A 108974-nucleotide genomic window follows, 5' to 3' on the forward strand; every position below is an offset into this window, starting at 1 on the left:
TGCCCGCGATCGTATCCCCGCGCTCCCCCTTGACGAAGACCTTCGCGCGCCATAGGTTCCCGGAACATTCGGTGTGTGGTACGAAACATTCGCAGCATGCAGAGAGCAGAGACGGGAGTTTCATGACCACCGCTCCTTGGCGCGACCCCGCGCTGCCCGCCACCGCCCGCGTCGACGATCTGCTCTCCCGGATGACCCTGGAGGAGAAGACCGCCCAGCTGTACGGCGTGTGGGTGGGCGCCGCCACCGACGGCGACGGAGTAGCCCCGCTGCAACGCGAGATGACCGCCGACTACGCATGGGAGGAGCTGATCACGCTCGGCCTCGGCCAGCTGACCCGTTCCTTCGGCACCGCCCCCGTGGACCCGGCGCTGGGCGCGCGGGCACTGGCCCGTGCCCAGCGCCGGATCACCGCCGCCGGCCGCTTCGGCATCCCGGCGATCGCCCACGAGGAGTGCCTGGCCGGCTTCACCGCCTGGCAGGCCACCGCCTACCCGGTCCCGCTCGCCTGGGGCGCCGCCTTCGACCCGCCGCTCGTCGAGGAACTGGGCCGCAGGATCGGCGAGGACCTGCGCTCGGTCGGCGTCCACCAGGGCCTGGCCCCCGTCCTGGACGTGGTCCGCGACCCGCGCTGGGGGCGGGTCGAGGAGACGATCGGCGAGGACCCGTACCTGGTGGGCACGGTCGGCACGGCCTACGTCCGGGGCCTGGAGTCGGCCGGGATCATCGCCACGCTGAAACACTTCGCCGGGTACGCCGCCTCCGTCGGCGCCCGCAACCTCGCCCCGGTCCGGGCGGGCGTCCGGGAGTTCGCGGACGTCACCCTGCCCCCCTTCGAGATGGCGCTCCGGGAGGGCGGCGCCCGTTCGGTGATGGCGGCCTACAACGAGACCGACGGCGTCCCCGCTTCCGCCGACCCCCGCCTGCTGACCGAACTCCTCCGCGAGGACTGGAAGTTCGACGGCACGGTGGTCGCCGACTACTTCGGCATCGGCTTCCTCCAGACCCTCCACCGGGTGGCCGGTACGGAGGCGGAGGCGGCCCATCTCGCCCTGGCGGCGGGCATCGACGTCGAACTCCCGACCCTGAAGTGCTACGGCCGCCCGCTCGTGGCAGCGGTCCGCGCGGGCACGGTCCCGGAGTCCCTGGTGGACCGCGCGGCCCGCCGGGTCCTGCTCCAGAAGTGCGAACTGGGCCTGCTGGACGCGGACTGGGACCCCGCGCCAGAAGGCCCCATCGACCTCGACTCGACGGCCAACCGCGCCCTCGCCCGCCGCCTCGCCGAGGAGTCCGTGGTCCTGCTGGACAACCCCGACGGCCTCCTCCCGCTCGCCCCCGACACCCGCGTGGCGGTGGTGGGCCCCCGGGCCGCCGACGCCCTCGCCATGCTCGGCTGCTACTCCTTCCCCTCCCACGTCCTCACCCATCACCCCGAGGCGGACCTGGGCATCTCCATCCCCACCGTCCTCGACTCCCTGCGCGCCGAACTCCCGGACGCGAAGGTGACGTTCGCCGAGGGCTGCGACGTGACGGACCCGGACCCGTCCGGCTTCGCGGAGGCGGTGGCACGCGCGTCCGAGGCCGACGTGTGCGTGGCGGTCCTCGGCGACCGCGCGGGCCTGTTCGGCCGGGGCACCTCGGGCGAGGGCTGCGACGTCACGGACCTCGGGTTGCCGGGCATCCAGGCGGACCTGCTGGACGCACTTCTCTCGACCGGCGTCCCGGTGGTCCTCGTCCTGCTCACCGGCCGCCCGTACGCACTGGGCCGCTGGCACGGCCGGCTCGGCGCGGTCGTCCAGGCGTTCTTCCCCGGCGAGGAGGGCGGCCCGGCGGTGGCGGGAGTACTGGCGGGCCGCGTCAACCCCTCGGGCCGCCTGCCGGTGAGCGTGCCCCGCGAGCCCGGCGGCCAGCCCTGGACCTACCTCCAGCCCCCGCTCGGCCTCGCGGGCGAGGTCAGCAACCTGGACCCGACCCCGCTGTACGCCTTCGGCCACGGCCGCTCCTACACCGCGTTCGCCTGGACCCTCGGCTCACCGGCCACCGCCGAGATCCCCACGGACGGCTCCCACGACGTGACCCTGACCGTCCGCAACACGGGCGACCGCCCGGGCACCGAGGTCGTCCAGCTCTACCTCCACGACCCGGTGGCCTCGGTGACCCGCCCGGACGTCCGCCTGATCGGCTACCAGCGCGTGGACCTGGCCCCGGGCGCATCGCGAAGGGTGACCTTCCACTTCCACGCGGACCTGTCGGCGTTCACGGACCGGGAGGGGGCGCGAGTGGTGGAGCCGGGGGCACTGGAGCTGCGCGTGGGGGCGTCGAGCGCGGACACCCAGAGCACGGTGACCCTACAACTGACCGGTCCGGTACGACGTTTGGGGCCGGACCGGGTGCTGCGCTGCGAGACGGAGCTGGACTGACCGTCAGGCCGCAGCCGTGTGCGCGACGAAGGGGGCCCAAGCGCCACCGCTCATGCACTCAGGGTGACGGTGGCGCGGCTGCGCTGTCTACGGATTCCGGGAATGCGGCAGCGGCAGCGGGAACAGGCCCTTCAGCCTGCGCAACGCCTCCTGGTCGCCGTCGGCGGACGCCACGCCCGTCTCGACGGCTTCCGCGAAGGTGAGGCCCTGGCCGGTCAGGCGGACGAAGGACTCCTCGCTCATCGTGACGGTCGCGTCGGGGTACTGGGCCGGACCGTGCACGGCCTCGACCGTCCCGTCGTCGATCCGGGCGTGGAACACCTCGTCGTCGATCCGGAACTCGTACACCGTACGGAGCCCTGCCGCGGCCTCGGGGTCGAAGCAGGCGCGCAGGCCGAGCACGGCCCAGCCCGGATGGAACGCCTCGGTGTCACGGCGCTCGCCCATCGCCCATTTGAGGCCCCAGCGGGCCAGCTCCAGGATCGCGGGGCCGAGTTCCTCGCCCGCCGGGGTGAGCGCGTAGGCGGGGGTCCGGGCGGGCGGCGGGAGCGTGACCTTGTGGGCGAGGCCCTCGCGCTCGAGGTGTTTGAGGCGCGCGGCCAGCAGTCCCGTACCCAGACCGCGCAGGCTCGCCTGGAGATCGCCGTACCGCTTGGGCCCGGTCAGCAGTTCGCGGATCAGCAGCAGGGTCCAGCGTTCGCCGACGAGGTCGAGGGTGCGCGCGGTGGCGCAGTACTGGTTGTAGGTTCGCTGTTCCACTTCTGAATCATAAGTCATTGACTTCCTGATTTTGAAGTGGGAGGTTCGAACTACGGTAACAACACAGGGGGTTGGGATGAGCAACGCGTTGTACACGGCCCAGGCGCACGTCACCGGCGGCCGCAACGGCCATGGGCGGACGAGCGACGGGCGGCTGGACCTGGAGCTGCGCCTGCCCAAGGAAATGGGCGGCGACGGCGAGGGCGTGAACCCCGAGCAGCTCTTCGCGATCGGTTACGCCGCCTGCTTCGGCACCACGCTCGCCCTCCTCGGGCAGCGCGACGGGCTCCAGGCGGACGACGCGGAGGTCGACGCGTCCGTCTCCCTGGTCCCGGCCGGAGGCGGTCGCCTCCGGCTCGGCACCGAACTGCGGATCTCCCTGCCGTCACTCACGGACGAACAGGCGACCGCGCTGGCCAGGGCGGCCCACCAGGCCTGCCCCTACTCCAACGCCACGCGCGGCAACATCGACGTGGCCCTGACGGTCAACGGCACACGGATCTGAGCCGGAAGGAGGCGAGCCGGGTGTTCCAGTTCCCGGTGCCGTCGGCCGGCTGGTACTGGTTGGTGTACCAGAACGTGCAGTCGTCCACCGGGTCGATCGCCATGGAGGTGTAGTCGCCCCAGCGGTTGCTGCCGGTCTGGGAGCCCGCGCCGGTCCACACGGTGGTCTCGCGGAACGTCATCCGGTTCGGCGGGTCGCCCGCCAGGCGTCCGGTGACCCGGATCGAGGGACGGGTCCGGGCGGACGACTGCGAGTAGCCGAGGGCGATGTCGCCGCTCCTGTTCATGGCCGCGGAACCCATCCACCGGTAGGTGGAGTCCGGGGCGTAGGTGTTCTGCTGGCGGACGACCGGCCGGCCGGCGCGCAGCCCCAGTTCGTACCAGCGCACGCCGACACCGCCACGGGCGTCGACCGCGTGGTTGACGACCAGGGACTCGTGGTCGCCGAAGTTGCGGTAGGCGAACCGGTACATGGGCGAGTAGGAGAGCGAGTCCAGTTTCTGGGCGGTGCCGGCCTGCGGGACGCACTGGGTGGGATCGGTGCTCGCGCAGGCCGGGGTGTAGGGGGCCACCGGCAGCCGGAACGGTCCCGCGAGGGTGGTGCGGCGGTGGTTCTTCCAGTCCGCGTGGAAGCGCCAGTACTGCAGGCTGTTGTCGCCGGTGGGGCCGAGGTTGATCAGCAGGTTGGGCGCGCCGCGCGGGGGCGGATTCGTGCCGTCGAGGTCCGAGCCGATCGGGATGGTCGCCGCCGGGACGTCGAAGCACTGCTGGTCGGCGTCGGCTCCGCGCAGCATCCTCGCCCGGTCCCAGGCGCACGACTCGAAGAGCGGACCGGCCGCGGTGGCGTTCATGTAGTAGGCGTCCGGCCACACCGCGAACTTCGGGTGGTCGGGGAGGTTCCGGTACCCGAAGGCGTAGCGGTAGTACTGGCCGGTCGCGTCCTCGGTCCGGGACACGGCCACGCACACCCGGTTCGTGGTGGTTCCGTCGTCGCTGGCGAACTGGCTGATGACCCAGCGGCGGGCCAGGGAGTCCCAGCGGACCTCGGGGTCCCCGAGGAAGTCGGCCCCGGCGGTCTCGCACGGTCCGCCGAACCCCTTGAACAGGGTCTGGGTCGTGAGCGGTCCCAGCAGCGTGGCACCGGACTTGGAGAACACCGCGAGGTCGAAGTTGGTGATCTCCACGACCTGGCGGGAGCCCACCGAGGCGTTGGGGTCGGGCGGGGTGCCGCCGCCTTCCCGGATGCCCTCGAAACTGACGCCCAGCCGGATCCGGTCCCGGCCGCCGGCCCTGGTGAGGGGCGGGCGCGGCACCGTTCCACGGGGCACGACCCTGGCTCTCCGCCCCAGCTCGCGCAGCGGTGGCGAGGTGTCATGGTGTACTGCGGGGCCGGAGTCGGGGGACCGGGTGGCCCCCGCGTGGACGGCCGGTCCGGGTCCGGTGCCGGCGGCGGGCGGGGCGGACCACGCGGGGGAGGCCGTCAGGGCCGCTCCCACCGAGGCGACGGCGACGATCGAACGCAAGGCGCGGGGTAGGTGCATCTGCCCTCCGAGGCGGGCGGCTCGCTGATGGTGTGGAAATCCAGTTATCCACCTCGCCCGCCCGGCGCTCGGCCGACCGACGCCGTGTCGGGTGCGGCTCAGCCTTTTGGCGCTGCCTTCCAGGGGCTCCAGGGGCCTCGGACAGGGGCCCTAGGGGGTGTCACTCACCGACTCGAACCGCCAGCGGTGGACCGGCCGGGTCACCAAGTCGCCCGGCGGGTCGGGGAGTTCCGGGATGCCCGGGTCGTCGTACGACGCCTCCCACCACGTGATGACCAGCACCCGGTCCTGCGGCGCCCGGAAGGTCTCCCGGCGCGACGGGGCCTCGGGGAGCTTCTGCTCGCGCGCCCAGGCGACCAGCTCCTCGCCCCGGCCCTCCGTCGCCCGCGCCTCCCACATCAGGGCGACCGTCACGAGTAGAGGTTCTCCTTGCTGACCTCGTGCACGTGGTCGTGGTGGTGGGTGCCGGGGACGTGCGGGTCGGTCACGGGCAGGGAGCTGTCCGCCGAGAGGTCCCAGCCGGAGGGGGTCCGGTTGCGGGCGACCATCTCCGCGCCGAGGGCGGCCACCATCGCGCCGTTGTCGGTGCACAGCTTCATGCGCGGCACCCGGAGCTGGACACCGGCCGCCTCGCAGCGCTCCGCCGCGAGGGCGCGCAGCCGGGAGTTGGCGGCGACACCGCCGCCGATCATCAGGTGGTCGACGCCCTCGTCCCGGCAGGCGCGGACGGCCTTGCGGGTCAGGACGTCGACGACCGCCTCCTGGAAGGAGGCCGACACATCGCGGACCGGGACCTCCTCGCCGGCCGCGCGCTTGGCCTCGATCCAGCGGGCCACGGCGGTCTTCAGGCCGGAGAAGGAGAAGTCGTAGGCGGGGTCGCGGGGGCCGGTGAGACCGCGCGGGAAGGCGATCGCCCGCGGGTCGCCCTCCTTCGCGTAGCGGTCGATGACCGGGCCGCCCGGGAAGCCCAGGTTCAGCACCCGCGCGATCTTGTCGAAGGCCTCGCCGGCCGCGTCGTCGATGGTCGCGCCGAGCGGCCGTACGTCGGAGGTGATGTCCGAGGAGAGGAGGAGGGAGGAGTGGCCGCCGGAGACCAGCAGGGCCATCGTCGGCTCGGGCAGCGGGCCGTGCTCCAGCTGGTCGACGCAGATGTGGGAGGCGAGGTGGTTCACGCCGTAGAGGGGCTTGCCGAGGGCGTACGCGTACGCCTTCGCCGCCGAGACGCCGACGAGCAGCGCGCCCGCGAGCCCCGGTCCTGCCGTGACCGCGATGCCGTCCAGGTCCTTCGCGCTCACGCCCGCGTCCTTCAGCGCGCGCTCGATGGTCGGGACCATCGCCTCCAGGTGCGCCCGGGACGCCACCTCCGGCACCACCCCGCCGAAGCGGGCGTGCTCGTCGACGGAGGAGGCGACGGCGTCGGCGAGGAGCGTGGTGCCCCGGACGATGCCGACGCCGGTCTCGTCGCAGGAGGTCTCGATCCCCAGGACCAGGGGTTCGTCAGCCATTGATCTCGGTTCCTTGCACTGAGGAGGAAGGGTCGGTCAGCCGCATCACCAGGGCGTCCACGTTGCCCGGCTGGTAGTAGCCGCGCCGGAACCCGATGGGCTCGAAGCCGAACCGCTCGTAGAGCTTCTGGGCTCGGATGTTGTCGACCCGGCACTCCAGCATGACCTCGGCGCACTCGAAGGCGGTCGCGGCCCGCAGCAGCTCCGTGAGGAGCTCGCCGCCGAGCCCGGTGCCCCACTGGTCACGGCGTACGGCGATGGTCTGGATGTCGCCCACCGGGGCGGCCTCGCCCTCGGGCGCCGCGCCCTGGGCCGCGAGTCCCGCGTAGCCGACGATCCGGTCGCCCTCCAGGGCGACGACGTACCGCCGGGTCGCCTCCGGTCCCCTGGCGTGCGCCAGTTCGGACCAGAACATCCCCCGGGACCAGGCGTCCTCGGGGAACAGGTCCTTCTCCAGCTCCAGGACCGGGTCGATGTCCCACCAGCGCATCTCGCGCAGCTGTGCGGTCACTTGGGCGTGACCACCTTGTAGTTCTTGGGCACCTGGGCGTCCGGGCGGCGCAGGTACAGCGGCCGGGGCTCGGGCAGCTCCGCGCCCGCGGCCAGCCGCTCCACGGCGAGGGACGCGAGGGCCGCGGCGGAGACGTGCTCGGGTTCGTGCACGACCGGGAAGGTGTCGGGGTAGAGCAGCGCCCCGGCCCCGACGGCGGGCATCCCGGCGACCTGCCCGGCGATGTCGGCGGGCCGGTCGACGGCCGGTTCGGTGAGCCGGGTGCGCGAGTCGGCGTACGTCGCCCAGTAGACCTCTTTTCGACGGGCGTCGGTCGCCACGACGAACGGCCCCTTCTCGATGTCGGCCGCGTAGGCGAGGGCGTCGAGCGTGCACAGACCGTGGACGGGCACCCCGAGCGCGAGCCCGAAGGTGTCGGCGGTCATCAGACCGACCCGCAGGCCGGTGTAGGGGCCGGGGCCGACGCCCACGACGATCCCGGTGACGGCGTCCAGCCTGACCCCGGCCTCGGCGAGGACGCGGTCGACGGCCGGCAGCAGCAGCTCGCCGTGCCGGCGTGCGTCCACCTGGCTCGACGAGGCGATGACGGCCGTACCGTCGTGCAGCGCGACGGTGACGGCGGGGGTGGCGGTATCCAGAGCGAGCAAGAGCACGCGAACAGCCTACGGCTCCGACGCCGTGCGCACGCCCGGCCGGGTCGGACGGTCACTGACTGCTACGGTCTGTACGAAGTACGACATATACGGCGTGGCTCTACGGCGAGGCAGGGGTGGCACACGTGGCAGGGACCAGCTCGGGAGTCGTGGCCGGCCTCACCGCGGCGGCCGTCGGGGCGGTCGGCCTGCTCGCCTACCAGGCCTCGGCCACCGTCCCGCCCGGTCTCGGCGGCCGACCGGCGGTGAGCCCGGCGCCCGGCGCACCGGCCTCCAAGGCACCCCGCGACCACCGGCACCCCGCCGCCCTTCCGAACGGATCCGGAACGGGTGAACGCGTGGTGTACTCGGTGGACGACGACCGGGTCTGGCTCGTCGACGAGCGGGGCCGCGTCACCCGCACCTTCAAGGTCACCCCCGGCACCATCGACCCCGCCCCGGGCGCCTACTGGGTCACCTCCCGCTCGAAGGCCGTCACCGGCACCGACGGCCTCCCCATCGAACACGTCGTCCGCTTCACCACCACCAAGGACGGCTCCGCCATCGGCTTCAGCGCCCTCACCCCCATGAGCACCGGCGCAACCCCCGACCCCACCGTCAAAACCGGCGGCATCCGCGAAACCCGCCCCGACGGCAACGCCATGTGGAACTTCGCAACGATCGGCGTAAAGGTCCTCGTGATCCGCTAGCTCTTGAGAGAGGGCGCGAGGAGCGCGCCCCTCAGGGGCGCGGGGAACTGCGCGATCAACCCCCACGCACCCGCACCGGACCACCGACCGGCGGACCCCCGCCTAGGCGGCCTTGCGGTCCTGCTCCACCGGCGGCGCCACCGGCTCCGGCGCTCTCGGCGGCCGGGACACCGCGTCAGCGGCCGCGCACGACGCCAGCAGCTCGCGCATGGAGACTCCGGCGACCGCGACCGGTCGCCGCTCCTCGGACTGGGACACGGACACGGGCGCCTCCTGAGGTGCGGGGGCGGGCGTAGTTAGGTAGACCTAACTACGGACTGGGTACCATGTGACCACGCCCGATACGTCCGGCGCAATATCTTGCCGACGCCTTGTCGGAACGTTCACACGGTCCTCAGGCCGACAGCACCCCCAGCTCCACCCCGGCCCACCGCTCCCCCAGCCCCGCCAGGGTGACGTGCCGTACCTCGTCGGTGGTGTCGCCGACCGCCCGGTGGATCCGGACCATGAGCCGGTCGTCGGTCAGCTCCTCGACCTTGCCCTCGCCCCACTCCACGACGATCACGGACTCGGGCAGCGAGACGTCGAGGTCCAGGTCCTCCATCTCGTCGAGCCCGCCGCCCAGGCGGTACGCGTCGACGTGGACGAGCGGCGGCCCGCCCCCGAGGGAGGGGTGGACGCGGGCGATGACGAACGTGGGCGAGGTGACGGCGCCCCGCACCCCGAGCCCCTCGCCCAGTCCGCGGGTCAGCGTGGTCTTCCCGGCGCCGAGCTCGCCGCTGAGCATCACGAGGTCACCGGCGCGCAGCAACTTGGCCAGTCTGCGGCCCAGTTCCCCCATCTGCCCGGGGGAACCGACGGTCAACTCGGTCTCAGCCCGGCTGTGCCGTGCTGCTGGTGCTTCCATAGCCACTTACCGTAGCCCCTGCCGGCACGGCACCCGCGCGGGTGAGCAGGTCGGCGAGGCGGTCGGTGACCACTTCCGGGTGCTCCAGCATGACCAGGTGCCCGGCGTCCGGGACCAGCACCAGCTCCGCGTCGGGCAGCAGGTCGGCGATGACCTCGCTGTGCTCGCTGGGCGTGACCAGGTCCTGCACCCCGGCCAGCACCAGCACCGGCAGATCCTGGAAGTAGGCGAGCGCGGCGGTCTTGTCGTGGTCGACGAAGGCCGGGTAGAACTCGGCGACCACGTCGATCGGGGTGGACTCGATCATCCGCTCGGCGAACCGCTCGACGGCCGGGTCGACGTCCTTGGAGGCGAACGAGTACCGCTTGATGATCCCGGCGAAGAGATCGGCGGTCACCCGGCGCCCCTTCTCCACCAGCGCGGCCTGCGTGCCGAGCGCCTTCAGCACTCCGGGCAGCACCCGGCGCACCGCGTTGACACCGGCGATCGGCAGCCCGAAGTTCACCTCGCCGAGCCGCCCCGACGAGGTCCCGACGAACGCGGTCGCCACCACCCGTTCCCGCACCAGCTCGGGGTACTGCGCGGCCAGCGCCATCACGGTCATGCCGCCCATCGAGTGCCCGACCAGGACGATCGGCCCCTCGGGGACGGCCGCGTCGAGGACGGCCTTCAGGTCCCGGCCCAGCTGGTCGATGGTGACCGGCACCCCGTCCTCGTGCTGGGCGACGCCCCGCGCGGAGCGGCCGTGGCTGCGCTGGTCCCAGTGCACGGTGCGGACGACCCCGCGCAGGGCCGCGCGCTGGAAGTGCCAGGAGTCCTGGTTGAGGCAGTAGCCGTGGCTGAAGACGACGGTGACGGGCGCGGGCGCCTTGCGGCCGAAGAGCCGGCGGCGGCGCGGCGAGACGGCCGGGCCGAGGTCGGGTTCCACCTCGTCGACCTCGTAGTACAGCTCGGTGCCGTCGTCGGCCCGCGCCTTGCCGGGGTTGCCGCGCAGGGTGCCGTAGGGGCCCGCCGAGTCCAGGGCCAGCCGGGCCTTGCGGCGCATCCCGCGGCCGACGGTCATCCGCTCCACGGCGACCCCCGCGGCCGCCCCGGCCGCGAGCACCCCTATGGCGGCGCCGGCGATACCGGTCACCTTGCGCCAGCTCCCGTCCACCCCCGTGGCGGAGGCGACGGCCGCCGCGGCGTCGGCTACGGCCTCCGCACTGCTCTCGCTCACGTACCGCTCCTCTTCGCCGTACTGCAGTTCGCCGGTTCGGTGACACGGGTGATGCCGACGAGGTGACTGATGCTGCTGCTACAGGTGTAACCGGGTTGTGCCGCTGCCGAACCCCGGAGGTCAGTCGCCGTCCCCTGGTTCCTGCCCACTCGGTTCGTCATTCACATAGACGCGGGGCACCCGGGTTCCGATGCGCGTGACGATTTCGTACGCGATCGTGCCCGCGGCCTGGGCCCAGTCCTCGGCGGTGGGCTCGCCCCGGTCGCCCGGGCCGAACAGCACGGCCTCGGAGCCGACTTCGGGCTCGTCGCCGCCGAGGTCGACGACGAACTGGTCCATGGCGATGCGTCCGGCGGCCGTCCGCCATTTGCCGCCGACCAGCACCGGCCCGGTGCCGGAGGCGTGGCGCGGGATGCCGTCCGCGTAGCCGACGGGGACGAGTCCGAGGGTGGTCTCGCCGGGCGTGACGTAGTGGTGTCCGTAGCTGACGCCGTGCCCGCCCGGTACGTGCTTCACCAGGGCGAGGGAGGCGGACAGGGTCATCACCGGGCGCAGGCCGAAGTCGGCCGCGCTGCCCAGCTCGGGGCTGGGCGAGACGCCGTACAGCGCGATGCCGGTGCGGACCAGGTCGAAGTGGGACTCGGGGAGGGTGAGGGTGGCCGGCGAGTTGGCGATGTGCCGCACCTCGGGGCGCACACCCTGCCCCTCGGCGTGCGCGAGCATCTCCCGGAAGAGGGTGAGCTGGGCGGCGACGGAGGGGTGCCCGGGTTCGTCGGCGCAGGCGAAGTGGGACCACAGACCGGTGATCCGGACCAGCCCCTCGGCCTGCGCGCGCAGCGCCTCGGCGACCAGTTCGGGCCAGTCGGCGGGCTGGCAGCCGTTGCGCCCGAGCCCGGTGTCGGCCTTGAGCTGCACGCGCGCGGGACGACCGGCTTCCCGGGCCGCCGCGACCACCTCACGCAGGGCCCACATCCCGCTCAGCGACACGTCCAGGCCGGCCTCGATCGCCTCCCGCCAGGGCCCGCCCGGGGTCCACAGCCAGCACATGATCCGCACGTCCGCGGGCAGCCCGGGGTCCGCGCGCAGCGCCAGGGCCTCCTCGGGGGTGGCCGTACCGAGCCAGCTCGCGCCCGCCTCGACGGCCGCGCGGGCACACCGGAGTGCCCCGTGGCCGTACGCGTCGGACTTCACCACGGCCATCAGGGCCGCGCCCGGCGCGAGGGCACGCAGGGTCCGCACGTTGGCCCGCAGGGCGGCCAGATCGATCTCGGCGCGGGCGCGCCGGGGGGCGGTCGGTGCAGTCGCTGTCTCAGTCATCGCGCCCCCAGTGTCTCAGAGGCCTCGGAGAGCCCTCGGGCACAGGCCCCGCTACCGGCACCGGACAGGGCTCAGGTACCCGTCCGGTGCCCCCACACGTACACCCTGTCGCCCTTCTTCAGCACGCTCCACAGCTTCTTGGCGTCGCCGAGCTTGAGGTTCACGCAGCCCCAGGAGCCGACGGTGGTGTAGATCGAGCCGTAGACGGCGTGGAAGGCCTGCCCGCCGTCGAAGAACTGGGCGTACGGCATGGGCGAGTTGTACAGCGTCGACCAGTGGTTCTTGTGCCGCCAGTAGACGGAGTGCCACCCGGCCCGGGTCGCGTACCCCTTGCGCCCGCTCCGCATCTGCACCGGCCCGTAGATCACCTTGCCGCCCTTCTGCACCCACGTGACCTGCCGGTTGAGGTCGACACAGGCGACCCGGTACGACTTCACCGGGCAGTTCTTCTTGGCGTTCGGATCCTTCTTCGCCGACAGCAGCATCATCTGGTACCAGGTCACCGGCCCGGCGAACCCGATGGCGGGCTTGATCTTGTACTGCTTCTGGAACGTCTGGATGGCCTTGCAGTCGGCGGTGGACTGCTTCCCGTCCGCCTTCAGCTTCAGCCACTGCTCGATCTGCTTCTGGTACGGCCCGGTCAGCTTGGAGCAGCTCACCTTGGACACGGCGTCGCTGAGCGGCACGTACTCGATCAGGTCGTACGTCCCCGGCGCCGCCGCCTTCGGCTCGACCGCGTCCTCCTCGGCGGTCGGCGTGTACACCTTCGGCGCCAGCCTCTGGTCCGGCGTGTCGACCTGCCACGGCTGCCCGGGCCCCGGCGCGACCCCCGGCACCAGGTCCGACTCCGGAACGGCGGCGGTGGGTTCGGGAACACCGCTGTCGGCGACCACACTCCCGGCCCCGACCGACACAACCGTCACAGCGGCAAGAAGGCTCCCCGCCACCCCACGCACGATTCGTCCTCTGATCATGCGATCAGACAACCCCGCCCACCCCCCAATCCCGAGGAGCCGCGCGGCGAGGTCACCCAGGTGGAGCGCCCCGAGCGGAGCGCCCCGTCAGGGGCGCGGGGAACTGCGCGCCCAGCCCCCACCCACCCGCACACGCACCACGACCGAACCACCCCTGGACGGCGCCTTCTCGGCCTACCGAGTCGGGTGGGCGGGTGGGAAAACACCCCGCCAGGCGGACCTCAGCTGCTCGGCGACCTCGTGGGCCACCGTCGGCGCCCCCTCCGCCGCGAACCGCCCCGCGAGCCCGTGGAGATACGCGGCCACACTCCCCGCGTCCCGCCCGTCCAACCCGGACGCCAGCAGCGACCCCGCCAGCCCCGACAGCACGTCGCCGCTCCCGGCGGTGGCCAGCCACGGCGTCCCCGTCGCGTTCACCCGGACGGCCGCCGCCCCACCCCCCGGCGCCGCCACCAGCGTCGTCGACCCCTTCAGCAACACCGTCGCCCGATAGGCCGCCGCCAGCTCCCGCACCGCCGCGAGCCGGCCGGCCTCGACCTCCTCCCGTCGTACCCCGAGCAGGGCCGCCGCCTCCCCGGCGTGCGGCGTCATCAGGGTCGGCGCCGTACGGCCGCGCACCACGTCCCGGTCGGCCAGCCGCAGCCCGTCCGCGTCGACCAGTACCGGCACGTCCTGCTCCAGCACCCCGGCGACGGCCTCCGCGTCGTCCCCGGCCCCGGGCCCGACCACCCACGCCTGCACCCGCCCCGCCTTGCGCGGCCCGCCGTCCGACACCAGCGTCTCGGGGAAGCGGGCCAGCACCTCGTCCCCGGCGGGCCCGACGTACCGTACGGCCCCGGCCCCGCCCCGCAGCGCGCCCGCGACGGCGAGCACGGCGGCACCCGGATAGCGCGCCGAACCGGCCGCGATCCCGACCACTCCCCGCCGGTACTTGTCGCTCTCCGCCGACGGCGACGGCAGCAGCCGGGCCACGTCCACGTCCTGCAAGGCCTCCAGCTCGGCCGCCGCGGGCAGTTCGAGCCCGATGTCGACCAGCCGCACCGAACCGGCGTACTCCCGCGCCGGATCGATCAGCAGTCCCGGCTTGTGCGTCCCGAAGGTGACGGTCAGGTCCGCCCGTACGGCCGCCCCGCGCACCTCACCGCTGTCCGCCTCCACCCCGCTCGGCAGGTCCACCGCGACGACGGCCGCCCGGGACCGCGCCACGACCGCCGCCAGCGCGGCCGCCTCGGGCCGCAGCCCGCCCTTCCCGCCGATCCCCACGATGCCGTCGACGACGAGATCGGCCCGCAGGATCAACTCCTCGGCGGCGCCCGGCAGTACGGCTCTCCCACCGGCCCGGCGCAGCGCCGCGAGCCCGCCCTCGTGCGTGCGCTCCGGCGCGAGCAGCACCCCCGTGACCCCGGCGCCCCGGCGCGCCAGCCGCGCCCCGGCGTACAACGCGTCGCCGCCGTTGTCCCCGCTGCCGACCAGCAGCACCACCCGGCTGCCGTACACCCGTCCGAGCAGATCGGCGCAGGCGGCGGCCAGCCCGGCGACGGCCCGCTGCATCAGCGCCCCTTCCGGCAGCCGTGCCATCAGCTCCCGCTCGGCCGCCCGTACCGTCTCCACGCTGTAAGCAGTCCGCATGCCCCGAGTCTCCCCCGGAACCGGCGGCCCGCGCATCCGCCGACGGCCCCTCGGGTCACCCCTCCGCGATCACCACCGCCGACGCCACCCCCGCGTCATGACTGAGCGACACATGCCACGACCGGACCCCGAGTTGCGCCGCGCACGCGGCCACGCTGCCCCGCACCCGCAGCCGTGGCCGCCCGTTGTCCTCGACGACGACCTCCGCGTCCGTCCAGAGCAGCCCGGGCGGCGCGCCCAGCGCCTTGGCCAGGGCCTCCTTGGCCGCGAACCGCGCGGCGAGCGAGGCGTGGCCGCGCCGCTCCCCGCTCGGCAGGAACAACTCCCGTTCGACGAAGAGCCGCCCGGCCAGCCCGGGAGTCCGCTCCAGCGACTCCCGGAACCGGTCGATCTCGGCGACGTCGATACCGACCCCGATGATGCTCATGGTCAGCACCCTAAGGTCACCGCACAGGTCACTCCACGGTGACCGACTTCGCCAGGTTGCGCGGCTGGTCCACCTCGTTGCCCCGGGCGGTGGCCAGTTCGCAGGCGAAGACCTGCAGCGGGACGGTCGCGACCAGCGGCTGCAGCAGGGTCGGGGTGGCCGGGATGCGGATCAGGTGGTCGGCGTAGGGGACGACCGCCTCGTCGCCCTCCTCCGCGATCACGATGGTGCGGGCGCCCCGGGCCCGGATCTCCTGGATGTTGGAGACGATCTTGTCGTGCAGGACGGACCGGCCGCGCGGGGACGGGACGACGACCACCACCGGCAGGTCCTCCTCGATCAGCGCGATCGGCCCGTGCTTCAGCTCGCCCGCCGCGAAGCCCTCGGCGTGCATGTACGCCAGTTCCTTGAGCTTCAGGGCGCCTTCGAGGGCGACCGGGTAGCCGACGTGCCGGCCGAGGAACAGCACCGTCTTCTTGTCGGCCAGGGTGCGCGCCAGCGCCCGTACCGGCTCCATGGTCTCCAGGACCCGCTCGACCTCGCCGGAGATCTGCGAGAGGTCCCGGATGACGGCGCCGATCTCGTCGCCCCACTTGGTGCCCCGCACCTGGCCGAGGTAGAGGGCCACCAGGTAGCAGGCGACCAACTGGGTGAGGAACGCCTTGGTCGAGGCGACCGCGACCTCCGGTCCGGCGTGGGTGTAGAGCACCGCGTCCGACTCACGGGGGATCGTCGAGCCGTTGGTGTTGCAGATGGCGAGCACCTTCGAGCCCTGTTCCCGCGCGTGCCGCAGCGCCATCAGCGTGTCCATGGTCTCGCCGGACTGCGAGATGGCGATGACGAGCGAGCGCGAGTCCAGGATCGGGTCCCGGTAGCGGAACTCGCTGGCCAGCTCCACCTCGCACGGGATGCGCGTCCAGTGCTCGATGGCGTACTTGGCGATCAGGCCCGCGTGGAAGGCCGTACCGCAGGCGACGATGACGACCTTGTCGATCTCGCGCAGCTCGGCGGCGCCGATCCGGACCTCGTCCAGGGTCAGCGAGCCGCCCGCGTCGATACGGCCCAGGAGGGTGTCGGCGACCGCCTTGGGCTGCTCGGCGATCTCCTTGAGCATGAAGTAGTCGTAGCCCCCCTTCTCCGCCGCCGACGCGTCCCAGTCCACGTGGTACGAGCGGACCTCGGCCGGGGTGCCGTCGAAGCCGGTCACCGTCACGCCGTCCCGGCGCAGCTCCACCACCTGGTCCTGGCCCAGCTCGATCGCGGAGCGCGTGTGGGCGATGAACGCGGCGACGTCCGAGGCGAGGAAGGCCTCGCCCTCGCCGACGCCCACCACCAGCGGGGAGTTGCGGCGCGCGCCCACGACCACGCCCGGCGCGTCGGCGTGCACCGCGACCAGCGTGAACGCGCCCTGGAGGCGGCGGCACACCAGCCGCATCGCCTCCGCGAGATCGGCGGCGGCGGAGAACTCCTCGGCGAGCAGGTGCGCGACCACCTCGGTGTCCGTCTCCGAGGCCAGGTCATGGCCCCGCTCGGCCAGTTCGGCCCGCAGCGCGGCGAAGTTCTCGATGATCCCGTTGTGGACGACGGCGACCCGGCCCGCGTTGTCGAGGTGCGGATGCGCGTTGGCGTCCGTCGGCCCGCCGTGGGTGGCCCAGCGGGTGTGCCCGAGACCGGTGGACCCGGTCGGCAGCGGCCGCTCCAGCAGCTCCTTCTCCAGGTTGACCAGCTTCCCGGCCTTCTTCGCCGAGGCCAGCCCGCCGTCCGCGAGCACGGCGACACCGGCCGAGTCGTACCCCCGGTACTCCAGCCGCTTCAGCCCGGAGACGACCACATCGAGCGCCGACTGCGCCCCCACGTATCCCACGATTCCACACATGAGCGGCAGCCTAAGTGCGGGACCGCCGCGGAAAGAGGCACCGCGTGCCCGAAATCGGAAATTCCCGCCGCCGTACGCGCCTTCCGGCCGCCCGCCGCCCGCCCTCCCGCGCGGGCGACCGTGACCGACCCCACCCGCCGTTCTGTTCAAACTCCGTTAACAATGGAATGTGATCTCTCCGGTCTCCCCGATCTCCCGGAGCGCCCACCGGCACAGGCCGGAGGCGACTCCCTACGTCGACCTCACCCGTGACGAGTGGAGCGCGCTGCGCGACAAGACGCCGCTGCCGCTCACGGCCGAGGAGGTCGAGAAGCTGCGCGGTCTCGGCGACGTCATCGACCTCGACGAGGTGCGGGACGTCTACCTCCCGCTCTCCCGGCTGCTGAATCTCTACGTCGGCGCCACCGACGGCCTCCGAGGCGCCCTGAACACCTTCCTGGGCGAGCAGGGCTCCCAGGCCGGCACCCCGTTCGTGATAGGCGTGGCGGGCTCGGTGGCCTGCGGCAAGTCCACGGTCTCCCGGCTCCTGCAGGCCCTGCTCTCCCGCTGGCCCGAGCACCCCCGGGTCGAGCTGGTCACCACCGACGGCTTCCTGCTCCCCACCAAGGAACTCCAGGCCCGCGGGCTGATGTCCCGCAAAGGATTCCCCGAGTCGTACGACCGCCGGGCCCTGACCCGTTTCGTCGCCGACATCAAGGCCGGCAAGGACGAGGTCACCGCCCCCGTCTACTCGCACCTCATCTACGACATCGTCCCGGACCGCAAGCTCACGGTCCGCCGCCCGGACATCCTGATCGTCGAGGGCCTCAACGTCCTGCAGCCCGCCCTGCCCGGCAGCGACGGCCGCACCCGGGTCGGCCTCGCGGACTACTTCGACTTCAGCGTGTACGTCGACGCGAGCGCCGAGGACATCGAGAACTGGTACCTCAACCGCTTCAAGAAGCTGCGCCAGACCGCCTTCCAGAACCCCGACTCGTACTTCAGGAAGTACACCCAGGTGTCCGAGGAGGAGGCCGTCGACTACGCCCGCACCCTCTGGCGCACCATCAACAAGCCCAACCTCGTCGAGAACATCGCCCCCACCCGGGGCCGCGCCACCCTGGTCCTGCGCAAGGGCCCGGACCACAAGGTCCAGCGCCTGAGGCTGCGCAAGCTCTGACATCCGGGCCTGTTAGAAAGGCCCCATGCTGCATCTGCGCCTGATCACCCCGCCGGACGACACGGACGACGTGGTCCGGCTGATCGAGAAGACGGTCGGCACGGCTCACCTCGTCGTGCTGCCCGGCGCCGCCCGCAATCCCGCCGGGGACGTCGTCCTGTGCGACGTGGCCCGCGAGGCGGGCGACGAACTCATCGCCGCGCTGCGGGCGTTGGACCTCGACCGCACCGGTTCGATCGCCGTCGAGAACATCGACCTGTCCCTCTCCCACCGGGCCGACAAGGCCGAGGCGGAGGCACCGGGCGAGGGCGCCGACGCGGTGCTGTGGGAGGGGCTGACGGAGGCGACCCACGAGGAGTCGACGCTGTCCGTCACCTACGTCGCCTTCCTCGTGCTGGCCACGATGATCGCGGCCTGCGGTGTCGTCCTGGACAACGCGATCCTGATCGTGGGCGCCATGGCCGTGGGCCCCGAGTTCGGCCCGCTGGCCGGCATCTGCACGGCGCTGGTCCAGCGTCACCCCCGCCTGGCGCTCCGCTCCGTGATCGCGCTGCTGGTGGGGTTCGCGGTGGCGATGCTGGTGACGGTCGGCTTCACGTACTTCATGGACGGCCTCGGCCTGTTCACCAAGGTGCAGCTGGAGGCCACGCGGCCGAACACCAACTTCATCTACCGCCCCGACGCGTTCTCCTTCGTCGTCGCGGTGCTGGCGGGAATCGCCGGGATACTCTCCCTCACCTCCGCCAAGTCGGGCGCCCTGGTGGGCGTGGCCATCTCGGTCACCACGGTCCCGGCCGCGGCGAACGCGGCGGTGGCCTTCGCGTACAACGAGTACCGCCAGGCATGGGGATCGACCGAGCAACTGCTGCTGAACCTGCTGGGCATCGTCCTGGCGGGCACGGCGACACTCATCGCCCAGAAGTACTTCTGGAGACAGCGGCGTCAAGAAACCTAGGGGCGCGGGGAACTGCGCGACCAGCCACGACGAACCGTCAGCCCGAGACGCACCTTCCCCGCCACCCCCGCAACGGCCTTACCCCAGCGCGGACTTCACCGCATCAGCCAGCCGCCCGGCCACCGACCGCGCCTGCTCGATGTCCGCCGCCTCCACCATCACCCGCACCAACGGCTCGGTCCCCGAGGGACGGAGCAGTACGCGCCCGGTCTCCCCCAGCTCCCGCTCCGCCTCGGCGACGGCGGCCGCGAGGTCCGCCGAGGTCCGCACCCGCGACCTGTCGACGTCCGGCACATTGATCAGCACCTGCGGCAGCCGCTCCATCACGCCCGCCAGCTCCCGCAGCGCCGTCCCGGTCTGCGCGACCCGCGCCGCCAGCAGCAGCCCGGTCAGCGTGCCGTCACCGGTCGTCGCGTGGTCGAGGATGATGACGTGCCCGGACTGCTCGCCGCCGAGGGCGTAGCCGTGCTCCTTCATCTCCTCCAGGACGTACCGGTCGCCGACCGCGGTCTGGACCAGGTGCAGCCCCGCCCGCTCCAGCGCCAGCTTGAAGCCGAGGTTGGACATGACGGTGGCGACGACGGTGTCCGCGCGCAGCGCACCACGCTCCCGCATGGCGAGGGCGAGGACGGCCATGATCTGGTCGCCGTCGACCTCCTCGCCGGCGTGGTCCACGGCGAGGCACCGGTCCGCGTCCCCGTCGTGCGCGATGCCGAAGTCGGCCCCGTGCTCGACGACCGCGGCCTTCAGCGGGCCGAGGTGGGTCGAACCGCAGCCGGCGTTGATGTTGAGCCCGTCCGGCTCCGCGCCGATGGTGATGATCTCCGCGCCCGCCCGGCGGAACGCCTCCGGCGAGACCCCCGCGGCCGCGCCGTGCGCCTCGTCCAGGACGATCTTCAGGCCGTCGAGCCGGTTGGGCAGGACGGCGAGCAGGTGGGCGATGTACCGCTCGGCCCCCTCGTCGTACGACCGCACCCGGCCGACGCCCGCGCCGGTGGGCCGCTCCCAGGGCTCACCGTGCCGGTGGGACTCGTAGACGCCCTCGATCCTGTCCTCCAGCTCGTCGTCGAGCTTGTGCCCGCCGCGGGCGAGGAACTTGATGCCGTTGTCCGGCATGGCGTTGTGGCTGGCGGAGAGCATGACGCCGAGGTCGGCGCCGAGCGCGCCGGTGAGGAAGGCCACGGCGGGGGTCGGCAGCACGCCGACGGTGAGGACGTCCACGCCCGCGCTCGCCAGCCCGGCGACCACGGCCGCCTCCAGGAACTCCCCGGACGCACGCGGATCCCGTCCGACGACCGCCGTCGGCCGGTGGCCCTCGAACGTGCCCGTCTCGGCCAGCACGTGCGCCGCCGCGACGGACAGGCCGAGCGCCATTTCGGCGGTCAGGTCCGCGTTGGCGACACCGCGCACGCCGTCCGTGCCGAAGAGTCGTCCCACTTGTCCTCCTGAGGAAGCGTCCTTGCTGCCTGGAAATGATGACAGGCGCCCGGTCATGCGATCACACCAGCCTTTGAGCGTCTTGTGTCGTTATACGCCCTTGGCTGGGATAAACGAACGCCCCGACGGCACATGTGGCGTGCCGCCGGGGCGTTCGGAGTACGTGCAGGCAGCTGGTGATTAGCGCTTGCTGTACTGCGGGGCCTTGCGGGCCTTCTTCAGACCGGCCTTCTTGCGCTCGACCGCACGGTCGTCGCGCTTGAGGAAGCCGGCCTTCTTCAGCGGGCCGCGGTTGTTGTCGACGTCGGCCTCGTTCAGCGCGCGGGCGACACCGAGACGGAGCGCGCCGGCCTGGCCGGAGACACCGCCACCAGCGATACGGGCGATGACGTCGTAACGGCCTTCGAGCTCGAGCACCTTGAAGGGCTCGTTGACTTCCTGCTGGTGCACCTTGTTGGGGAAGTAGTCCTCAAGGGTGCGACCGTTGATCTTCCACTTGCCGGTGCCCGGGACGATCCGGACGCGGGCGATGGCGTTCTTGCGACGGCCCAGGCCGGCGGCCGGCTGCGGGTCGCCGAAGCGGGACGCCAGCGACTCCGAGGTGTACTCGCCCTCGACGGGGACCTCGGACTCGGTGGTGTAGCTGTCGATGTCGACGAGCTCGGTCTCGGTCTCTTCGACCGGCTGCTCAACAGTGGTCTCGGCCACGATGCTCCTCAGATTCTTTTCTGTCTTAGGGGGTGGCCGGAACTACTGCGCGACCTGGGTGATCTCGAACGGCACCGGCTGCTGCGCAGCGTGCGGGTGCACGTCACCCTTGTAGACCTTCAGCTTCGAGAGCATCTGACGGCCCAGCGTGTTCTTGGGGAGCATGCCCTTGACGGCCTTCTCGATGGCCTTCTCGGGGTTCTTGTCGAGCAGCTCGTCGTAGCGGACGGAGCGCAGACCACCCGGGTAGCCGGAGTGGCGGTACGCCATCTTCTGGGTCCGCTTGTTGCCGGAGAGGTGCACCTTGTCGGCGTTGATGATGATGACGAAGTCACCGGTGTCGACGTGGGGCGCGTAGATCGGCTTGTGCTTGCCGCGGAGAAGGGACGCGGCGGTGGTGGCGAGACGGCCCAGGACGACGTCCTGAGCGTCAATGACATGCCACTGGCGAGTCACATCGCCGGGCTTGGGGCTGTACGTACGCACTTCGCAGCCTTCTTCTTCAGTGGATGGGTGCTGACACATGGCATCACTGAAGCGATCGTGCAGCTGGGGACGACAAATATGCCGGGACCACTGCCCGTATGCCGCCCACTGGTAACTGCTCCAGGGAACCTAGGTAGAGGCCTCTCTCGTGAGAAACGAGCGAGCCAATACACAACGAAGAGCAAGCCTACAAGGGCGCCCCCGGACGGGTCAAAACGAGCTCGGGGCGGCCGGCGCGGCCGGGATGCGCCGTCTCGCCCCCAAAGGTCCACTATCACCGTTCGTACTGTCGCACCGGTACCCCTCGCCGCCCGTCTAAGATGCGCCCCATGAGTTATGGGCAGGGGGGACCCCAGTCCCAGTGGGATCCCTGGAAACCGCAGTCTCAGCAGCCCTGGCGCGACAGTTCCGGGCCGACCCCGGACTGGGCCGCGCTCGCCGACGCGTCGGAAACGCGGAACAAACGGCGCCGCGTGCTGTTCATCGGCGGCGGCGTGGTCGCCACGCTGGCGATCGGCACCGCCGTCGCCATGGCCGTGGTGTCCGCGAACGGCGACAACAACGCCTCCGGCACGCCCTCGAACCTGCCCGCGAGCGCCTCGCTCCCGAGCGACTCGGCCGACTCGGCGCCGTCTTTCGCGCCGACCAGCGCGCCGCCGCCGCTGGACCCGGAGGAGTTCATAGGCAGCGTGCAGAAGGACACGGCGCCACTGAGCGCCGAGACCCTCTTCCCCGGCACCCAGCTGACCATGGGCGAGACGGTCTACAAGAAGGGCCCCACGGCCGACACCAAGAAGTGCGCGTCGGTCGCCAAGGGCACGCTCCCGAGCGTCCTCACCAAGAACAACTGCACCCGTGTGCTGCGCGTCACCTACTTCAAGGACGGCGTCGCGGTCACGGTCGGGGTGGCCGTCTTCAACACCGAGGCCCAGGCGAGCAAGGCCAAGACCGAGGCCGACAAGAAGGGCTTCGTCGCGGCCCTGTCCGGCTCCGGCGTGAAGCCGTTCTGCGACTCGGGCGTCTGCCGTACGACGACCAATTCCTACGGCCGCTACGCCTACTTCACCACCACCGGCTTCCTCAACGGCAAGGACGTCACCACCAAGGACACCAAGGTCTTCCAGACCGGTGACGACCTGGCGGAGTTCACCTTCCGCCAGATCCGCCGGCGCGGCGAGGCCCAGGCGTCCGCGGCGGCCCAGGGCTAGCCGGGCCGCCACCCGCCCTCCGCCGCGGCGGAGGGCGGCCGCTCAGGAGGCGGAGAGCGTGTCGAAGTAGCCCAGGCCGCCGTCCCGGAAGCCCTGGGCGGCCCGCTCGGCCTCCTTCACCGTGAGCGACTCGCCGTTCTGGTAGTAGAACCAGTCGACCTTCATGTCCCAGGCGCGCTCACCGGTGAACGGCAGATCGACGAACCAGGTGTTGAAGTTGATCGCCATGTCGGCGCGCGGCGTGTAGTCGGCGCCGCTGCGGTAGAGGGTCTCGCCGTCGACGCTGTAGGTGACGGAGTCCTTGCGGACCGTGATCAGCACGGTGTGCCAGCCGGCCAGGCTCCGCATCGTCTTGTGCGTGACACGGTCACCCTCGTCGGCGTTGCGCCAGGTGGTGGTGTCCAGCTTCGGTCCGGGCGCGCCCCAGCCGCCGTTCGGCATGTACTCGTTGTCGAGTTCGCTGTACTTGTCGCCCGACCCGCCGATGGTGAAGAACGCCTGGTTGACGTGGTCGCCGTTGTCGCCGGTCGTCGGCTTGTCGGTGAAGTGGATGCGCGCGGCGTAGGTGCCGGTGCGGAACTTGGCCTCCTTGGTCCCGAGAGCGGCCTGCCGGGTGCCGGCCTTGGTGCCGTCGGTGGCGGCGCGCAGGTCGAGCACCTGCCCGCCGGCCGTCTTGTCGCCGGCCGGGAAGGAGATGCCGTCCGCCTTCCAGGTGCCGTCGATCCCGGGGCCTCCCTCACTGGTCCGCACCAGCCAGCCGTGCTTGAACAGGGCGGTGTCCTTCGGGCCGCGGTAGTCGAAGTCGTCGAAGAACCCCCCTTCCGGAGCCTGCGCCGCCGCCCTGGCCGAGGGCGTGGCCGAGGCCTCGGCCGCCTTGCCGCCGGGCTCCTCGCCCCACACCAGGGCGCCGCTGTCGTACGCGGGGATCCGGTCGGACTTCTGGTAGGTCCGCTTGGCGGCGTCGAAGGACCAGTCGCCGTCCTGGCTGACCGGTTTCTGGTCGGTCCGGTAGAGCTGGATCTCCAGGCCCCGGCTGTTCGCGCCGGGCTCCAGCGCCCCGGCCGCGCCGGTGAAGCCGAGCTCCAGGTAGTGGTCGGCCCCGTCATGGGGCGTGTCCATGGCGACCACGGTCCCGGTGAGGTTCGAGCACCCCACGGCGGCCTCCACGCAGTTGAAGGCGTACGCCGCGTCGTCGTCGGCCGTGAAGTAGTACCGCAGCGCCACCCGGCTCAGCGGCACGGACTTCTCGGAGGTGTTGAAGACCTCCAGCCACGGCCGGACCGCATCGGCCTTCGCCCCGGTCGCCGTGCGGTAGCGGACGGTGAGTTCCGGCGGGTCCGGATGGAGGTGACGCCACACCGGCTTGGCGGCCAGCCCGCCGCCCACCAGGACGGCCACCAGCAGCAGGGCCTTCAGCACTCGGCCGGCCCGGCTGGGGCGGCGGGGCTGACGGCGAGAGGACGCCACGACGAGGACTCCTTCAGGTCGGCGGAGAGGGGGGTTGGTCGAGGGCGCGGCCGACGACAGACGGAGCGACCGACGATGGCGGCCAAAGGTTGTACGAGATTCAACGTGAGAATCACGACCATGATGGATATATGCAGGACCCATGGAGACGTTGTTACGATCCTCGCTCCTGTATTCGATTGATGACTGTGCGCTTGCCATCGGAGCTCAGCGGGGGGTCGGCGCCGAGGGTGGGATTCATCAGGTGAACCGAAGATTCTCCGTCGATCTCGTGATCATCGGGCTCGGCTACGTAGGGCTGCCCCTCGCGCGGGCGGCCAGTGCCGCCGGTCTGAAGGTCGTGGGACTCGACCGCAGCGCGCCCGTCGTACAGGGGCTGAACGCGGGCTCCTCACACGTCGACGACATCAGTGACACGGACGTGCGCGGCATGCTCGACCGGGGGTTCCGCGCGGTCGCGTCGCCCGAGGTCATCGCGGACGCCGCGGCGGTCGTGATCTGCGTGCCCACGCCGCTGACCGAACACGGCGCGCCCAACCTCGCGGCGGTGGACGCCGCCGTCGCGGACATCGCGGCCCATCTGACCCCGGGCACGCTGGTCGTCCTGGAGTCCACCACGTACCCGGGCACCACCGACGAGGTGGTGCGCCCCCGCCTGGAGGCCGGCGGGCTGCGGGCGGGCACCGACTTCCACCTCGCCTTCTCTCCCGAGCGCATCGACCCGGGCAACCCGCGGTACGGCCTGGAGAACACCCCGAAGGTCGTCGGCGGCGCCACCCCGGACTGCACCAAGGCGGCCCGCGCCCTGTACGAGCGCTTCGTGGGCAGCGTGGTGGAGGCCAAGGGCACCCGCGAGGCCGAGATGGCCAAGCTCCTGGAGAACACCTACCGGCACGTGAACATCGCCCTCGTCAACGAGATGGCGATGTTCTGCCGCGAGATCGACGTCGACCTGTGGGACGCCATCCGCTGCGCCTCCAGCAAGCCGTTCGGTTTCGCGCCGTTCTACCCGGGCCCGGGCGTCGGCGGCCACTGCATCCCGATCGACCCCAACTACCTGTCGTACAAGGTGCGTTCGCTCGGCATCCCGTTCCGCTTCGTGGAGCTGGCCCAGGAGATCAACCAGCGGATGCCCGCCCATGTCGTCTCGCGCGCCGCCGACCTGCTCAACCAGCAGGGCAAGCCGATCCGCGGCTCGCGCGTCCTGCTGCTCGGCGTCACCTACAAGCCGGACATCTCCGACCAGCGGGAGTCCCCCGCCATGGACGTGGCGGAGTTGCTGCTCGAACGCGGCGCCGACCTCTCCTACTGCGATCCCCGCGTGCCCGAGTGGACCGTCGAGGGCGTCGCCGTGCCCCGCGTCGAGGACCACCTCGCGGGAGCCGAGCAGGCGGACCTGACCATCCTTCTCCAGCAGCACAGCGAGTTCGACCTCGGCCCGCTGGCCGACCACGCCCGGCTGCTGTTCGACACCCGTGGCAGGACGGCCGACCACCCCCAGGTGGTCCGGCTGTGAGCGACGGCTACGCACCCGGCGCCCTCGACAGCGACGACCGCCGTCGCCACCGGCGCAAACGGCATCTGAAGGTGTCGTACTTCGTCTTCCTCGCGATCGCCGCCGTCATCGTCACCAAGCTGGACCCGCACTCGCTGCACGCCTACTCGTTCGGCGCGCTCGGGCTGCTCACCCTGAAGATGTTCGGGGCGCTGTTCTACCGGCCCGCCAAGGCGGACCGCGAGGAGCTGCTGCTCCTGGACAACTCCTGGGTCACCGCGGTCATCCCGATCTACAACGAGGACCCGGTGATGTTCGAGCAGGGCATGCGCAGCCTCCTCGCGCAGAGCCGGCTGCCCAACGAGGTCCACATCATCGACGACTGCAGCGCGAACCCGTCCGGTATCAAGGCAGCCAAGAAGCTGCGCCGCGAGTTCGAGGCGCGCGGCGTGAAGTACACGGTCAGCGTGCAGCCCGAGAACAAGGGCAAGCGCGAGGCACTCGCCCTCGGCTTCGAGTCGGCGCCCTACTCCGACCTGTTCCTGTGCGTGGACTCCGACACCATCCTCTCCCGTGACACGGTCCGTGAGCTGCTGCTGCCCATGGCCGAGGAGAAGGTCATGGCCTCCACCGGCATGGTGCTCGCGCTCAACCACGACACCAACATCTTCACCCGGCTCCAGGACCTGCGGTACGGCAACTCGTTCCTCTTCGAACGGGCCGCCTACTCCCGGCTGAAGTCGGTCCTGTGCTGCTGCGGCGCGCTCTCGGTGTACCGCGGCACGCTGGTCCGCAAGTACCTGCCGGACTTCCTCAACCAGCAGTTCCTCGGCAAGCCCGCCGTCTTCGGCGACGACCGCCGGATGACGAACTACGCCCTGATGGAAGGGCAGGTGGTCTTCCAGGAGACGGCCGTCGGCTACACGGCCGTCCCGGAGAAGCTCCCGCACTTCCTGCGTCAGCAGGTGCGCTGGAACAAGTCCTTCTTCCGGGAGTCCCTGTGGGCCTTCAGGAACCAGAAGAAGTACCGGCCCGCCTTCTGGCTGACCTGCATGGAACTCGCGCTGTGGCTGATCTTCGGCACCGCGATGTTCTACTCGATGGTCGTCCTGCCGGCCATGCACCCCGAGCGGTTCGTCGACCACATCGGCGACTACCTGGTCTTCATGGTCCTCATGGGGTACCTGCGCAACGTCCGGTACCTCGACTTCCCGCGCCGGGGGATGGGCTTCATCAAGCGGTTCGGCATGTTCCTGCTGGCCCCGCTGTACGGCGTCATCCAGCTGCTGCTGCTCACCCCGCTGCGCTTCTACGCCCTGCTCACCCTCGGCAAGGGCACCTGGGGCACCCGCCAGGGCGGTGTCGAGGTCTCGGTCGCCGGCGGCCACGAGCAGGACGTCTCGGCGGTCTGGGAGGAAGAGGACGAGTACTCCTCCTCGCAGGTCTCCTCCACGATCGAGATGATGCGGCTGGAGGGCATCGCCCTGGCCCGCACGGCTCCGCACGCCTCCGGGCGGCACCCGGAGGCCGTCCCGGCCCAGGCCTACACCCAGCACAGCGAGGACGAGCTGCGGGAGCTGGGCCGGAGCCCCCAGCCGCCCGTCGCCTGGAACGGCGTGACACAGCAGCCGCAGCCCGTCGCCCACGATCCGTACGCCGGCCAGTACCAGCAGCAGCCCGCACAGCCGTACGGCCAGTGGCAGCAGGGCCAGGTACCGGAGCAGGGCCATGGTCAGGGGTATGTCCAGGGGCAGGGTCACGGCCAGGGTCACGGCCAGGGGCACGGCCCGGGCTACGGCGGCCAGCCGTACATCCCGCACATCCCTCAGCAGCCGCAGGCCCCCGACCACTCCCAGGGCGGGCAGTGGACCCCGGAGAACGAGACCTACGCGTCCGGACAGCAGGACGACGGCTGGTTCGGCGGCCGCCGCTGACCGAGGTCAGCTGTAGTACGCCATCGCCTCCTCGACGGTGAGCACCGTGATCCCGCGTTTCTGGATCTCCGTCATCAGCTGACGCAGACCCGCCTGGCTGATCTCGGTGCTCGCCGCCGGTGTACCCGCGACGACCTTGTGCAGGCAGAGGATGAGCCAGCCGCCGCGGGCACACCGGTCGAGCGGCCCGCCGGCACCGATCACGTTGGCCAGCGTGGTGCCGCCGACACCCGGCCCGTCGGTGACACCGGTCAGCGACTTGAGCCGGTAGGGCATGGCCGGCGCGAAACTCTCGACGGTGTCGAAGGCGATGGAGCGGGCCGTACTGAAATGGCGGCCCGCGAGCAGATCCACGGGGACGCCGTCCGTGGTCTTCTGGAACGCGCCGTGCGGATAGGCGAAGTGCTCGCTGGTGAATCCGTTTCCGACCAGCCATTCCCGGAGCCTGCGGAAATCGTCGTCCACCTGTTGTGCCGACAGTTGGGCATAGCCCGTCGCGTGCGCCGCGGTGGCATACGCGTGTCCGGCCATTTCCCAGCCGGAAGAGTCCTGGAGAGAGCGCATCTTCCCGAGGTCCAGGCAGGAGGCGGTGCCCACCGCGTCCGCGATGTTGTAGACCGTGCCCGGCATTCCGTAGGGGTCCATGACGGGCCGGGCGAGGTCGTGAACGGACACGTGCGAGTCGTCGAACGTGACGGACACCGCGCCTCGGGGGAACACGGTGGTGGTGGCGGGCACCAGCTCGATCGCCTGCAGGTGGTACGTCACGGGCGCCGCCGCGTCGTCGTACACGGCGAAGGACATGTCGGTGAAGCCCGACCGTACCGACGGTTCGCCCTGCGCGGAGAGCGAGTACGAGCCGGAGGCGGTGGTGACGTCGGACCACTGCAGGTTGACGGTCACCCACTCCCCGGACTGGACGTAGTTGGCCGCGGTCACCGAATGGGTGTGCAACCGCCAGCCGAAGGCGTTCTTCAGCCCGTCGGTGCCCAGGTAGAAGGCCACTCTGCTGAGATGGGTGACGTCCGCGACCCGGAAGACGAGCCTGATCATCCTGGCGCCGAGGTCCAGGGCGTCCATCCCGGTCCTGCGGACGTACGACTGGACGCCGCTGCCCGCGGTCGTCACGCGGATCGACTGGCTGCCGCGGGTGAAGACCGCGGTGTCACCCGGGTTCGCCGAGGCGGTGCCCGCGCCCCCCGCCGACCAGCCGTGCCCCGGCTGGAACTGCTGGCTCCAGCTCGCCCGGCGAAAGCGCGGCCGCCTTCCGCTCGGGGCGTACGGCGGTGCCGCCAGAGCGTCGAGAGGGGCCGCGCTCGCGGTGACCGGCAGGCCCGCCGCACCCGCCCCGCCGGCCGCGGCCAGACCGCCGAGACCCGCGAAACGCAGCGCGGAACGCCGGTCCACAGAAACGGAATTCCATATTCTCGTACGCAATGCGACCCCCACTCGACACGACGTTCACCTCGGACACAGTTATGCCCCAACGCCCCGCCCTTGCGCAGCCGTTCGTAATCCATGTGTTCAAAGTGGCTGTAGTGACAGTTAAATCGCGTTGATCGGCGGGGATGATTCGCGCGGCCCGCGCCAGGGAATCCCGTCTCCCCGCCGAGTCCTCGTAAGCCCCCGGGGGGCTGTGGCCACCTCGGGGAACGTCTCGACGACGTTCCCCGCCCACGTGGGCGAGACGGCCCACACCATCGAGATCACCGGCGGCGACGGACAGCGGGCCCGGCCCGGCGCGTCCTTCGCCGAGCCGCTGAGCGACGCGGACGGCGCCCCGGTGTTCAAGGGCAAGGAGCGGACGGTGAACGTGACCACGGACACCGACGGCGAGGCGTCGGCCCCCGAACTGGTCGCCGGTTCACGCTCAAGGTCACCGCGGCCGACGAGGCCTCCCCGGCGCCGGGGGCATCGGCACCCTCGCCGCGGCGGCCCTGGCCGAAGGAGGCTCCACGGCCCGTGGAGCCTCCTTCAGTGCACCTGCCCCCGCACCCGGCGGGCCTGCCGCTGCCGCTCCGCGAGCTGGTCGTCGGCCGGGTACGCGACCTCCTCCAACGTCAGCCCGTGCGGTCGTACGACATGCACGGCGCTGTCCCGCACCCCCGCGTCCAGCACCTTCCGCGGCCACTCCACGCCCCGGTGCCCGTCCCCCACGAACAGCAGCGCGCCGACCATCGACCGCACCTGGTTGTGGCAGAACGCGTCGGCCCGGACCTCGATCTCGACGACCCCGTCCGCGGTACGGCGCACCCCGAAGTCGAAGATCTCCCGGACGGTCGAGGCACCCTCCCGCTTCTTCGCGTACGCCGCGAAGTCGTGCTCCCCGACGAGTGACTTCGCGGCCGCGTCCATGACGTCGACGTCCAGCTCCCAGTCGTGCCACAGCACATGGTTGCGCAGCAGCGGGTCCACACCGCCCGGCCGGTCCCCGACCCGGTACACGTACCGCCGCCACAGCGCCGCGAACCGCGCGTTGAACCCCGCCGGCGCCTCACCCAGCGACCACACCCGCACATCCTTGGGCAGCCGCCCGGCCAGCCGCTTCAGCAGCTTCTCCCGCTGCTCCTCCCACACCCCGGCCGGCAGATCGACATGCGCCACCTGCCCCCGCGCGTGCACCCCGGCATCCGTGCGCCCGGCCACCGTCAGCTCGTACACCGTGTCCTGCGACCGCGTGACGACCCGCAGCGCGTCCTCGATCTCCCCCTGCACGGTCCGCTTCCCACCGGCCTGCTTGGCCCAGCCGTGGAAGTGGGACCCGTCGTACGACAGGTCGAGACGGACACGAACATGACCGGGCTGCGCTTCGTCACTCACGGAAGAATCCTCTCAGGCACGAAAAAAGTGGGCCCGCCCCTCGAAAGGAACGGACCCACTCACGCGCCCCGTCAGGAGCGCGGGACTGCATCCGATATGCGGCTCCGCCGCGCGGGCGCGACCAGCCACGACGGACCGGCAGCCAAGGACGGCTTACGCCTCCTTGGTCTCCTCGGCAGCCTCGGTCTCCTCGACCTCGTCGACCTTGGTCTCCTCGACCTTGGTCTCCTCGGCCTCCTTGACCGCACGCTTGGTGGCGGCCTCGGCCTCGCCGGTGGCCTGCTGCGCGACCGTCAGCGCCTCGACCAGCTCGATGACAGCCATGGGCGCGTTGTCGCCACGGCGGTTACCGATCTTGGTGATACGGGTGTAGCCACCCGGACGGTTCTCGTAGCGCGGGCCGATCTCGGTGAAGAGCGTGTGCACGATGCTCTTGTCCGTGATGACCTGGAGCACCTGACGGCGGTTGTGAAGGTCGCCCTTCTTCGCCTTGGTGACCAGACGCTCGGCGTACGGGCGCAGGCGGCGGGCCTTCGCCTCGGTGGTGGTGATCCGGCCGTGCTCGAACAGCGACTTCGCGAGGTTCGCGAGGAGCAGCTTCTCGTGCGCGGCGCTGCCGCCCAGACGGGCACCCTTGGTGGGCTTCGGCATTGTTCTTCTCCTGTGTGTCTGCCCCGGCCGTGTCAGGTACCGGGGTCAGGAACCCGATGAGCGGCTGCCCATCGGCATACGACCGATCAGTACTGCTCGGTCTCCACGAAACCCGCGTCCGCGTCGTCGTCGGCGCCGAAGGCGTCGGCGGCGGCCGTGGGGTCGAATCCGGGCGGGCTGTCCTTGAGGGCCAGGCCCATGCCGGCCAGCTTCGCCTTGACCTCGTCGATGGACTTCGCACCGAAGTTGCGGATGTCCAGCAGGTCCGCCTCGGAACGCGCCACGAGCTCACCCACGGAGTGGATGCCCTCGCGCTTGAGGCAGTTGTAGGAACGGACGGTCAGCTCGAGCTCCTCGATCGGGAGCGCGAGGTCGGCCGCCAGCGCCGCGTCCGTGGGGGACGGGCCCATGTCGATGCCCTCGGCGTCGATGTTCAGCTCGCGGGCGAGACCGAACAGCTCCACCAGGGTCTTGCCGGCCGACGCCATGGCATCACGCGGCCGCATGGCCTGCTTCGTCTCGACGTCGACGATCAGCTTGTCGAAGTCGGTCCGCTGCTCGACACGCGTGGCCTCGACCTTGTACGTCACCTTCAGCACGGGGCTGTAGATGGAGTCGACCGGAATCCGGCCGATCTCCTGGCCCACCTGCTTGTTCTGCACGGCGGAGACGTAGCCGCGGCCGCGCTCGACCGTCAGCTCCATCTCCAGCTTGCCCTTGCCGTTGAGCGTGGCCAGGACCAGATCGGGGTTGTGCACCTCGACACCGGCCGGGGGCGCGATGTCGGCGGCGGTGACCAGACCCGGACCCTGCTTGCGCAGGTACATCACGACCGGCTCGTCGTGCTCCGAGGAGACGACCAGCTGCTTGATGTTGAGGATCAGGTCGGTGACATCCTCCTTGACGCCCGGCACGGTGGTGAACTCGTGCAGCACGCCGTCGATCCGGATGCTGGTGACAGCAGCACCGGGAATCGAGGACAGGAGGGTACGGCGAAGGGAGTTGCCGAGGGTGTAGCCGAAGCCCGGCTCCAGCGGCTCGATCACGAACCGGGAGCGGAATTCGTCGACGACCTCTTCGGCCAACGAGGGACGCTGAGCGATCAGCATGTGTGGATCAGATCCTTCTTTCGTGGACGCCCGCTATTTGACGTCCTACGGGTCCGCGCCGCATACACACAGCACGGGGTACTGCAAGGGTACGGGCGGTACGCCCCTTACGGAGCCGTACCGCCCGGGCAGCCCTGCGAAGCGACGTCAGACGCGACGGCGCTTCGGCGGACGGCAGCCGTTGTGCGGGGTCGGGGTGACGTCCTGGATGGAGCCGACCTCGAGGCCCGTGGCCTGCAGGGAGCGGATCGCGGTCTCACGACCGGAACCCGGGCCCTTCACGAACACGTCGACCTTGCGCATGCCGTGCTCCTGGGCGCGGCGGGCAGCCGACTCGGCGGCCATCTGCGCGGCGAACGGCGTGGACTTCCGGGAGCCCTTGAAGCCGACGTGGCCGGCGGAGGCCCAGGAGATCACGTTGCCGGACGGGTCCGTGATCGAGACGATCGTGTTGTTGAACGTGCTCTTGATGTGCGCGTGGCCGTGAGCGACGTTCTTCTTTTCCTTGCGGCGCACCTTCTTGGCAGCGCCCTGACGACCCTTGGGGGGCATCTACTAACTCCTACGGGAGGTGGTCGGTCCTACAGCGAAGACCGTGGACAGAGGTCCGCTGCGGACTACTTCTTGCCCGGCTTCTTCTTGCCGGCGATGGCGCGACGCGGGCCCTTGCGGGTGCGGGCGTTCGTGCTGGTGCGCTGACCGCGGACGGGCAGACCGCGACGGTGACGCAGACCCTGGTAGCAGCCGATCTCGACCTTGCGGCGGATGTCGGCCTGGATCTCGCGACGGAGGTCACCCTCGGTCTTGATGTTGTTGTCGACGTACTCGCGGATGGCGACCAGCTGCTCTTCGGTCAGGTCGCGAACACGGGTGTTCGGGTCGATACCGGTCTCGGCCAGCGTCTGCTGGGAGAGCGTCCGGCCGATGCCGAACACGTAGGTGAGGGCGACCTCCACGCGCTTTTCGCGCGGGATGTCAACACCGGAAACGCGTGCCACTTCAATGGCTCCTGGTGATCTTCGGAGGTCTTCCGCAGAACCGGTTCCCAGCCGCCGTACCAGGTACGAACTGGGTCCCCGGCCTCCGAACCGGGGGTGTCAGGCGCCTTCGGCACCTGGGTCCTGCGTATGAACAAATTCAGCTCGCGTCGCGCGAATCTCTGCGATGTCGATGCAGAGGGATCGGTCGTGCGTCAGCCCTGGCGCTGCTTGTGGCGCGGGTTCTCGCAAATGACCATGACCCGACCGTGACGGCGGATCACCCTGCACTTGTCGCAGATCTTCTTGACGCTCGGCTTGACCTTCATGGGATTGAGGTTCTCCGAGTCAGAGGGATCTACTTGTAGCGGTAGACGATCCGGCCACGCGTCAGGTCGTACGGAGACAGCTCCACCACGACCCGGTCGTCAGGGAGGATGCGGATGTAGTGCATACGCATCTTGCCGCTGATGTGTGCCAGGACCTGGTGGCCGTTCTGGAGCTCGACCTTGAACATGGCGTTCGGAAGAGACTCGACGACAGTGCCCTCGATCTCGATGGCACCTTGCTTCTTGGCCACGCTTCGCCCTTCGAATCGACTACCTTGATCGACTCCCGCACTTCCCCTCTCGGGGGCATGCGGACATGCGGGTGCACGAGAGCCGACGAGTCAGTCTACGTCAGCACACCCGGAAAGACGAATCGAGAAAGCCTGCCCCATACGGCAGATCATTAAGCGCGCCCCGCTGAAGCGCCCCGTCAGGGGCGCTGGGGGTACCCCCGGCCGAAGGCTGGGGGAGGAACTGCGCGACGAGCCCCCACCGGCCCGCGGCATCAAAAGTTGCTCAGCCCAGCGGATCCGGCGCAGCCGTGATCCCCAGCTCGGCCAGCTTGGCCCTGCCTCCGTCGGGCGCCGTCAGCACAAGCGGCCCGGCCTCGGTCAGTGCAACGCTGTGCTCCCAGTGCGACGACCACGTCCCGTCCGTCGTGATGACGGTCCAGTCGTCCTCCAGGACCTCCGTCCGCGGCGTCCCCAGCGACACCATCGGCTCGATGGCCAGGCAGAACCCGGGCACCAGCTTCGGCCCCTTGCCGCGCCGCCGGTCGACGTAGTTCAGCAGGTGCGGGTCCATGTGCATCTCGGTGCCGATGCCGTGGCCGCCGTAGTCCTCGATGATCCCGTACTTGCCGCCGCCCGGCTTCGGCTGCCGGCGGATGTACGTCTCGATCGCCCGGGACACGTCCACCAGGCGGCTGCCCTGCTTCATCGCCGCGATGCCGGCCCACATCGACTCCTCGGTCACCCGGGAGAGCTCGATCAGCTCCGGAGCGTGGCCGGAGCCCACGAACGCGGTGTACGCCGCGTCGCCGTGCCAGCCGTCGACGATCGCTCCGCAGTCGATGGAGATGATGTCGCCGTCCTTGAGAACGACGTCCTCCGAGGGGATGCCGTGGACGACCACGTCGTTGACGGACGTGCAGATGGTGGCCGGGAAGCCGCCGTAGCCGAGGAAGTTCGACTTGGCACCGTGCTCGGCGAGGACCTTGCGGGCCACCTCGTCCAGGTCCTTGGTGCTGGCCCCGGGGACCGCGGCGGTACGCGTCGCCGCGTGGATGGCGGCGACGACCAGGCCCGCCGCCCGCATTCTGGCGATCTGCTCGGAGGTCTTGATCTGCACCATGGGGGGCCTGCGCTCTCCGTCACTCACGTCAACGTCAACCGGATACCTGGACAACAGTACGGCCGCGGCGCCCTGGGGTCCCCCCGGACCTGATCCGGGGGAGGGCACCGCGGCCGGAACCGCCGTGGAACTACTTCTCGTCGTCCTCGTCGTCACGCCCCAGCGCGTCCAGTGCGCGCTGGGTGACCTCGTCGACCGGGCCCAGGGCGGAGATCGTGGCGACCAGGCCCTGCGCCTTGTAGTAGTCGATGATGGGCTCGGTCTGCGTGTGGTAGACCTCGAGCCGCGTGCGGACGGTGTCCTCGGAGTCGTCGTCACGCTGGTAGAGCTCGCCGCCGCAGATGTCGCAGACACCCTCGGTCTTCGGCGGGCTGTACGTCACGTGGAAGACGTGGTCCGCCTTGTTGCGGCACAGCCGGCGGCCGGCGATCCGCTTGACGACCTCGTCCTCCGGAACCTCGAGGTCGAGCACCGCGTCCAGCTTGATCGTCTCGGCCTTCAGCAGCTCGTCGAGCGCCTCGGCCTGCGAGACGTTGCGCGGGAAGCCGTCGAGCAGGAAGCCGCCGGCGGCATCCTCCTGCTCCATGCGGTCCTTGGCCATCGCGATGGTCACCTCGTCGGGGACGAGGTTGCCGGCGTCCATGTAGGACTTCGCGAGTTTCCCGAGCTCCGTCTGCTGGCTGATGTTGGCGCGGAACAGGTCGCCCGTGGAGATGTGCGGGATCTTCAGCTCCTTGGCAAGGCGAACGGCTTGCGTTCCCTTACCGGCGCCAGGCGGCCCGACGAGGACGATTCGCATCAGCGGAGGAACCCTTCGTAATTGCGCTGCTGAAGCTGGCTCTCGATCTGCTTCACCGTTTCGAGGCCCACACCCACGATGATCAGGATGCTGGTGCCACCGAACGGGAAGTTCTGGCTTGCCCCAAAGCCAACCAACGCCATCGTCGGCACGAGAGCGATCAGGCCCAGATACAGCGAACCCGGCCAGGTGATCCGGTTGAGCACGTACGAGAGGTACTCAGCGGTCGGTCGGCCAGCCCGGATGCCCGGGATGAAGCCACCATACTTCTTCATGTTGTCGGCTACTTCTTCGGGGTTGAAGGAGATGGCGACGTAGAAGAACGCGAAGAAAACGATCAGCAAGAAGTACAGGGTGATGTAGATCGGGTGGTCACCCTTGGTGAGGTTCGTGCTGATCCACTGCTTCCAGCCCGAGTTGCCGCCGGCGAACTGTGCCACGAGCGCCGGGATGTACAGCAGCGACGAGGCGAAGATGACCGGGATCACACCGGCCTGGTTCACCTTGAGCGGGATGTAGGTGGACGTACCGCCGTAGGAACGGCGGCCGATCATGCGCTTCGCGTACTGGACCGGGATCCGGCGCTGGGCCTGCTCGACGAAGACCACCAGGGCGACCATGATCAGGCCGACCGCGATGACCGTGCCGAACTCGATCCAGCCGTCGGCCAGGGTGCCCGACTTCTTGATGGCCCACAGCGCGGACGGGAAGGTCGCGGCGATCGAGATGAACATCAGGATCGACATGCCGTTGCCGATGCCGCGGTCGGTGATGAGCTCACCGAGCCACATGACGACGGCCGTACCGGCGGTCATGCAGATGACCATCGTGATGGTGGTGAAGATCGCCTGGTCCGGGACGATGCTGGAGGCGACCGTGCAGCCGGAGAAGAGGGCGCCGCTGCGCGCGGTGGCGACCAGTCCGGTGCCCTGCAGGATGGCGAGCGCCACCGTCAGGTAACGGGTGTACTGCGTGATCTTCGCCGTTCCCGCCTGGCCCTCCTTCTTCAGGGCCTCCAGGCGCGGGATGACCACGGTCAGCAGCTGAAGGATGATGCTGGCCGTGATGTACGGCATGATGCCGAGCGCGAAGATCGTGATCTGGAGCAGCGCGCCGCCGCTGAACATGTTGACGAGACCGAACAGGCCCTGGTTGCCGGAGGCCTCGTTCACACACGTCTGGACGGCCTTGTAGTTGACGCCGGGGATCGGGATATGGGTGCCGACCCGGTACACCACGATGATCCCGAGCGTGAAGAGCAGTTTCTTGCGCAGGTCGGGCGTCCTGAACGCCCGGGCGAACGCGGTGAGCACGGTGCCTCCTGCGACCCCCGCGCAACTGCGTCAAGGGTGACGGTCTGAGGTTCGACGAATAGAAAAAGAGAACAGCGCTGGCCACCTTACCGGCGACCACGCCCCCCTAGGAACGACCAACCGGGGATACCCCATTGTGAGGTATCCCCGGTCGGGAGTTGCTTACGTCATCGAGACGTCCGAGAGACTCAGACGAGCTCGGTGACGGTGCCGCCGGCAGCGGTGATCTTCTCCTTGGCGGAGCCGGAGACGGCGTCGACCGTCACCTGCAGCGCCACGGAGACCTCACCCTGGCCGAGGACCTTGACGAGGCTGTTCTTGCGAACGGCACCCTTGGCGACGAGACCCTCGACGGTGACCTCGCCACCCTCCGGGTACAGCGCGGCCAGCTTGTCGAGGTTCACGACCTGGTACTCGGTCTTGAACGGGTTCTTGAAGCCCTTCAGCTTCGGGAGACGCATGTGGAGGGGCATCTGGCCACCCTCGAAGCGCTCCGGAACCTGGTAACGGGCCTTCGTACCCTTGGTACCACGACCGGCCGTCTTACCCTTCGACGCCTCACCACGACCGACACGGGTCTTCGCGGTCTTGGCGCCGGGGGCCGGACGGAGGTTGTGGATCTTGAGCGGGTTCTGCTCCGCCATGATCAGTCGACCTCCTCGACCGACACGAGGTGGCGGACGGTGTGCACCATGCCGCGGAACTCGGGGCGGTCCTCCTTGACGACCTGCGTGTTGATGCCCTTGAGACCAAGGGAACGCAGGGTGTCACGGTGGTTCTGCTTGCTGCCGATGTAGGACTTGACCTGCGTGATCTTCAGCTGCGCCATCACGCACCCACTCCGGCGCGGGCACGCAGCAGAGCCGCGGGCGCGACGTCCTCGAGCGGCAGGCCACGGCGGGCCGCGACCTCCTCGGGACGCTGCAGGCCCTTCAGGGCCGCCACGGTCGCGTGCACGATGTTGATCGCGTTGTCGGAGCCGAGCGACTTCGACAGGATGTCGTGGATACCGGCGCACTCGAGCACGGCACGCACCGGACCACCGGCGATAACACCGGTACCCGGGGACGCGGGCTTGAGCAGCACGACGCCGGCAGCCTTCTCACCCTGGATCGGGTGCGGGATGGTGCCCTGGATACGGGGGACCTTGAAGAAGTGCTTCTTGGCCTCCTCAACGCCCTTGGCGATGGCGGCCGGCACCTCCTTGGCCTTGCCGTAACCGACACCCACGGTGCCGTCACCGTCGCCCACCACGACCAGCGCGGTGAAGCTGAAGCGACGACCACCCTTCACAACCTTGGCGACGCGGTTGATCGCGACGACGCGCTCAACGTACGCGGTCTTCTCGGCGGCAGCAGCGCCGCCGTCACGGCCCTTCCGGTCCCGCCGCTCGCCGCCACCGGCACCGCTTCCGCGGCGCTGGGGTCCAGCCATTGGATTACCTCTCTCTTTCCGCTAGCTACAAGCGGCTCAGAACTTGAGCCCGGCCTCGCGGGCGGCGTCCGCCAGGGCGGCGATGCGCCCGGCGTACTGGTTGCCACCACGGTCGAACACCACGGCCTCGACACCGGCGGCCTTGGCACGCTCGGCGACCAGGGCGCCGACCTGCTTGGCCTGCGAGGACTTGTCGCCCTCGCCACCACGGACCGACACGTCCAGAGTGGACGCGGAAGCCAGGGTGTGGCCCTTCAGGTCGTCGATCACCTGCGCCACGATGTGGCGGTTGGAGCGGGTAACGACCAGACGGGGACGCTCCGCCGTACCGGAAATGTTCTTGCGGATCCGGATGTGGCGGCGCTTGATCGCGGCGCGCTTGTAGGCGTCGCCCTTGAGGATCTTCTGTCCGTATGCCATGGCTTACTTACCCGCCTTTCCGACCTTGCGGCGGATGACTTCGCCCTCGTACTTGACGCCCTTGGCCTTGTACGGGTCGGGCTTGCGCAGCTTGCGGATGTTGGCCGCGACCTCGCCGACCTTCTGCTTGTCGATGCCCTCGACCGAGAAACGGGTCGGAGCCTCGACCTTGAAGGTGATGCCCTCGGGGGCCTCGACCAGGATCGGGTGGCTGTAACCGAGCGCGAACTCGAGGTTCGAACCCTTGGCGGTCACGCGGTAACCGACACCGCTGATTTCGAGCTTCTTCACGTAACCCTGGGTCACGCCGGTGATCATGTTCGCCACCAGCGTGCGGGACAGGCCGTGCAGGGCCTTGCTCTGACGCTCGTCGTTGGGGCGGGTCACCGCGAGAGTGCCGTCCTCGCCCTTGGCGATGTCGATCGGAGCCACGATGGTGTGGGTCAGCTCGCCCTTGGGGCCCTTGACCTGCACCGTGCGGCCGTCGATGGTGACGTCCACGCCGGCGGGAACCGCGATGGGGAGCTTGCCGATACGCGACATAGCTGTTTCCTCCGTTCCCTTCTGCTACCAGACGTAGGCGAGGACTTCCCCACCCACGCCCTTCTTGCCGGCCTGCTTGTCGGTGAGGAGCCCGTGCGACGTGGAGATGATCGCCACGCCGAGGCCGCCCAGCACCTTCGGCAGGGAGGTGGACTTCGCGTACACCCGGAGACCGGGCTTGGAGATCCGCTTGATGCCCGCGATGGAGCGCTCACGGTTGGGACCGAACTTCAGGTCCAGGACGAGGTTCTTGCCGACCTCGGCGTCCTCGACCTTCCAGCCCGTGATGAAGCCCTCCTGCTGGAGGATCTCCGCGATGTGAGACTTGATCTTGGACGCCGGCATCGTCACGGAGTCGTGGTATGCCGAGTTCGCGTTCCGCAGACGCGTAAGCATGTCTGCGATCGGATCAGTCATGGTCATGAATTGGCCTTCGGCCTCTCTCGCCGGGGTTTCCTGGTGCGCCATCCCTCTCCCCGATCCGAGACGGGACGGGTGCGGCGCGGTGGACCTACGGCGTAGTAAGCAAACATTTGTGGGCCCTGCCCACGGGCGTACGGGCGACCGTCAGGCGCCCAACCCTCCAAGCCTAAGCCATGGAGAGCGGGGCACCTGACACGCCCATTGCTTACCGAGAGCTTCCGGAATCCCTAAAAGCGGGGATTACCAGGAGCTCTTGGTCACGCCCGGCAGCTCGCCACGGTGAGCCATCTCACGAAGGCACACGCGGCACAGGCCGAACTTGCGGTACACGGAGTGCGGACGGCCGCAGCGCTGGCAGCGCGTGTAGCCACGCACACCGAACTTGGGCTTGCGGGCGGCCTTGGCAATCAGAGCCTTCTTCGCCATCTCGCTCACGCCTCCTTGAACGGGAAGCCGAGGTGACGAAGGAGCGCGCGGCCCTCAGCGTCGTTGGTCGCCGTGGTGACCACGGTGATGTCCATGCCCCGGGTACGGTCGATCTTGTCCTGGTCGATCTCGTGGAACATGACCTGCTCCGTGAGACCGAAGGTGTAGTTGCCACGGCCGTCGAACTGCTTGGGGGACAGACCACGGAAGTCGCGGATGCGCGGGAGCGCGAGCGACAGGGTGCGGTCCAGGAACTCCCACATGCGGTCGCCACGGAGCGTGACGTGGGCACCGATCGGCTGGCCCTCACGCAGCTTGAACTGCGCGATGGACTTGCGGGCCTTGGTGACCTGCGGCTTCTGACCGGTGATGGTGGTCAGGTCGCGGATCGCGCCCTCGATCAGCTTCGAGTCACGGGCGGCGTCGCCGACACCCATGTTGACCACGATCTTGACGAGGCCGGGGATCTGCATGACGTTCTCGTACTTGAACTCGTCACGCATCTTGCCCGCGATCTCCTCGCGGTACTTCAGCTTCAGACGCGGAGCAGTGGTGGTAGCCATCAGATGTCCTCACCCGTCCGCTTGGCAACGCGGATCTTGTTGCCTTCGTCGTCGAAGCGGTAACCGACACGCGTGACGACCTTGTTGCCGTCCTTCTCAACGACCAGCTGGACGTTGGAGACGTGGACGGGCGCCTCGGTCGTGACGATGCCGCCGGCCTGGGAACCGCGAGCGGTCGGGCCGGCCTTGGTGTGCTTCTTGACCCGGTTGACACCCTCGACCAGGACACGGTCCTCGCGGGGGTAGGCCGCGATGACCTTGCCCTGCTTGCCCTTGTCCTTGCCGGTGATGACCTGGACCAGGTCGCCCTTCTTGATCTTCATGCTTACAGCACCTCCGGAGCCAGCGAGATGATCTTCATGAACTTCTTCTCGCGCAGCTCACGCCCGACCGGGCCGAAGATGCGGGTGCCGCGAGGGTCGCCGTCGTTCTTCAGAATGACGGCGGCGTTCTCGTCGAAGCGGATGTACGAGCCGTCCGGACGGCGGCGCTCCTTGACGGTGCGAACGATGACCGCCTTGATGACGTCACCCTTCTTCACGTTGCCGCCGGGGATCGCGTCCTTGACGGTGGCGACGATGACGTCACCGATGCCCGCGTAGCGGCGACCGGAGCCACCGAGCACACGGATGCAAAGGATCTCCTTCGCACCAGTGTTGTCGGCGACGCGCAGTCGCGACTCCTGCTGGATCACGTCTATCTCCTGTGTGTCTGCCGGTTCCCGGCAGGGGTCCTGTTACGGAACCCCTGCCGAGCCTGGCGGAACTGTCCTGCGGGTTTGCCCGCAGGAAATTACTTGGCCTTCTCGAGGATCTCGACGACGCGCCAGCGCTTGGTCGCCGACAGCGGACGGGTCTCCATCAGGAGAACCCGGTCGCCGACGCCGGCAGCGTTCTGCTCGTCGTGCGCCTTGAGCTTGTTCGTACGGCGGATGACCTTGCCGTACAGCGCGTGCTTGACGCGGTCCTCGACGGCGACGACGACGGTCTTGTCCATCTTGTCGCTGACGACGAGACCCTCACGGGTCTTGCGGAAGCTGTCGCGCGCCGCAGTGTTCTCAGTCACGTTGCTCTCGCTCATCAGGCGCTCTCCACCGTCTCGATGCCCAGCTCGCGCTCACGCATCAGGGTGTAGATCCGCGCGATGTCCTTACGGACGGCCTTGAGCCGACCGTGGTTCTCGAGCTGACCCGTCGCCGCCTGGAAGCGGAGGTTGAACAGCTCTTCCTTGGCCTCGCGGAGCTTGCCCAGAAGCTCCTCGTTGCCCAGCTCGCGCAGCTCGGACGCCTTGGTACCGGCCGACATCACGCTTCACCTGCCTCGCGCTTGACGATCCGGCACTTCATCGGCAGCTTGTGGGCTGCGCGGGTGAGGGCCTCACGGGCGATCTTCTCGTTGGGGTACGACAGCTCGAACATCACGCGTCCGGGCTTGACGTTGGCGATCCACCACTCCGGGGAACCCTTACCGGAACCCATGCGGGTCTCGGCGGGCTTCTTGGTGAGGGGACGGTCCGGGTAGATGTTGATCCAGACCTTGCCACCACGCTTGATGTGACGCGTCATGGCGATACGAGCGGCCTCGATCTGACGGTTCGTCACGTAGGCCGGGGTGAGCGCCTGGATGCCGTACTCGCCGAACGCAACCGTCGTGCCACCCTTGGCAGCGCCGCTGCGTCCCGGGTGGTGCTGCTTGCGGTGCTTGACCCTACGGGGGATCAGCATGTCGGTCAGGCCTCCGTTCCGGTGCTCTCAGCCGGAGCGGCGGCGGGGGCCTCGGCCTTGGGGGCCTCGGCGCCGGCAGCCTGCTGCGGCTTGCGACCGCGCCGCTCGCCACCGCGGCCACCACGGGCCGGGCGGTCGGCAGCGCCGCCACCACGGGCCGGGCGGTTGCCGGCACGGGCTGCGGCGTTCTCGGCGCGGACCTCGGCGATGTTCTTGACGTCGCCCTTGTAGATCCAGACCTTCACACCGATACGGCCGAAGGTCGTCTTGGCCTCGAAGAAGCCGTAGTCCACGTTCGCGCGGAGCGTGTGCAGGGGCACACGGCCCTCGCGGTAGAACTCCGAGCGGGACATCTCGGCGCCGCCGAGGCGGCCACCGCACTGGATCTTGATGCCCTTGGCGCCGGCCTTCATCGCCGACTGCATGCTCTTACGCATGGCGCGGCGGAAGGAGACGCGGGAGGAGAGCTGCTCGGCAACGGCCTGGGCAACCAGCTGAGCGTCCGTCTCGGGGTTCTTGACCTCGAGGATGTTCAGCTGGACCTGCTTGCCCGTGAGCTTCTCGAGGTCGCCGCGGATGCGGTCGGCCTCGGCGCCACGGCGGCCGATGACGATGCCCGGACGCGCGGTGTGGATGTCCACACGCACACGGTCACGGGTGCGCTCGATCTCCACCTTCGAGATACCGGCGCGCTCCATGCCGGACGTCATCATCCGACGGATGGCGACGTCTTCCTTGACGTAGTCCTTGTACAGCTTGTCGGCGTACCACCGGGACTTGAAGTCCGTGGTGACACCGAGCCGGAACCCATGCGGGTTAACCTTCTGGCCCATTACCGGGTTCCTTCCTTGCTGCTGACGACCACGGTGATGTGGCTGGTCCGCTTGCGGATCCGGTAGGCACGGCCCTGGGCACGCGGACGGAACCGCTTCAGGGTCGGGCCCTCGTCGACGTACGCCTCGGAGATGAAGAGGCTGTCGGCGTCGGTGTGGTCGTAGTTGTGCGCGGCGTTGGCGATGGCGCTGTCGAGCACCTTGCCGACCGGCACGGAGGCTGCCTGCGGAGCGAATCGCAGAACAGCCTGAGCCTCCGTGGCATCCATGCCACGGATAAGGTCCACCACGCGGCGGGCCTTCATGGGCGTAACGCGGATGTACCGCGCCTGGGCCCTGGCTTCCATGGTTGTCCCTCTCAGTTACTTACGTGTCTGAATGCGATCCGCTACTAGCGGCGCTTCGACTTCCGGTCGTCCTTGACGTGGCCCCGGAAGGTGCGGGTCGGCGAGAACTCGCCGAGCTTGTGGCCGACCATCGACTCGGTGACGAACACCGGGATGTGGGTCTTGCCGTTGTGCACCGCCAGGGTGTGACCCAGCATGGCCGGGACGATCATCGAGCGGCGGGACCAGGTCTTGATGACGTTCTTGGTGCCGGCTTCGTTCTGGGCGTCCACCTTCTTGATCAGGTGGTCGTCGACGAAGGGCCCCTTCTTCAAGCTACGCGGCATCTCAACCCGTCCTTAGCGCTTCTTGTTCGTCTTGCGGCGGCGGACGATGTACTTGTTCGACGCCTTCTTGGGCGAACGAGTACGGCCTTCCTTCTTGCCCCACGGGGACACAGGGTGGCGACCACCGGAGGTCCGGCCCTCACCACCACCGTGCGGGTGGTCGACCGGGTTCATCACGACACCACGGACGGTCGGGCGGACGCCCAGCCACCGCTTGCGGCCGGCCTTGCCCCAGTTGATGTTCGACTGCTCGGCGTTGCCGACCTCACCGACGGTGGCGCGGCAGCGCGCGTCCACCATGCGGATCTCGCCGGACGGCATACGGAGGGTCGCCATGGCGCCCTCACGGGCGAGCAGCTGCACCGAGGCACCCGCGGAGCGGGCGAACTTGGCGCCACCACCGGGACGGAGCTCGATCGCGTGGATCGTGGTACCGACCGGGATGTTGCGGAGGGCCAGGTTGTTGCCCGGCTTGATGTCGGCCCCGGGACCGTTCTCCACGGTGTCGCCCTGCTGCAGGTTGCGCGGGGCGAGGATGTAGCGCTTCTCGCCGTCCGCGTAGTGCAGCAGCGCGATGCGCGCGGTGCGGTTGGGGTCGTACTCGATGTGCGCGACCTTCGCCGGCACGCCGTCCTTGTCGTGACGACGGAAGTCGATCACTCGGTAGGCGCGCTTGTGTCCGCCACCCTGGTGGCGAACGGTCACACGACCGGCGTTGTTACGGCCGCCCTTGCTGTGCAGCGGGCGGACCAGCGACTTCTCCGGCGTGGACCGCGTGACCTCGACGAAGTCGGCGACGCTGGCGCCACGACGGCCCGGCGTAGTCGGCTTGTACTTGCGGATTCCCATTTCTCAGTCCTCGTCCGATATCGGACGATCCGACCCGCTTACGCGGTCGGACCGCCGAAGATGTCGATACGGTCGCCCTCGGCGAGGGTCACGATCGCGCGCTTGGAGCCCGCGCGCTGACCGAACCCGGTCTTGGTGCGCTTGCGCTTGCCCTGGCGGTTGAGGGTGTTGACCCCGGTGACCTTGACCGAGAAGACCGCCTGGACGGCCTGCTTGATCTGGGTCTTGTTGGCGCCCGGGGCGACGACGAACGTGTACTTGTTCTCGTCCAGGAGCGCGTAGCTCTTCTCCGAGACGACCGGCTTCAGCAGCACGTCACGGGGGTCCGTGTACGACTTGCTGATCGGCGTCTCGACGGTGTTCTTGCCCTCGGCCTCGTGGCGGCGCGCCTTGGCGACGCGCGCGGCCTTGGCGGCCTTGGCGGCCTTCGAGGCGATGCTCGGGTGACGGGTGGCCATCAGACCTCGGTCCCTTCGGTGTCGTTGGCCTTCGGGCCGGCGACGAAGGACTCGAGAGCGGCCTGGGTGAAGACCACGTCGTCCGAGACGATCACGTCGTACGTGTTCAGCTGGCCCGGCTCCAGGATGTGGACCTGGGGCAGGTTGCGGGCGGAGAGCCACGCGGCCTCGTCGGCGCGGTCGACGACCAGGAGCAGGTTCTTGCGCTCCGAGATCTTGCCGAACAGCGTGCGAGCGGCCTTGGTGCTGGGGGTCTCGCCCTCGATCACGCCGGTGACGACGTGGATGCGGTTGTGGCGCGCCCGGTCGGTGAGGGCGTGACGCAGAGCGGCAGCCTTCATCTTCTTGGGGGTGCGCTGCGAGTAGTCACGCGGCTGCGGGCCGTGGACGACGCCACCGCCGGCGAACTGCGGGGCGCGGGTCGAGCCCTGACGGGCGCGGCCGGTGCCCTTCTGGCGGTAAGGCTTCTTGCCACCACCACGGACCTCGCCACGGGTCTTCGTCTTGTGCGTGCCCTGACGGGCAGCCGCGTTCTGCGCGACGACGACCTGGTGGATCAGCGGGATGCTGACCTTCTCCACGCCGAAGATCTCCGCGGGGAGCTCGACGCTACCGGTCTTCTCGCCGGCAGGCGAAAGGATGTCAACAGTGCTCATCGGTTACCTCAGGCCCCCTTGGCCGCGGTGCGGACCAGGACGAGGCCGCCGTTCGGACCGGGAACCGCGCCCTTGATGAGCAGCAGACCCTTCTCCGCGTCAACGGCGTGGACGGTCAGGTTCTGGGTGGTGACACGCTCGTTGCCCATGCGACCCGCCATGCGGAGGCCCTTGAACACGCGGCCCGGGGTGGCGCAGCCACCGATGGAACCGGGCGAGCGGTGCTTGCGCTGGGTGCCGTGACCGGCGCCGAGGCCCTTGAAGTTGTGACGCTTCATGACACCGGCGAAGCCCTTGCCCTTGCTCTTGCCGGTGACGTCGACCTTCACGCCGGCCTCGAAGACCTCGGCGGTGACTTCCTGGCCGAGCGTGTACTCGGAGGCGTCCGCCGTGCGGATCTCGACAAGGTGGCGACGGGGGGTGACGTCGGCCTTCGCGAAGTGGCCCTTGAGGGGCTTGTTCACCTTGCGCGGATCGATCTCGCCGAAGGCGATCTGGACCGACTCGTAGCCGTCGACGTCGTTGGTACGGACCTGGGTGACGACGTTGGGGCCGGCCTTGACGACGGTGACCGGAACAACACGGTTGTTCTCGTCCCACACCTGCGTCATGCCGAGCTTCTCGCCCAGGATGCCCTTGATCTGCTTAGCCATTCTCAGATCACCGGCCTCAGAGCTTGATCTCGATGTCGACACCGGCCGGGAGGTCGAGTCGCATCAGGGAGTCAACGGTCTTCGGCGTCGGGTCGAGGATGTCGATCAGGCGCTTGTGCGTGCGCATCTCGAAGTGCTCGCGCGAGTCCTTGTACTTGTGCGGCGACTTGATGACGCAGTACACGTTCTTCTCAGTGGGCAGCGGCACCGGGCCCGCGACCGACGCACCAGTGCGGGTCACCGTCTCGACGATCTTCTTCGCCGAGGAGTCGATGACCTCGTGGTCGTAGGCCTTGAGCCGGATGCGGATCTTCTGTCCCGCCATGGCTACTCAGTAGTCCTGTCTTTGCACGCTCTGGAACCCGGTGACTGCTTCACTTCTCCGACCCACGCGGTCGGGTGTGTCGCGCTCTCACCGACATAGATGCCCCTTGTTCGAACATCCCTGCTGGGAAAGCACGGCCCTTCCGGAACCGCAAGCCGGGGGCGGAAGGCCCACCGGGTGCCTGGCCGGTGCTGCACCACACTTCCCGAAAGATTCCCGTACGTCCGTCCCAGCGCTGCCGTGAGGCAGTTAGGACGACGAGTACTGTGGGACTCGCTTTCGGTCCTCCCGGCGGGAGGCGCGCAGCATCAACACTCGACCGAGCAACTCCGACAGTCTGCCACAGAGGGCGGGGGCCTGGCCAATCGGGGGCCCGAGAGCATACCCCGGGGGTGACCCACGTCAAACAGGGGTCCGGTTCGGCGTCCTTACGGCATTCTTCCGGCGGCACCTGGACAGCCTCACGGCATGCCGGACACCGCACTGCTCATCATCGACATGCAGCGCGCCATGCTCAGGGACGCCCATGACGGCGAGGCCTGCCTGAGCACGGTCGCCGATCTGGCGGCACGGGCCCGCGCCGCCGACGTACCGGTCGTCTATCTGCGCCAGCGCTTCGACCAGGTGCCCGCCGAGTGGCTGGAGATCCACCCCGCGCTGACACCCGGGCCCGGGGACCTGGTCCTCGACAAGGACAGCGCGGACTCCTTCCTCGGTACGACGCTCGGCGAGGTCCTGGCCGAGCGGGCGGTCCGCCGTCTCGTCGTCACCGGCTACGCCTCCGACTACTGCGTCGACTCCACGAGCCGCAGCGCCCTCTCCCACGGCTACGACCTCGTCCTCGTCGCCGACGGCCACACCACGATCGAACGCCCGCCCGACACCGTCCCGACGGCCGCCCAGATCGTCGCCCACCACAACGGGATCTTCTCGGTCATCCAGTACGCGGGCCGCTCGGCCACGGTGACCCCGGCGGCGGAGATCCGCTTCGAGACCTCACCGGCCGTCTGAACGGCCGGCGCCGGAACACCACCTCGTGGGTGAGGGCGGCCGGGCGGCGCTCGGTCCCCGTCACTCCGGCGGACCGGAGGAGGAGCGGCGCGGACAGGTCGTAGTCGCGGAAGCAGCCCGTCTCGTCGGCGGCCGCCCGGTCCTCGTCGCGGTCGAAGGCGCAGAGTGAGCAGAGCGCGGCGAAGAGCCGGTCCCACTGCTGCCGCCGGGCGGCCAGGAACGCCCGACCGGGACGTCGGCGAACGACCAGGCGCCGGTGGAGTTCAGCGCGCCCACGGCCACGACCGCTCCCAGCGGTGCGAACAGCTCGCGGGCGTACCTCACTCGCCGTCGGCGGTCGCGTGGGAGAGGAAGGCCGTCCAGGTGGCGGGCGGGAAGGCGAGGTGGGGGCCGCGGGAGGGGGCCGCGGTGTTCTTGGAGTCACGGACGTGGACGGTGGCGGGGCTGAGGGCGACTTCGACGCAGGAGTCGCCTTCACTGCCACTGCTGTAGCTGCTCTTGAACCACGTCAGACCGGAGGCGTCCTCGGCCGTGGTCTTGCGGATCATGTCTCCCCCAGCAGTTGTTCGATGAAGGCCGTCGACTCACGCGGTGTGAGCGCCTGCGCCCGGATGATGCCGTACCGCAGTTCAAGGATACGGAGCTGCTTCGGATCGGACACCGGTCGGCCATTGGCCACTGCCGGCGAACGCCCCACCGCCGAGCCGTCCTCGGACTTCAGCACCTCGATTCCGCCGTCGACTCCGGCGTGCTCCTCACGATTCATCGGCATCACCTGAAGCTCGACGTTCCGCAACTGCGCCGCTTCCAGCAGGTGTTCGAGCTGTTGACGGAGCACCGCCCGCCCGCCGAGCGGACGCCGAAGCGTCCATTCCTCCAGGACGAAGCTGAGTTCGGGCGCCGGGTCCCGCTCGAAGACGGTCTTACGGGCCACGCGCGCGGCGATGAACCGCTCCACCTCGTCCCCGGCGTACGCCGGGCGACGCATCAGGAGCAGCCCGCGCGCGTATTCGGGTGTCTGCAGCAACCCGTGGATGTGGAGCGGGTCGTAGTGCTGGAGCTCCACCGCCCTCGCCTCCAGCTGCGCCAGGTCACGCACCTTCTTGGGATACCGGACCCGCCCCACGTCCTCCTTCATCGCCGAGAGCAGCCCACCCGCCGCCAGCACCTGGTCCGCCCTGTCCAGATACTCCGGCCGGGGAATCCGCTTCCCACCTTCGATCTTGTACACCATGTCCTCCCCGTACCCGACCGCCACCCCGAACTCGGCGGCCCGCATCCCCACCGCCTCCCGCCGCAGCTTCAGTTGGCGGCCGACGGTCGCGATGACGGCGACGCCCCACTCGTCATCGGGATCCACCTCCCAACCCGGCTCGTCCGCCTCGTGCTTGAGCCGCGCCACCGCGCCGTCCACACTCATCCCGCACCCCTCCGTCGTACGACCGTGCCTCGACGACGCCCTACCCGTACGGCCGCGTACGACAGCCCGGACAGCACCGGACAAGCAGCGGACAGTGACCGTACGCAACGGCTCCGTCACTGTTCACGGTAGGCGCCTCGACTGCCCCATGCGCTGCAGCCCAAGCGAAAGGAAAGGTTAATTCCAGGTTGTTCTCAATGAACAACCTCCGAAAATGCACGAAAATCCAGCCCGCAAAAACCTGTGAGTTTCCCTTTCTGATCATTTCCAAACCCTGTGACATACCCTGACCCTGGCTTTACCATCGCCCAATGCGTATTTCCGAGGTCGAAGCCGCCAACGCCCGCATGCTGGCCCACGCACCATCGGTCAGGCCGGTCGCCACCGGGGACATCATCCGCGTGCACCGCAAGAAGTTCCCGTACCGGGGCTACGTGGAGATCGAGTCGCCGTACTGTCCGCCGTTTGTGATGTTCTGCGTGAACGACGATGCGGTGGCCATGGACACCCTGTGGAACGGCACCTTCGGCTACGAGCCCGGTACGCTCGCCACCTGGTCGCGGCTGGCCGCGCAGAGCCAGACCATCGCCGATGTCGGCGCGCACGTCGGCTACTTCTCGATGATCGCCGCGCACGCCAACCCGAAGGCGAAGGTGCACTCCTTCGAGCCGGTCGACCAGATCCACGCCCGGCTCTCGGTGAACGTCCGCTCCAACGGCGTCCAGAACGTCAAGCTCCACCAGGCGGGTGTCTCCAGCGAGCCCGGCTGGGCCGACATCAGCGTCCGTTTCTCCGGGAACCTGCTCTCCACCGGCTCCACCCTGGAGGGCAGCACCGCCCCGGACGCCCAGCACAAGCGCATCCAGTTGCTCACCCTCGACGAGGTGTTCGCCGAGACCAAGCTCGACCTCGTCAAGATCGACGTGGAGGGGCACGAGATGTCGGTGCTGCGCGGCGCCCGCCAGGTGCTGAAGCGCGACCGGCCGACCCTGGTGATGGAGGCCCTGGTCGACGCCTCCCTCGACGACCTCATCGCCGAGTTCGAGCCCCTCGGCTACGACGTCCACTGGATCGCCGAGCACGACGGCGCACTGGTGCCCTGGCGCGAACCCCGGCCACCGCACACCCGCAACCTGCTCTTCGCACCGCAGGACTGAACCCCGCTCCACTGAGGCTGTCCCCACCTCCGGCCCACCCGTCTGCCGGATGGCCGGAGCACCTCGGCGTCCGGCACCGTGAAGGACGGAAACGTCACTCGCGTGCAGGGGGAAGGACGCCATCGTGCGCTACGCCGTCGGGACCACAGCTCTTCTCCTCGCCCTCGCCGTGCCGGCCGTGGGGGCGGCACCGGTCACCAGCTCCCCCACCGCCACCGGGCTGTGGCGCATGGACGGGTACGGGACCGTGCTCGCCATCGACGGGCGGGGGGCGCAGGAGTACCAGACGACCGCCGTCAGCTGTCTGAAGGGGTACTTCGCGCAGTCCGCCGTGACACCTGGGACGTACGACGTCGAGGGCGTGGTGCTCACCGTACGGGTCGCCCCGGACGGGACACACGCCCGCTTCGGGGCCGACGTCGCCGTGGGGCATCGGCAGCTGCGCCGGATCGGTTCGTTGCCCGCCGCCTGCACCCGCCCGCCCGCGGCCGACGACCCCCGCGCCGCCTTCGACGTCTTCTGGCAGTCGTTCGAGGAGAACTACCCCTTCTTCGCCGCCAAGGGCATCGACTGGCACGCCGTACGCGACCGCTACCGGCCCCTCGTCCACCAGGACACCACCCGGGCCCGGCTCTTCGACATCTTCAGCCGCATGATCACCCCGCTGCACGACGCGCACGTCCTCGTCCTGGACGGCGACCGCCACTACGGCGTGGCCAGGCCCGGCACCGTCGTCCCCACCGAGGAACTCAACGACAAGGTCGAGAAGTTCGTCGTCGAACGCGACCTCGCCCAGGCCTCCCACCGCCAGGACTTCGCGCACGGCCTCATCACGTACGCCGACCTGAAAGAGCGGGGCCTCGGCTACCTCCGGATCGCCGGCTTCGACGGATACGACCGCGACGACGCGTCCTACACCGCCCAACTCGCCGAACTCGACCGGGCCCTCGACGCCGTCCTCACCCCCGCCCGCACCCGCGCCCTCCGCGGCCTGGTCATCGACCTCCGCATCAACGGCGGCGGCTCCGACGCCCTCGGCATCCGCATCGCCGAACGCCTCACGGACACGCCGTACGTCGCCTACGCCAAGCGCGCCCGCAACGACCCGGCCGACCCGACCAGGCACACCCGCCCCGAGCCCATCCCGGTCACCCCCGCGCACGCTCCCCGCTACACGGGCCCGATCGCCCTCCTCACCGCCGGCTCCACCGTCAGCGCCGGCGAGACCTTCACCCAGGCCCTGATCGACCGCCCCGGCCGCACGGTCCGCATCGGCCAGGCCACCCAGGGCGTCTTCTCGGACGTCATGACCCGCACCCTCCCCAACGGCATGGCGGTCTGGCTCCCGAACGAGGAGTACCTGACCCGCACCGGCCACACCTTCGACGGCACCGGAATCCCCCCGCAGATCACCGAACCGGTCTTCACGGAAGAGGAGTTCACGAAGGGACGGGACTCGGCGTTCGACCGGGCGGTGGAGTTGCTGCGGGGGCCTGCACAGGGTGCCGAGGCGACCAGTACCTCAGTCGCGTAGGAACACTTCGAGGACCGACGACGTCTCGCGGCCATATACGTCGCAGAGAGCCAACCGATCGCGGCTGGTCTCGGATGCCGGCAGGTCAGCGCCCGGGGGCTACAGCCTCCGGCTCTCCAGCGGCCCCAGATACGTCGGTGTCAGCCCGCCCGTGTCGATCAGGAGCCGCTGCACCACCACCGTCGGGTCGACCGCCCAGAACGTGAGGCGGTGGACGCCCGGGGAGGCGAGGGTGTGGCGGGTTGCCGAGCGGTTGATGTTGTCGGAGGTATTGCGGGCCCAGACCGTGTTGAGGAGGCCGTCGTCCGCGCCCGCGGTGATGTCGACCGGCCGGGGTTCGTCGTGGTCGAAGGAGACGGCGTAGCGCAGCCCGGCCGTGGGCAGCGTCGGGTTGCGCGGGGAGAGGTACGTCCATACCGTCACCTCGCCCGCCGACAGCAGGGTCACCTCGTACTCCAGCCGGGGCCAGGAGGCCGCGGAGTCGGCCCAGCCGCCCGTCACCGGCCAGGCCGTCATCCCCGCACCGGTGCGGCCGATCCCGGCCAGCCGGCGCCACTGCCCGGCCGCGCGGTCGTAGTGGTCGGCGTCGATCGCCACATAGCCGCCCGCCTCGACGAAGCCCCGCAGCGCCCGGCGCGAAGGGGGCCGCTCCGCCACGCACCCCACCGTCACCGACTCCCCCGCCCCGCTCACCGTCAGCTCCCCGGAGGACCGCCCGGCCGGCGCCCGTGACCAGTCCACCCGCACCTCCAGCCTGACCTGCCGCGTCACCCGGCCCCGCGGCCGGTCCACCACCAGCCACGGCACCGAGGCCGTCACCCGGTAGTCGAAGGGGGTACGGCCCCGGTTGAACACCTCGACGAACTGCTGCGGCCGGGTCTGGTACGGACTGAACGGCGGCAGTGTCATGGTGGGCGCGTTCGTGGCGGGTTCGTCGCCGTCCACCGACACCCCCAGCCCGGCCGCCTCCGGCACCTCGATCCGCCGTACCGCCGGGAACAGCACGTCCGGCAGCGCCACGTTGTCCTTCTCCGGCTGCTGCCAGGGCGCGTTGGGGCCGTAGCGGTCCACGTCGCCGTAGTCGATGTGGGGCTGGGTCTGGAAGCCGCGCCATTTGCCGCCCGCCACCCGGGAGTTGAAGCGGTCGGCCAGGGCCAGGTCCGCCGCCAGGCCCGCCTCGGCCGCCGTCGCGAGGTCGTTCGTGGCGGCCCGGCCCTCCCGGGCGTAGCGGAGGTTGGTGAACTCGGCCTCGCGCAGCGCGTACAGGTTCGCGGTGGCCGCCACCTCGTAGCCGACCAGCTCGAACCACGCGTCCTGGGCCGCCTCGGGCAGCCCGCGGCCGATCCGCGCCGCCCGTCGTCCCAGCTCCCGCCACTCCCCCGTGACCCGCTCCAGTTCCCGGTGGCCGAAGGAGAAGGGCGTCTGCTGGTCGTCGTAGACCACCTGGCCGTCGGCGGCGAGCGTGATCCGGCGGTTCAGCAGCTCCGGCTTGCGGCGGGCCTGCAACCGGCCGTACTCGGCGAGCAGTTCGGCCACCTCGCCGGCCGCCGCAGCGCCGAAGTTCTGCCGTGCGTAGCGCCGTTCCCACTCGCCCAGCCGGTCGAAGCTCCACCGCCGCGGATTCCAGGCGTAGTCGAGGAAGAACTCGGTCGGGAGTTCGTTGCCCTTCAGGTCGCCGACGTTCGCCACCCACAGGCCGTGGTTGCCGTACGCGTGCGCCTGGTGGAGCTGGTCCCAGACGTTGCGGAGGTTCGCGGTGTCGACCCACTTGTAGTTGCGGCCGGCGCCGACGTAGTCGAAGTGGTAGTAGAGGCCGTATCCGCCGCCGCGCGGCTCGGCCGGGGAGGGGTGCTTGCGGATGTTGCCCCAGTTGTCGTCCGTGAGGACCACGGTCACGTCGTCCGGGGCGCGCAGGCCGCGGTCCCAGTAGCGCTGGACCTCCTTGTAGAGGGTCCACACCTGCGGGGTCTCGGCGGCCGGGCGCCCCGTCACCTCCTCGATGATCTGCCGCTGGGCCGCGATGATCTCCTGCATCAGCTCGATGCCGTCGCCGTCGGGGAGGCTCGTGTCCCCGTTGCCGCGCATGCCGAGGGTGACCACGCCCTCGAAACCCTGGTCGGCCATGCGCTGGATGCCGGCCCGCCAGTAGGCGCGGATCGCCTCCGCGTTGCGGCGGTAGGACCACTCGCCGGTTCCCCCGTAGGGGTCGGTGCCGGCGCCCGCGTACCGGTTCCACTCCTCGATCCCGCGCATCATCGGCGCCTCATGGGACGTGCCCATGACAACACCGTAGGCGGCGGCCCGCCGGTGGTTCTCCGGGTCGTCCTCCGCGAACGCGCGCCCCCACACCGCCGGCCAGAGGTAGTTGCCCTTCAGCCGCAGGAGCACCTCGAAGACCCGGGCGTAGAAGTCCGCGTTGAAGCCGCCCGGGTAGCCCGGCGCCTTCCCCGGGCCGAAGTACGCCGGTGCCCAGGTCCCCAGCGCCGGGTTCTCGTCGTTGATGAAGAAGCCCCGGTACTTCACGGCCGGGGTGCCCTGGGTGTGGCGGCCCGGCAGCACCCACACCCGGTCGCGGCGGACCGGCGGCACGTCGTCCCACCAGTACCAGGGGGAGACCCCGATGCCGTACGAGACGTCGTAGGCCCCGAAGATCGTGCCGCGCGGGTCGCTGCCCGCGATGACGAAGGCCTTCTCCACGCCGGGCATCGGGTGGTCGACCACCGTCTGGAGCGAGGTCTCCCAGCGGCCCCGCACCCCGGTCACGTCCAGCTTGCCGGCGGCCACCAGGGTGTCGATCAGCGGGCTGCGGCCGATCGTGCCGACCAGCACCACCTGCCGGGCGACCGTCGAGCCCGGCCGCACACCCGTCACCCGTTCGAGGTCGTCGCGGAGGTCCCCCGCGACCCGTACGACCCCGGGGTGATCGTCCGAGCTCACCACGACCGGCGCGCCGACCAGGGAGAATGCCCCGCCCGTGAAGGAGATGTACGCGCCCGGGTCCGTCGGGAGCGGTCCGTCCTCCGCCGCCCCGGCGCTCCCCGACGACAGCGACAGCACCGGTACGGCCGCGACGCCCGCGCCCAGCACAGCTCTGCGGCTCACAGACATGCCTCACCCCTCCACCCGAATTTGGTCAGCGGCATGACAAATGGTGGGGTGAGTGGCCCGCGCGAACCAGGGGTCGTACGTGCCGAATAGTTTCGAAGCGGTGATGTCGGACCGGGCCGGTAGCCTCCGGCCATGACGACCCGTACGACGCCGCCTCGCCCCCTGGACATCACCGCGGTCTTCCCCGAACTGGCCCCGCTCGCCCGCACCGCCGTACGCCTGCATCCCCGTGCCGGTGCACCCACCGCGGACGGCAGTTCCGTCGGCGGACCCCTGCTGTGGCCGGCCGAGGAGCCCTGGCCGACCTGCCCGGAGCACGCGGGTCCCTGGCAGCACGGGGTGGCGCCGGACGATGTACACGTCGGCCGACGGGTCCTGCGCGAGGCCTGGGCCCGGCCGCGCGCCGAGGGCACCGACCTGTTGACCGAGAAGGAGCGCGCGCTGGTCGACCGGGGGACCGAGCCGTACCGGACCGCCCTGGACGGGCCGGTGCCGCTGGTGCCGGTCGCCCAGATACGTGCCGCCGACGTGCCGACGCTGCCCCGGCCCGAAGGCACCGATCTGCTCCAGGTGCTGTGGTGCGCCTTCGACCACCCCGAGGACGACTACTCACCGAGGGTCGAGCTGCGCTGGCGCAGGGCCGCCGATGTGGTGACCCCGCTCGCCGCTCCCCCGCGGCCCGCCGTCATCGGCAGCGACGACTACCTGCCCGAGCCGTGCGTGCTGCACCCCGAGACCGTCACCGAGTACCCGGCCCCGCACGAGCTGCCCGAGGAGCTGGCGGACCGGATCCACGCGTGGGAGGAGGGCGAGGAGGGCATCGAGGGGGAGGGCGAGGAGCCGGAGGTCTGCTACCAGTACGACCTGGCCGTCGCCCCGGGATGGAAGCTCGGCGGACACGCGCCCTGGAGTTTCTCCGACCCGTTCCCCATGGCCTGCGCCGAGTGCGGCGCCGGGGTGCGGCCCCTGCTCACCGTCGACGGCACCGAGTGGGACGGCGGCAGCGGCAGCTGGGCACCGGTCGAGGACGCGGGGTACACCGGCTACCACTTCCTCGGACCGGCGCTGGAAACGCAGATCACCATCGGGCGCAGCTACCGCCTCCAGGTGTACGTGTGCGAGGCGTCGTACGACCATCCACCCGTGCAGAACATGCAGTGAGTTCCCGCCGGAGCAGCGAAAAGGCCCGTACGACCGGAGTCGTACGGGCCCCTTCGGACCTGCCTGGTCAGCCCTTGCGGGCCGAGATCACTTGTTGATCTTGGTGACCTGGCCGGCGCCGACCGTGCGGCCACCCTCACGGATGGCGAACTTCAGGCCCTCTTCCATGGCGATGGGCTGGATGAGCTCGACCTTCATCTCAGTGTTGTCGCCCGGCATGACCATCTCGGTGCCCTCGGGGAGGGTCACGACGCCGGTCACGTCCGTGGTACGGAAGTAGAACTGCGGACGGTAGTTGTTGAAGAACGGCGTGTGGCGGCCACCCTCGTCCTTGGACAGGATGTAGGCCTGCGCCTCGAACTCGGTGTGCGGGGTGACCGAGCCCGGCTTGATGATGACCTGGCCGCGCTCGACGTCCTCGCGCTTGATGCCACGGAGGAGCAGACCGACGTTCTCACCGGCCTGGCCCTCGTCGAGCAGCTTGCGGAACATCTCGATGCCGGTGACCGTGGTGGTGGTCTTCTCGGTCTTGATGCCGATGATGTCGACGGTCTCGTTGACCTTGAGGACACCACGCTCGATACGACCGGTGACGACGGTGCCACGACCGGTGATCGTGAAGACGTCCTCGATCGGCATCAGGAACGGCTTGTCGACGTCACGCTCGGGCTGCGGGATGGCCTCGTCGACAGCGGTCATGAGGTCCAGGACCGACTGGGTCCACTCGGGGTCGCCCTCGAGCGCCTTCAGCGCGGAGACCTTGACGACCGGCAGGTCGTCGCCCGGGAACTCGTACTCGGAGAGGAGCTCACGGACCTCGAGCTCGACGAGCTCCATGATCTCCTCGTCGTCCACCATGTCGGCCTTGTTCAGGGCGACGACGATGTACGGAACGCCGACCTGGCGGGCCAGGAGGACGTGCTCCTTGGTCTGCGGCATCGGGCCGTCGGTGGCGGCCACGACCAGGATCGCGCCGTCCATCTGCGCGGCACCCGTGATCATGTTCTTGATGTAGTCCGCGTGACCGGGGCAGTCGACGTGCGCGTAGTGACGGGTCTCCGTCTGGTACTCGACGTGCGCGATGGAGATCGTGATACCGCGCTGACGCTCCTCGGGCGCCTTGTCGATGTTGTCGAACGCGGTCGCCTCGTTCAGGTCCGGGTACGCGTCGTGCAGCACCTTGGTAATGGCGGCCGTGAGGGTCGTCTTACCGTGGTCGATGTGACCGATGGTGCCGATGTTGACGTGCGGCTTAGTCCGCTCGAACTTCGCCTTCGCCACTGGGGTCCTCCTGTGGAGTGGTTCTGTACGCCTTGATTCGATCGGTTTGATGCGATCGGCGCCAGGTGATCTTTGCTGTTGGGTCCCGGGCCCCGGGCCATTCCACCGCGAATGCGGAGGAACGACCCGTGAGGCTCCGGGGTCAAGCCTAAGGCGTGTGTGCGCGCCGCGTGGAACGCGGTACTTACTCGCCCTTGGCCTTCGCGATGATCTCCTCGGCGACGTTCCGCGGAACCTCGGCGTAGGAGTCGAACTGCATGGAGTAGCTGGCCCGGCCGGACGTCTTGCTGCGCAGGTCGCCGACGTAACCGAACATCTCCGAGAGGGGCACGAGGCCCTTCACGACGCGGGCACCGGCCCGCTCCTCCATGGCCTGGATCTGGCCACGGCGGGAGTTGATGTCGCCGATGACCTCACCCATGTAGTCCTCGGGCGTGGTGACCTCGACGGCCATCATCGGCTCAAGGAGAACGGGCTTGGCCTTGCGCGCGGCCTCCTTGAAGGCCTGCGAACCGGCGATCTTGAAGGCCAGCTCGGAGGAGTCGACCTCGTGGTAGCCACCGTCGAGGAGCGTGACGCGGACACCGGTCATCTCGTAACCGGCGAGGATGCCGAACTGCATGGCCTCCTGCGCACCGGCGTCGACCGAAGGGATGTACTCCTTCGGGATACGACCACCGGTCACCTTGTTCACGAACTCGTACGAGGCGTCGCCGCTCTCGATCGGCTCGATCGCGATCTGCACCTTGGCGAACTGACCGGTACCACCGGTCTGCTTCTTGTGGGTGTAGTCGACGCGGTCGACGGCCTGACGGATCGTCTCGCGGTACGCGACCTGCGGCTTGCCGACGTTGGCCTCGACCCGGAACTCACGGCGCATACGGTCGACCAGCACCTCGAGGTGCAGCTCGCCCATACCACCGATGATGGTCTGGCCGGTCTCCTCGTCCGAGTGAACCTGGAAGGAGGGGTCCTCCTCCGCGAGACGCTGGATGGCGACACCCAGCTTCTCCTGGTCACCCTTGGACTTGGGCTCGATGGCGACCTGGATGACCGGCGCCGGGAAGTCCATGGACTCCAGGATCACCGGCTGCTTGTCGTCGCAGAGCGTCTCACCGGTCGTGGTCTGCTTCAGACCCATGACGGCGATGATGTCGCCGGCGCCCACCGACTCGATCTCCTCACGCTTGTTCGCGTGCATGCGGTAGATCTTGCCGATGCGCTCCTTCTTGCCCTTGACGGAGTTCAGCACAGCGCTGCCGGACTCCAGGCGGCCCGAGTAGACCCGGACGAAGGTGAGCTTGCCGAGGTGCGGGTCGCTCATGATCTTGAACGCCAGCGCGGACAGCGGCTCCTCGTCGGACGGCTTGCGCTTGACCACGACCTCCGGGTCCTTCACGTCGTGGCCTTCGATGGCCTCGACGTCCAGGGGGGAGGGCAGGTAGCGCACGACCGCGTCGAGCAGGGGCTGGACGCCCTTGTTCTTGAACGCGGTACCGCAGAACACCGGGGTGACGGTGACGCCGTCGGACTTGCCGGACGCGATGGTGATACGACGGATCGCGGCGTACAGCTGCTCCACGGAAGGCTCCTGGCCCTCCAGGAACAGCTCCATGATCTCGTCGTCGTTCTCGGCGACGGTCTCGACGAGCTTGCCGCGGTACTCCTCGGCAGCCTCGGTGTGGGTGGCCGGGATGTCGACGACGTCGTACATCTCGCCCTTCTCCGCCTCGGCGGACCACACGAGCGCCTTCATCGTGACCAGGTCGACGACGCCCTTGAAGTCGGCCTCGGCACCGATGGGGAGCTGCATGACGATCGGCGTGGCGCCCAGGCGGCTGCTGATCATGTCGACGCAGCGATGGAACTCGGCACCGGTCCGGTCGAGCTTGTTGACGAAGCAGATACGCGGCACGCCGTAGCGGTCCGCCTGACGCCACACGGTCTCGGACTGCGGCTCGACACCCGCGACGCCGTCGAACACCGTCACCGCACCGTCGAGCACGCGGAGCGAACGCTCCACCTCGACGGTGAAGTCGACGTGACCCGGGGTGTCGATGATGTTGATGGTGTGGTCGACGTCTTCCAGCGGCCAGTGACAGGTGGTGGCAGCAGAGGTGATCGTGATGCCACGCTCCTGCTCCTGCTCCATCCAGTCCATGGTGGCAGCGCCGTCGTGGACCTCACCGATCTTGTACGACACACCGGTGTAGAACAGGATCCGCTCGGTCGTGGTCGTCTTGCCCGCGTCGATGTGGGCCATGATCCCGATGTTGCGGACCTTGGCCAGGTCAAGTGAAGTGGTAGCCATAAGGCTTCGGTCTTCTCTCGGTCTCGATGGGGGTAGCGACTACCAGCGGTAGTGCGCGAAGGCCTTGTTGGACTCGGCCATCTTGTGCGTGTCCTCGCGCTTCTTGACGGCCGCACCGAGGCCGTTCGAAGCGTCGAGAAGCTCGTTGAGCAGACGCTCGGTCATGGTCTTCTCGCGACGGGCGCGGGAGTAGCCGACGAGCCAGCGCAGCGCGAGGGTGTTGGCGCGACCGGGCTTGACCTCGATCGGAACCTGGTACGTCGCACCACCGACACGGCGGGACTTGACCTCAAGGGTCGGCTTGATGTTCTCCAGCGCGCGCTTCAGCGTGATGACCGGGTCGTTGCTGGTCTTCTCGCGCAGGCCCTCCATGGCGCCGTACACGATGCGCTCGGCGGTGGAGCGCTTGCCGTTCAGCAGCACCTTGTTGATCAGGGAGGTGACAAGAGGAGAACCGTAGACCGGGTCGATGATGACCGGGCGCTTCGGGGCGGGGCCCTTACGAGGCATTCTTACTTCTCCTTCTTGGCGCCGTAGCGGCTGCGGGCCTGCTTGCGGTTCTTGACACCCTGGGTGTCGAGCGAACCGCGGATGATCTTGTAGCGAACACCGGGCAGGTCCTTCACACGGCCGCCGCGCACGAGCACGATGGAGTGCTCCTGCAGGTTGTGTCCCTCACCCGGAATGTAAGCGGTGACCTCGATCCCGCTGGTCAGACGCACACGCGCGACCTTACGCAGGGCCGAGTTCGGCTTCTTCGGGGTGGTCGTGAACACACGCGTGCAGACGCCCCGGCGCTGAGGGGAGCCCTCGAGTGCGGGGGTCTTGTTCTTCTCGACCTTGTCCTGCCGGCCCTTGCGGACCAGCTGCTGGATCGTAGGCACTACTTCTCCGGTTTCTGTGTGCCGATGGTGAAGCTAACCTGGAACGTCGCCGACCCACGCGGTCGGGTGTGTCGGATTCCGCGGACTCCTGCCGGATGGCAGAAGGGGGCGCGGATCACGGTGGCCACTTCGTCACTCAGGTGCGGTTTGAAGGCACGCACGAGGGTCAGGGCACACCCCAGGCACAAGGTCTGAGCGTACCCAGCGCATTCACTCCGGTCAAAACAAAAGGAGGGGGACCGGTTGCGGAGGACCTGAGCTGCGGTTTCAGGAGGCCTTCCGATATACCACGAAGGCGAACGACACGCGAACGCAAGAGGGCGCGGGCTACCGGGATTCGGCCGGGCAGCCATGCGACGCTGATCGGATCTTCTGATCGCCGGTTCCCTGGAGCGCCCCCTTGGGGGCGCGGGGCTGTATACATTTGCGGCTCCGCCGCGTGGGCGCGACCAGCCACAACGAACCCGCAGCCGCCCGACGACCACGCGCGGCAGCCGCTACGGCGTTCTCCAGGGGGCCACACCGCCATGAGCACAGCTCAGAGCAACACCGCGCCGACCACCGAAACCCCGCCCCGCCCCCTCCGCCTCCCCCCGGCCCTCCGCCCCTACCTCCCGCCCCTCGCCCTCTACGCCGTCGCCAAGCTCACCGGCCTCCTGGTCTTCGCCTGGCTGCTGACGTCCGCCGGTGACTACCGCACCAAAGACGCCCGCTTCGGCGGCGGCGCCCACTGGTGGGACGTCCTGTCCACCTGGGACGGCTGGTGGTACCTCCAGGTAGCCCGGAAGGGCTACCACCCCGAGCCCCTCCAGCACCTCGCCCCCGGCGGCCAGTTCACGGCGGAACAGAACTCGGTCGCCTTCTTCCCCCTCTACCCCGGCCTGGTCCGGGCCGTCTCGGAAGTCACCGGCCTCGGCCTCTACGGCGCCGCGCTCCTCGTCTCGGTCCTGTCCTCGTTCGTCGCGGCGGCCGGCATCTACGCCGTGATCTCGACGCTCGCCGGCACCCGCGCCGGCACCATCGCCGCCGGCCTGTGGGCGGTGGCCCCCGCCGCCGGTGTCGAGTGGGCGGTCTACACGGAGTCCCTCTTCGTCGCCATCGCCGCCTGGACCTGCCACGCCGTGATGAAGCGCCGCTGGGTGACCGCGGGCCTGCTCGCCTTCCTGTCCGGCCTGAGCCGTCCGACGGCGGCCGTGCTGATCGGCGCGGTGGGCCTGGCGGCGCTGGTGACGCTGCTACGACCGGACAGCCGGCGCGAGCAGGGGGTCGCCGCCCCGCTGTACGCGGCGATCGCGGCCCCGCTCGGCCTGCTCACCTACATCGCCTGGGTCGGCTGGTCGATGGGCGGGCCCGGCGCGTACTTCTCGCTGCAGCGCGAGGCCTGGGCCCACTACTTCGACTTCGGCGCGTACACCCTGGACGTGCTGCGGAACGTGGCGGTGGGGCGCGGCGACTATCTCTTCGCCTTCTCCGTCCCCGACCTGATCGCCGTCCAGCTGGTGGTGGCGCTGCCGTTCCTGGTCGCGCTGCTGCTGCGGAAACGGCCGCCGCTGGTGCTGACGGCGTACACCCTCGCCTCGATCGTGACGGTCCTCGGCACCCAGCAGATGTTCGGGAACACCCCGCGCTATCTGCTCCCCGTCTTCCCCCTGCTCCTGGCCCCGGCGGCGGCGATGAGCCGGCTGAGGTGGCCGAGCCTGGCGGTGTTCTTCTCGACGGCGGCGATCGCGTCCGGGTGGTACGCGCACTACGTGATCTTCGAGCTGGGGATCCCCTAGGGGCGGGACCGGAGCGGGACCGGAGCGGCCGCGTTCCATGGCGCCGCCCCGGCCCCGTCGTCCCTGGTCCGCTACGGCCGCCGGGCGGCCGCGCGTTCCGCCGCGAAGACGTCCTCCAGGCGGAAGAGGGCGGCCCGGCCGGCCTTCCCGGCGGCCTCCAGGTGGCCCAGCTGGACCCACTTCCTGATGGTCGCCGGGGCGACGCCGGCCTCCTGGGCGGCCAGCGGCCCGGGGATGAGGGTGGGCGAACCCGGGCTCGTCATCGGTGGCTCCACTCCCCCTCGTCCCAGGTGTGCCGGTAGGCCGGGTCGTCGTGGCAGCCGCAGTCGGGGGCGGTGCAGCGGCACGCCGGGTTGACGCAGAGGACGGCGGCACGGTCCGGGAAGGCGCGCAGGGAGACGGAGTCGCACCAGGGGCAGCGCCCGGAGACGCGGACGACGGTCTCGGTGTCGCCCAGGGCGCGGGCGCAGCGCCGGGCCATCCGCCGGGTCTCGTCCCGGACGTGGGCGGCGAGGACGGGGTCGGCGGCGATGCCGTCGAGGAGCCCGACGATCCGGCGCAGCCGCTCGGGCACGGAGGCGCGGCGGACGCGCGGCAGCCCGAGCCGGTCCCGTACCGCCTCCTCCAGCTCCACCACCCCGTCGGTGATGTCACGGATGGTGTCGGAGATGTGCAGCCGCAGCGGCGCGGCACTGTGACCGGGGGCGACCAGGCCCTGGGCCTGCCGGAGCAGCAGCGCCTCGGCGCGCTCCTCGCGGAGCCGGTCGGCGAGGTCAGCGGGCGGCGGGGCGGGCGTGGCCCGCCGGCCCGGGGCGGCGCCGCGGCCGGGGGCGAGCTCGACGGCCAGTTCGGGGAACTGCTGGAGGAGCAGGCCGATCCAGAGGGCGGCGTTGTCGGCGGCGCGGTCTTCGGCGCGGTCTTCGGCGCGGTCTTCGGTGGGTGGGTGTGCGGGCGGCGTACGACGGTCAGGCAACGGAGCCTCCGCGGCGCAGGGCGCCCTGGACGACCGGGCCCCGCATGACCGGGAGGAGGTGCGCGGGGATCTCGACCGGGCGGCCCCGGCGCCAGAGGCGGCCTCCGCAGACGCCGTCGAACCAGTTGGCGGCGGGGGCGACGGCCTCCTCGCAGTCGCGCCGTACCGGGCAGCGGGCGCAGGCCCGCAGGGCGGGGGCGGCCTCCTTCACCTTCTTCGAGAAGACGACCCGGGGCGGGAGCCCGGCGCAGGCGGCCGTGGCCTGCCAGGCGGGCGGTGGGCATGAGCTGCCGGTGACGGACATGGGGCCTCCCAATGTGGCTCCAGTGGGGCTGGTGTGAGGCGAGCGCCGTCAAGACTTACAGATTGCGCGCGCGCTCGCAACAAATATGCCAGTGACCCTTTCGGGAGATCATGGAAGGATCGGGATCACTCGGGCGCGCACAGGCACCGAATCTCCCCGTATCGCACGGACTTTCCTCAGTGCTTGCACGAGAGCACGTAATTCCGTGCGCGCAAGCAAGCTAAACTTGCTGCCCTCCAAAGGAAGCGAGCCCTCAGATGACCAGCCAGGATCTGGACGCGTTCGCCGCGTGGGTCGAAGACCTGATGCGCGACCGCGGCTACGACATCGACAGTCCACGCGGCGGCGGAAAGTCGCGGATAGCGGACGAGGCGGGGGTGCACCGGGCCGCCGTCACCCGCCTGCTCCAGCGCCAGAGCATGCCGGACCTGGAGACCACGCGCCGGCTCGCCCGCGTCCTGGGCGTCCAGGTCCGCGAGATGCTCATCCGCTCCGGCCGCCTGACCGCGGAGGAACTGGCCGACCCGCACGACTACCTGGCCTCCCCGGCCCCGAACGCGGAGTTCGGCCGCCGTCCGACGCTGGAGGAGGTCGCCGACCTGCTCGGGGTGCCGGCCGACCGACGCGAGATGTTCGTGCGGGTGGTGGAACAGTTCCTGCCCAACGACGCACAGGCCGAGCCGATCGACGCGGCAACGACGACCGCGGACTGAACGCCCTTTCGCTGGACGCGCCATCGAGGAGACCCGTGGGCCGACGGGCGCTCTTCACGGGGGTGGCGCACCCGCAGCGAACCCCCCGCCTCAGACCCGCCCCCCCTCGCTCTCTTCGATCACCTCGCAGATTTAGTTGCGTGCGCGCACGCTCCCTGTCACAGTTGGTGCAGCGGCGGAGCTGTGCCCGGCGCCCCGCCCCCTCCGCACGCATCCCACCCGCTGCCCCGAGGTGATCCGGCATGACCACACCCACCCCACCCGCCTCGTTCCCCGACGTCGAGGCGATGATCGTCGACGTCCTGGACGACGACGCGCGGCTCTCCGGCGCCACCGTCGCCGTACAGGCACCGACCGGCTTCGACGGCACCACCGCCGCCGTCTTCGTGAACCGCCGCGGCGGTGCCTGGGTCGGCGAACGCCACGTCGACCAGCCGCTGATCGAGCTGGAGGTGTACGGCCCGACCAAGCAGGCCGCCCACGTCCTGGCCAACGACGCCCGCCAGATCCTGCTGTCGATGGCCAACAACCGGTACGGCACGAACCTCGTCACGGAGGTCGAGGAACAGGACGGCCCGCGCTGGCTGCCCGACTACCTCTACTCGGCGGCCAACCGCTACGTCACCGTGATGAAGGTGTACGTCGACGTCTACTGACCGTCGGCCCCACAGACCGAAGGCCCCGCCACCCCGGCGGGGCCTTCGTCGTACCCGGACACCCCCGGGTACGGCACCCCACCCGAACAACCCACCTCATAACAAGGAGCAACCACCATGGCAGGAACCAACTCCTCCGAGATCCGCATCGCCGGCGTAGGCCGCCTCTACGTCGCCACCGCCGACACCAAGGTGCCGACGACCTTCTCCTCCGACACCTCCACCGACTGGGCGAGCTGGAAGAACCTCGGCTTCACCTCCGGCGACGGCGTCACCTTCTCCAAGAAGGACAAGCTGGAGCCGGTCGACGTGTGGCAGGCCGTCAGCCCGGTGCACTTCGTGTACTCGGACCGCGACCTCACCCTGAAGTTCTCGCTGATGCAGTTCAACGAGGACACGCTGCCCTTCTTCATGGGCGGCGGCACGGTGGACGCGGTGACCGGTTCGACCGGCGTCTACAAGTACGACATCGCCGACCGGCCGTTCGCCGACGTGCGCGCCCTCGGCCTGGAGTTCACGGACGTCCGGGCGAGCGACGGCACCACCGTCACCTACCGCTTCGGCATCCCGCGCGGCCAGGTCACCGCGGCGGACGACATCAAGCTGGCCCGCAAGTCGGCGGCCCAGCTCGGCATCACCTACACGGCGATGGCCGCCGCCGACGGCTCGGCGCTGGCCAGCTTCGTGATGAAGGACGCCGCGTACGCCGCGTCCTGACCCCCCGGGGTGGGGCGTACCCCCGGTCCGCCCCACCCCGGACCCGTACCACCCACACCCTGTTTCCGCCTGAGGAGCACACATGACCCGTTTCGACGTCAACGCCGCGCGCGCCCAGCGCCTCGAAGCCCTCGGACGTACCTGGTCGTTCGAACTCGACGACGAGAGCTACACCCTGCCCACCGAGCTGACCCGCGCGACCGCGAAGGCCCTGCGCAAGCTCGACGACAACGACGTGGACGGGCTGCTGCGCCTGCTGCTCGGCGAGAAGCAGTTCACCCGCTTCGAACAGCACGAGGTCACCATGCAGGACATCGCCGCCATCCTGGAGGCCTACGGCAAGGAGACCGGGCTCGGCCTGGGGGAAGGCTGAGCCTCGTCGGGTTCGTCGAAGAACACGCCGAGGCCCTCGAAGCGGACCTGCTCCGCTACTACGGCACCGACCTGCTCGACTGGCACCGCGAGACGCTGACCGCACGGCGTCTCGCGCTGCTCATCAAGCACCTGCCGCGCGACAGCGCGCTGAACAGGGAGCTGCACGGCGAGGCCGCGGAGTGGTCGGTCTCCGACCATCTCCTCGCCGCCGCCGTGGACCATCTGGCGGCCGCGAACTGGATGTTCGCGAGCGTCAACTCCGAGGAGGGCGACCAGCCGGAGCCTCCGGCGCCGGTGCCGAGACCGTCGTACGACGACACGGAAGAACCGGCGGACGAAAGGGAACCGGACCAGGGCGCGGCCCCGCCCACCCCCGATTCCGCCCCCTCGGCCGTACAACTGGCCCGCTTCTTCGGCTGATCCAGCTGTACGGCACCGCCCCGGTCGGCCCGCTCACTCGTCCCGGCGCCGACCGGGGGCCCGGCCCTCCAGTTCGTCCGCGAGGGCCCGGGCCTTGTCGGAGAGCCGGCGGGCGGGAGCGTCGACGGACTCCTGCTGCTCCCGCTCCCCACCGCCACCGTCCCCCCGGCGCCCCTTGTCCCGGCCACCGCCCGCACCGTCCCGGTTCAGCGGCGGCACACTGGGCCGCCCGTTGCGCCGTACCACCGAACGCCGTTCGGCGGCGGCCGGCACCGCCCGCTTCCCCCGCACCTCACGCGCGGACAACAGGGTGTCGGCCCCGGGCCCGGCGTCCACACCCTCGTCGCCGTCATCGAAGTCGTCGACGCCCTCGACGTCCTCCACGGCCTCGATCTCGTCGACGATGCCGTCCCACGGTGTCCCGTCCGCGACGGACCGCTCCCGCTCGCCGCGCCGCTCTACCCGCGTCAATTCGGACGGCGGCCGCAGGAGCTGGACATAGGGCAGCGGAATGACCTCTCCGCCCCGCTCGCCGTCCCCCTCGGCCCGGCGTGCCCGCCGAGGCCGCCGCCCGGTCCGGGCGTCCTCCTGCCCCTGCAGATAGGCAGCCGTGATCCGCTGCTCGTACGCCCCGCGCACGGCGGGGAGTTGCTCATCGACCACGTCGGCCCAGCCGGCGCTGTAGGCGGCCATCTCCCGCCGGTCGAGTTCACCGCGCGGAAGGATCACCAGGTCCTCGGGCTCGTACCCGAAACTCAGGACCAGTTCGGAGAGACGAGCGATGAGATGTGGCAGATCGGAGGCCTGTTCCAGCCAGTCGATCACGTGTCGTTGCCGCGCGCTGCTCGCGTCCCCGTCCACCCCGTAGGCCTTGCTCTCGTCCCTGCCCCATCGCGCCCCCGCGCGAGGACGGCCGCCCGTTGGCCGTCCACCGTCGTATGACAGGCCCTCAGGTCCGTTGTCAGGCCACACCGTTCACTTTCGATTCACCGACGGGAGAACGGCCGGATCCTACTCCACGACTCTGACACAACATCCACTGCACCCCGCCATCACCGCAGGTCCGGACCGGGAGGCAACGGAGAGTGAAAGAAAGAGGCTTCGGCAAACACGGAGCGACACCGTAGGATTACTCGTACACTAGTTCGAACAGACGCTTCGAACGCGTCAGGAGCGCCCACCTGTACCACCAGCCCAGCGGACAGACCGGAAAGCAGGACGACGACATGGCGACTGGCACGAGCAACTTCCCGCAGCAGCCGATCGACACCTACTCCCGCCTCGCCCACCTCCTGCACTCCCCCGCGCCCGACCGCGAGGCACTGCTCGACCGGCTCTACGAGGAACTGCTTACCCGCGAGTCCCGCGCCTACGCCGCCGGCTGGACGGACGCCCTGACGGAAGCCCGCCGAAACCGCCGGTAGCCCCGGAGGGCCCGTACGGCACACGCCCACCACACCGACTCCTCGCCGCAGCCCCCTCCCGCTCTCACTCAACGGGTCGCTGCCGACGGCGAGTCGAGGCCCCCGCCCCCGGCCTCCAGCACCAGCTCCAGCCCGGCGAGCCCACCCCCGTGCCGTACGGCGTTCGCACACAACTCCTCGAGGGCGAAGCCGCCCCAGCAGACGCGGTTGGGGTGGTGTCGAAGCAACGGGAGTCCATCGTTCACCTCGCGGGAGCCGAGGAGTGATCCAAAACGCCCGGTCTCGGGCCCGGGGGTGCCGTACGCCGGCCTCCTCGCCCTCCCGTTCACCACCGAGGGCTTCCCCATGGGCGCCGTCTTCTTCGACCCACCGGGACACCTCTTGCCCCCGGAGTGACCGGTGGCCCAAGATCCCTGTCATGTACAAGCGAAGACGGGTACTGGGCACTTACCTCGGTATGGCGCTGGCCACCCTCCTCCCCGGTGCGAGCGTGGTGGACTACGACGCACGGTGGCTGGGGTTCGTACTGCCCGGCCTCGTCTTCGTCATCCTGAACCAGCTGATCCACACCTACCCGAGCGACATCCGGAACGCTCCCGCGATCCCGCTCCTGGTCCTCGCGGCGATCGGCATCGTCCAGGACACCCTGATCTGGCTCCTCGTCTCATGGATCGCCTCCAAGACGGGCTCCGGCATCCACGTGGACGGCTTCCTCACGGCCCTCGCGGCCGGCGCGACGGTCCGCGTCACGGTCCTGGTGCTCTTCGTTCTGGGCCCGCAGCCGGTCACGGAGGATTCCTGACCGGCGCACACCGCACTCGCCGCCGGCACGAACTACGCCGTTCCGTTCCTCATCGTCTCCATCCCCTTCGGCGTCGTATCGCTGCTGTTCGTACCCCGGCAGTTGCGTTATCGCCGACTGCGAAAGCACGGGGTGAAGACCCTCGCCGTCCGCGCGGAACGCATCCGCCGCGGGGGCACCGCGGTCGAGCGACTGAACTGCACCTTCCGTTCGGCGGACGGCGAGGAATTCCGGATCCTGATCACAGCCCCGAAGCCGCCACCGCGGGAAGGAGAGGAAGTCCCCGTCGTGCACGAGGAAAGAAAGCCGCCGTCCGCGGAGAGCGTGCACCATCTCGCGTCCTTCGGCTCCCGCGCGGGCATCGTGGTCCAGCCGACCGCAGGCTGAGCGGGGCCGCCGGCGCGAGGGGCACGCAGGCGACGGAGCGGATGACCAAGTATCCCTCCTGGGTCCTCCATATCGCCTTGTTCAGGACCTTTTCAGTTGTCGCCCGGCCCGGCGTGCGTGGATTGTCAACGACGCTGACGACGGACCCGCCTTCCGCGAGCCCAAGGTCCTCGGCCGGCATCGAAACGTAGCGCCTTTCATTGCCTTCGTCCCGATAAATGACGTCGATCGATGGAATGTTCGCGTTCCGACTTGCGGCGCCGCCCGGCGCTCAGAGCGTGAGCAGGAATAGAGAGAGCCCCAAGAACGCCACGCCCAACCCGGCCGACACAGCAACACGCAGCGGCCTCGACGGGATTTCCGGGACCCTTCGGGCACTTTCCCACGTCGCGAAGGAAACAAAGAATGAAATCGCCGAAATCGCGAAAAGCCCGACAGAGATAAAGAAGTACCAGAGCCTCATTCCCCGCCCCCACGTATCCCAATGATCCTTTCAGAGAATAGCGGAGGGGAAGAACGGGAGCAAGGCGGATTCCTTCGGTGATACCACCAGCCAGGGGAGGATCTTTGGGGCATTAGCCGTTTTTCAGGCCCGCGCGACCATCGAGAGGAAGTCAACGCATGGGACAGCACAGCACGGATGAGGTGTACGACAAGCTGGCCGACGTCGAGCTGAAGCTCGACAGCAATTCAAAGAACACCGTATCGACCAGTCATTTCGACGGCAAGATCAGGGACCTGAAGGAGGCGATCCAGAACGGCAAGAAGAAGGATGAAGACGAGCAGAAGAGCTTCAAGGACATCATCAAGGACATGTCTCCGATCAAGGAGTTCCTCGCTGTCGCCAACGGCACTGATTTCCTCGGCAAATTGGCGCTCCTGGTGACCGCCTTTGGCGCTTCAGTCGCGCTCGTCGTCGGCATCGTGTCGAAGGTCAAGGAATTGACTCTCGCGATCACAGGACGCACGCGAAGTTACGGCCTCTTCGGAGACGTGATTCCGGAGAACCGACGAGTTCGAAGGTCATTCGGCCGTGCCGAGAACGGCAGTTGGGGACTTCAGCCGGAGGAGCAGACCGATGTCCGGCAGCCACGACTCCCCTCCGTGGAGGAGGTCGGCCGGGTCAAGGACGCGATAGGCCTCCTCAACACCGAGATCGGTACCTACCGCGAGAAGGTGCGCGGTCTCGCCACCCCCCGTGCCATGCGGCAGATGGCCTCCGCTGCCAAGAGGTTGGAGAGCGCGGCGAAGAACCACCAGTCCGTCGACACACTCGCCGGCTCGATCCGGGACCTCAACGCCGAAATGCGCGTGCTGGCCGGCACGGCCGGTAGCTGACACCCACGCCGAGGAGACCACACATGAGCCTCGTCAGTTCACTGAAGAAGGCGTCCGGCTCCCTCCAGGACTTCAAGGAGAAGGCCTCTGGAGCGGGTACGGCGGCGAAGAACGTCGGCAGCGCCGGGCAGAAGGGGGCCGGACAGCTCAAGAGCCTCAAGTCCGCCGCCCAGGACTCCGGAAAGGAGCTGAAGGACCTCAAGTCCGCCTCCGACAAGGCGGAGAAGTCCGTCGCGAAGGCCGGCAAGACCGGTTCCAGCGCCGGGAAGAACCTGGGGAAGTACGAGTCCGGGGCGAGCAAGGCGGCCAAGGGCCAGGACAAGATGAACAAGTCGATGAAGGGCAACTTCTTCGGCCTGCTCATGCAGTTGCTGCAGCCGCTCATCGACAAGGTCATCGACATGGTGACCAACTCGAAGACCATGCAGAAGGTCCTGAAGCAGGCCTTCGAGGTCATCAAGACCGTGATCAGCAACGTCATGAAGGCCATCGGGCCGATCATGAAGAACGCCGGCAAGCTGATCAAGTCGGTCTGGAGCGGCATCAAGACGGCGGTCACGAACATCGTGAAGGCCGTCGCCGCCGTCATCCGCACCTACGTCACCATGTGGAAGACGATCATCACCGGCGTGCTCAACGCGATCCGCTCGGTCGTCTCCGGGGTGTGGAAGGGCATCAAGGCCGTCATCTCGCCGGTCGTCAGCTGGATCAAGTCGGCGATCCCGAACGCCTTCCAGGCCGTCAAGAACCGGCTCTCCAGTATCTGGGGCGGGCTGAAGGGCATCGCGAGCCGCGCCTTCGACGGCATCAAGGGCGCGGTCCGCGGCCCCATCAACGCGGTCATCGGCATCATCAACTCCGCGATCGGCGCCCTCAACGGCATCCACGTCTCCATCCCGGGCTGGGTCCCGATGGTCGGCGGCAAGACGTTCGGCGTCAGCCTGCCGAGGATCCCCGCGCTGGCCACCGGCGGTGTCGTCATGCCCCGCTCCGGCGGTGTCCCGGCGCTGCTCGCCGAGGCCGGTGAGGCGGAGGCCGTACTGCCGCTGAGCAAGCTCGACCGGCTGCTGAAGCGGGCGGCCGCGCGCGGCCGGGTATCGGGCGCGAGCGACTCCGCCGGCGCGCTGCACATCGAGCACTACTACGCGGCCGAGACCAGCAGCCCGCAGCGCACCGCCGACGCGCTGATGTTCCTGGCGAAGGCGCGCGGATGAGTGCCGCGCTCGGGACCGTACCGGCCAACCCGGTCGGTAGCTTCATCCCCACCGTGCGGTCCTTGCGCACGCGGGCCGAACAGAGTGTCACCGCCTTGCGCTCGGTCACGGGCCGCTTCAAGGACACCGTCACCGGCATCGACCGCCTCACCTCGGCCGCCGACCAGGCCGTGGGCGCCGTACGGAAGACGAAGGAGAGCGCCGAGAGCACCGCCCGTTCCGTCACCCGGACGGGACGGACCGCCTCCACAGCGGCGGGCGAGGTGAAATCCCTGAAGGCCGGCACCAAGGGCGCCGGCTCGAAGCTGGGCATCCTGCTGACCGGGCTCGGGGGCATCATGTCCCTGATCCTCGGCATGGTCGATCTCGCCGGTCCGCTCGGCAACCTCCTCGACACCTTCGGCACCGCCATGACCATCGCCTCCGGCGTGATGATCCTGATCAACGTCCTGACCCGCGCCAACCCCATCGGCTTCGTCACCGGCCTGCTGCTCCCCGTCGCCGGCTGGCTGATCGACATCGCCGTCAACTCCGAGACCGGGCAGCGCCTGATGGACCAGCTCGCCAAGCTGATCCTGCAGTACGTCCAGAGCTACCTGACCATCCTCACCCCGATCCTCAAGGCGATCGCCGGCGCCGTGAACACGTACGTCACCGGCTACCTCACCGTGATCACCGGTGTCCTGAAGGCCGTCGGCACCCTCGTCGGCACCGGCTTCGCCCTCCTCAAGGCCCTCACCACCGGCGACACCCGGGCGCTGAGCGGCAAGGTGTCGGCGGTCTGGAGCGGGTTGAAGAACGCCGTGCGGCCGGTCCTCGACTGGATCACGAGAGACATCCCCCGCGGCTTCACCCGGATCAAGGACGCCACGTCCAGCACCCTGCACGCCATGGGCCAGTTCGTCACCACCGGCGCGCAGACCGTCGCCGGGGTGATCAAGGGTCCGATCCAGGGGCTGATCGCGTTCGCGAACTGGGTGATCGACGGGCTGAACAAGCTCAGCTTCAGCATCCTCGGCAAGAAGTTCGGCGTGCACCTGGGCAAGATCCCGATGCTGGCGGAGGGCGGGGTCGCCGTCCCGGGTGCGGCCCGGCCGGGCAAGGTGCTCCCGCTCACCGCCCTCGCCCGCAGACACTCCACCTCGGCGGGCCCAAGCCCCCACCGCATCAGGGAGTTCCACGAGAGCCACGGCGCCGGCGCCCACGCCACCGCGACCGACCTGCTCTTCCTGGCCGCCGCGCACGCCTGCTGAGCAGTGCACCAGCCAACGACAACCGCATACCAGTGAGGTGAAGGCCGATGGCCGACCTGACCACCACCACATACACGGACGACGTTCCCCCCGGCTCACTCATCACCCGCGACGGGCAGATGCAGTGGGCCGGACTGCTGCTCGGCCCCGGTACGTCGTACGAGATCGGCAGCGACGGGCTCAGCGGGTGGGAGGACCTGCCGGACTACGACACGACGGACGCCGACCACCCGACCGCGCACGGCGCCTGGCCGGGCGCGCGGTACGCCAAGCCCCGCAAGGTCGGCGGCACGGTGTGGACCGTACCGCCGTCCGACGACACCGACTCCTCGCTCGCCGCGACGCGCGTCCTGCGCCAGGCCCTGCTGCTCGGCGACTCGGAGCGCTGGCTCGCGGTGCGGCTGCACGGTGAGACGCTCGCCGTGCGGGCCCGGGTCGCGCAGCGCGTGCTGGCCGCCGACCGGACGTACACCACGCAGGGCGTCTCCAAGGCGTCCGTGCAGTGGTACGCCACCGACCCGCGCCGCTACGCCGTCGACGAGCAGACGGCCGTGACCGGCGCCCCGCAGCCGGAGAGCGGGCTGACCTGGCCGCTGACCTGGCCGTTGTACTGGGGGCAGGCCGCCTCCACGGGCGATGTCGGCGCCGACAACAACGGCTCGGCGCCCACCCATCCGATCCTCACCTTCACCGGTCCCTGCACCAACCCGACCGTCACCGACCGGACTTCGGGACGCAGGCTGCGCTACGAGATCGCCCTCGCGGCGGGCGACGAACTCGTCGTGGACACGGCGGAGGGCACCGTCACCCTGAACGCCACCGCCTCCCGCCGCCACACGGCCGCCGCCGACAGCGGCCCCGAGGAGCTGTTCGCCTTCGAACCGGGCCGCGCCCAGCTCGCGTTCCGCCCCGACACCTACGGCACCGGCGCCCAGCTGTCCGTCCGCTGGCGCTCGGCGGAGTGGTGACGAACTCCCCCGCCGAAGTCGCCGAAGACGCCGAAGACGCCTGAGCCCCGAGAACACAGGAGACCAGTACATGAACCTGCGCAGCTCATGGGTGGCCGAGACCGGTCAGACCCGCGAGGACACCCGGCTGACCCAGCTGGGCGCGACCACCCCCGCCAACCCGCTCGAAGTGCGCTCCGGCATCCTGCCGGGGTCCTACGACGGCCTGTACCGGATGTCCGGCTTCTGGACGGAGGGCACCGGCGGCAGCATGAAGGCCACCGTCCACGAGGGCCGGGCCGTCGTCGCGGCCGGCGCCACCCAGGGCGCCTACCCGGTCACCCTGCCGGAGCCGACGAGCCTGACCTTCGCCGACGGCGACGCCTCCAACCCGCGCATCGACCTGATCGTGCTGCGGATCTACGACTCGCTGTACGACAACTCCGGGCAGACCAAGGCGGCCCTGGAGATCGTCCGGGGCACCCCGGCCGCAACCCCGGTCGCGCCCGCCGCCCCGGCCATCGCGCTGCCGATCTACCAGGTCAAGGTCCCCGCCGGGGCCAGCGCGGGCAAGGGCGGCCTGGACTGGAGCAGTGCCCTCACCGACCTGCGCACGCCGACCGTCGCGGTCGGCGGCATCCTGCCGGTGTACGGCGAGACGGGCAACGGAGCCTACCCGGGCCAGTACCGCGACTCCGGCAGCACCCTGCAGCGCTGGGACGGCTCGGCCTGGGTGGCGTACCCGAGTGCGCTGGGCGGCATCGCCCCGGCCGGCGCGGTCACCACCGCGAGCTACACCGGCCAGTACCGGGACAGTTCCGCCGGGATCCTCCAGCGCTGGAACGGCTCGGCCTGGGTGTCGTACCAGCCCGTGCCGTCCTGGACCGACTACACGCCGGTGTGGGGCACCGAATCCGGTACGGCGCCGGCGATCGGGAACGGCACGCTGGCGGGGTCGTACGTGAAGACGGGCACGGTCGTGCACGTACGGATCTATCTGAAGATGGGCTCGACGACGAACCTGTCCGCCCTGTCCTCCGGGACGAGCGGCGGCAACTGGTACTTCTCGCTGCCCGTCCCGCCGACCACCACGGCCTGGAAGCTCGACGGGCGGGTGCTGAACGTCCTCGGCTTCGACAGCTCCGGAAGCCTCTTCTACCAGGGCAGCGGCCTGCTCGCGACGACCGGCACCGGCGTCGTCCGCTCACTGCGGGACTCCTCGCCGAACGCCGCGGACATCTGGGACTCGGCGTACCCGATCACCTGGGCGAGCGGGGACGTGCTCTCCCTCTACGGCACCTACGAGTCGGCTTCCTGAGAGGGCTGCCATGACACTGCACTCCGTCTGGCTCCCGCCCGCCGGCCAGAGCAGACAGGCCACCCGTCTCGCCTCGCTCGGCGCCACCACCCCGAGCGGGCCTCTCCAGTCGCGCTCCGGCATCCTGCCCGGACACGACGACCCCCGGTACCGGGTCGGCGGCTTCGTGGTGAGCGGTGTGACGGGCGGGATGACGGCCGGCGTCTCGCACGGCCGGGCCGTGATCCAGGGCACCGTCACCCAGGGCGCCTACCCGGTCGCCCTGGACGAGGACATCACGGTCACCTTCCCGGACGGCGACGCCCAGTACAACCGGATCGACCTGCTCGTCCTGCGGGTGTACGACGACGCCTACGACGGCTCCGGGCGCAGCGAGGCCGCCGTCGAGATCATCAGGGGCACCCCCGCCGCCACCCCGGCCGTGCCCGCCCTCCCCACTCTGGCGCTGGCACTCGCCCAGGTCACCGTCAGGGCCGGGACCGGCGCGGGTTCCGGCGGCATCGACTGGGCCAACGACAGGACCGATCTGCGCACCACCCTGGTCTCGGTCGGCGGCATCCTCCCCGTCTACAACAACGCGACGGTCGCGGGCGGCTATCCCGGCCACTACCAGGACAACGACGTCCTGGGATACCTCCAGCGCTGGAACGGCACCGCGTGGGTCGCTTACCCGAAGGCGCTCGGCGGCATCGCCCCGGCCGGCATCGTCAGCACCGGCGGTTACACCGGCCAGTACCGGGACTCCTCCCTCGGCGTCCTGCAGCGCTGGAACGGCTCGGCCTGGCAGCCGGCGATCACGCCACCGCCGTTCGTGGCGTCCCAGGACGCCGGCTACACCACGTCCACGACCTACACGGCCGCCCTCACCGACACCGCCGTCACCGCGCTCACCCTCGCCTTCACCGCTCCGGCCACCGGGGCCGTCCTGCTCCACTTCGGCGCGCGCATGCTGACGCAGAGCAGCACCACCGCCTCGGCGTTCATGACCCCGCAGGTGACCCAGGGCAGCACCGTCGTCCTGAGCGCGAACGACGAGGTGGGCGCCTCGCACTCCGGCACCGCCTACTCCTCCGTCTCCACGGTGTACCGGCTGGCCGCCCTCACCCCCGGCACGAGCTACACGGTGACCGCCATGCACCGCTCCAGCGACGCCGGGGTCATCTGCTGGTTCGACAACATGTTCATGCGCGTCGACCCCGCCAACTGATCTATCTTCAAAGGGAGTTCACCATGCCTGTCCGCTCCGGCTGGCTGTCCGCCGACGGCCAGTCCCGCGAGGACACCCGGCTCGTCTCGCTCGGCGCCCTCACCCCGACCTCGCCCGTCGGCACCCGCTCCGGCATCCTGCCGGGCTCGTACACCGGCCTGTACCGCCTGGCCGCCTTCACCGTGACCGGCATCGCCAACACCATGACGGCCACGGTCAGCCCGGGCCGGGCCGTCATCCAGGCGCCCGACGCCCAGGGCGTGGTCAGCTCCCGGGGCGCCTACCCGATCGCGCTCACCGAGTACGTGACGATCGCCTTCGCCGCCGGCGACGCCCAGTACGGCCGGATCGACCTGGTCGTGCTCCGGGTCTACGACGACGCCTACGACGGCTCCGGCCGCACGGAGGCCGTCGTCGAGATCATCAAGGGCACCCCGGCCGCCACCCCGGCCGCGCCCACCGCCCCGGATCTGACCCTGCCGTTGTACGAGGTCGCCGTCCAGGCCAACGCGAGCGCGGGGACCAACGCCATCGCCTGGCCCAGCGCCCTGACCAGCCGGCGTAACGCCACCGTCGGGGTCGGCGGCATCCTTCCGGTCAGCGCCGAGTCCGCCATCGGCTCCTACCCGGGCCAGTACCGGGACTCCGACGGCCAGCTGCAGCGCTGGAGCGGCACCGCCTGGACCAACTACCCGGTCCTGCCCACCTGGCAGGACTGGACGCCGGCCTGGACGACGAGCAGCGGCAGCGCCCTGCCCGCCCTCGGCAACGCCACGGTCAGCGGCCGCTACGTGAAGTTCGGCACCACCGTGCACCTGAACTTCTCGATCGCGTTCGGCAGCACCACCACCTACGGCACCGGCGCGACCACCAGCGACAACTGGCGGTTCTCGCTGCCCGTCACAGCCGCCTCCGTGCAACCGCACATCGGCTACGCCGAACTCGGCGTCTCCAACAGCGCCCGCGCCACCGCCCGCCTGTACTGCGCCACCACCGGCACCTTCGAGCTGCTGATCGTCTCCGGCCAGCCGAGCGCCACCGCGCTCACCAACTCCGGTGCCGTCGACGCCCTGACGCCCTGGACCTGGGCCAGCGGCAACGTCATCAAGGGCGGCGCGACCTACGAGGCGGCCTCGTGAGCACGACCCTCAACACCCCGTACCGGGCGATCTTCTGCGACCTGCTCACCGACAACACCATCGACATCCTGCCGCTGCGCGACGTCACCGTCGACGACTACATCGGCAAGGCGGGCTCGCTCTCCGGCACCGTCCCCGTCCCGAACGCGGAGATGGCCGCCCGGGTCCGCCGCATCGAGGAGGGCCGCACCTCGGTCTACCTCCAGCGCGGCACCGACCTGTGGTGGGGCGGGATCATCTGGACCAGCACCCTGCAGAGCGACGACCAGGGCGTCCTCACCCTCGGCATCCAGGCGGCGACCTTCGAGTCGTACGCGGGGCGGCGGATGATCCGGGCGACGACGGCCAAGTACGACTCCTCCTACACGCTCCCCTTCGCGGACGTCGACCAGCTGGACATCGCCCGGGGCCTGTGGACCGACATGCAGACCGCTCTGGACGGCGGGAACATCCTCGTCACGTACGGCACCGAGACCTCCGGTGTGACCCGTACGGTCACCTACCGGGACGGCGACGAGACCACCTACCAGGACGCCCTGGACTCGCTGGCCGCGCTGAAGAACGGCTTCGAGTACCACATCACCGTCTACACCGACCCGGTCACGGGAAGCCGCGTACGCCGGCTGGTGCTGCCCCAGTCAGCGGACGGGGACGAGTACGACGGCAGGATCAGGACCGGCTCCACCGACCTGGTACTGGACCGGCCCGGCACGATCCTGTCGTACTCCTTCCCGCGCGACGCCACCCGCGGCGGCACCACCGCCCGGGCCCGCGGCGCCTCCACCAACACCGACCAGGCCACCGAGTCCCGGCCGCTGGCCTCCGACGTGGCGGCCGCCGACCAGCTGATCGGCACCGGGAAGAATCACGCCGGCCATCCGCGCATCGACCTGACCTCCGACCACAACAACATCACCGACCAGGACACCCTGGACGCCCTCGCCAAGACCGAACTGGGCGCGGCGACCGGCGCGGTGGTGATCCCCGAGATCAGCATCCGCCTCGACGACCTGGTACCGACCGCACTGCTCGGCCGGACCGCGCGCATCCGGATCACCGACGAGTGGTTCGCCGAGGGCCTGGACGCCCGCTACCGGATCATCGGCGTCAAGGTCAGCCCGGCCCAGCGCGGCCGCCCGGACACCGCCGAGCTCTACCTGGAGGAGGCCGCCTGATGCCCCAGCTGCCCGAAGACATCATCGACCGGCTCACCCAGATGGAACGCCGGATCCAGCAGCTGTCCACCGCCGTCAACACCCGGCCCGCCCAGAACACCGTCACGGGCGGCAGCGTGGAGATCACCGGCGGCGGCTCGCTGGCCGTCCGGCCGCCGGCCGGCGGCCCCGCCATCTTCGCGGTCGGCAAGTGGACCGGCAAGGAGTACGGCCTGGCGATGCGCCGCCAGACCGGCCAGCTGGCCCTGAGCCTGTTCAACGGCGACGGCACCGCGACCGGGCTGCAGCCGCTGCGGTTCTACGACGCCGGCGCCAGGGAGATCGTCTCGGACGACGTCGGCGTCGGCGGTCTCGCCCGGCCCTGGCTGGCCATGCTGCCGCCGCAGGACACCACGTACACCCGCTGGCCGCAGACCACGGCGACCAGCATGACGACGATCGCGATGTCCTACAACATCGCCTGGCAGCCGAAGATGCGGCTCATGATGAACACCCGCGTCACCTCCGGCTACACCGGCTCCGTCCAGGTGCTCATCAACGGCGTCCAGTGGGGCAGCACCGTCGACGCCTCCGCCGGCTTCGACTACACGGACCTGATCGCCTCCGACTTCGACGCGATTTTCGGCACCCGGTTCAAGGTCGAGATCCAGGCGTCGGTCACCAGCGGCGGCACCGTCTACGCCAACCCCGTGCTGATGCACGGCCGCCAGACCTGAGAGAGGAACACGAGGAACACATGGACATCGACACCACCCAGCCCTGGGGCCTCGCCATCGACTTCGCCGGCCGGGCCACCATCACCGAGGCCGGCCACACCATCCACGTCAACGTGACCGACACCAGCCTGAGCGACATCATCGGCCCGGACTCGATCACCGGCACCTACTCGGCGGTCAACATCACCGCCCAGTTCACCGAGACCGGCACCAACAACACGGTGCTCCGGGGCATCGGCCGGGTCACCGTCCCGCCCGTCGGCACGGACCCGGTCGTCCCCGACCAGACCGCGATCCAGCGCGCGGTGGCCACCGCCCTCACCAACTTCGCCGACAACACCGCGGCCTACACGGCCCTCTGCACGAAGTGGACCGCCCCCGACGACAGTTCGGGCGGCACCGACACCGGCGGCACCGACTCGACCGACGCCACCTCCAGCGCCCCTTAGGGGCGCGGGGCTGCATCCGATATGCGGCTCCGCCGCGTGGGCGCGATCAACCCCCACCGCCCCGCACACCGCACACCACCCGAGCCACCCACCCCCGGCCCGGGTTTTTTCATGCCCACACCCCGCATCAGAAGGACCCGCCCATGGCCACACCCCTCTCCGCAGACGCCCTCCTGTCGGCCCTCAGAGCCGAAGGCGTCACCGTCGTGGAACACGACGGCTGGCGCACCCACAACCGCGCCGGCCACGGCGCCTGGGGCCCGGTGAACGGCGTGATCATCCACCACACCGTCACCTCCGGCACCACCGCCTCCGTCAGCATGTGCTTCAACGGCCGCTCCGACCTGCCCGGCCCGCTCTGCCACGGCGTCATCGCCAAGGACGGCACGGTCCACCTCGTCGGCAACGGCCGGGCCAACCACGCCGGCAGCGGCGACGGCGACGTGCTGGCCGCCGTCGCCGCCGAGAGCGCCACCCTCCCGGCACCGGACCGGAACGACACCGACGGCAACGTCCACTTCTACGGCTTCGAGTGCGTCAACCTCGGCGACGGCAAGGACCCCTGGCCCGACGTCCAGCTGGACGCCATGGTCCGGGCGTCGGCCGCGCTGTGCCGGGCGCACGGCTGGAGCGCGCGGTCGGTCATCGGCCACAAGGAGTGGACGAACACCAAGATCGACCCCAAGGGCTTCGCGATGGCGGACTTCCGCGGCCGGGTCGCGGACCGCCTCGGGACGAAGGTCACCGGCGGCTCCACCAGCACCACCCCCGCCCACCAGCCCTTCCCGGGCGCCGCGTGGTTCCGGAAGAACCCGAGGTCGGCGATCGTCACCGCGATGGGCAAGCGGCTGGTCGCGAACGGCTGCTCGGCATACACCTCCGGCCCCGGACCGCAGTGGACCGAGGCCGACCGGGCGTCGTACGCCAGGTGGCAGCGCAGGCTCGGCTACACCGGCTCCTCCGCCGACGGCTGGCCGGGCGCGAAGTCCTGGGCGGCCCTCAAGGTCCCCTTCGTCAAGGAGGTCTGACCCGTGACGGAACCGACCAGGCGCACGCTGCGCACCGTCGTACAGACAGCCGTCGGCCTGTGTGTCCTGCTGCCGACGGTCGTCGACGCCGCCGGCATCCCGGCCACCCTGCCCTGGGCCGCCGGCGCGCTGGCCGTCGCCGCCGCCGTCACCCGGGTGATGGCCGTGCCCGCCGTACAGGCGCTGCTGCCTCCGTGGCTGCGGGCGGGAGGTGCCGATGATCGACGCTGATCCCAACGACCCGCTCGCCGTCGCCCTGGAGCTGGAGCGGCTGCGCGGCACGCTGGAGGCCGGGTTCGCCCGGGTCGACGGCTCGCTCGCGCTGCTCGTCCAGCGCAGCGATCAGACCGACAAGCAGCTCGCCGACCACGAGCACCGGCTCGACGCGCTGGAACGGACGCGGTGGCCGCTGGCGAGCATCGGCGCGCTGGCCGCCGTGGCGGCCGTCGTCGTCACGGCGCTGGAGCTGACCGCACGGTGAGACGCCGAAGGGCGGCCACCCCGTACGCAACGGGGTGACCGCCCTTCAGAACCCACTCCTACTGGTTGTACGGACCGTAGTCGTAGTCCTCCAGCGGAACGGCCTGGCCGGAGCCCGTGCCGAACGGCGAGTAGTCGATGTCGTCGTAGCCGACGGCCGAGTACATCGCGGCCTTCGCCTCCTCGGTCGGCTCGACCCGGATGTTGCGGTAGCGGGACAGACCCGTACCGGCCGGGATGAGCTTACCGATGATGACGTTCTCCTTGAGGCCGATGAGCGAGTCGGACTTGGCGTTGATCGCCGCGTCGGTGAGGACTCGCGTCGTCTCCTGGAAGGACGCCGCCGACAGCCAGGACTCCGTGGCCAGCGAGGCCTTGGTGATACCCATGAGCTGCGGACGACCGGAGGCCGGGTGACCGCCCTCCTGCACCACACGACGGTTCTCGTGCTCGAACTTCGAGCGCTCGACCAGCTCGCCGGGCAGCAGCTCGGCGTCGCCGGACTCGATAATCGTCACACGGCGCAGCATCTGCCGGATGATGATCTCGATGTGCTTGTCGTGGATCGACACACCCTGCGAGTTGTAGACCTTCTGGACCTCGCCGACCAGGTGGACCTGGACGGCACGCTGGCCCAGGATGCGCAGCACGTCGTGCGGGTTGGTGGCACCCACGGTGAGCTTCTGGCCCACCTCGACGTGCTCGCCCTCGCTGACCAGGAGTCGGGCGCGCTTCGAGATCGGGAACGCCGTCTCGTCGCTGCCGTCGTCCGGCGTGATGACGATCTTCTTGGTCTTCTCGGTCTCCTCGATCCGCACGCGGCCCTGGGCCTCGGAGATCGGGGCGACACCCTTCGGGGTACGGGCCTCGAAGAGCTCGACGACACGCGGCAGACCCTGGGTGATGTCGTCACCGGCCACACCACCGGTGTGGAAGGTACGCATCGTCAGCTGGGTACCGGGCTCACCGATGGACTGGGCGGCGATGATGCCGACCGCCTCACCGATGTCGACCAGCTTGCCGGTGGCCAGCGAGCGGCCGTAGCACATGGCACAGGTGCCGACGGCGGACTCGCAGGTCAGGACCGAGCGGGTCTTGACCTCGGAGACGCCACGGGCGACCAGCTCGTCGATGAGGACGTCACCGAGGTCGGTGTTGGCCGGGGCCAGCACCACGCCGTCGACGACGATGTCCTCGGCCAGCGCACGGGCGTACACGCTGGTCTCGACGTTGTCGGCCTTGCGCAGCACGCCGTCCGCGCCGACCTCCGCGATGTGCAGCTTGAGGCCGCGCTCGGTGCCGCAGTCCTCCTCGCGGATGATGACGTCCTGCGAGACGTCCACCAGACGACGGGTCAGGTAACCCGAGTCGGCGGTACGCAGGGCGGTGTCGGCGAGACCCTTACGGGCACCGTGCGTGGAGATGAAGTACTCGAGGACGGAGAGGCCTTCACGGAAGCTCGCCTTGATCGGACGCGGGATGGTCTCGTTCTTCGCGTTCGACACCAGACCACGCATACCGGCGATCTGCCGCATCTGCATCATGTTTCCTCGGGCACCCGAGTCAACCATCATGAAGATGGGGTTCGTCTTGGGGAAGTTCGCGTTCATCGCCTCGGCGACCTCGTTGGTCGCCTTGGTCCAGATCGCGATGAGCTCCTGCGTGCGCTCTTCCTTGGTGATCAGACCGCGCTCGTACTGCTTCTGGACCTTCTCGTCCTGCGCCTCGTAGCCCTTGACGATCTCCTTCTTCGCCTCGGGAACGACGACGTCGGAGATGGCCACGGTGACACCGGAACGGGTCGCCCAGAAGAAGCCGGCCGCCTTCAGGTTGTCGAGCGTCGCCGCCACGATGACCTTGGGGTAGCGCTCGGCCAGGTCGTTGACGATCTCGGAGAGCTGCTTCTTGCCCACCGAGTAGTCGACGAACGGGTAGTCCTCGGGCAGCAGCTCGTTGAAGAGCGCGCGGCCCAGGGTGGTGCGCAGCCGGAAGGTGTCGCCGATCTGGTACTCGGGCTCGCCCTCCTCGACGGCCGGCGGGGTCCAGCCGCGCGGCGGGATGGTGCCCACCGGGAAGCGGATGTCGATCGCCGACTGCAGCGCCAGCTCACCGGCGTCGAACGCCATGATCGCCTCGGCCGTGGAGCCGAAGGACCGGCCCTCGCCCTTGGTGTCACGCAGTTCGCCGTCGGTGGTGAGGAAGAACAGACCGAGGACCATGTCCTGGGTCGGCATCGTCACCGGACGGCCGTCGGCGGGCTTGAGGATGTTGTTCGAGGACAGCATCAGGATGCGCGCCTCGGCCTGCGCCTCCGCGGACAGCGGCAGGTGCACGGCCATCTGGTCACCGTCGAAGTCCGCGTTGAACGCGGTGCAGACGAGCGGGTGGATCTGGATGGCCTTGCCCTCGACCAGCTGCGGCTCGAAGGCCTGGATGCCGAGGCGGTGCAGGGTGGGCGCACGGTTCAGCAGCACCGGGTGCTCGGCGATGACCTCTTCGAGGACGTCGTACACGACGGTGCGGCCGCGCTCCACCATGCGCTTGGCGCTCTTGATGTTCTGCGCGTGGTTGAGGTCCACGAGCCGCTTCATGACGAACGGCTTGAAGAGCTCAAGCGCCATCGCCTTCGGCAGACCGCACTGGTGCAGCTTCAGCTGCGGACCGACGACGATCACGGAACGCGCGGAGTAGTCCACACGCTTGCCGAGCAGGTTCTGACGGAAACGACCCTGCTTGCCCTTCAGCATGTCGCTGAGGGACTTCAGCGGGCGGTTGCCGGGACCGGTGACCGGGCGACCACGACGACCGTTGTCGAAGAGGGCGTCCACGGCCTCCTGGAGCATGCGCTTCTCGTTGTTCACGATGATCTCGGGCGCACCGAGGTCGAGAAGGCGCTTCAGGCGGTTGTTCCGGTTGATCACACGGCGGTACAGGTCGTTCAGGTCGGAGGTCGCGAAGCGGCCACCGTCCAGCTGCACCATCGGGCGGAGGTCCGGCGGGATGACCGGCACGCAGTCGAGCACCATGCCCTTGGGGCTGTTGCTGGTCTGCAGGAACGCGGAGACGACCTTGAGGCGCTTGAGCGCACGGGTCTTCTTCTGGCCCTTGCCGGTGCGGATGATCTCGCGGAGCTTCTCGGCCTCCTCGTCGAGGTCGAAGGACTCCAGGCGCTTCTGCAGCGCCGCGGCACCCATCGAACCGTCGAAGTACGTGCCGAAGCGGTCACGCAGCTCGCGGTAGAGGAGCTCGTCGCCCTCCAGGTCCTGGACCTTGAGGTTCTTGAAGCGGGTCCAGACCTCGTCGAGGCGGTCGATCTCGCGCTGCGAACGGTCGCGCAGCTGCTTCATCTCACGCTCGGCGCCCTCGCGCACCTTGCGGCGCACGTCGGCCTTGGCGCCCTCGGCCTCCAGCTCGGCCAGGTCGGTCTCGAGCTTCTTGGCGCGGGCCTCCAGGTCGGCGTCCCGGCGGTTCTCGACCTGCTGGCGCTCCACGGAGACATGCGCCTCCAGGGAGGGCAGGTCACGGGTGCGGCGCTCCTCGTCGACGAACGTGATCATGTACGCCGCGAAGTAGATGACCTTCTCGAGGTCCTTGGGAGCCAGGTCGAGCAGGTAGCCCAGCCGGCTCGGGACACCCTTGAAGTACCAGATGTGCGTGACGGGCGCGGCCAGCTCGATGTGGCCCATCCGCTCACGGCGCACCTTGGCGCGGGTCACCTCGACGCCGCAGCGCTCACAGATGATGCCCTTGAAGCGGACGCGCTTGTACTTGCCGCAGTAGCACTCCCAGTCCCGGGTGGGGCCGAAGATCTTCTCGCAGAAGAGCCCGTCCTTTTCCGGCTTGAGGGTGCGGTAGTTGATCGTCTCGGGCTTCTTGACCTCGCCGTGGCTCCACTGACGGATGTCGTCCGCGGTGGCCAGGCCGATCCGGAGCTCGTCGAAGAAGTTGACGTCGAGCACTATGCGTCAATCCCTCTCAGGGTTGTAAGTCTGTGGTCTGAAACGGGGGCCTGGGGGTCGGCGGGGCCCTGATGGCTCAGGGCCCGCCGGACTCCCGTCAGACCTCTTCGACGCTGCTCGGCTCGCGCCGGGACAGGTCGATGCCGAGCTCCTCCGCAGCGCGGAAGACGTCCTCGTCGGTGTCACGCATCTCGATGGACATACCGTCGCTGGACAGCACCTCCACGTTCAGGCAGAGCGACTGCATCTCCTTGATGAGCACCTTGAAGGACTCGGGGATGCCGGGCTCGGGGATGTTCTCGCCCTTGACGATGGCCTCGTAGACCTTCACGCGGCCGGTGACGTCGTCGGACTTGATGGTGAGCAGCTCCTGGAGCGCGTAGGCGGCGCCGTAGGCCTCGAGGGCCCACACCTCCATCTCGCCGAAGCGCTGGCCACCGAACTGCGCCTTACCACCCAGCGGCTGCTGGGTGATCATCGAGTACGGGCCGGTCGACCGGGCGTGCAGCTTGTCGTCGACCAGGTGGTGCAGCTTGAGGATGTACATGTAGCCGATGGAGATCGGGTCCGGGAACGGCTCACCCGAGCGGCCGTCGAACAGCCGCGCCTTGCCGGTCGGCTGCACCAGGCGGTCGCCGTCGCGGTTCGGGATGGTGTGCTGCAGCAGACCCGCCAGCTCGTCCTCGCGGGCACCGTCGAAGACCGGGGTGGCGACGTTGGTGCGCGGGGCGACCTGGTCGGCGCCGATGACCTGGAGCCGCTGGGCCCAGTCCTCGGCGAGGCCGGAGACGTCCCAGCCGCGGCTGGCGAGCCAGCCGAGATGGATCTCCAGGACCTGTCCCGGGTTCATTCGGGACGGGACACCGAGCGGGTTGAGGATGATGTCGACCGGGGTTCCGTCCTCGAGGAACGGCATGTCCTCGATGGGCAGGATCTTGGAGATGACACCCTTGTTGCCGTGCCGGCCGGCGAGCTTGTCACCGTCGGTGATCTTGCGCTTCTGCGCGACGTAGACGCGCACCAGCTGGTTCACACCGGGGGGAAGCTCGTCGCCCTCCTCGCGGTCGAAGACGCGCACACCGATGATCTTGCCGATCTCGCCGTGCGGCACCTTCAGCGAGGTGTCACGGACCTCACGGGCCTTCTCACCGAAGATCGCGCGCAGCAGCCGCTCCTCGGGGGTCAGCTCGGTCTCACCCTTGGGCGTGACCTTGCCGACGAGGATGTCGCCGGCGACGACCTCGGCACCGATCCGGATGATGCCGCGCTCGTCGAGGTCGGCGAGGACCTCCTCGGAGACGTTCGGGATGTCCCGGGTGATCTCCTCGGGGCCGAGCTTGGTGTCACGGGCGTCGACCTCGTGCTCCTCGATGTGGATCGAGGAGAGGACGTCGTCCTGCACGAGGCGCTGCGACAGGATGATCGCGTCCTCGTAGTTGTGACCCTCCCACGGCATGAACGCCACGAGCAGGTTCTTGCCCAGGGCCATCTCGCCGTTCTCGGTGGCCGGACCGTCGGCCAGGACCTGGCCCTCGATGATCCGGTCGCCCTCGTCGACGATGACCTTCTGGTTGACCGAGGTGCCCTGGTTGGACCGGGAGAACTTGGCCAGGCGGTAGGTGATGTACGTGCCGTCGTCGTTGGCGGTGGTGACGTAGTCCGCGGAGACCTCCTGGACCACACCCGCCTTCTCGGCCTTGACCACGTCACCGGCGTCGACGGCGGAGCGGTACTCCATGCCGGTGCCGACGAGCGGGGCCTCGCTCTTGATCAGCGGCACGGCCTGACGCATCATGTTCGCGCCCATGAGGGCACGGTTGGCGTCGTCGTGCTCCAGGAACGGGATCATGGCGGTCGCGACCGACACCATCTGGCGCGGCGAGACGTCCATGTAGTCCACGTCGTCACCGGCGACGTAGTCGACCTCGCCGCCACGGCGGCGGACCAGGACGCGGGCCTCGGAGAAGCGCATGTCGTCGTTGAGGCCGGCGTTGGCCTGCGCGATGACGAAGCGGTCCTCCTCGTCGGCGGTCAGGTAGTCCACCTCGTCGGTGACCTGGCCGTCGACCACCTTGCGGTACGGGGTCTCGACGAAACCGAACGCGTTGACGCGACCGTAGGAGGCGAGCGAGCCGATCAGACCGATGTTCGGGCCTTCGGGGGTCTCGATCGGGCACATGCGGCCGTAGTGCGAGGGGTGCACGTCACGGACCTCGAAGCCGGCCCGCTCACGGGAGAGACCACCCGGGCCAAGGGCCGACAGACGGCGCTTGTGGGTGAGACCCGACAGCGGGTTGTTCTGGTCCATGAACTGCGACAGCTGGCTGGTGCCGAAGAACTCCTTGATGGAGGCGACGACCGGCCGGATGTTGATCAGGGTCTGCGGCGTGATCGCCTCGACGTCCTGGGTGGTCATCCGCTCGCGGACGACGCGCTCCATACGGGCCAGGCCGGTACGGACCTGGTTCTGGATGAGCTCGCCGACGCTGCGCAGACGACGGTTGCCGAAGTGGTCGATGTCGTCGGTCTCGACGACGATGCTCACACCGCTGTCACCGACCGTCTCGGTCTCGCCGGCGTGCAGCTTCACCAGGTACTTGATCGTCGAGATGACGTCCTCGACGGTCAGGACGCCCGCGTCCAGCGGAGCCTCCGCACCCAGCTTCTTGTTGACCTTGTAGCGGCCGACCTTGGCGAGGTCGTAGCGCTTCGGGTTGAAGTACAGGTTCTCGAGCAGCGTCTGCGCGGCCTCACGCGTGGGGGGCTCGCCCGGACGCAGCTTGCGGTAGATGTCGAGCAGCGCGTCGTCCTGGCCCTGGGTGTGGTCCTTCTCCAGGGTGGCGCGCATGGACTCGTACTCGCCGAACTCCTCGAGGATCTGCTCGGTGGTCCAGCCGAGCGCCTTCAGGAGGACGGTCACGGACTGCTTGCGCTTGCGGTCGATACGGACACCGACCATGTCGCGCTTGTCGATCTCCATCTCCAGCCAGGCACCCCGGGACGGGATGATCTTGGCCGAGAAGATGTCCTTGTCGGACGTCTTGTCGATGGAGGAGTCGAAGTAGACACCGGGCGAACGGACCAGCTGCGACACCACGACACGCTCGGTGCCGTTGATGACGAAGGTGCCCTTGTGCGTCATGAGCGGGAAGTCGCCCATGAAGACCGTCTGGGACTTGATCTCGCCGGTCTCGTTGTTGGTGAACTCGGCCGTGACGAAGAGCGGGGCGGCGTACGTGAAGTCGCGCTCCTTGCACTCGTCGATGCTGTTCTTCGGCGGCTCGAAGCGGTGGTCGCGGAAGGTCAGCGACATCGACCCGGAGAAGTCCTCGATCGGGGAGATCTCCTCGAAGATCTCCTCCAGACCGGACTTGGTGGGGACGTCCTGACCGGACTCCAGAGCCTCCTCGACCCGACTCTGCCAGGCGGTGTTGCCGAGCAGCCAGTCAAAGCTCTCGGTCTGCAGCGCGAGCAGGTTGGGAACCTCGAGAGGCTCCTTGATCTTTGCAAAGGAGATGCGCAGCGGGGCGGTGCTGGCGCCGTTGTTCATATTCGCGTTCGAGGCAGTGCGCGAGGCGGCCAAGAGGGGGTCCTTCCGAGGGCTCGGACTCACTACGCGCTCCCCGGTCCCTTCCCGGACACAGAGACAGAAACCCCAGTTCAGAGGAGGTTCGGTCGTCGGCGTTCGGGTGAGGGCAGACCCCTGGTGACGGGCAGGGGAAGGCTAACAGGCAGCGCAAAGGGTCAGTGTAGCCACTTGGCACACTGATGTCCAGTCCCCATTTTCTGAGACCCTCTTCATCGTCAACGCCTGCGTCATGCCTGCCCTCAACGCACGTTGATACTGCCCTCTTCGTCGCCGATCCATGCCTCGGATTCGGACCGTTCTGGCGACGCGTCCTGAGAATTGCGCGCTGCGTGCGGTTCGTCAAGGCCCCCCTGCGCAAACCCGGAGCGCCAGGGACACGACGAAGATCACCATACCCCCCGCCGTCACGGGTGCAAGGCAACCGTGGTCGGCCTCCCGGGAACGCCGAAGAGCGACCACCCGGATGGATGATCGCTCTTCGCGGTCTGCGCGTTACAGCCCCCGAGGGGGTGTTTCAGCACACAGGGGTCTGGAGGACCCCGGAGGTGTTACTTGACCTCGACGGAGGCGCCGGCGCCCTTGAGGGACTCGGCGGCCTTCTCGGCGGCATCCTTGGCGACCTTCTCGAGGACGGCCTTCGGGGCGCCGTCCACGAGGTCCTTGGCCTCCTTCAGGCCGAGCGAGGTCAGCTCACGCACGACCTTGATGACCTGGATCTTCTTGTCGCCGGCGCCGGTGAGGATGACGTCGAACTCGTCCTTCTCCTCCTCGACCGGGGCGGCGGCGGCCGGACCGGCCGGGCCCGCGACGGCGACCGCGGCGGCGGCGGTGACGTCGAACTTCTCCTCGAACGCCTTCACGAACTCGGAGAGCTGGATCAGGGTCATCGTCTCGAACTCGGCGAGCAGTTCGTCCTGGGTGAGAGCCACGATGGCTTTCCTTCCACTAATTTCGGCTGGTGCCGGATGTACATGTCTGGCGGGCGTACGTTCGGCCCGCTACGACCGCTCCCCCGGGGCGCGAGGCCTCAGGCGGCGGTCATTTCGCGAGCCGAGTTACTCGGCACCGCCCTGCTCTTCTTGCTTGGCGCGAAGGGCGTCCACGGTGCGGACGAGCTTCGAGGGAAGCGCCTGGAAGAGCTGAGCAGCCTGGGACTGCTTGCCCTTGAAGGCACCCGCCAGCTTGGAGAGCAGAACCTCGCGGGACTCGAGGTCCGCAAGCTTCTTGATCTCGTCGGCGGACAGCGCCTTGCCGTCAAGGACACCGCCCTTGATGACGAGGTTCGGGTTGTCCTTGGCGAAGTCACGAAGACCCTTCGCCGACGTCACCGGGTCACCGGTGATGAAGGCAACCGCCGTCGGACCGTTGAACAGGTCGTCGAGCGTCGAGATCCCGGCCTCGTTGGCCGCGATCTTGGTCAGCGTGTTCTTCACCACGGCGTACTGGGCGTCTTCACCGAGCGAACGACGCAGCGTCTTGAGCTGCGCCACGGTGAGACCCCGGTACTCGGTCAGCACGGCGGCGTTCGAGCTGCGGAACTGCTCCGTCAGCTCGGCTACCGCGGCAGCCTTGTCGGGCCTTGCCATAGAGCGTCGGCCTCCTTCCGGGTGATGAGGACCGCTCGGAAGGGGCTGGGAAAACGAAACGCCCCGGCGCAGGCGCACGGGGCGTAGCTCGACCGGGCACACACACGCTGAGCATGTGTTCCGGGAGCACTTCCACAGTCACCTGCGCGGGTCGTCCGCGGTTCAGCGGATCCTTCGGCCACCGCACACTCTGACGAGCACACGGCAACGACCAGCGGTCTTTGGCTTCATCAGGAGAGTACGGGACCGGTGCACTGTCAAGCAAATCGGCCCCTAGGGCCGCTCTTACGGTTGCTCTCACGAGGCCGGTCCGCCGCCCTGCTTCTTCAGCAGTGTCCTGAAGTCCTCGGTGTCGGCGGCCGGCGGCCGGTCCGCGCTGACCTTGACGCCGTAGTCGCTGTAGTAGGCGGTCTGGGTCAGCGCGCCGTTCGCCGTGTCGGCCTTCTCCGCCTTCTTGACCAGCAGGTCCTTGCCGTCGACCCAGATGTCGACGGTCTCGGTGGTGACACCGGCCTGGGTGAGCTGCTTGCGCAGGGCGCTGCCGCCGGCCAGGTCGGCGACGTCCACCGTGCCCGAGTAGTGGGTGGCGGTCACGCCGGCGACCTTCTCCGCGCCGACCTTCCTGACGTCCTCGGAGGCGAGCAGCAGCCGTACCGACTGGTTGGGCGTGGTGTTGCGCATGAGGTCCGTCATCATCGCGCCCGAGCCGCCGCCGAGGGTGGCGAGGTAGTCGTAGGTGTACTTGATCCAGTGTCTGCCGCCCAGCTGCCGGGCGAATCTCTCGCCGACCTTGGCGTAGTAGGCGTCCTGGAGGTAGCGGGTCTCCAGGGACGTCGAGTCGAGCGTGCGCATCAGCTCGGCGGTGCTGCCGCCGGTGTAGGTGATGGTGAGCGTGCCGGTGAGGCCGTCCTTCCAGCCGAGGGCGCCCTCGGCCTTCGTGGACATCACGGAGCCCAGGGCGGTGCTGGAGCGGACCCGGGCGGACCGGGCCCGGTGGGTGGCGTGCTCGGCGGAGCGCAGGGCGGCCAGGGGGCGGTTCCGGTGGGCCGTGGTGCCCTTCGGGTCCGGATCCTCCGCTCCTCCTCCCGAGGAGGTGCAGGCGGCCGCCCCGGCCAGCGCGGTCGCCGCCGCGAGCGCCAGGGCCACCCGGCGCACCCTCGACCTCGTCATCCAGACCCACCCCCCATACGAGTCCCGCACCCCCGACGCTAACCCAGGCCACCGACATCGTGCGGGCGGTCGGGGGTGACGGGCGGGCGGGCCGGACAACGCGACGGGCCCCGCAACCCGAGAGGGTTGCGGGGCCCGTCCTGCTGGTGACGCGTCCCTGACGCGGCTACCGGACCGAGCGCGGGGCTCAGACGGCGGCCGGGTCCTCCTCGACGAGGAGGTTGCGGGTGCGGTTCGAGTCGACCGGAATGCCGGGGCCCATCGTGGTGCTGATGGCGGCCTTCTTGATGTAGCGACCCTTGGCGGCGGACGGCTTCAGACGGAGGATCTCCTCCAGCGCGGCGCCGTAGTTCTCCACCAGCTTGTCGTCCTCGAAGGACGTCTTGCCGATGATGAAGTGCAGGTTCGAGTGCTTGTCGACGCGGAACTCGATCTTGCCGCCCTTGATCTCGGTCACGGCCTTGGCGGTGTCCGGGGTCACGGTGCCGGTCTTCGGGTTCGGCATCAGACCACGCGGGCCGAGGACGCGGCCGAGGCGGCCGACCTTGCCCATGAGGTCCGGGGTGGCGACGACGGCGTCGAAGTCCAGACGGCCCTTCGCCACCTCGTCGATCAGTTCGTCGGCGCCGACGATGTCGGCGCCCGCGGCACGCGCGGCCTCGGCACGGTCACCGGTCGCGAAGACCAGGACCCGGGCGGTCTTGCCGGTGCCGTGCGGGAGGTTCACGGTGCCACGGACCATCTGGTCGGCCTTGCGCGGGTCGACACCCAGGCGGAAGGCGACCTCGACGGTGCCGTCGAACTTGGTCGTGGAGGTCTCCTTGGCGAGACGGACGGCCTCGAGCGGGGCGTACAGCTTCTCCCGGTCGATCTTCTCGTCCGCAGCGCGGAGAGCCTTGCTGCGCTTGCTCACAACTGCTCCTGTGTGTTCTTGATGAGGAGTCGTGGTGTACGGGCCGAGCAGGCCCTACCACGGAGGTTCTGCGAGAGGGGTGTTCAGCCCTCGACCGTGATGCCCATGGAGCGGGCGGTGCCGGCGATGATCTTCGACGCGGCGTCCAGGTCGTTGGCGTTCAGGTCGGGAAGCTTGGTCGTGGCGATCTCGCGGACCTGCGCCTCGGTGATCTTGGCGACCTTGGTCTTGTGCGGCTCGCCGGAGCCCTTCTCGACACCAGCGGCCTTGAGGATCATCTTCGCGGCCGGCGGGGTCTTGGTGACGAAGGTGAAGGAGCGGTCCTCGTAGACCGTGATCTCCACCGGGATCACCCAGCCACGCTGCGACTCGGTCGCGGCGTTGTAGGCCTTGCAGAACTCCATGATGTTGACGCCGTGCTGACCGAGCGCGGGGCCGACCGGCGGGGCCGGGTTCGCCGCACCGGCGTTGATCTGGAGCTTGATGAGCCCCGTGACCTTCTTCTTCTTGGGAGGCATTACTCTCCGGGTCCTTTCATTCGGGTCCTGCCCGCATCCGAGGACCACCCGGTTGCAGGCATACCGCACAACGATAGCGGGTATAGATGCGCGGCCAAAAACCGAGCAGGTCAGGCGAGTGCCTGACCTGCTCGGAAGCGGTACGTCCTGAACGAACTAGAAGGGGCTAGTTCTTCTGGATCTGGTCGAACGACAGCTCCACCGGCGTCTCACGACCGAAGATCTCCACCAGACCCTTGACCTTCTTGGAGTCGGGGTTGATCTCGTTGATCGTGGCCTGGAGCGTGGCGAACGGGCCGTCGGTGACGGTGACCGAGTCGCCGACCTCGAAGTCCAGCACCTGGACCTCGACCTTGCGCTGCGGCGCCGGCTTGCCCTCGGCCTCGGCGGCCTCGCGGGCCGCCTTCTCCTCGGCCTCCGGGGCGAGCATCTTGACGATCTCGTCCAGGGTCAGCGGGTACGGGTCGTAGGCGTTGCCGACGAACCCGGTGACACCGGGGGTGTTGCGGACGACGCCCCAGGACTCGTTGGTCAGGTCCATACGGACGAGCACGTAACCGGGCAGCTTGTTCTGCTTGATCGTCTTGCGCTCGCCGTTCTTGATCTGGGCGACCTCTTCCTGCGGCACCTCGGCCTGGAAGATGAAGTCCTCGACGTTCAGCGAGACGGCGCGCTGCTCCAGGTTGGTCTTCACGCGGTTCTCGTAGCCGGCGTAGGTGTGGATGACGTACCACTCGCCGGGGAGCACACGCAGCTCCTCGCGCAGGGCCTGGACGGGGTCGACCGGCTCGGCGGGCTCTTCCTCGGCGGCCGCTTCGAGCTCTTCGTCCTCTTCGGACTCATCCTCTTCGGACTCGTCCTCGACGGGCTCTTCCTCGTCCTCGTCCTCGACGTGGACCGCGGTCTCCTCGGCCGGCTCTCCCAGTGCGGCTTCGGCAGCCTCGAACTCGTCCTGCTCGTCCGCGCCCTCGACGATGTCCAGCTCGTCTGCGACGGCCTCTTCGGGCTCGACGGCGTCGTTCAGGTTCGGGTCAGACACGATGGCTGCTTCTTCCTGGATACATAGGGGTGGAACATGCGAAAACGGGCGCCGGTACCACGGCGCCCTTCGCTCTGTGCTCAGCCGAAGACGTACTTGGCCGCGTGGTTGAGTCCATAGTCAATCACGGTCACCAGAGCGATCATGACGGCGACGAAGAAGATCACCACGGTGGTGTACGACGTCAGCTGGTTACGAGTCGGCCAGACTACCTTGCGGAGCTCCGCGATGATCTGGCGGTAGAAGGTGGCGAGGCGCTTCAGCGGGCCCTTCTTGGCACGCTTGCCGCCCTTACGAGCCTTCTTCTGGGACTCGGGCACCTCGTCGGCGTCAGGCGTGTCGATGGAGCCCACGGCGTCCGTCATTCATCCTCACCTGATCCCGGGTCGTGGCCGTGCCGCGCCCGGTTCCAGAGCCGCACGGCGGTGCAATGCTTGTATGTACGTACATGCGCACACATCCTGGCGGTGTGTGTAGCAGGGCCGGAGGGACTTGAACCCCCAACCGCCGGTTTTGGAGACCGGTGCTCTACCAATTGAGCTACGACCCTTTGTGTGTCCCCCAACGTACCGCATCCGGCCGGGTGCTCGGTGTGCACCCGCTCAGGCACGGCTGTCGGTGGCCAACGAGGTGAGAGTGTACGTGGTCCGCGGCGCCGCGTCGAACAGAAAGCGGCAGTCCGGGGGGACCGTACGGAAGATCGTCCTGGCCGGGGGCCGGATCCGCACGCTTGTTCATGGTTCGGCCCGTAGCTGTTCAGTCTGTGAAACCGGCGTGCCGGGCAGGTTTCCGGTCTGAAACGATGGGCCCCATGAGCGCTGCAACCCCTCCCACCGAGCGCCGGGTCTCCGCCCGAGTCGGCGCGATCTCCGAGTCCGCCACCCTCGCCGTGGACGCCAAGGCCAAGGCTCTGAAGGCCGCCGGGCGCCCGGTGATCGGCTTCGGCGCCGGTGAGCCCGACTTCCCGACTCCGGACTACATCGTCGAGGCCGCGATCGAGGCCTGCAAGAACCCGAAGTACCACCGCTACACGCCGGCCGGCGGTCTGCCCGAGCTGAAGGCCGCGATCGCCGCCAAGACGCTGCGCGACTCCGGCTACGAGGTCGACGCCTCCCAGGTCCTCGTCACCAACGGCGGCAAGCAGGCCATCTACGAGGCCTTCGCCGCGATCCTCGACCCGGGCGACGAGGTCATCGTGCCCGCCCCGTACTGGACGACGTACCCGGAGTCCATCCGCCTGGCCGGCGGTGTCCCGGTGGAGGTCGTCGCCGACGAGACCACCGGCTACCGGGTCTCCGTCGAGCAGCTGGAGGCGGCGCGCACCGAGAAGACGAAGGTCGTGCTCTTCGTCTCCCCGTCCAACCCGACCGGCGCGGTCTACAGCGAGGCCGACACCGAGGCGATCGGCCGCTGGGCCGTCGAGCACGGCCTGTGGGTCCTCACCGACGAGATCTACGAGCACCTGGTCTACGGCGACGCGAAGTTCACCTCGCTGCCGGCGGTCCTGCCCGAGCTGCGCGACAAGTGCATCGTGGTCAACGGCGTCGCCAAGACGTACGCCATGACCGGCTGGCGGGTCGGCTGGGTGATCGGCCCCAAGGACGTCGTCAAGGCGGCCACCAACCTCCAGTCGCACGCCACGTCCAACGTCTCCAACGTGGCGCAGGTCGCCGCCCTGGCCGCCGTCTCCGGCGACCTGGAGGCCGTGGCAAAGATGCGCGAGGCCTTCGACCGCCGCCGCAGGACCATCGTCCGCATGCTCAACGAGATCGACGGCGTGCTCTGCCCGGAGCCCGAGGGCGCCTTCTACGCGTACCCGTCGGTCAAGGCCCTGCTCGGCAAGGAGATCCGCGGAAAGCGCCCGGCCTCCTCGGTGGAGCTGGCCGAGCTGATCCTGGAGGAGGCCGAGGTCGCGGTCGTCCCCGGTGAGGCCTTCGGTACGCCCGGCTACCTGCGCCTGTCGTACGCGCTCGGCGACGAGGACCTGGTCGAGGGCGTGAGCCGGATCCAGAAGCTGCTGGCGGAGGCCAAGGACTGACGACGTCCTTCCGGCGATCCGTGCCGCACGCACACGAGAACGGGCCGTCTCCCTCCGGGGAGGCGGCCCGTTCTCGTGTGCGAGCAAGGCCACTAAAGGGGAATCCGCTACCGGTACGGCAGCCGCGTACGGCAGGATCCTGGAATGGAGCACGTACGTGATGTCTCTGAGCTGCCGAAAGCTCATCTGCATCTGCACTTCACCGGTTCGATGCGGCCGGGAACCGTCCTGGAACTGGCCGACAAGTACGGCGTACGCCTCCCCGAGGCGCTGACCGATGCCCTGACCAGCGGGGAACCACCGAGACTGCGGGCCACCGACGAACGGGGCTGGTTCCGTTTCCAGCGCCTGTACGACGCCGCGCGCTCCTGCCTGAGAGAGCCCGAGGACATCCGGCGGCTGGTCCGGGAGGCCGCGGAGGAGGACGTCAGGGACGGCTCGGGCTGGCTGGAGATCCAGGTGGACCCGACGTCGTACGCCCCGCGCCTGGGCGGTCTGATCCCGGCGCTCGAGATCATCCTGGACGCGGTCGAGACGACCTCCCGGGAGACCGGCCTCGGCATGCGCGTCCTGGTGGCCGCGAACCGGATGAAGCACCCCCTGGACGCGCGCACGCTGGCCCGGCTCGCCGTCCGCTACGCGGACCGGGGCGTGGTCGGCTTCGGGCTGTCGAACGACGAGCGGCGGGGCATGGCGCGGGACTTCGACCGCGCGTTCCACATCGCGCGCGAGGGCGGCCTGCTGGCGGCCCCGCACGGCGGCGAGCTGACCGGTCCGGCGTCGGTCCGGGACTGCCTGGACGACCTGCACGCCACCCGGATCGGGCACGGCGTGCGGGCGGCGGAGGACCCGCGGCTGCTCAAGCGCCTGGCGGACCGGGAGATCACCTGCGAGGTCTGCCCGGCCTCCAACGTGGCCCTGGGCGTCTACGAGAAGCCCGAGGACGTCCCGCTGCGCACCCTCTTCGAGGCGGGCGTCCCGATGGCCCTGGGCGCCGACGACCCGCTGCTGTTCGGCTCCCGGCTGGCCGCCCAGTACGACATCGCGCGCCGCCACCACGCCTTCACGGACGCCGAACTGGCGGAGCTGGCCCGGCAGTCGGTACGGGGTTCGGCGGCGCCGCAGGACATGAAGGCGAAGCTCCTGGCGGGCATCGACGCCTGGCTGGTCGCGCCGGTGTCCTGACCTGGTTCGTCACACCGGGTTCGTCACATCCGGTTCGTCACAGGAGCTCCGTCAGGGTCTTCTGAAGTGGGCGTAGGGCGGGTACGCCTTGAAGCAGACCAGCACCTCGACGGGGTGCCCGCCGCCCGGCGGCTGCTTCAGCCCCCACAGTCCCGACACGAGCGCCGGGTGCCCCTTGGCCACGCCCTTCTGCCGCGGTCCCCAGCCGGCCGCGTAGGCCAGGGACATGGCGGCCTCGGCGAAGACGTACCGGCTGCCGAAGAGGAAGAGCGTGCCCGCGTGGGTGGTGTGCCGGAAGTACTCCCGGCGCTCCCCGTGCTCGGTGCGGGCGCGCCAGGCGGTCGCGTCCCGCGCGGTGCGCGCCTCGTCGGTGCCGGCGGTGAGCGGGGTGCCCTGGCGCAGCCGGTGGCGCACTTCGGGCCACCGCGCGGCGCGCAGCCCGAGCGAGTGATGGACCAGGACCAGGTCGACGAGGGGGCCCTGCCCCTCGTCCGGCGGCACGCCCTCGCGCAGCGGCACATGGACGATCGTGTGCCGCGCGTACGCGGCGAACGAGAACAGCCCGGCGAGCCGGCTGAGCCCGTCGTGATCGCCCATGAGCATGCCGATGGGCGCCGGCGCGCGCAGGGAGGTGTGGCGCAGCGGCTGCCGGGGCTGGACGACCCGGTGTTCGTACGGACCGGTGCGGGGCCGGAACTCGCGCAGTCTCAGCCGCATGCGGGATGCCTCATGGCATCAGGCTGACGGCCGGGCCGGGTCCTCGGCAACGGAGATTCCGCCCAGCAGGGTGCGGGCGATACGGGCGGCGAACGCGTCCACCGGCGGGCGCTCGCCGGTCGCGGTCGCCTCGTAGGCGAAGACACGCTGCACGCAGGCGCCGAGCAGCAGGGCGGCGGCCGCGGAGGTGTCGGCGTCGGGGCTGATCCGGCCGATCGCCTGCTCGGCGCGCAGATAGCCGTCGAGGGCTCTCATCGGCAGATGCGGCCCCGCGCCGATCATGCGGAGCCGGTCGTCGAGCTTCTGCTTGAGCTGCTTCTCGGCATAGAGGGAGGCGGCGATCGGGAAGCTCTCCTCGAAGAAGAGGGCGGCCTGGCGGGCGATCCGGGTCAGGTTCTCCTCCAGGGTGTCCCGCCCGGGTTCGACGGTGAGCTGGCCCAGCAGCGGGAGGAGCCGCGGCAGCCGTTCGGTGAGGACGTGCACGAACAGCTCTTCTTTGCTGGGGAAGTACTTGTAGAGCGCCGCCTCGGAACAACCGGCCGCCCTGGCGATCTCCTTGGTGGTGACACGGGCGAGCCCCACGGTGCCCATCAGTTCGTGAGCGGCGTCGAGGATGCGGACACGGGCCGGTTTCTGCTGCATGGCACCCAAGGATCACATGCCCCCTGTTCCAGCGATTCCGACGGAGTTCCCGTGGAGCCTTGACGGGTGGGTGAGTACTTACCCACTCTAGGACGTGAAAGGTGGTGAGTGAATACTCACCCACCCCTCGCCACGCATACCGGCAACCCACAACGGAAACCGGCAACCGGCAACCGGCAACCCACAGGAGAAGTCATGCATCTCACCGTGTTCGGCGCGACCGGCGGAATCGGCCGGGAGATCGTCCGCCAGGCGCTGGCGTCGGGGCACCAGGTCACCGCGGTCGTACGGGACCCGGCCGGCCTGACCGTGACCGGCTCCGGCCTTCAGGTCGTCCGCGCGGACCTCACCGACCCCGAGACGATCCGCCCGGCGGTGGCCGGCCGTGACGCGGTGCTGTCCGGCCTGGGCGCGCGGGCCCGCAAGGACGCCGGGGTGGCGACCCGCCTGACCCGTACCGTCCTGGCCGCGATGGAGGCCGAGCAGGTGCGCCGGCTGCTGGTGGTCAGCGCCGCGCCGGTCGGCCCCCAGCCGCAGGCGGGCCTGCTGGACCGCGCGGCGCTCGGCGTGGTCAGCGCGATCCTCAAGGACATCTACGTCGATCTGGGCGAGATGGAGGCGGAGCTGGCGCGCAGCGGCACGGACTGGACGTCGGTCCGCCCGCCCCGCCTCCAGAACAAGCCCCTGACCGGCACCTACCGGACGGTGATCGGCGGCTTCCCGCCCAAGGGCCGCTTCATCGGGCGCGCGGACGTGGCCCACGCGATGCTGGCGATGATCACGGACGAGGGGACGGTGAAGCAGGGGGTGGGGGTGGCGTACTGAACGCTCCCGAGATCCCGCGGGTTGCGGGGTCGCGGGAGCGGGCTTCCAGAAGCCGGCCTCTAGAGGCTCACGCCGACGGTCACCGGCTCGTTGACCAGGGTCACGCCGAAGGCCTCCCGCACCCCGGCCACGACCTCCCGCGCCAGCTCCAGCAGATCCTCGGTCGTCGCCCCGCCCCGGTTGGTCAGCGCCAGCGTGTGCTTCGTGGAGATCCGGGCCGGCCCACTGCCGTACCCCTTGCCGAACCCGGCCTTGTCGATCAGCCAGGCCGCCGAGGTCTTGGTACGACCGTCCCCCGCCGGGTAGGCGGGCGGCTCGGCCGCGTCGCCCAGCCGCTCCCGCACGCGCGCGTGGAAGACGGCGAACTGCTCGTCCGTGAGGATCGGGTTGGTGAAGAAGGACCCCGCCGACCAGGTGTCGTGGTCCTCGGGGTCGAGCACCATCCCCTTCCCGGCCCGCAGTTTGAGCACGGTCTCGCGGGCTGCGGCCAGCGGCACCCGCTCCCCCGGCTCGACCCCGAGCGCCCGCGCGGCCTCGGCGTACCGCACCGGCGCCGACAGCCCGTCCGCGTCCTCCAGCTCGAAGCGCACGCGCAGGACGACATACCGCTCGGGGTCGGCCTTGAAGCGGCTGTGCCGGTACGAGAACGCGCACTCCTCGTCGGTCAGCGTCACCGTCTCGCCGGCCCGCCGGTCGTAGGCGATGACCTCGGTGATGGTGGCGGAGACCTCCTGCCCGTACGCCCCCACGTTCTGGATGGGCGTGGCCCCCGCGGACCCCGGGATGCCGGCGAGGCACTCGACGCCCGCGAGGCCCGCCTCGACCGTGCGGGCGACGGCGTCGGTCCACACCTCGCCTGCCGCCAGCTCCAGCGTCGTGCCACGGAGTTCGAACCCGGTGGTGGCGATGCGCAGGGCGGTGCCGTCGAAGCCCTTGTCGCCGATGACCAGGTTGGAGCCGCCGCCGATGACCAGCAGCGGGGTCCGGCTGTCGTCGGCCTCACGGACCGCGGCGATCACCTCGGCGTCGGTGGTCGCGGTGACCAGCCGCGCGGCGGGGCCGCCGAGCCGGAAGGTGGTGAGGGGGGCGAGGGGGGCGTCGTGGAGTTCCTGCACGCGCCCAAGACTACGAGACGCCACCGCCGCTCCCGCCGCCACGAGCCGCACGCGCGCGTGGGGCCCCGTCCGGTCGGAACGGGGCCCCACGCGCGCGTGCCGCCAATCGAGGTCAGTCGCCTTCCGCCGACTTCGACCGCCTTGGGTCGCCTTCGGTCACCTTCAGCCGCCGACGGTGGCCGGCTCCGGGGTGAGCTCCCCCTCGGCGACGATCCGCGCGGCACGGCGCCGGCCGGGGATCAACAGCGCGGCGATCCCGGCGAGGGCGACCACGGCGGCCCCGGTGACCAGGGCGGGCCGCAGGCCGTCCACGAAGTTCTGGGCGCTCTCGTAGCCGCCCTGTGCGGAGAAGATCGACGACATGACGGCGACACCGAGCGCGCCACCGACCTCGCGCAGCGCGTTGTTGGCGCCGGAGGCGATGCCCTGTTCCTGCGGACGTACGGCGGACATCACCAGGTTGGCGGCCGGGGCGAAGTACAGGGCCATGCCGATGCCGCTGACGATCAGCCCGGGCAGCTGCGCGCCGTAGGAGGCGTCCGCGGTGACGACCGAGGCCAGGTAGGCGAGCCCGGCGGCCTGCAGGAAGAGTCCGGCGGCGACGACGGGACGGCCGCCGATCCGGTCGGAGAGGATCCCGGCGATCGGCGCGACGAGCATCGGCATGCCCGTCCAGGGCAGCATCCTGAGGCCGGCCTCGGTGGGCGAGTAGCCGAGGACGCCCTGCATGTACTGGCTGAGCAGGAAGATCGAGCCGAACATCCCGAGGAACATCAGCAGGCTCGCGGCGTTGATCCCGGAGAAGGCGCGGGAGCGGAAGAGCCGCATCGGCAGCATGGGGTTCTTGGCGCGGCTGCCGTGCAGGACGAATCCGGCGAGCAGGGCGGCGCCCGCGAACAGCCCGGTGAGCACGAGGGGGCTGGCCCAGCCGTCGGCGGGGCCGCGCACCAGGCCGTAGACGATCCCGAAGAGGCCGCCGCTGGCGAGCAGGGTGCCGGGGACGTCGAGCGGGGCGCCGGTGCCGTGCGACTCGGCGAGACGGAGCCGGGCGAGCGGCAGCAGGGCTATGCCGAGCGGCACGTTCAGCCAGAAGATCCAATGCCAGGACACGTGTTCGGTGAGACTGCCGCCGATGAGCGGCCCGGAGGCGACCGCGAGCCCGTTGACGGCACCCCAGATGCCGTACGCCATCCCCCGCCGGGCCTCCGGCACCGCGGCCGTCAGCAGGGTGAGGGTGAGCGGCATCATGATGGCCGCTCCGACGCCCTGGACCGCGCGGGCGGCGATCAGGGAGTCGATGCCGGGTGCCATGGCCGCGGCGGCGGAGGCGCCGGTGAAGACGGCGAGCCCGGCCAGGAAGAGCCGACGGCGGCCGAAGCGGTCGCCGAGGGCGGCGCCGAACATCAGCAGCACGGCGAAGGTGAGCGTGTAGGCGCTCACGGTCCATTCGAGGTCGTCCAGCGCACCGCCGAGGTCCCTGCGGATGGAGGGCAGGGCGGTGGTGACGACGAGGTTGTCGAGGGACGCCATGAATCCGGCGGCACCCGTGATGACGAGCGCCCACGCGACGCTCCCGCGACGTGCGGGCTGCTGTGCTGTCGGTTGTGCGGTCTGTTCTGACATCGCTCCCCCTGAGCGTGGTTTCACCAGTTGATTAGTTATGAGTCACTAACTTTCGACCCCATGAAAAAGCCAGGGCCGAGGACGGCGAACCGCCCCTCTCTCACACACACTTCCCCAGCCCCTCGGCGGCGTCGGCCTCGACGTCGGCGTACATCCCCCGCCAGACCCGGCTCTCGGGCGGGAACCCCATGGCCATGTAGGTGTTGATGAGCATCCCCTTGGCCAGGAACGCCGTGGTGCCGTCGATATCGGCACCCGAGATCAGGTGCACGGTGTCCCACAGCCGCAGCCAGCCGGCCCGCACGAGTTCACCGAACTCGTGCTCACCCTCCGCCTCCGCGGCGGCGACGGTGATGTACGTCTGCATCTGCATCTGGAGCCGCTCCGGCCGCTCCTGGATCAGCCGCACATACGCCTCCCCCATGGCCTGCAGGGCGTCCGCGCCCCGCAGCCCCTGGGCCGCCTCCTCGAAGACCTCGCGCATCTCGTCGATGCAGCGCTGCGAGGCGGCGGCGAACATCGCCTTCTTGCCCGGGAAGAGCCGGAAGAGATACGGCTGTGAGACCCCGACCCGCTTGGCGATCGCCTCGGTGGAGGTGCCGTAGTAGCCCCTCTGCGAGAACTCGGCGATCGCCGCGCGGACGACACTCTCGCGCCGTTCCTCAGCACTCATCCTGACCATGCGATGAAGTTAGTACTCAATCACTAACTAAGTCAAGAGGCATCCTGCGGACTCCCCCGGCGAGCCACAACGGGTAAGGGGCGCCCTCTATGGAGAACGCCCCTTACCGCAGGCCCGCGCGGTCCGTCGGCTGTCGCTCAGCCCAGCCGTACGACCGCCCGCGACATGCCCAGCACCTTCTGCCCGGCGCTCATCGCCGTCAGGTCGACGCGCACGGTGTTGTCGTCGAGCTTGGCGGCGACCTTGCCGCTGACCTCGATCAGGGCGCCCTGGTCGTCGTTCGGGACGACGACGGGCTTGGTGAAGCGGACGCCGTACTCGACGACGGCGCCCGGGTCGCCGATCCAGTCGGTGACCACCCGGACCGCCTCGGCCATGGTGAACATGCCGTGCGCGATGACGTCGGGCAGGCCCACCTCCTTGGCGAACTTCTCGTTCCAGTGGATGGGGTTGAAGTCCCCGGAGGCGCCCGCGTACCGCACGAGCGTGGCGCGGGTCACGGGGAAGGTCTGCGCCGGCAGTTCGGTGCCGACCTCGACGTCCGTGTACGCGATCTTCGACGTCATCGGATCCTCACGCCCCCTCTTCCACGTCCGCCGCGCGAGCCACCAGCTTGGTCAGGGCGCTCACCACGAGTTCGCCCGCCTCGTCGTGGACGTCACCGCGGATGTCGATGACGTCGTTGCCCGCGAGGGACTTGATGGCCTCGATGGTCGAGGTGACGCTCAGCCGGTCACCGGCGCGGACCGGGCGCTTGTAGGCGAACTTCTGGTCGCCGTGCACCACCCGGCTGTAGTCCAGGCCGAGCTGCGGGTCCTCGACGACCTGTCCGGCCGCGCGGAAAGTGATCGAGAAGACAAAGGTCGGCGGGGCGATCACATCGGAATAGCCGAGCGCCTTGGCGGCCTCCGGGTCCGTGTACACCGGGTTGGCGTCGCCCACCGCCTCGGCGAACTCACGGATCTTCTCCCGGCCCACCTCGTAGGGCTCGGTGGGTGGGTAGGTCCGTCCCACGAAGGACTGGTCGAGCGCCATTGGCCCGGCACCTCCTGATATCTGCTGTGATGCCCCACAAGCTAGCGGGAAAGCCGACTGCCGAAACGCCGTGAGGCCGCCCCCGAGCGGGGACGGCCTCACGAACGAGCCTGTTTGTTATCGCGTTTCGCGGTGCGCAGTGTGCGCGTTGCAACGCGGGCAGTGCTTCTTCATCTCAAGTCGGTCCGGGTTGTTACGCCGGTTCTTCTTGGTGATGTAGTTCCGCTCCTTGCACTCCACGCAGGCCAGCGTGATCTTCGGGCGGACGTCGGTGGCAGCCACGTGAGTGCTCCTAAGACGAACGGATGGACTGATTCAACGCACAAAAGAGTAGCCGATCGAAGGACCGACCCCGCAATCGGCTACTGTCAGTAGCGGTGACCGGACTTGAACCGGTGACACAGCGATTATGAGCCGCTTGCTCTACCGACTGAGCTACACCGCTTTGATGAGATCAGTCCCGCCTCGCGACGGGACCTCTCACACCAGAGCCCCAATACGGAATCGAACCGTAGACCTTCTCCTTACCATGGAGACGCTCTGCCGACTGAGCTATTGGGGCGAGCGATGAAGACATTACACGCTCGGCCGCCGTTCACCCAAATCCGTTTCCCGCCGCCCTTCCCGGCCCCTTCCGCACGGCTCACGGCAGCCTCTCGGACCCCTTCCGACGCTCCCCACGCGCGCGCCTCGAACCGGTTCCCCGCAGGTCCGACGGCTCCGGTACGACTATTGCGCTCCTCCCCGCCCCGCGCGGCTCGCCACCCTAGGCTCGACTCACTCTGCGTGATCTTGAGTCCATTGCCTGGACCGACCTACCTGGAGCGCGATGCCCGACAGCCAGCCGCAGCCGCCCTCGTCGTCGTCCAACTCCTCGGGTTCCTCCGGTTCCTCGGGTTCCTCGGGTCAGTCCGACCACTCCGCGCTCCTGCTGTGCGGGGCGCGGCTCACCGACGGCAGGACGGTGGACGTACGGCTGGGCGGCGGACGCATCGAGGCGGTCGGTACGGCCGGCAGTCTGGCGCCGGGCCCGGCCCGCGCGGGCGGCGCGCGCGTGGACCTCAACGGCTACCTGCTCCTGCCGGCCCCGGCCGAACCGCACGCCCACGGCGACACCGCGCTCTCCGCCGATCGCGGCGGCCCCGTCCCGTACGACCCGGAGGACGTCCAGCGCCGCGCCACCGAGGCGGCCCTGCTGCAGCTCGGGCACGGTTCGACGGCCGTACGCGCGCACGTGCGCGTGGGCGACGTCCAGGGGCTCGGCGCCCTCGCCGCCGTCCTCCAGGCGCGCCGCTCGCTGCGCGGGCTCGCGGAGCTGACGGCGGTCGCGATGCCGCGCGTGCTGACCGGGATCGCCGGCGCCGACGGGCTCGCCATGCTGCGGGACGCCGCGAAGATGGGCGCGTCCGTGATGGGCGGCTGCCCCGACCTGGATCCCGATCCCACGGGGTACGCGGAGGCGGTCCTGGAGGTGGCCTCCGAGCACGGCTGCCCGGTCGATCTGCACACGGACGCCGTCGATCCGGCCCGGCTGGCCAGGCTCGCTGCGATGGCGGGCGGCATGCGCCCCGGCGTGACGCTGGGCCCGTGCGCCGGGCTCTCGCGCCTGCCCGCCGAGGCGGCCGCGCGGGTCGCGGACCAGCTCGCCGCGGCCGGCGTCACCGTGGTGTGCCTGCCCCAGGGCGGCTGCGGCTCCGTCGACCGCCGCGGCACGGCTCCGGTACGGCTGCTGCGCGCGGCCGGGGTGCGGGTCGCCGCCGGCAGCGGTGCCCTGCGCGACCTGTCGAACCCCGTCGGCCGGGGCGACCCCCTGGAGGCGGCCTATCTCCTGGCCTCCCGTCACGGCCTGCGCCCCGAGGACGCCTACGACACCGTCAGCGCCTCCTCCCGCGCCGCCCTCGGCCTCCCCGAGGTCCGCGTGGAGGCCGGTTTCCCCGCCGAACTCCTCGCGGTGCGCGGCGATCATCTGGCCGGCGCCCTCTCGCTCGCCTACAGCCGGATCGTGGTGCACCGGGGGCGCGTGGTGGCACGCACCAGCGCGGTCCGCGAGTACTGCAACTCGGCGGTGGCGGCGGAACTGGGGCTGCCGCGCCAGGGCCGGGGAGAGGTGTCCTGAGCCCGGAGGCGCGCCGGGGCGTATGACAAGCACGTGGGCGCCGGTGTGCGGACGAGGGCGCGGGGAGCGCACGGCGCACAGGGCGCGTGCCTGCACAAGGCCGAGCCCGGAGGGGCGCCTCGGCGGGACCACCCGGGCGGGTGGGGCGCATGAAGTCGTACGGCGGACGCGGGGCTTCGGGCGTACGGTCGGAACCATGCGCATTGTCATCGCTGGTGGTCATGGTCAGATCGCGTTGCGGTTGGAGCGGCTGCTCTCCGCGCGTGGGGACGAGGTCGCGGGGATCATCCGGAGCGCCGAGCAGGGCGACGACCTGCGGGCGGCAGGTGCCGAACCGGTGCTGCTCGACCTGGAGTCGGCCTCGGTCGAGGAGGTCGCGGCACAGCTGCGGGGTGCGGACGCGGCGGTGTTCGCGGCGGGCGCGGGCCCGGGCAGCGGTACGGCCCGCAAGGAGACGGTGGACAAGGGCGCGGCGGTGGTGTTCGCGGACGCGGCCGTGCGCGCGGGCGTGCGCCGTTTCGTGGTCGTCTCCTCGATGGGCGCGGATCCGGCGCACCAGGGCGACGACGTCTTCGACGTGTATCTGCGGGCCAAGGGCGAGGCCGACGCCCATGTCACCCGGCAGGACGCCCTCGACTGGACGATCCTGCGCCCCGGTGCGCTGACGGACGAGGCCGGCACCGGCCTGGTGCGGCTGGAGGCGCACACGGGCCGGGGGCCGGTGACCCGTGACGACGTGGCCGCCGTGCTGGCGGAGTTGGTGGACACCTCGGCGACGGCCGGTCTGACCCTGGAGCTGATCGGGGGGTCTACCCCGGTCACGGTGGCCGTGAAGTCGGTGGCCGGGAACTGAACCCGGCGCCCGGCCGTTGGGGCTTGTGACAGCCGCTGACTGTGTCAGCGGTCGGCAGCCGTACGGGTGTTGTCAGAACAGCGGCAGCTGTCCGGGGAAGTCCGGCACGGCGTAGCCGTCCAACGACGGCTGGACCGCCCCGAGTTGGGCATGCCGGCGCGAGCCGGCGCAGGAGACCAGGTCGCCGCTCTCCCGCGCCCCGGGCGGGTCGTGGCGCGCGAAGCGGCCCGCGACGACGGCGATTTCGCGGTGGCACACCGGACAGGTTCTGCGTCGGGAGGACATGCGTTCAGTGTGCCCCGGGGCGGGGCGCACGTATCGGGGGCCGCCGGGGTCCAGAGCCGTGCGGCCGGTCCTGGCGTCTGCGGTGTGGATCACCTCACGCACCCACCGGACACAACCCATGACACAACGAAGAGACCCCCTCCAGTCTGTGTTTCCACAGTCCGGAGGGGGTCTTCCCCAAAGTGGCGGCGCCAGGATTCGAACCTGGGAAGGCTGAGCCGGCAGATTTACAGTCTGCTCCCTTTGGCCGCTCGGGCACACCGCCGGGGGTTTGCCACCAAGTCGAACCGCTTTTCGGCGGTGCTCCCTGGCAACGACGTAAACAATACCCGATCCCATGGGGTGCTTCGCCACCCGATTGATCGCCGCCCGAGGGACGCGGGGTGGCTAGGCTGGTGCGGATGCGGCCCGGTCCCCACACCGGGCGCGGCGACCGCCGCCCCGTACCGGAACGCACCCCGTTACGCCCCCCGATACAAGGAGCCACAGGACATGGCCGACTCCAGTTTCGACATCGTCTCGAAGGTCGAGCGGCAGGAGGTCGACAACGCCCTCAACCAGGCCGCGAAGGAGGTCTCGCAGCGGTACGACTTCAAGGGCGTGGGCGCCTCGATCGCCTGGTCCGGCGAGAAGATCCTGATGGAGGCGAACTCCGAGGAGCGGGTCAAGGCGATCCTCGACGTCTTCCAGTCGAAGCTGATCAAGCGCGGTATCTCGCTGAAGGCGCTGGACGCCGGTGAGCCGCAGCTCTCCGGCAAGGAGTACAAGCTCTTCGCGTCGATCGAGGAGGGCATCTCCCAGGAGAACGCGAAGAAGGTCGCGAAGATCATCCGCGACGAGGGCCCCAAGGGCGTGAAGGCCCAGGTCCAGGGCGACGAACTGCGGGTCAGCTCCAAGAGCCGCGACGACCTCCAGGCCGTGATCACCCTCCTGAAGGGCCAGGACTTCGACTTCGCCCTCCAGTTCGTGAACTACCGGTAGTCGTCGCCGGCGGGGGGGGGGGGGGGGGGGGGGCCCCCCCGGGGGGGGCCCCCCCCCCCCCCCCCCCCCGGCCGTGGTCGTGGCGCGCTCAGTCGCGCGAGTTGCCGAACAGCAGGCGGTAGGCGATCAGCAGGACCAGCGAGCCGCCGATCGCCGCCACCCAGGTCGCGCCGTCGTAGAAGTTCTTGGTGATCGGGTGGTCCAGCCAGCGGGCCGATATCCAGCCGCCGAGGAACGCACCCACGATGCCGATGAGGGTCGTGCCGATGAAGCCGCCGGGGTCACGTCCCGGCAGCAGGAATTTGGCGATGGC

The 108974-nt window shown here is 69.7% G+C and carries 121 protein-coding genes and 4 tRNA genes (2 of these 125 running past the window's edge); 39 read left to right on the forward strand and 86 right to left on the reverse strand.

Going from position 1 to position 108974, the window contains the following annotated elements; genetic code table 11:
• Position 1, reverse strand: a 1-nt sliver of a protein-coding gene (locus ACGFZS_RS13665; protein ID WP_393795226.1) for a LacI family DNA-binding transcriptional regulator. It extends 1031 nt beyond the left edge of the window; just 1 of its 1032 coding nucleotides falls inside the window; the start codon is cut by the window's left edge — 1 of its three bases falls inside, at position 1; its stop codon lies off the left edge, out of view.
• A 121-nt stretch (positions 2-122) separates the two neighbouring features.
• On the opposite strand from ACGFZS_RS13665, the gene ACGFZS_RS13670 reads away from it, so the two are divergent.
• Entirely contained in the window at positions 123-2420 is a 2298-nt protein-coding gene (locus ACGFZS_RS13670) for a glycoside hydrolase family 3 N-terminal domain-containing protein (RefSeq protein WP_393795227.1), read from the forward strand.
• A gap of 87 nt (positions 2421-2507) precedes the next feature.
• On the opposite strand, the gene ACGFZS_RS13675 is transcribed toward ACGFZS_RS13670, so the two are convergent.
• Positions 2508-3179 (reverse strand): winged helix-turn-helix transcriptional regulator, encoded by a 672-nt coding sequence (locus tag ACGFZS_RS13675; protein ID WP_393795228.1) that lies wholly within the window; start codon positions 3177-3179, stop codon positions 2508-2510.
• 76 nt (positions 3180-3255) lie between these two features.
• Between ACGFZS_RS13675 and ACGFZS_RS13680 the strand changes: the two genes are divergently transcribed.
• Positions 3256-3684 (forward strand): organic hydroperoxide resistance protein, encoded by a 429-nt coding sequence (locus ACGFZS_RS13680; protein ID WP_393795229.1) that lies wholly within the window; start codon positions 3256-3258, stop codon positions 3682-3684.
• Here the strand turns inward: ACGFZS_RS13680 and ACGFZS_RS13685 are convergent.
• From ACGFZS_RS13685 to tsaB, 5 genes are all read right to left on the reverse strand, one after another.
• On the reverse strand, positions 3665-5224 hold the full coding sequence (locus tag ACGFZS_RS13685) for a hypothetical protein (protein ID WP_393795230.1): 1560 nt from the start codon (positions 5222-5224) through the stop codon (positions 3665-3667). The two genes, ACGFZS_RS13680 and ACGFZS_RS13685, sit on opposite strands and share 20 nt — an antisense overlap.
• 150 nt (positions 5225-5374) lie before the next feature.
• Positions 5375-5638, reverse strand: a complete 264-nt coding sequence (locus ACGFZS_RS13690) for a hypothetical protein (protein WP_393795231.1) — start codon at positions 5636-5638, stop codon at positions 5375-5377.
• Complete coding sequence (gene tsaD, locus ACGFZS_RS13695; protein WP_393795232.1) at positions 5635-6729, reverse strand: tRNA (adenosine(37)-N6)-threonylcarbamoyltransferase complex transferase subunit TsaD; 1095 nt, start codon at positions 6727-6729, stop codon at positions 5635-5637. Before tsaD ends, ACGFZS_RS13690 begins: the two co-directional genes overlap by 4 nt.
• A complete protein-coding gene (gene rimI, locus ACGFZS_RS13700; protein ID WP_359215412.1) occupies positions 6722-7219 on the reverse strand; it encodes a ribosomal protein S18-alanine N-acetyltransferase in 498 nt (165 codons plus the stop codon). The genes tsaD and rimI overlap by 8 nt, the downstream gene beginning before the upstream one ends.
• 17 nt (positions 7220-7236) lie before the next feature.
• Positions 7237-7893: a tRNA (adenosine(37)-N6)-threonylcarbamoyltransferase complex dimerization subunit type 1 TsaB gene (gene tsaB, locus ACGFZS_RS13705; protein WP_355711252.1), complete on the reverse strand. Its 657-nt coding sequence runs from the start codon at positions 7891-7893 to the stop codon at positions 7237-7239.
• A 125-nt stretch (positions 7894-8018) separates the two neighbouring features.
• Here tsaB and ACGFZS_RS13710 point away from each other — a divergent pair, with 125 nt between their 5' ends.
• Positions 8019-8582: a hypothetical protein gene (locus ACGFZS_RS13710; protein WP_393795233.1), complete on the forward strand. Its 564-nt coding sequence runs from the start codon at positions 8019-8021 to the stop codon at positions 8580-8582.
• A 102-nt stretch (positions 8583-8684) separates the two neighbouring features.
• Here ACGFZS_RS13710 and ACGFZS_RS13715 read toward each other — a convergent pair whose 3' ends face one another.
• The 8 genes from ACGFZS_RS13715 to glmS all read right to left on the reverse strand — a co-directional run bounded on the left by ACGFZS_RS13715 (position 8685) and on the right by glmS (position 16931).
• Complete coding sequence (locus ACGFZS_RS13715; RefSeq protein ID WP_393795234.1) at positions 8685-8846, reverse strand: hypothetical protein; 162 nt, start codon at positions 8844-8846, stop codon at positions 8685-8687.
• 130 nt (positions 8847-8976) lie between these two features.
• Positions 8977-9489, reverse strand: a complete 513-nt coding sequence (gene tsaE / locus ACGFZS_RS13720) for a tRNA (adenosine(37)-N6)-threonylcarbamoyltransferase complex ATPase subunit type 1 TsaE (protein WP_393664425.1) — start codon at positions 9487-9489, stop codon at positions 8977-8979.
• Positions 9455-10708 carry an alpha/beta hydrolase gene (locus ACGFZS_RS13725; RefSeq protein ID WP_359215066.1) on the reverse strand — a complete coding sequence of 418 codons (1254 nt, stop codon included), beginning with the start codon at positions 10706-10708 and terminating at the stop codon, positions 9455-9457. Before ACGFZS_RS13725 ends, tsaE begins: the two co-directional genes overlap by 35 nt.
• 120 nt (positions 10709-10828) lie before the next feature.
• The gene (gene alr, locus ACGFZS_RS13730; RefSeq protein WP_393795235.1) at positions 10829-12025 is read right to left on the reverse strand and encodes an alanine racemase; all 1197 of its coding nucleotides are present in this window, start codon (positions 12023-12025) and stop codon (positions 10829-10831) included.
• A gap of 71 nt (positions 12026-12096) precedes the next feature.
• Positions 12097-12999: a L,D-transpeptidase gene (locus tag ACGFZS_RS13735; protein ID WP_393795236.1), complete on the reverse strand. Its 903-nt coding sequence runs from the start codon at positions 12997-12999 to the stop codon at positions 12097-12099.
• Positions 13000-13173: 174 nt separating this feature from the next.
• Positions 13174-14628 (reverse strand): NAD(P)H-hydrate dehydratase, encoded by a 1455-nt coding sequence (locus tag ACGFZS_RS13740; RefSeq protein WP_393795237.1) that lies wholly within the window; start codon positions 14626-14628, stop codon positions 13174-13176.
• A gap of 55 nt (positions 14629-14683) precedes the next feature.
• Positions 14684-15055: a holo-ACP synthase gene (locus ACGFZS_RS13745; RefSeq protein WP_393664415.1), complete on the reverse strand. Its 372-nt coding sequence runs from the start codon at positions 15053-15055 to the stop codon at positions 14684-14686.
• A gap of 28 nt (positions 15056-15083) precedes the next feature.
• Positions 15084-16931 carry a glutamine--fructose-6-phosphate transaminase (isomerizing) gene (gene glmS / locus ACGFZS_RS13750; protein WP_393795238.1) on the reverse strand — a complete coding sequence of 616 codons (1848 nt, stop codon included), beginning with the start codon at positions 16929-16931 and terminating at the stop codon, positions 15084-15086.
• A gap of 169 nt (positions 16932-17100) precedes the next feature.
• Between glmS and coaA the strand changes: the two genes are divergently transcribed.
• The gene (gene coaA / locus ACGFZS_RS13755; protein ID WP_359215048.1) at positions 17101-18090 is read left to right on the forward strand and encodes a type I pantothenate kinase; all 990 of its coding nucleotides are present in this window, start codon (positions 17101-17103) and stop codon (positions 18088-18090) included.
• A 25-nt stretch (positions 18091-18115) separates the two neighbouring features.
• Entirely contained in the window at positions 18116-19045 is a 930-nt protein-coding gene (locus ACGFZS_RS13760; protein WP_393795239.1) for a DUF389 domain-containing protein, read from the forward strand.
• A 78-nt stretch (positions 19046-19123) separates the two neighbouring features.
• On the opposite strand, the gene glmM is transcribed toward ACGFZS_RS13760, so the two are convergent.
• The 3 genes from glmM to rplM all read right to left on the reverse strand — a co-directional run bounded on the left by glmM (position 19124) and on the right by rplM (position 21676).
• Positions 19124-20482, reverse strand: coding sequence for a phosphoglucosamine mutase (gene glmM / locus ACGFZS_RS13765; RefSeq protein ID WP_355711263.1), 1359 nt, complete (start codon positions 20480-20482; stop codon positions 19124-19126).
• 180 nt (positions 20483-20662) lie between these two features.
• Positions 20663-21190: a 30S ribosomal protein S9 gene (gene rpsI / locus ACGFZS_RS13770; protein WP_359215039.1), complete on the reverse strand. Its 528-nt coding sequence runs from the start codon at positions 21188-21190 to the stop codon at positions 20663-20665.
• A gap of 42 nt (positions 21191-21232) precedes the next feature.
• Complete coding sequence (rplM, locus tag ACGFZS_RS13775) at positions 21233-21676, reverse strand: 50S ribosomal protein L13 (protein ID WP_020941688.1); 444 nt, start codon at positions 21674-21676, stop codon at positions 21233-21235.
• A gap of 329 nt (positions 21677-22005) precedes the next feature.
• Here rplM and ACGFZS_RS13780 point away from each other — a divergent pair, with 329 nt between their 5' ends.
• The gene (locus tag ACGFZS_RS13780; RefSeq protein ID WP_393664409.1) at positions 22006-22884 is read left to right on the forward strand and encodes a hypothetical protein; all 879 of its coding nucleotides are present in this window, start codon (positions 22006-22008) and stop codon (positions 22882-22884) included.
• 42 nt (positions 22885-22926) lie between these two features.
• On the opposite strand, the gene ACGFZS_RS13785 is transcribed toward ACGFZS_RS13780, so the two are convergent.
• Positions 22927-24351 (reverse strand): cellulose binding domain-containing protein, encoded by a 1425-nt coding sequence (locus tag ACGFZS_RS13785; RefSeq protein ID WP_393795240.1) that lies wholly within the window; start codon positions 24349-24351, stop codon positions 22927-22929.
• 244 nt (positions 24352-24595) lie between these two features.
• On the opposite strand from ACGFZS_RS13785, the gene ACGFZS_RS13790 reads away from it, so the two are divergent.
• Together ACGFZS_RS13790 and ACGFZS_RS13795 are read left to right on the forward strand one after the other, a co-directional pair.
• Positions 24596-25867 carry a nucleotide sugar dehydrogenase gene (locus tag ACGFZS_RS13790; protein ID WP_393795241.1) on the forward strand — a complete coding sequence of 424 codons (1272 nt, stop codon included), beginning with the start codon at positions 24596-24598 and terminating at the stop codon, positions 25865-25867.
• Positions 25864-27780, forward strand: a complete 1917-nt coding sequence (locus ACGFZS_RS13795; RefSeq protein ID WP_393795242.1) for a glycosyltransferase — start codon at positions 25864-25866, stop codon at positions 27778-27780. The genes ACGFZS_RS13790 and ACGFZS_RS13795 overlap by 4 nt, the downstream gene beginning before the upstream one ends.
• 6 nt (positions 27781-27786) lie before the next feature.
• Here ACGFZS_RS13795 and ACGFZS_RS13800 read toward each other — a convergent pair whose 3' ends face one another.
• The 32 genes from ACGFZS_RS13800 to rpsJ all read right to left on the reverse strand — a co-directional run bounded on the left by ACGFZS_RS13800 (position 27787) and on the right by rpsJ (position 47110).
• A complete protein-coding gene (locus tag ACGFZS_RS13800; RefSeq protein ID WP_393795243.1) occupies positions 27787-29187 on the reverse strand; it encodes a polysaccharide deacetylase family protein in 1401 nt (466 codons plus the stop codon).
• 567 nt (positions 29188-29754) lie between these two features.
• Positions 29755-30600, reverse strand: coding sequence for a tRNA pseudouridine(38-40) synthase TruA (truA, locus tag ACGFZS_RS13805; protein WP_393795244.1), 846 nt, complete (start codon positions 30598-30600; stop codon positions 29755-29757).
• A gap of 153 nt (positions 30601-30753) precedes the next feature.
• On the reverse strand, positions 30754-31251 hold the full coding sequence (rplQ, locus tag ACGFZS_RS13810) for a 50S ribosomal protein L17 (protein WP_390968769.1): 498 nt from the start codon (positions 31249-31251) through the stop codon (positions 30754-30756).
• Between the two features lie 86 nt (positions 31252-31337).
• Positions 31338-32360, reverse strand: a complete 1023-nt coding sequence (locus tag ACGFZS_RS13815; RefSeq protein WP_007494747.1) for a DNA-directed RNA polymerase subunit alpha — start codon at positions 32358-32360, stop codon at positions 31338-31340.
• Between the two features lie 147 nt (positions 32361-32507).
• Positions 32508-32912, reverse strand: coding sequence for a 30S ribosomal protein S11 (gene rpsK, locus ACGFZS_RS13820; RefSeq protein WP_003956432.1), 405 nt, complete (start codon positions 32910-32912; stop codon positions 32508-32510).
• A 65-nt stretch (positions 32913-32977) separates the two neighbouring features.
• Positions 32978-33358: a 30S ribosomal protein S13 gene (gene rpsM / locus ACGFZS_RS13825; protein ID WP_031167100.1), complete on the reverse strand. Its 381-nt coding sequence runs from the start codon at positions 33356-33358 to the stop codon at positions 32978-32980.
• Positions 33359-33552: 194 nt separating this feature from the next.
• Complete coding sequence (rpmJ, locus tag ACGFZS_RS13830) at positions 33553-33666, reverse strand: 50S ribosomal protein L36 (RefSeq protein WP_003998809.1); 114 nt, start codon at positions 33664-33666, stop codon at positions 33553-33555.
• 29 nt (positions 33667-33695) lie between these two features.
• Positions 33696-33917, reverse strand: a complete 222-nt coding sequence (infA, locus tag ACGFZS_RS13835; RefSeq protein ID WP_003948620.1) for a translation initiation factor IF-1 — start codon at positions 33915-33917, stop codon at positions 33696-33698.
• A gap of 265 nt (positions 33918-34182) precedes the next feature.
• On the reverse strand, positions 34183-35019 hold the full coding sequence (gene map, locus ACGFZS_RS13840) for a type I methionyl aminopeptidase (RefSeq protein WP_359210608.1): 837 nt from the start codon (positions 35017-35019) through the stop codon (positions 34183-34185).
• 130 nt (positions 35020-35149) lie between these two features.
• Positions 35150-35818, reverse strand: a complete 669-nt coding sequence (locus tag ACGFZS_RS13845; protein WP_393664396.1) for an adenylate kinase — start codon at positions 35816-35818, stop codon at positions 35150-35152.
• Entirely contained in the window at positions 35818-37131 is a 1314-nt protein-coding gene (secY, locus tag ACGFZS_RS13850; protein WP_355720048.1) for a preprotein translocase subunit SecY, read from the reverse strand. Before secY ends, ACGFZS_RS13845 begins: the two co-directional genes overlap by 1 nt.
• A gap of 188 nt (positions 37132-37319) precedes the next feature.
• A complete protein-coding gene (rplO, locus tag ACGFZS_RS13855) occupies positions 37320-37775 on the reverse strand; it encodes a 50S ribosomal protein L15 (RefSeq protein WP_030745257.1) in 456 nt (151 codons plus the stop codon).
• A gap of 2 nt (positions 37776-37777) precedes the next feature.
• Positions 37778-37960, reverse strand: a complete 183-nt coding sequence (rpmD, locus tag ACGFZS_RS13860) for a 50S ribosomal protein L30 (protein WP_006140898.1) — start codon at positions 37958-37960, stop codon at positions 37778-37780.
• On the reverse strand, positions 37960-38565 hold the full coding sequence (rpsE, locus tag ACGFZS_RS13865; RefSeq protein ID WP_355720042.1) for a 30S ribosomal protein S5: 606 nt from the start codon (positions 38563-38565) through the stop codon (positions 37960-37962). Before rpsE ends, rpmD begins: the two co-directional genes overlap by 1 nt.
• 36 nt (positions 38566-38601) lie before the next feature.
• Positions 38602-38985 carry a 50S ribosomal protein L18 gene (rplR, locus tag ACGFZS_RS13870; protein WP_355720039.1) on the reverse strand — a complete coding sequence of 128 codons (384 nt, stop codon included), beginning with the start codon at positions 38983-38985 and terminating at the stop codon, positions 38602-38604.
• A gap of 3 nt (positions 38986-38988) precedes the next feature.
• Positions 38989-39528: a 50S ribosomal protein L6 gene (gene rplF, locus ACGFZS_RS13875; RefSeq protein ID WP_089099427.1), complete on the reverse strand. Its 540-nt coding sequence runs from the start codon at positions 39526-39528 to the stop codon at positions 38989-38991.
• A 24-nt stretch (positions 39529-39552) separates the two neighbouring features.
• A complete protein-coding gene (rpsH, locus tag ACGFZS_RS13880; RefSeq protein ID WP_089099428.1) occupies positions 39553-39951 on the reverse strand; it encodes a 30S ribosomal protein S8 in 399 nt (132 codons plus the stop codon).
• Between the two features lie 240 nt (positions 39952-40191).
• Entirely contained in the window at positions 40192-40377 is a 186-nt protein-coding gene (locus ACGFZS_RS13885) for a type Z 30S ribosomal protein S14 (RefSeq protein WP_003948630.1), read from the reverse strand.
• 5 nt (positions 40378-40382) lie between these two features.
• Positions 40383-40940 (reverse strand): 50S ribosomal protein L5, encoded by a 558-nt coding sequence (gene rplE, locus ACGFZS_RS13890; RefSeq protein ID WP_123974794.1) that lies wholly within the window; start codon positions 40938-40940, stop codon positions 40383-40385.
• The gene (gene rplX, locus ACGFZS_RS13895; protein ID WP_030967306.1) at positions 40940-41263 is read right to left on the reverse strand and encodes a 50S ribosomal protein L24; all 324 of its coding nucleotides are present in this window, start codon (positions 41261-41263) and stop codon (positions 40940-40942) included. The genes rplE and rplX overlap by 1 nt, the downstream gene beginning before the upstream one ends.
• Before the next feature lie 2 nt (positions 41264-41265).
• Positions 41266-41634: a 50S ribosomal protein L14 gene (gene rplN / locus ACGFZS_RS13900; protein ID WP_003992364.1), complete on the reverse strand. Its 369-nt coding sequence runs from the start codon at positions 41632-41634 to the stop codon at positions 41266-41268.
• A 98-nt stretch (positions 41635-41732) separates the two neighbouring features.
• Positions 41733-42020, reverse strand: coding sequence for a 30S ribosomal protein S17 (rpsQ, locus tag ACGFZS_RS13905; RefSeq protein ID WP_123974795.1), 288 nt, complete (start codon positions 42018-42020; stop codon positions 41733-41735).
• Positions 42020-42244, reverse strand: coding sequence for a 50S ribosomal protein L29 (rpmC, locus tag ACGFZS_RS13910; protein WP_030174543.1), 225 nt, complete (start codon positions 42242-42244; stop codon positions 42020-42022). Before rpmC ends, rpsQ begins: the two co-directional genes overlap by 1 nt.
• Positions 42244-42663 (reverse strand): 50S ribosomal protein L16, encoded by a 420-nt coding sequence (gene rplP / locus ACGFZS_RS13915; RefSeq protein ID WP_007494765.1) that lies wholly within the window; start codon positions 42661-42663, stop codon positions 42244-42246. Before rplP ends, rpmC begins: the two co-directional genes overlap by 1 nt.
• Before the next feature lie 5 nt (positions 42664-42668).
• Entirely contained in the window at positions 42669-43496 is an 828-nt protein-coding gene (rpsC, locus tag ACGFZS_RS13920; RefSeq protein WP_046732371.1) for a 30S ribosomal protein S3, read from the reverse strand.
• Positions 43496-43843: a 50S ribosomal protein L22 gene (rplV, locus tag ACGFZS_RS13925; protein ID WP_003974262.1), complete on the reverse strand. Its 348-nt coding sequence runs from the start codon at positions 43841-43843 to the stop codon at positions 43496-43498. The genes rpsC and rplV overlap by 1 nt, the downstream gene beginning before the upstream one ends.
• Before the next feature lie 44 nt (positions 43844-43887).
• Complete coding sequence (gene rpsS / locus ACGFZS_RS13930) at positions 43888-44169, reverse strand: 30S ribosomal protein S19 (RefSeq protein ID WP_003992359.1); 282 nt, start codon at positions 44167-44169, stop codon at positions 43888-43890.
• A gap of 12 nt (positions 44170-44181) precedes the next feature.
• A complete protein-coding gene (gene rplB, locus ACGFZS_RS13935) occupies positions 44182-45018 on the reverse strand; it encodes a 50S ribosomal protein L2 (RefSeq protein ID WP_041665436.1) in 837 nt (278 codons plus the stop codon).
• A gap of 38 nt (positions 45019-45056) precedes the next feature.
• Complete coding sequence (rplW, locus tag ACGFZS_RS13940) at positions 45057-45476, reverse strand: 50S ribosomal protein L23 (protein WP_189268840.1); 420 nt, start codon at positions 45474-45476, stop codon at positions 45057-45059.
• Positions 45476-46132, reverse strand: a complete 657-nt coding sequence (gene rplD, locus ACGFZS_RS13945; protein ID WP_123974799.1) for a 50S ribosomal protein L4 — start codon at positions 46130-46132, stop codon at positions 45476-45478. The genes rplW and rplD overlap by 1 nt, the downstream gene beginning before the upstream one ends.
• Positions 46133-46140: 8 nt before the next feature.
• Entirely contained in the window at positions 46141-46785 is a 645-nt protein-coding gene (gene rplC, locus ACGFZS_RS13950; RefSeq protein WP_062706771.1) for a 50S ribosomal protein L3, read from the reverse strand.
• A 16-nt stretch (positions 46786-46801) separates the two neighbouring features.
• Positions 46802-47110, reverse strand: a complete 309-nt coding sequence (gene rpsJ / locus ACGFZS_RS13955) for a 30S ribosomal protein S10 (protein WP_003948644.1) — start codon at positions 47108-47110, stop codon at positions 46802-46804.
• Between the two features lie 468 nt (positions 47111-47578).
• On the opposite strand from rpsJ, the gene ACGFZS_RS13960 reads away from it, so the two are divergent.
• A complete protein-coding gene (locus tag ACGFZS_RS13960; RefSeq protein ID WP_393795245.1) occupies positions 47579-48121 on the forward strand; it encodes an isochorismatase family protein in 543 nt (180 codons plus the stop codon).
• 320 nt (positions 48122-48441) lie between these two features.
• Here the strand turns inward: ACGFZS_RS13960 and ACGFZS_RS13965 are convergent, their stop codons facing one another.
• Together ACGFZS_RS13965 and ACGFZS_RS13970 are read right to left on the reverse strand one after the other, a co-directional pair.
• Positions 48442-48669, reverse strand: coding sequence for a DUF397 domain-containing protein (locus tag ACGFZS_RS13965; protein WP_393795246.1), 228 nt, complete (start codon positions 48667-48669; stop codon positions 48442-48444).
• Positions 48666-49541 (reverse strand): helix-turn-helix domain-containing protein, encoded by an 876-nt coding sequence (locus ACGFZS_RS13970; RefSeq protein ID WP_393795247.1) that lies wholly within the window; start codon positions 49539-49541, stop codon positions 48666-48668. The genes ACGFZS_RS13965 and ACGFZS_RS13970 overlap by 4 nt, the downstream gene beginning before the upstream one ends.
• A gap of 311 nt (positions 49542-49852) precedes the next feature.
• Here ACGFZS_RS13970 and ACGFZS_RS13975 point away from each other — a divergent pair, with 311 nt between their 5' ends.
• Positions 49853-50698, forward strand: a complete 846-nt coding sequence (locus ACGFZS_RS13975; protein WP_393795248.1) for an FkbM family methyltransferase — start codon at positions 49853-49855, stop codon at positions 50696-50698.
• A 124-nt stretch (positions 50699-50822) separates the two neighbouring features.
• A complete protein-coding gene (locus ACGFZS_RS13980; protein WP_393795249.1) occupies positions 50823-52232 on the forward strand; it encodes a S41 family peptidase in 1410 nt (469 codons plus the stop codon).
• 99 nt (positions 52233-52331) lie between these two features.
• Here ACGFZS_RS13980 and ACGFZS_RS13985 read toward each other — a convergent pair whose 3' ends face one another.
• The gene (locus tag ACGFZS_RS13985) at positions 52332-55340 is read right to left on the reverse strand and encodes a glycosyl hydrolase 115 family protein (protein WP_393795250.1); all 3009 of its coding nucleotides are present in this window, start codon (positions 55338-55340) and stop codon (positions 52332-52334) included.
• Positions 55341-55472: 132 nt separating this feature from the next.
• On the opposite strand from ACGFZS_RS13985, the gene ACGFZS_RS13990 reads away from it, so the two are divergent.
• Positions 55473-56501, forward strand: coding sequence for a hypothetical protein (locus tag ACGFZS_RS13990; RefSeq protein WP_393795251.1), 1029 nt, complete (start codon positions 55473-55475; stop codon positions 56499-56501).
• Between the two features lie 87 nt (positions 56502-56588).
• Here ACGFZS_RS13990 and tuf read toward each other — a convergent pair whose 3' ends face one another.
• From tuf to rpsL, 4 genes are all read right to left on the reverse strand, one after another.
• Positions 56589-57782, reverse strand: coding sequence for an elongation factor Tu (gene tuf, locus ACGFZS_RS13995; RefSeq protein ID WP_362601054.1), 1194 nt, complete (start codon positions 57780-57782; stop codon positions 56589-56591).
• Positions 57783-57966: 184 nt separating this feature from the next.
• Positions 57967-60093 carry an elongation factor G gene (fusA, locus tag ACGFZS_RS14000; protein ID WP_393664361.1) on the reverse strand — a complete coding sequence of 709 codons (2127 nt, stop codon included), beginning with the start codon at positions 60091-60093 and terminating at the stop codon, positions 57967-57969.
• A gap of 39 nt (positions 60094-60132) precedes the next feature.
• On the reverse strand, positions 60133-60603 hold the full coding sequence (rpsG, locus tag ACGFZS_RS14005; RefSeq protein WP_005481264.1) for a 30S ribosomal protein S7: 471 nt from the start codon (positions 60601-60603) through the stop codon (positions 60133-60135).
• Between the two features lie 2 nt (positions 60604-60605).
• Entirely contained in the window at positions 60606-60977 is a 372-nt protein-coding gene (rpsL, locus tag ACGFZS_RS14010; protein ID WP_003948652.1) for a 30S ribosomal protein S12, read from the reverse strand.
• 527 nt (positions 60978-61504) lie between these two features.
• Between rpsL and ACGFZS_RS14015 the strand changes: the two genes are divergently transcribed.
• Positions 61505-62755: a hypothetical protein gene (locus tag ACGFZS_RS14015; protein WP_393795252.1), complete on the forward strand. Its 1251-nt coding sequence runs from the start codon at positions 61505-61507 to the stop codon at positions 62753-62755.
• A 71-nt stretch (positions 62756-62826) separates the two neighbouring features.
• On the opposite strand, the gene ACGFZS_RS14020 is transcribed toward ACGFZS_RS14015, so the two are convergent.
• Genes ACGFZS_RS14020 through ACGFZS_RS14030 form a run of 3 tightly spaced genes read right to left on the reverse strand, consistent with a single transcriptional unit; the run spans position 62827 to position 64032 of the window.
• Positions 62827-63018, reverse strand: coding sequence for a hypothetical protein (locus tag ACGFZS_RS14020; protein WP_355720005.1), 192 nt, complete (start codon positions 63016-63018; stop codon positions 62827-62829).
• Entirely contained in the window at positions 63015-63728 is a 714-nt protein-coding gene (locus ACGFZS_RS14025; RefSeq protein WP_393795253.1) for a hypothetical protein, read from the reverse strand. The genes ACGFZS_RS14020 and ACGFZS_RS14025 overlap by 4 nt, the downstream gene beginning before the upstream one ends.
• Positions 63721-64032: a WhiB family transcriptional regulator gene (locus ACGFZS_RS14030; protein ID WP_393795254.1), complete on the reverse strand. Its 312-nt coding sequence runs from the start codon at positions 64030-64032 to the stop codon at positions 63721-63723. The genes ACGFZS_RS14025 and ACGFZS_RS14030 overlap by 8 nt, the downstream gene beginning before the upstream one ends.
• 257 nt (positions 64033-64289) lie before the next feature.
• Here ACGFZS_RS14030 and ACGFZS_RS14035 point away from each other — a divergent pair, with 257 nt between their 5' ends.
• The 5 genes from ACGFZS_RS14035 to ACGFZS_RS14055 all read left to right on the forward strand — a co-directional run bounded on the left by ACGFZS_RS14035 (position 64290) and on the right by ACGFZS_RS14055 (position 66913).
• Positions 64290-64745, forward strand: coding sequence for a helix-turn-helix domain-containing protein (locus ACGFZS_RS14035; RefSeq protein ID WP_393795255.1), 456 nt, complete (start codon positions 64290-64292; stop codon positions 64743-64745).
• 242 nt (positions 64746-64987) lie between these two features.
• Positions 64988-65401, forward strand: a complete 414-nt coding sequence (locus tag ACGFZS_RS14040) for a hypothetical protein (RefSeq protein ID WP_365695542.1) — start codon at positions 64988-64990, stop codon at positions 65399-65401.
• 117 nt (positions 65402-65518) lie between these two features.
• The gene (locus tag ACGFZS_RS14045) at positions 65519-66118 is read left to right on the forward strand and encodes a phage tail protein (RefSeq protein WP_355719994.1); all 600 of its coding nucleotides are present in this window, start codon (positions 65519-65521) and stop codon (positions 66116-66118) included.
• An 82-nt stretch (positions 66119-66200) separates the two neighbouring features.
• Complete coding sequence (locus ACGFZS_RS14050) at positions 66201-66491, forward strand: hypothetical protein (RefSeq protein ID WP_355719992.1); 291 nt, start codon at positions 66201-66203, stop codon at positions 66489-66491.
• Between the two features lie 47 nt (positions 66492-66538).
• Complete coding sequence (locus ACGFZS_RS14055; RefSeq protein WP_393795468.1) at positions 66539-66913, forward strand: hypothetical protein; 375 nt, start codon at positions 66539-66541, stop codon at positions 66911-66913.
• A 33-nt stretch (positions 66914-66946) separates the two neighbouring features.
• Here the strand turns inward: ACGFZS_RS14055 and ACGFZS_RS14060 are convergent, their stop codons facing one another.
• Entirely contained in the window at positions 66947-67738 is a 792-nt protein-coding gene (locus ACGFZS_RS14060; protein WP_393795256.1) for a hypothetical protein, read from the reverse strand.
• 401 nt (positions 67739-68139) lie between these two features.
• Here ACGFZS_RS14060 and ACGFZS_RS14065 point away from each other — a divergent pair, with 401 nt between their 5' ends.
• Positions 68140-68337: a hypothetical protein gene (locus ACGFZS_RS14065; protein ID WP_393795257.1), complete on the forward strand. Its 198-nt coding sequence runs from the start codon at positions 68140-68142 to the stop codon at positions 68335-68337.
• 68 nt (positions 68338-68405) lie between these two features.
• Here the strand turns inward: ACGFZS_RS14065 and ACGFZS_RS14070 are convergent, their stop codons facing one another.
• Positions 68406-68582, reverse strand: a complete 177-nt coding sequence (locus tag ACGFZS_RS14070; RefSeq protein ID WP_393795258.1) for a hypothetical protein — start codon at positions 68580-68582, stop codon at positions 68406-68408.
• Between the two features lie 173 nt (positions 68583-68755).
• Between ACGFZS_RS14070 and ACGFZS_RS14075 the strand changes: the two genes are divergently transcribed.
• From ACGFZS_RS14075 to ACGFZS_RS14140, 14 genes are all read left to right on the forward strand, one after another.
• Entirely contained in the window at positions 68756-69139 is a 384-nt protein-coding gene (locus ACGFZS_RS14075; RefSeq protein WP_393795259.1) for a hypothetical protein, read from the forward strand.
• Between the two features lie 1008 nt (positions 69140-70147).
• On the forward strand, positions 70148-70864 hold the full coding sequence (locus tag ACGFZS_RS14080; protein ID WP_393795260.1) for a hypothetical protein: 717 nt from the start codon (positions 70148-70150) through the stop codon (positions 70862-70864).
• A gap of 23 nt (positions 70865-70887) precedes the next feature.
• Positions 70888-72078 carry a phage tail protein gene (locus ACGFZS_RS14085; RefSeq protein WP_393795261.1) on the forward strand — a complete coding sequence of 397 codons (1191 nt, stop codon included), beginning with the start codon at positions 70888-70890 and terminating at the stop codon, positions 72076-72078.
• Complete coding sequence (locus ACGFZS_RS14090) at positions 72075-73331, forward strand: tape-measure protein (protein WP_393795262.1); 1257 nt, start codon at positions 72075-72077, stop codon at positions 73329-73331. Before ACGFZS_RS14085 ends, ACGFZS_RS14090 begins: the two co-directional genes overlap by 4 nt.
• A gap of 47 nt (positions 73332-73378) precedes the next feature.
• Entirely contained in the window at positions 73379-74299 is a 921-nt protein-coding gene (locus ACGFZS_RS14095) for a phage distal tail protein (protein ID WP_393795263.1), read from the forward strand.
• Between the two features lie 70 nt (positions 74300-74369).
• Complete coding sequence (locus ACGFZS_RS14100; protein ID WP_393795264.1) at positions 74370-75596, forward strand: hypothetical protein; 1227 nt, start codon at positions 74370-74372, stop codon at positions 75594-75596.
• A gap of 10 nt (positions 75597-75606) precedes the next feature.
• A complete protein-coding gene (locus ACGFZS_RS14105) occupies positions 75607-76803 on the forward strand; it encodes a hypothetical protein (protein ID WP_393795265.1) in 1197 nt (398 codons plus the stop codon).
• Positions 76804-76826: 23 nt separating this feature from the next.
• Positions 76827-77942, forward strand: a complete 1116-nt coding sequence (locus tag ACGFZS_RS14110; RefSeq protein ID WP_393795266.1) for a hypothetical protein — start codon at positions 76827-76829, stop codon at positions 77940-77942.
• Positions 77939-79117, forward strand: a complete 1179-nt coding sequence (locus ACGFZS_RS14115; protein WP_393795267.1) for a hypothetical protein — start codon at positions 77939-77941, stop codon at positions 79115-79117. Before ACGFZS_RS14110 ends, ACGFZS_RS14115 begins: the two co-directional genes overlap by 4 nt.
• Positions 79117-79833: a hypothetical protein gene (locus tag ACGFZS_RS14120; RefSeq protein WP_393795268.1), complete on the forward strand. Its 717-nt coding sequence runs from the start codon at positions 79117-79119 to the stop codon at positions 79831-79833. Before ACGFZS_RS14115 ends, ACGFZS_RS14120 begins: the two co-directional genes overlap by 1 nt.
• A gap of 20 nt (positions 79834-79853) precedes the next feature.
• Positions 79854-80282 carry an ATP-binding protein gene (locus tag ACGFZS_RS14125; RefSeq protein ID WP_393795269.1) on the forward strand — a complete coding sequence of 143 codons (429 nt, stop codon included), beginning with the start codon at positions 79854-79856 and terminating at the stop codon, positions 80280-80282.
• 143 nt (positions 80283-80425) lie between these two features.
• Positions 80426-81310: a peptidoglycan-binding protein gene (locus ACGFZS_RS14130; protein WP_393795270.1), complete on the forward strand. Its 885-nt coding sequence runs from the start codon at positions 80426-80428 to the stop codon at positions 81308-81310.
• Between the two features lie 3 nt (positions 81311-81313).
• Positions 81314-81541: a hypothetical protein gene (locus tag ACGFZS_RS14135; protein WP_393795271.1), complete on the forward strand. Its 228-nt coding sequence runs from the start codon at positions 81314-81316 to the stop codon at positions 81539-81541.
• On the forward strand, positions 81528-81791 hold the full coding sequence (locus ACGFZS_RS14140; RefSeq protein ID WP_359210517.1) for a hypothetical protein: 264 nt from the start codon (positions 81528-81530) through the stop codon (positions 81789-81791). The genes ACGFZS_RS14135 and ACGFZS_RS14140 overlap by 14 nt, the downstream gene beginning before the upstream one ends.
• Positions 81792-81849: 58 nt before the next feature.
• Here ACGFZS_RS14140 and ACGFZS_RS14145 read toward each other — a convergent pair whose 3' ends face one another.
• The 10 genes from ACGFZS_RS14145 to ACGFZS_RS14190 all read right to left on the reverse strand — a co-directional run bounded on the left by ACGFZS_RS14145 (position 81850) and on the right by ACGFZS_RS14190 (position 95114).
• Positions 81850-85749, reverse strand: coding sequence for a DNA-directed RNA polymerase subunit beta' (locus ACGFZS_RS14145; RefSeq protein WP_393795272.1), 3900 nt, complete (start codon positions 85747-85749; stop codon positions 81850-81852).
• Between the two features lie 97 nt (positions 85750-85846).
• Positions 85847-89332: a DNA-directed RNA polymerase subunit beta gene (gene rpoB / locus ACGFZS_RS14150; protein ID WP_355719935.1), complete on the reverse strand. Its 3486-nt coding sequence runs from the start codon at positions 89330-89332 to the stop codon at positions 85847-85849.
• Positions 89333-89886: 554 nt separating this feature from the next.
• A complete protein-coding gene (gene rplL / locus ACGFZS_RS14155) occupies positions 89887-90270 on the reverse strand; it encodes a 50S ribosomal protein L7/L12 (protein ID WP_393795469.1) in 384 nt (127 codons plus the stop codon).
• Between the two features lie 123 nt (positions 90271-90393).
• Positions 90394-90924 carry a 50S ribosomal protein L10 gene (rplJ, locus tag ACGFZS_RS14160; protein ID WP_020113849.1) on the reverse strand — a complete coding sequence of 177 codons (531 nt, stop codon included), beginning with the start codon at positions 90922-90924 and terminating at the stop codon, positions 90394-90396.
• A gap of 297 nt (positions 90925-91221) precedes the next feature.
• Entirely contained in the window at positions 91222-92094 is an 873-nt protein-coding gene (locus ACGFZS_RS14165) for a hypothetical protein (RefSeq protein ID WP_393795273.1), read from the reverse strand.
• Positions 92095-92281: 187 nt separating this feature from the next.
• On the reverse strand, positions 92282-93007 hold the full coding sequence (rplA, locus tag ACGFZS_RS14170) for a 50S ribosomal protein L1 (protein ID WP_046731102.1): 726 nt from the start codon (positions 93005-93007) through the stop codon (positions 92282-92284).
• Between the two features lie 83 nt (positions 93008-93090).
• Positions 93091-93525, reverse strand: coding sequence for a 50S ribosomal protein L11 (gene rplK, locus ACGFZS_RS14175; RefSeq protein ID WP_005481290.1), 435 nt, complete (start codon positions 93523-93525; stop codon positions 93091-93093).
• Between the two features lie 166 nt (positions 93526-93691).
• A complete protein-coding gene (gene nusG / locus ACGFZS_RS14180) occupies positions 93692-94564 on the reverse strand; it encodes a transcription termination/antitermination protein NusG (protein ID WP_365695562.1) in 873 nt (290 codons plus the stop codon).
• Between the two features lie 80 nt (positions 94565-94644).
• A complete protein-coding gene (gene secE, locus ACGFZS_RS14185; RefSeq protein WP_355719923.1) occupies positions 94645-94929 on the reverse strand; it encodes a preprotein translocase subunit SecE in 285 nt (94 codons plus the stop codon).
• A 112-nt stretch (positions 94930-95041) separates the two neighbouring features.
• Positions 95042-95114: transfer RNA gene (locus ACGFZS_RS14190), tRNA-Trp, on the reverse strand.
• Between the two features lie 261 nt (positions 95115-95375).
• Here ACGFZS_RS14190 and ACGFZS_RS14195 point away from each other — a divergent pair.
• The gene (locus ACGFZS_RS14195; protein WP_393795274.1) at positions 95376-96602 is read left to right on the forward strand and encodes a pyridoxal phosphate-dependent aminotransferase; all 1227 of its coding nucleotides are present in this window, start codon (positions 95376-95378) and stop codon (positions 96600-96602) included.
• Between the two features lie 144 nt (positions 96603-96746).
• On the forward strand, positions 96747-97787 hold the full coding sequence (locus tag ACGFZS_RS14200; protein ID WP_365695564.1) for an adenosine deaminase: 1041 nt from the start codon (positions 96747-96749) through the stop codon (positions 97785-97787).
• 51 nt (positions 97788-97838) lie between these two features.
• Here ACGFZS_RS14200 and ACGFZS_RS14205 read toward each other — a convergent pair whose 3' ends face one another.
• Complete coding sequence (locus ACGFZS_RS14205; RefSeq protein ID WP_393795275.1) at positions 97839-98504, reverse strand: hypothetical protein; 666 nt, start codon at positions 98502-98504, stop codon at positions 97839-97841.
• A gap of 18 nt (positions 98505-98522) precedes the next feature.
• Positions 98523-99146 (reverse strand): helix-turn-helix domain-containing protein, encoded by a 624-nt coding sequence (locus ACGFZS_RS14210; RefSeq protein WP_365695566.1) that lies wholly within the window; start codon positions 99144-99146, stop codon positions 98523-98525.
• A 195-nt stretch (positions 99147-99341) separates the two neighbouring features.
• On the opposite strand from ACGFZS_RS14210, the gene ACGFZS_RS14215 reads away from it, so the two are divergent.
• Positions 99342-99971, forward strand: a complete 630-nt coding sequence (locus tag ACGFZS_RS14215; protein WP_393795276.1) for an NAD(P)-dependent oxidoreductase — start codon at positions 99342-99344, stop codon at positions 99969-99971.
• A gap of 59 nt (positions 99972-100030) precedes the next feature.
• On the opposite strand, the gene ACGFZS_RS14220 is transcribed toward ACGFZS_RS14215, so the two are convergent.
• From ACGFZS_RS14220 to ACGFZS_RS14255, 8 genes are all read right to left on the reverse strand, one after another.
• Positions 100031-101086 (reverse strand): UDP-N-acetylmuramate dehydrogenase, encoded by a 1056-nt coding sequence (locus ACGFZS_RS14220; RefSeq protein WP_393795277.1) that lies wholly within the window; start codon positions 101084-101086, stop codon positions 100031-100033.
• Positions 101087-101248: 162 nt separating this feature from the next.
• On the reverse strand, positions 101249-102709 hold the full coding sequence (locus ACGFZS_RS14225; RefSeq protein ID WP_393795278.1) for an MFS transporter: 1461 nt from the start codon (positions 102707-102709) through the stop codon (positions 101249-101251).
• Between the two features lie 100 nt (positions 102710-102809).
• Positions 102810-103391: a TetR/AcrR family transcriptional regulator gene (locus tag ACGFZS_RS14230; protein WP_393795279.1), complete on the reverse strand. Its 582-nt coding sequence runs from the start codon at positions 103389-103391 to the stop codon at positions 102810-102812.
• Positions 103392-103528: 137 nt separating this feature from the next.
• The gene (locus ACGFZS_RS14235; RefSeq protein WP_393795280.1) at positions 103529-103957 is read right to left on the reverse strand and encodes a MaoC family dehydratase; all 429 of its coding nucleotides are present in this window, start codon (positions 103955-103957) and stop codon (positions 103529-103531) included.
• Positions 103958-103964: 7 nt separating this feature from the next.
• The gene (locus ACGFZS_RS14240) at positions 103965-104426 is read right to left on the reverse strand and encodes a MaoC family dehydratase N-terminal domain-containing protein (RefSeq protein WP_365695572.1); all 462 of its coding nucleotides are present in this window, start codon (positions 104424-104426) and stop codon (positions 103965-103967) included.
• Between the two features lie 117 nt (positions 104427-104543).
• Positions 104544-104708, reverse strand: coding sequence for a 50S ribosomal protein L33 (rpmG, locus tag ACGFZS_RS14245; protein WP_003948671.1), 165 nt, complete (start codon positions 104706-104708; stop codon positions 104544-104546).
• Between the two features lie 90 nt (positions 104709-104798).
• Positions 104799-104871, reverse strand: a tRNA-Met gene (locus ACGFZS_RS14250).
• A gap of 44 nt (positions 104872-104915) precedes the next feature.
• Positions 104916-104988: transfer RNA gene (locus tag ACGFZS_RS14255), tRNA-Thr, on the reverse strand.
• 267 nt (positions 104989-105255) lie between these two features.
• On the opposite strand from ACGFZS_RS14255, the gene ACGFZS_RS14260 reads away from it, so the two are divergent.
• Positions 105256-106542: an amidohydrolase family protein gene (locus ACGFZS_RS14260; RefSeq protein WP_393664294.1), complete on the forward strand. Its 1287-nt coding sequence runs from the start codon at positions 105256-105258 to the stop codon at positions 106540-106542.
• A gap of 196 nt (positions 106543-106738) precedes the next feature.
• The gene (locus ACGFZS_RS14265; protein ID WP_393795281.1) at positions 106739-107395 is read left to right on the forward strand and encodes an NAD(P)H-binding protein; all 657 of its coding nucleotides are present in this window, start codon (positions 106739-106741) and stop codon (positions 107393-107395) included.
• 72 nt (positions 107396-107467) lie between these two features.
• On the opposite strand, the gene ACGFZS_RS14270 is transcribed toward ACGFZS_RS14265, so the two are convergent.
• The gene (locus tag ACGFZS_RS14270; RefSeq protein ID WP_355729579.1) at positions 107468-107680 is read right to left on the reverse strand and encodes a hypothetical protein; all 213 of its coding nucleotides are present in this window, start codon (positions 107678-107680) and stop codon (positions 107468-107470) included.
• A gap of 183 nt (positions 107681-107863) precedes the next feature.
• Positions 107864-107945, reverse strand: a tRNA-Tyr gene (locus tag ACGFZS_RS14275).
• 227 nt (positions 107946-108172) lie between these two features.
• Between ACGFZS_RS14275 and ACGFZS_RS14280 the strand changes: the two genes are divergently transcribed.
• Positions 108173-108661 carry a YajQ family cyclic di-GMP-binding protein gene (locus ACGFZS_RS14280; protein ID WP_355729577.1) on the forward strand — a complete coding sequence of 163 codons (489 nt, stop codon included), beginning with the start codon at positions 108173-108175 and terminating at the stop codon, positions 108659-108661.
• Between the two features lie 88 nt (positions 108662-108749).
• Here the strand turns inward: ACGFZS_RS14280 and ACGFZS_RS14285 are convergent, their stop codons facing one another.
• A protein-coding gene (locus tag ACGFZS_RS14285) for a GlsB/YeaQ/YmgE family stress response membrane protein (RefSeq protein ID WP_355709529.1) crosses the window boundary here: on the reverse strand, positions 108750-108974 show its 3' portion. It continues 42 nt past the right edge of the window; the window shows 225 of its 267 coding nt (coding positions 43-267); the start codon falls outside the window, past its right edge; its stop codon occupies positions 108750-108752.

This window comes from Streptomyces sp. NPDC048288 (assembly GCF_043201555.1).
Lineage (GTDB): Bacteria > Actinomycetota > Actinomycetes > Streptomycetales > Streptomycetaceae > Streptomyces.

What these genes read in the sequence shown, in the direction of transcription:
- tsaD (WP_393795232.1), bottom strand. Translation starts at nt 6,729, where the DNA reads ATGGCTGACGAACCCCTGGTCCTGGGGATCGAGACCTCCTGCGACGAG.
- ACGFZS_RS14090 (WP_393795262.1), top strand. Translation starts at nt 72,075, where the DNA reads ATGAGTGCCGCGCTCGGGACCGTACCGGCCAACCCGGTCGGTAGCTTC.
- map (WP_359210608.1), bottom strand. Translation starts at nt 35,019, where the DNA reads ATGGTGCAGATCAAGACCTCCGAGCAGATCGCCAGAATGCGGGCGGCG.
- ACGFZS_RS14125 (WP_393795269.1), top strand. Translation starts at nt 79,854, where the DNA reads ATGGACATCGACACCACCCAGCCCTGGGGCCTCGCCATCGACTTCGCC.
- ACGFZS_RS13760 (WP_393795239.1), top strand. Translation starts at nt 18,116, where the DNA reads ATGCTGCATCTGCGCCTGATCACCCCGCCGGACGACACGGACGACGTG.
- rplR (WP_355720039.1), bottom strand. Translation starts at nt 38,985, where the DNA reads ATGGCATACGGACAGAAGATCCTCAAGGGCGACGCCTACAAGCGCGCC.
- ACGFZS_RS14230 (WP_393795279.1), bottom strand. Translation starts at nt 103,391, where the DNA reads ATGGTCAGGATGAGTGCTGAGGAACGGCGCGAGAGTGTCGTCCGCGCG.
- ACGFZS_RS14035 (WP_393795255.1), top strand. Translation starts at nt 64,290, where the DNA reads ATGACCAGCCAGGATCTGGACGCGTTCGCCGCGTGGGTCGAAGACCTG.
- rpsS (WP_003992359.1), bottom strand. Translation starts at nt 44,169, where the DNA reads ATGCCGCGTAGCTTGAAGAAGGGGCCCTTCGTCGACGACCACCTGATC.
- rplB (WP_041665436.1), bottom strand. Translation starts at nt 45,018, where the DNA reads ATGGGAATCCGCAAGTACAAGCCGACTACGCCGGGCCGTCGTGGCGCC.
- ACGFZS_RS13680 (WP_393795229.1), top strand. Translation starts at nt 3,256, where the DNA reads ATGAGCAACGCGTTGTACACGGCCCAGGCGCACGTCACCGGCGGCCGC.
- ACGFZS_RS13970 (WP_393795247.1), bottom strand. Translation starts at nt 49,541, where the DNA reads ATGAGTGTGGACGGCGCGGTGGCGCGGCTCAAGCACGAGGCGGACGAG.
- rpsE (WP_355720042.1), bottom strand. Translation starts at nt 38,565, where the DNA reads ATGGCTGGACCCCAGCGCCGCGGAAGCGGTGCCGGTGGCGGCGAGCGG.
- ACGFZS_RS13885 (WP_003948630.1), bottom strand. Translation starts at nt 40,377, where the DNA reads ATGGCGAAGAAGGCTCTGATTGCCAAGGCCGCCCGCAAGCCCAAGTTC.
- ACGFZS_RS14040 (WP_365695542.1), top strand. Translation starts at nt 64,988, where the DNA reads ATGACCACACCCACCCCACCCGCCTCGTTCCCCGACGTCGAGGCGATG.
- ACGFZS_RS14200 (WP_365695564.1), top strand. Translation starts at nt 96,747, where the DNA reads ATGGAGCACGTACGTGATGTCTCTGAGCTGCCGAAAGCTCATCTGCAT.
- ACGFZS_RS13975 (WP_393795248.1), top strand. Translation starts at nt 49,853, where the DNA reads ATGCGTATTTCCGAGGTCGAAGCCGCCAACGCCCGCATGCTGGCCCAC.
- ACGFZS_RS14110 (WP_393795266.1), top strand. Translation starts at nt 76,827, where the DNA reads ATGCCTGTCCGCTCCGGCTGGCTGTCCGCCGACGGCCAGTCCCGCGAG.
- ACGFZS_RS14080 (WP_393795260.1), top strand. Translation starts at nt 70,148, where the DNA reads ATGGGACAGCACAGCACGGATGAGGTGTACGACAAGCTGGCCGACGTC.
- ACGFZS_RS14260 (WP_393664294.1), top strand. Translation starts at nt 105,256, where the DNA reads ATGCCCGACAGCCAGCCGCAGCCGCCCTCGTCGTCGTCCAACTCCTCG.
- ACGFZS_RS14210 (WP_365695566.1), bottom strand. Translation starts at nt 99,146, where the DNA reads ATGCAGCAGAAACCGGCCCGTGTCCGCATCCTCGACGCCGCTCACGAA.
- rpsQ (WP_123974795.1), bottom strand. Translation starts at nt 42,020, where the DNA reads ATGAGCGAGAGCAACGTGACTGAGAACACTGCGGCGCGCGACAGCTTC.
- rpsK (WP_003956432.1), bottom strand. Translation starts at nt 32,912, where the DNA reads ATGCCCCCCAAGGGTCGTCAGGGCGCTGCCAAGAAGGTGCGCCGCAAG.
- rpmC (WP_030174543.1), bottom strand. Translation starts at nt 42,244, where the DNA reads ATGTCGGCCGGTACCAAGGCGTCCGAGCTGCGCGAGCTGGGCAACGAG.
- ACGFZS_RS14095 (WP_393795263.1), top strand. Translation starts at nt 73,379, where the DNA reads ATGGCCGACCTGACCACCACCACATACACGGACGACGTTCCCCCCGGC.
- ACGFZS_RS13745 (WP_393664415.1), bottom strand. Translation starts at nt 15,055, where the DNA reads ATGAGCATCATCGGGGTCGGTATCGACGTCGCCGAGATCGACCGGTTC.
- ACGFZS_RS14050 (WP_355719992.1), top strand. Translation starts at nt 66,201, where the DNA reads ATGACCCGTTTCGACGTCAACGCCGCGCGCGCCCAGCGCCTCGAAGCC.
- ACGFZS_RS13960 (WP_393795245.1), top strand. Translation starts at nt 47,579, where the DNA reads ATGCCGGACACCGCACTGCTCATCATCGACATGCAGCGCGCCATGCTC.
- rpsC (WP_046732371.1), bottom strand. Translation starts at nt 43,496, where the DNA reads ATGGGCCAGAAGGTTAACCCGCATGGGTTCCGGCTCGGTGTCACCACG.
- rplW (WP_189268840.1), bottom strand. Translation starts at nt 45,476, where the DNA reads ATGGCCACCCGTCACCCGAGCATCGCCTCGAAGGCCGCCAAGGCCGCC.
- ACGFZS_RS13670 (WP_393795227.1), top strand. Translation starts at nt 123, where the DNA reads ATGACCACCGCTCCTTGGCGCGACCCCGCGCTGCCCGCCACCGCCCGC.
- ACGFZS_RS14120 (WP_393795268.1), top strand. Translation starts at nt 79,117, where the DNA reads ATGCCCCAGCTGCCCGAAGACATCATCGACCGGCTCACCCAGATGGAA.
- rpsH (WP_089099428.1), bottom strand. Translation starts at nt 39,951, where the DNA reads ATGACCATGACTGATCCGATCGCAGACATGCTTACGCGTCTGCGGAAC.
- ACGFZS_RS13990 (WP_393795251.1), top strand. Translation starts at nt 55,473, where the DNA reads ATGACGACCCGTACGACGCCGCCTCGCCCCCTGGACATCACCGCGGTC.
- ACGFZS_RS13685 (WP_393795230.1), bottom strand. Translation starts at nt 5,224, where the DNA reads ATGCACCTACCCCGCGCCTTGCGTTCGATCGTCGCCGTCGCCTCGGTG.
- ACGFZS_RS14235 (WP_393795280.1), bottom strand. Translation starts at nt 103,957, where the DNA reads ATGACGTCGAAGATCGCGTACACGGACGTCGAGGTCGGCACCGAACTG.
- rplQ (WP_390968769.1), bottom strand. Translation starts at nt 31,251, where the DNA reads ATGCCGAAGCCCACCAAGGGTGCCCGTCTGGGCGGCAGCGCCGCGCAC.
- rplJ (WP_020113849.1), bottom strand. Translation starts at nt 90,924, where the DNA reads ATGGCAAGGCCCGACAAGGCTGCCGCGGTAGCCGAGCTGACGGAGCAG.
- ACGFZS_RS14195 (WP_393795274.1), top strand. Translation starts at nt 95,376, where the DNA reads ATGAGCGCTGCAACCCCTCCCACCGAGCGCCGGGTCTCCGCCCGAGTC.
- ACGFZS_RS14065 (WP_393795257.1), top strand. Translation starts at nt 68,140, where the DNA reads ATGGCGACTGGCACGAGCAACTTCCCGCAGCAGCCGATCGACACCTAC.
- ACGFZS_RS13985 (WP_393795250.1), bottom strand. Translation starts at nt 55,340, where the DNA reads ATGTCTGTGAGCCGCAGAGCTGTGCTGGGCGCGGGCGTCGCGGCCGTA.
- ACGFZS_RS14045 (WP_355719994.1), top strand. Translation starts at nt 65,519, where the DNA reads ATGGCAGGAACCAACTCCTCCGAGATCCGCATCGCCGGCGTAGGCCGC.
- rpmJ (WP_003998809.1), bottom strand. Translation starts at nt 33,666, where the DNA reads ATGAAGGTCAAGCCGAGCGTCAAGAAGATCTGCGACAAGTGCAGGGTG.
- rpmD (WP_006140898.1), bottom strand. Translation starts at nt 37,960, where the DNA reads ATGGCGCAGCTGAAGATCACGCAGGTCAAGTCCTACATCGGCAGCAAG.
- tsaE (WP_393664425.1), bottom strand. Translation starts at nt 9,489, where the DNA reads ATGGAAGCACCAGCAGCACGGCACAGCCGGGCTGAGACCGAGTTGACC.
- secE (WP_355719923.1), bottom strand. Translation starts at nt 94,929, where the DNA reads ATGACGGACGCCGTGGGCTCCATCGACACGCCTGACGCCGACGAGGTG.
- ACGFZS_RS14280 (WP_355729577.1), top strand. Translation starts at nt 108,173, where the DNA reads ATGGCCGACTCCAGTTTCGACATCGTCTCGAAGGTCGAGCGGCAGGAG.
- rpsG (WP_005481264.1), bottom strand. Translation starts at nt 60,603, where the DNA reads ATGCCTCGTAAGGGCCCCGCCCCGAAGCGCCCGGTCATCATCGACCCG.
- ACGFZS_RS14270 (WP_355729579.1), bottom strand. Translation starts at nt 107,680, where the DNA reads ATGTCCTCCCGACGCAGAACCTGTCCGGTGTGCCACCGCGAAATCGCC.
- ACGFZS_RS14020 (WP_355720005.1), bottom strand. Translation starts at nt 63,018, where the DNA reads ATGACGAGCCCGGGTTCGCCCACCCTCATCCCCGGGCCGCTGGCCGCC.
- alr (WP_393795235.1), bottom strand. Translation starts at nt 12,025, where the DNA reads ATGACTGAGACAGCGACTGCACCGACCGCCCCCCGGCGCGCCCGCGCC.
- rpsJ (WP_003948644.1), bottom strand. Translation starts at nt 47,110, where the DNA reads ATGGCGGGACAGAAGATCCGCATCCGGCTCAAGGCCTACGACCACGAG.
- ACGFZS_RS13780 (WP_393664409.1), top strand. Translation starts at nt 22,006, where the DNA reads ATGAGTTATGGGCAGGGGGGACCCCAGTCCCAGTGGGATCCCTGGAAA.
- rplE (WP_123974794.1), bottom strand. Translation starts at nt 40,940, where the DNA reads ATGGCTACCACCACTGCTCCGCGTCTGAAGCTGAAGTACCGCGAGGAG.
- rimI (WP_359215412.1), bottom strand. Translation starts at nt 7,219, where the DNA reads ATGCGCTGGTGGGACATCGACCCGGTCCTGGAGCTGGAGAAGGACCTG.
- ACGFZS_RS14215 (WP_393795276.1), top strand. Translation starts at nt 99,342, where the DNA reads ATGCATCTCACCGTGTTCGGCGCGACCGGCGGAATCGGCCGGGAGATC.
- rplK (WP_005481290.1), bottom strand. Translation starts at nt 93,525, where the DNA reads ATGCCTCCCAAGAAGAAGAAGGTCACGGGGCTCATCAAGCTCCAGATC.
- ACGFZS_RS13815 (WP_007494747.1), bottom strand. Translation starts at nt 32,360, where the DNA reads ATGCTGATCGCTCAGCGTCCCTCGTTGGCCGAAGAGGTCGTCGACGAA.
- ACGFZS_RS14205 (WP_393795275.1), bottom strand. Translation starts at nt 98,504, where the DNA reads ATGCGGCTGAGACTGCGCGAGTTCCGGCCCCGCACCGGTCCGTACGAA.
- rplO (WP_030745257.1), bottom strand. Translation starts at nt 37,775, where the DNA reads ATGGCGGAGCAGAACCCGCTCAAGATCCACAACCTCCGTCCGGCCCCC.
- ACGFZS_RS14030 (WP_393795254.1), bottom strand. Translation starts at nt 64,032, where the DNA reads ATGTCCGTCACCGGCAGCTCATGCCCACCGCCCGCCTGGCAGGCCACG.
- ACGFZS_RS14015 (WP_393795252.1), top strand. Translation starts at nt 61,505, where the DNA reads ATGAGCACAGCTCAGAGCAACACCGCGCCGACCACCGAAACCCCGCCC.
- ACGFZS_RS14140 (WP_359210517.1), top strand. Translation starts at nt 81,528, where the DNA reads ATGATCGACGCTGATCCCAACGACCCGCTCGCCGTCGCCCTGGAGCTG.
- glmS (WP_393795238.1), bottom strand. Translation starts at nt 16,931, where the DNA reads ATGTGTGGAATCGTGGGATACGTGGGGGCGCAGTCGGCGCTCGATGTG.
- ACGFZS_RS14165 (WP_393795273.1), bottom strand. Translation starts at nt 92,094, where the DNA reads ATGACGAGGTCGAGGGTGCGCCGGGTGGCCCTGGCGCTCGCGGCGGCG.
- rplC (WP_062706771.1), bottom strand. Translation starts at nt 46,785, where the DNA reads ATGGCTAAGCAGATCAAGGGCATCCTGGGCGAGAAGCTCGGCATGACG.
- rplX (WP_030967306.1), bottom strand. Translation starts at nt 41,263, where the DNA reads ATGAAGATCAAGAAGGGCGACCTGGTCCAGGTCATCACCGGCAAGGAC.
- ACGFZS_RS14105 (WP_393795265.1), top strand. Translation starts at nt 75,607, where the DNA reads ATGACACTGCACTCCGTCTGGCTCCCGCCCGCCGGCCAGAGCAGACAG.
- rplV (WP_003974262.1), bottom strand. Translation starts at nt 43,843, where the DNA reads ATGGAAGCCAGGGCCCAGGCGCGGTACATCCGCGTTACGCCCATGAAG.
- rplF (WP_089099427.1), bottom strand. Translation starts at nt 39,528, where the DNA reads ATGTCGCGTATCGGCAAGCTCCCCATCGCGGTTCCCGCCGGCGTGGAC.
- ACGFZS_RS14240 (WP_365695572.1), bottom strand. Translation starts at nt 104,426, where the DNA reads ATGGCGCTCGACCAGTCCTTCGTGGGACGGACCTACCCACCCACCGAG.
- rplD (WP_123974799.1), bottom strand. Translation starts at nt 46,132, where the DNA reads ATGAGCACTGTTGACATCCTTTCGCCTGCCGGCGAGAAGACCGGTAGC.
- fusA (WP_393664361.1), bottom strand. Translation starts at nt 60,093, where the DNA reads ATGGCTACCACTTCACTTGACCTGGCCAAGGTCCGCAACATCGGGATC.
- ACGFZS_RS14225 (WP_393795278.1), bottom strand. Translation starts at nt 102,709, where the DNA reads ATGTCAGAACAGACCGCACAACCGACAGCACAGCAGCCCGCACGTCGC.
- ACGFZS_RS13845 (WP_393664396.1), bottom strand. Translation starts at nt 35,818, where the DNA reads ATGCGAATCGTCCTCGTCGGGCCGCCTGGCGCCGGTAAGGGAACGCAA.
- ACGFZS_RS13735 (WP_393795236.1), bottom strand. Translation starts at nt 12,999, where the DNA reads ATGATCAGAGGACGAATCGTGCGTGGGGTGGCGGGGAGCCTTCTTGCC.
- ACGFZS_RS13740 (WP_393795237.1), bottom strand. Translation starts at nt 14,628, where the DNA reads ATGCGGACTGCTTACAGCGTGGAGACGGTACGGGCGGCCGAGCGGGAG.
- ACGFZS_RS14075 (WP_393795259.1), top strand. Translation starts at nt 68,756, where the DNA reads ATGTACAAGCGAAGACGGGTACTGGGCACTTACCTCGGTATGGCGCTG.
- ACGFZS_RS14265 (WP_393795281.1), top strand. Translation starts at nt 106,739, where the DNA reads ATGCGCATTGTCATCGCTGGTGGTCATGGTCAGATCGCGTTGCGGTTG.
- ACGFZS_RS14085 (WP_393795261.1), top strand. Translation starts at nt 70,888, where the DNA reads ATGAGCCTCGTCAGTTCACTGAAGAAGGCGTCCGGCTCCCTCCAGGAC.
- rplP (WP_007494765.1), bottom strand. Translation starts at nt 42,663, where the DNA reads ATGCTGATCCCCCGTAGGGTCAAGCACCGCAAGCAGCACCACCCGGGA.
- ACGFZS_RS14100 (WP_393795264.1), top strand. Translation starts at nt 74,370, where the DNA reads ATGAACCTGCGCAGCTCATGGGTGGCCGAGACCGGTCAGACCCGCGAG.
- ACGFZS_RS14130 (WP_393795270.1), top strand. Translation starts at nt 80,426, where the DNA reads ATGGCCACACCCCTCTCCGCAGACGCCCTCCTGTCGGCCCTCAGAGCC.
- ACGFZS_RS13965 (WP_393795246.1), bottom strand. Translation starts at nt 48,669, where the DNA reads ATGATCCGCAAGACCACGGCCGAGGACGCCTCCGGTCTGACGTGGTTC.